This window comes from Trinickia symbiotica, from assembly GCF_003028655.1.
Taxonomy (GTDB): Bacteria; Pseudomonadota; Gammaproteobacteria; order Burkholderiales; family Burkholderiaceae; genus Trinickia; species Trinickia symbiotica_A.
In genome coordinates, this window is the sequence record NZ_PYUC01000009.1 from 57,672 (window position 1) to 172,361 (window position 114,690).

102 protein-coding genes, 8 pseudogenes and 1 riboswitch (1 of these 111 cut by a window edge) are annotated in these 114,690 nt (G+C 60.8%); of the genes and pseudogenes, 68 read left to right on the forward strand and 42 right to left on the reverse strand.

Annotated features, from left to right (window positions below; translation table 11 throughout):
• Positions 1–57: 57 nt before the first annotated feature.
• On the reverse strand, positions 58–558 hold the full coding sequence (locus C9I57_RS18645; RefSeq protein WP_107152134.1) for a hypothetical protein: 501 nt from the start codon (positions 556–558) through the stop codon (positions 58–60).
• A gap of 223 nt (positions 559–781) precedes the next feature.
• On the opposite strand from C9I57_RS18645, the gene C9I57_RS18650 reads away from it, so the two are divergent.
• Together C9I57_RS18650 and C9I57_RS18655 are read left to right on the forward strand one after the other, a co-directional pair.
• A complete protein-coding gene (locus C9I57_RS18650; RefSeq protein ID WP_107152135.1) occupies positions 782–1,105 on the forward strand; it encodes a helix-turn-helix domain-containing protein in 324 nt (107 codons plus the stop codon).
• Positions 1,106–1,240: 135 nt separating this feature from the next.
• Positions 1,241–1,549, forward strand: a complete 309-nt coding sequence (locus C9I57_RS18655; protein ID WP_258187734.1) for an HU family DNA-binding protein — start codon at positions 1,241–1,243, stop codon at positions 1,547–1,549.
• 325 nt (positions 1,550–1,874) lie between these two features.
• Here the strand turns inward: C9I57_RS18655 and C9I57_RS18660 are convergent, their stop codons facing one another.
• The gene (locus tag C9I57_RS18660) at positions 1,875–3,092 is read right to left on the reverse strand and encodes a hypothetical protein (protein ID WP_107152137.1); all 1,218 of its coding nucleotides are present in this window, start codon (positions 3,090–3,092) and stop codon (positions 1,875–1,877) included.
• A gap of 303 nt (positions 3,093–3,395) precedes the next feature.
• Between C9I57_RS18660 and C9I57_RS18665 the strand changes: the two genes are divergently transcribed.
• The 3 genes and pseudogenes from C9I57_RS18665 to C9I57_RS18675 all read left to right on the forward strand — a co-directional run bounded on the left by C9I57_RS18665 (position 3,396) and on the right by C9I57_RS18675 (position 6,185).
• Positions 3,396–4,700 (forward strand): tyrosine-type recombinase/integrase, encoded by a 1,305-nt coding sequence (locus tag C9I57_RS18665; RefSeq protein WP_107152336.1) that lies wholly within the window; start codon positions 3,396–3,398, stop codon positions 4,698–4,700.
• Between the two features lie 49 nt (positions 4,701–4,749).
• A pseudogene (locus C9I57_RS33300) lies at positions 4,750–5,105 on the forward strand (integrase core domain-containing protein); the annotation flags it as partial.
• 90 nt (positions 5,106–5,195) lie between these two features.
• A complete protein-coding gene (locus C9I57_RS18675; RefSeq protein ID WP_219909886.1) occupies positions 5,196–6,185 on the forward strand; it encodes a zinc-binding dehydrogenase in 990 nt (329 codons plus the stop codon).
• A 60-nt stretch (positions 6,186–6,245) separates the two neighbouring features.
• Here C9I57_RS18675 and C9I57_RS18680 read toward each other — a convergent pair.
• A pseudogene (locus C9I57_RS18680) lies at positions 6,246–6,404 on the reverse strand (IS21 family transposase); the annotation flags it as partial.
• A gap of 135 nt (positions 6,405–6,539) precedes the next feature.
• Here C9I57_RS18680 and C9I57_RS18685 point away from each other — a divergent pair.
• Both C9I57_RS18685 and C9I57_RS18690 read left to right on the forward strand, forming a co-directional pair.
• Positions 6,540–7,310 carry a TetR/AcrR family transcriptional regulator gene (locus C9I57_RS18685; RefSeq protein WP_107152139.1) on the forward strand — a complete coding sequence of 257 codons (771 nt, stop codon included), beginning with the start codon at positions 6,540–6,542 and terminating at the stop codon, positions 7,308–7,310.
• 584 nt (positions 7,311–7,894) lie between these two features.
• Positions 7,895–8,038: pseudogene (locus tag C9I57_RS18690) on the forward strand (transposase domain-containing protein); the annotation flags it as partial.
• Position 8,039: 1 nt separating this feature from the next.
• On the opposite strand, the gene C9I57_RS18695 reads toward C9I57_RS18690, so the two are convergent.
• On the reverse strand, positions 8,040–8,951 hold the full coding sequence (locus C9I57_RS18695) for an alpha/beta hydrolase family protein (RefSeq protein WP_258187715.1): 912 nt from the start codon (positions 8,949–8,951) through the stop codon (positions 8,040–8,042).
• A 589-nt stretch (positions 8,952–9,540) separates the two neighbouring features.
• On the opposite strand from C9I57_RS18695, the gene bktB reads away from it, so the two are divergent.
• The 10 genes from bktB to C9I57_RS18750 all read left to right on the forward strand — a co-directional run bounded on the left by bktB (position 9,541) and on the right by C9I57_RS18750 (position 20,230).
• Positions 9,541–10,731 (forward strand): beta-ketothiolase BktB, encoded by a 1,191-nt coding sequence (gene bktB / locus C9I57_RS18700; protein ID WP_107152140.1) that lies wholly within the window; start codon positions 9,541–9,543, stop codon positions 10,729–10,731.
• 96 nt (positions 10,732–10,827) lie between these two features.
• Positions 10,828–11,577, forward strand: a complete 750-nt coding sequence (locus tag C9I57_RS18705) for an electron transfer flavoprotein subunit beta/FixA family protein (RefSeq protein WP_107152141.1) — start codon at positions 10,828–10,830, stop codon at positions 11,575–11,577.
• Positions 11,578–11,590: 13 nt separating this feature from the next.
• A complete protein-coding gene (locus tag C9I57_RS18710; protein ID WP_107152142.1) occupies positions 11,591–12,535 on the forward strand; it encodes an electron transfer flavoprotein subunit alpha/FixB family protein in 945 nt (314 codons plus the stop codon).
• A 676-nt stretch (positions 12,536–13,211) separates the two neighbouring features.
• A complete protein-coding gene (gene paaG / locus C9I57_RS18720; RefSeq protein ID WP_107152144.1) occupies positions 13,212–14,003 on the forward strand; it encodes a 2-(1,2-epoxy-1,2-dihydrophenyl)acetyl-CoA isomerase PaaG in 792 nt (263 codons plus the stop codon).
• Positions 14,004–14,289: 286 nt separating this feature from the next.
• Entirely contained in the window at positions 14,290–15,087 is a 798-nt protein-coding gene (locus C9I57_RS18725; RefSeq protein ID WP_107152145.1) for an IclR family transcriptional regulator, read from the forward strand.
• A 220-nt stretch (positions 15,088–15,307) separates the two neighbouring features.
• Positions 15,308–16,642 (forward strand): MFS transporter, encoded by a 1,335-nt coding sequence (locus C9I57_RS18730; protein ID WP_107152146.1) that lies wholly within the window; start codon positions 15,308–15,310, stop codon positions 16,640–16,642.
• 380 nt (positions 16,643–17,022) lie between these two features.
• The gene (locus tag C9I57_RS18735) at positions 17,023–18,027 is read left to right on the forward strand and encodes an aldo/keto reductase (RefSeq protein WP_219909887.1); all 1,005 of its coding nucleotides are present in this window, start codon (positions 17,023–17,025) and stop codon (positions 18,025–18,027) included.
• Positions 18,028–18,136: 109 nt separating this feature from the next.
• The gene (locus C9I57_RS18740) at positions 18,137–18,703 is read left to right on the forward strand and encodes a DUF2889 domain-containing protein (protein WP_107152148.1); all 567 of its coding nucleotides are present in this window, start codon (positions 18,137–18,139) and stop codon (positions 18,701–18,703) included.
• A 98-nt stretch (positions 18,704–18,801) separates the two neighbouring features.
• Positions 18,802–19,365: a nitronate monooxygenase gene (locus C9I57_RS18745; RefSeq protein WP_107152149.1), complete on the forward strand. Its 564-nt coding sequence runs from the start codon at positions 18,802–18,804 to the stop codon at positions 19,363–19,365.
• Between the two features lie 217 nt (positions 19,366–19,582).
• Positions 19,583–20,230, forward strand: coding sequence for a TetR/AcrR family transcriptional regulator (locus C9I57_RS18750; RefSeq protein WP_107152150.1), 648 nt, complete (start codon positions 19,583–19,585; stop codon positions 20,228–20,230).
• A gap of 302 nt (positions 20,231–20,532) precedes the next feature.
• Here the strand turns inward: C9I57_RS18750 and C9I57_RS18755 are convergent.
• Positions 20,533–20,975 (reverse strand): annotated as a pseudogene (locus C9I57_RS18755) (IS110 family transposase); the annotation flags it as partial.
• A 436-nt stretch (positions 20,976–21,411) separates the two neighbouring features.
• Here C9I57_RS18755 and C9I57_RS18760 point away from each other — a divergent pair.
• From C9I57_RS18760 to C9I57_RS18825, 13 genes are all read left to right on the forward strand, one after another.
• Positions 21,412–22,365, forward strand: coding sequence for a D-2-hydroxyacid dehydrogenase (locus C9I57_RS18760; RefSeq protein WP_107152151.1), 954 nt, complete (start codon positions 21,412–21,414; stop codon positions 22,363–22,365).
• A 731-nt stretch (positions 22,366–23,096) separates the two neighbouring features.
• Positions 23,097–24,266, forward strand: a complete 1,170-nt coding sequence (locus tag C9I57_RS18765) for a porin (protein ID WP_107152152.1) — start codon at positions 23,097–23,099, stop codon at positions 24,264–24,266.
• A 53-nt stretch (positions 24,267–24,319) separates the two neighbouring features.
• Entirely contained in the window at positions 24,320–25,141 is an 822-nt protein-coding gene (locus tag C9I57_RS18770) for a citryl-CoA lyase (RefSeq protein ID WP_258187716.1), read from the forward strand.
• Positions 25,142–25,214: 73 nt separating this feature from the next.
• Positions 25,215–26,393 (forward strand): thiolase family protein, encoded by a 1,179-nt coding sequence (locus tag C9I57_RS18775; protein ID WP_107152153.1) that lies wholly within the window; start codon positions 25,215–25,217, stop codon positions 26,391–26,393.
• A gap of 11 nt (positions 26,394–26,404) precedes the next feature.
• The gene (locus C9I57_RS18780) at positions 26,405–27,322 is read left to right on the forward strand and encodes an SDR family NAD(P)-dependent oxidoreductase (RefSeq protein WP_107152154.1); all 918 of its coding nucleotides are present in this window, start codon (positions 26,405–26,407) and stop codon (positions 27,320–27,322) included.
• 30 nt (positions 27,323–27,352) lie between these two features.
• Complete coding sequence (locus C9I57_RS18785; protein WP_107152155.1) at positions 27,353–28,438, forward strand: acyl-CoA dehydrogenase family protein; 1,086 nt, start codon at positions 27,353–27,355, stop codon at positions 28,436–28,438.
• Positions 28,435–29,574, forward strand: coding sequence for an acyl-CoA dehydrogenase family protein (locus C9I57_RS18790; RefSeq protein WP_107152156.1), 1,140 nt, complete (start codon positions 28,435–28,437; stop codon positions 29,572–29,574). The genes C9I57_RS18785 and C9I57_RS18790 overlap by 4 nt, the downstream gene beginning before the upstream one ends.
• Before the next feature lie 47 nt (positions 29,575–29,621).
• Positions 29,622–30,413 carry an enoyl-CoA hydratase/isomerase family protein gene (locus C9I57_RS18795; RefSeq protein ID WP_107152157.1) on the forward strand — a complete coding sequence of 264 codons (792 nt, stop codon included), beginning with the start codon at positions 29,622–29,624 and terminating at the stop codon, positions 30,411–30,413.
• A 326-nt stretch (positions 30,414–30,739) separates the two neighbouring features.
• The gene (locus C9I57_RS18800; RefSeq protein ID WP_107152158.1) at positions 30,740–31,939 is read left to right on the forward strand and encodes a CaiB/BaiF CoA transferase family protein; all 1,200 of its coding nucleotides are present in this window, start codon (positions 30,740–30,742) and stop codon (positions 31,937–31,939) included.
• A gap of 33 nt (positions 31,940–31,972) precedes the next feature.
• A complete protein-coding gene (locus C9I57_RS18805) occupies positions 31,973–32,692 on the forward strand; it encodes a nitroreductase (RefSeq protein ID WP_107152339.1) in 720 nt (239 codons plus the stop codon).
• Positions 32,693–33,578: 886 nt separating this feature from the next.
• The gene (locus C9I57_RS18815) at positions 33,579–34,085 is read left to right on the forward strand and encodes a hypothetical protein (RefSeq protein WP_258187717.1); all 507 of its coding nucleotides are present in this window, start codon (positions 33,579–33,581) and stop codon (positions 34,083–34,085) included.
• 10 nt (positions 34,086–34,095) lie between these two features.
• Entirely contained in the window at positions 34,096–34,803 is a 708-nt protein-coding gene (locus C9I57_RS18820) for a nucleotide-binding protein (protein WP_107152160.1), read from the forward strand.
• Between the two features lie 82 nt (positions 34,804–34,885).
• Complete coding sequence (locus C9I57_RS18825; RefSeq protein ID WP_258187718.1) at positions 34,886–35,527, forward strand: hypothetical protein; 642 nt, start codon at positions 34,886–34,888, stop codon at positions 35,525–35,527.
• A gap of 48 nt (positions 35,528–35,575) precedes the next feature.
• Here C9I57_RS18825 and C9I57_RS18830 read toward each other — a convergent pair whose 3' ends face one another.
• On the reverse strand, positions 35,576–37,819 hold the full coding sequence (locus C9I57_RS18830) for a ParB/RepB/Spo0J family partition protein (protein ID WP_107152162.1): 2,244 nt from the start codon (positions 37,817–37,819) through the stop codon (positions 35,576–35,578).
• Positions 37,820–37,949: 130 nt separating this feature from the next.
• Positions 37,950–38,783, reverse strand: a complete 834-nt coding sequence (locus tag C9I57_RS18835) for a DUF932 domain-containing protein (protein ID WP_107152163.1) — start codon at positions 38,781–38,783, stop codon at positions 37,950–37,952.
• A gap of 702 nt (positions 38,784–39,485) precedes the next feature.
• On the opposite strand from C9I57_RS18835, the gene C9I57_RS18840 reads away from it, so the two are divergent.
• The 5 genes from C9I57_RS18840 to C9I57_RS18860 all read left to right on the forward strand — a co-directional run bounded on the left by C9I57_RS18840 (position 39,486) and on the right by C9I57_RS18860 (position 45,898).
• A complete protein-coding gene (locus C9I57_RS18840; RefSeq protein ID WP_258187719.1) occupies positions 39,486–41,207 on the forward strand; it encodes an ATP-dependent nuclease in 1,722 nt (573 codons plus the stop codon).
• Entirely contained in the window at positions 41,197–42,615 is a 1,419-nt protein-coding gene (locus C9I57_RS18845) for a UvrD-helicase domain-containing protein (protein ID WP_107152165.1), read from the forward strand. The genes C9I57_RS18840 and C9I57_RS18845 overlap by 11 nt, the downstream gene beginning before the upstream one ends.
• A gap of 393 nt (positions 42,616–43,008) precedes the next feature.
• The gene (locus C9I57_RS18850) at positions 43,009–43,551 is read left to right on the forward strand and encodes an AAA family ATPase (RefSeq protein WP_219909888.1); all 543 of its coding nucleotides are present in this window, start codon (positions 43,009–43,011) and stop codon (positions 43,549–43,551) included.
• 3 nt (positions 43,552–43,554) lie between these two features.
• Positions 43,555–45,243, forward strand: a complete 1,689-nt coding sequence (locus tag C9I57_RS18855) for an adenylosuccinate synthetase (RefSeq protein ID WP_107152166.1) — start codon at positions 43,555–43,557, stop codon at positions 45,241–45,243.
• A gap of 4 nt (positions 45,244–45,247) precedes the next feature.
• The gene (locus C9I57_RS18860; protein WP_107152167.1) at positions 45,248–45,898 is read left to right on the forward strand and encodes a DUF7002 family protein; all 651 of its coding nucleotides are present in this window, start codon (positions 45,248–45,250) and stop codon (positions 45,896–45,898) included.
• A 124-nt stretch (positions 45,899–46,022) separates the two neighbouring features.
• On the opposite strand, the gene C9I57_RS18865 is transcribed toward C9I57_RS18860, so the two are convergent.
• Positions 46,023–47,024: a CBASS cGAMP-activated phospholipase gene (locus C9I57_RS18865; RefSeq protein ID WP_107152168.1), complete on the reverse strand. Its 1,002-nt coding sequence runs from the start codon at positions 47,022–47,024 to the stop codon at positions 46,023–46,025.
• Between the two features lie 426 nt (positions 47,025–47,450).
• The gene (locus C9I57_RS18875; RefSeq protein ID WP_107152170.1) at positions 47,451–48,650 is read right to left on the reverse strand and encodes a nucleotidyltransferase domain-containing protein; all 1,200 of its coding nucleotides are present in this window, start codon (positions 48,648–48,650) and stop codon (positions 47,451–47,453) included.
• Positions 48,651–48,768: 118 nt separating this feature from the next.
• Here C9I57_RS18875 and C9I57_RS18880 point away from each other — a divergent pair, with 118 nt between their 5' ends.
• From C9I57_RS18880 to C9I57_RS18895, 4 genes are all read left to right on the forward strand, one after another.
• The gene (locus C9I57_RS18880) at positions 48,769–49,119 is read left to right on the forward strand and encodes a helix-turn-helix domain-containing protein (protein WP_107152171.1); all 351 of its coding nucleotides are present in this window, start codon (positions 48,769–48,771) and stop codon (positions 49,117–49,119) included.
• Positions 49,119–49,982, forward strand: a complete 864-nt coding sequence (locus tag C9I57_RS18885) for an ImmA/IrrE family metallo-endopeptidase (RefSeq protein ID WP_107152172.1) — start codon at positions 49,119–49,121, stop codon at positions 49,980–49,982. The genes C9I57_RS18880 and C9I57_RS18885 overlap by 1 nt, the downstream gene beginning before the upstream one ends.
• Positions 49,983–50,008: 26 nt before the next feature.
• Entirely contained in the window at positions 50,009–50,593 is a 585-nt protein-coding gene (locus C9I57_RS18890) for a hypothetical protein (protein WP_107152173.1), read from the forward strand.
• A 198-nt stretch (positions 50,594–50,791) separates the two neighbouring features.
• A complete protein-coding gene (locus tag C9I57_RS18895) occupies positions 50,792–51,529 on the forward strand; it encodes a hypothetical protein (protein WP_146166236.1) in 738 nt (245 codons plus the stop codon).
• A 198-nt stretch (positions 51,530–51,727) separates the two neighbouring features.
• On the opposite strand, the gene C9I57_RS18900 is transcribed toward C9I57_RS18895, so the two are convergent.
• Entirely contained in the window at positions 51,728–53,068 is a 1,341-nt protein-coding gene (locus C9I57_RS18900) for an RES domain-containing protein (RefSeq protein WP_107152175.1), read from the reverse strand.
• On the opposite strand from C9I57_RS18900, the pseudogene C9I57_RS33840 reads away from it, so the two are divergent.
• A pseudogene (locus tag C9I57_RS33840) lies at positions 53,013–53,192 on the forward strand (ribose ABC transporter permease); the annotation flags it as partial. The gene C9I57_RS18900 and the pseudogene C9I57_RS33840 sit on opposite strands and share 56 nt — an antisense overlap.
• A gap of 403 nt (positions 53,193–53,595) precedes the next feature.
• Positions 53,596–54,093 carry a GNAT family N-acetyltransferase gene (locus C9I57_RS18910; protein ID WP_107152176.1) on the forward strand — a complete coding sequence of 166 codons (498 nt, stop codon included), beginning with the start codon at positions 53,596–53,598 and terminating at the stop codon, positions 54,091–54,093.
• A gap of 56 nt (positions 54,094–54,149) precedes the next feature.
• Here the strand turns inward: C9I57_RS18910 and C9I57_RS18915 are convergent, their stop codons facing one another.
• From C9I57_RS18915 to C9I57_RS18930, 4 genes are all read right to left on the reverse strand, one after another.
• The gene (locus C9I57_RS18915) at positions 54,150–55,022 is read right to left on the reverse strand and encodes a nucleotidyl transferase AbiEii/AbiGii toxin family protein (RefSeq protein ID WP_107152177.1); all 873 of its coding nucleotides are present in this window, start codon (positions 55,020–55,022) and stop codon (positions 54,150–54,152) included.
• Positions 55,019–55,654, reverse strand: coding sequence for a type IV toxin-antitoxin system AbiEi family antitoxin domain-containing protein (locus tag C9I57_RS18920; protein ID WP_258187720.1), 636 nt, complete (start codon positions 55,652–55,654; stop codon positions 55,019–55,021). Before C9I57_RS18920 ends, C9I57_RS18915 begins: the two co-directional genes overlap by 4 nt.
• A gap of 3 nt (positions 55,655–55,657) precedes the next feature.
• Complete coding sequence (locus C9I57_RS18925; protein WP_258187721.1) at positions 55,658–56,038, reverse strand: hypothetical protein; 381 nt, start codon at positions 56,036–56,038, stop codon at positions 55,658–55,660.
• A gap of 350 nt (positions 56,039–56,388) precedes the next feature.
• A complete protein-coding gene (locus tag C9I57_RS18930) occupies positions 56,389–57,726 on the reverse strand; it encodes an alkyl/aryl-sulfatase (protein ID WP_181321878.1) in 1,338 nt (445 codons plus the stop codon).
• Positions 57,727–57,875: 149 nt separating this feature from the next.
• Here C9I57_RS18930 and C9I57_RS18935 point away from each other — a divergent pair, with 149 nt between their 5' ends.
• Both C9I57_RS18935 and C9I57_RS18940 read left to right on the forward strand, forming a co-directional pair.
• Positions 57,876–58,775, forward strand: coding sequence for a LysR family transcriptional regulator (locus C9I57_RS18935; RefSeq protein ID WP_107152179.1), 900 nt, complete (start codon positions 57,876–57,878; stop codon positions 58,773–58,775).
• Positions 58,776–58,905: 130 nt separating this feature from the next.
• Positions 58,906–59,314 (forward strand): annotated as a pseudogene (locus tag C9I57_RS18940) (dihydroxyacetone kinase subunit DhaK); the annotation flags it as partial.
• A gap of 222 nt (positions 59,315–59,536) precedes the next feature.
• On the opposite strand, the gene C9I57_RS18945 reads toward C9I57_RS18940, so the two are convergent.
• Together C9I57_RS18945 and C9I57_RS18950 are read right to left on the reverse strand one after the other, a co-directional pair.
• Positions 59,537–60,850, reverse strand: a complete 1,314-nt coding sequence (locus tag C9I57_RS18945) for an MFS transporter (RefSeq protein WP_107152180.1) — start codon at positions 60,848–60,850, stop codon at positions 59,537–59,539.
• Between the two features lie 516 nt (positions 60,851–61,366).
• A complete protein-coding gene (locus C9I57_RS18950) occupies positions 61,367–62,041 on the reverse strand; it encodes a hypothetical protein (protein ID WP_107152181.1) in 675 nt (224 codons plus the stop codon).
• A 373-nt stretch (positions 62,042–62,414) separates the two neighbouring features.
• Here C9I57_RS18950 and C9I57_RS18955 point away from each other — a divergent pair, with 373 nt between their 5' ends.
• Positions 62,415–62,819, forward strand: coding sequence for an alpha/beta fold hydrolase (locus C9I57_RS18955; RefSeq protein ID WP_258187723.1), 405 nt, complete (start codon positions 62,415–62,417; stop codon positions 62,817–62,819).
• Here the strand turns inward: C9I57_RS18955 and C9I57_RS18960 are convergent.
• The 4 genes from C9I57_RS18960 to C9I57_RS18975 all read right to left on the reverse strand — a co-directional run bounded on the left by C9I57_RS18960 (position 62,816) and on the right by C9I57_RS18975 (position 67,042).
• Entirely contained in the window at positions 62,816–63,748 is a 933-nt protein-coding gene (locus C9I57_RS18960; protein WP_181321879.1) for a YihY/virulence factor BrkB family protein, read from the reverse strand. The two genes, C9I57_RS18955 and C9I57_RS18960, sit on opposite strands and share 4 nt — an antisense overlap.
• Complete coding sequence (locus C9I57_RS18965; RefSeq protein ID WP_258187724.1) at positions 63,745–65,718, reverse strand: AI-2E family transporter; 1,974 nt, start codon at positions 65,716–65,718, stop codon at positions 63,745–63,747. The genes C9I57_RS18960 and C9I57_RS18965 overlap by 4 nt, the downstream gene beginning before the upstream one ends.
• Positions 65,719–65,811: 93 nt before the next feature.
• Positions 65,812–66,618 carry a helix-turn-helix domain-containing protein gene (locus C9I57_RS18970; RefSeq protein ID WP_107152183.1) on the reverse strand — a complete coding sequence of 269 codons (807 nt, stop codon included), beginning with the start codon at positions 66,616–66,618 and terminating at the stop codon, positions 65,812–65,814.
• Between the two features lie 58 nt (positions 66,619–66,676).
• The gene (locus tag C9I57_RS18975; protein WP_107152184.1) at positions 66,677–67,042 is read right to left on the reverse strand and encodes a nuclear transport factor 2 family protein; all 366 of its coding nucleotides are present in this window, start codon (positions 67,040–67,042) and stop codon (positions 66,677–66,679) included.
• 245 nt (positions 67,043–67,287) lie between these two features.
• Here C9I57_RS18975 and C9I57_RS18980 point away from each other — a divergent pair, with 245 nt between their 5' ends.
• Entirely contained in the window at positions 67,288–67,629 is a 342-nt protein-coding gene (locus C9I57_RS18980; protein ID WP_107152185.1) for a DUF1330 domain-containing protein, read from the forward strand.
• 8 nt (positions 67,630–67,637) lie between these two features.
• Here C9I57_RS18980 and C9I57_RS33030 read toward each other — a convergent pair whose 3' ends face one another.
• On the reverse strand, positions 67,638–68,087 hold the full coding sequence (locus C9I57_RS33030; protein ID WP_219909890.1) for a substrate binding domain-containing protein: 450 nt from the start codon (positions 68,085–68,087) through the stop codon (positions 67,638–67,640).
• 33 nt (positions 68,088–68,120) lie between these two features.
• Between C9I57_RS33030 and C9I57_RS33035 the strand changes: the two are divergent.
• Positions 68,121–68,342: pseudogene (locus C9I57_RS33035) on the forward strand (LysR substrate-binding domain-containing protein); the annotation flags it as partial.
• 108 nt (positions 68,343–68,450) lie between these two features.
• On the opposite strand, the pseudogene C9I57_RS33040 reads toward C9I57_RS33035, so the two are convergent.
• Positions 68,451–68,555: pseudogene (locus tag C9I57_RS33040) on the reverse strand (LysR family transcriptional regulator); the annotation flags it as partial.
• A 135-nt stretch (positions 68,556–68,690) separates the two neighbouring features.
• On the opposite strand from C9I57_RS33040, the gene C9I57_RS18990 reads away from it, so the two are divergent.
• The 3 genes from C9I57_RS18990 (at position 68,691) to C9I57_RS19000 (ending at position 72,128) form a co-directional block, all read left to right on the forward strand.
• Positions 68,691–70,034, forward strand: a complete 1,344-nt coding sequence (locus tag C9I57_RS18990) for an amidohydrolase family protein (RefSeq protein WP_107152186.1) — start codon at positions 68,691–68,693, stop codon at positions 70,032–70,034.
• Positions 70,035–70,102: 68 nt separating this feature from the next.
• Positions 70,103–71,302 carry an arabinose transporter gene (locus C9I57_RS18995; protein WP_107152187.1) on the forward strand — a complete coding sequence of 400 codons (1,200 nt, stop codon included), beginning with the start codon at positions 70,103–70,105 and terminating at the stop codon, positions 71,300–71,302.
• Positions 71,303–71,357: 55 nt separating this feature from the next.
• Positions 71,358–72,128, forward strand: a complete 771-nt coding sequence (locus C9I57_RS19000) for an SDR family oxidoreductase (protein WP_107152188.1) — start codon at positions 71,358–71,360, stop codon at positions 72,126–72,128.
• A gap of 97 nt (positions 72,129–72,225) precedes the next feature.
• On the opposite strand, the gene C9I57_RS19005 is transcribed toward C9I57_RS19000, so the two are convergent.
• From C9I57_RS19005 to C9I57_RS19025, 5 genes are all read right to left on the reverse strand, one after another.
• Positions 72,226–73,224: a transketolase family protein gene (locus tag C9I57_RS19005; RefSeq protein WP_107152189.1), complete on the reverse strand. Its 999-nt coding sequence runs from the start codon at positions 73,222–73,224 to the stop codon at positions 72,226–72,228.
• Positions 73,221–74,066, reverse strand: coding sequence for a transketolase (locus tag C9I57_RS19010; RefSeq protein WP_107152190.1), 846 nt, complete (start codon positions 74,064–74,066; stop codon positions 73,221–73,223). The genes C9I57_RS19005 and C9I57_RS19010 overlap by 4 nt, the downstream gene beginning before the upstream one ends.
• Before the next feature lie 36 nt (positions 74,067–74,102).
• The gene (locus C9I57_RS19015) at positions 74,103–75,431 is read right to left on the reverse strand and encodes an MFS transporter (RefSeq protein WP_107152191.1); all 1,329 of its coding nucleotides are present in this window, start codon (positions 75,429–75,431) and stop codon (positions 74,103–74,105) included.
• Positions 75,432–75,551: 120 nt separating this feature from the next.
• Positions 75,552–76,301 (reverse strand): SDR family NAD(P)-dependent oxidoreductase, encoded by a 750-nt coding sequence (locus C9I57_RS19020; RefSeq protein WP_107152192.1) that lies wholly within the window; start codon positions 76,299–76,301, stop codon positions 75,552–75,554.
• A gap of 202 nt (positions 76,302–76,503) precedes the next feature.
• Positions 76,504–77,391, reverse strand: coding sequence for a LysR substrate-binding domain-containing protein (locus C9I57_RS19025; RefSeq protein WP_107152344.1), 888 nt, complete (start codon positions 77,389–77,391; stop codon positions 76,504–76,506).
• A gap of 394 nt (positions 77,392–77,785) precedes the next feature.
• Between C9I57_RS19025 and C9I57_RS19030 the strand changes: the two genes are divergently transcribed.
• From C9I57_RS19030 to C9I57_RS19045, 4 genes are read left to right on the forward strand one after another with little or no spacing between them, the layout of a single operon-like run.
• Complete coding sequence (locus C9I57_RS19030; RefSeq protein WP_107152193.1) at positions 77,786–79,303, forward strand: ATP-binding cassette domain-containing protein; 1,518 nt, start codon at positions 77,786–77,788, stop codon at positions 79,301–79,303.
• Positions 79,304–79,349: 46 nt separating this feature from the next.
• Positions 79,350–80,348 (forward strand): ABC transporter permease, encoded by a 999-nt coding sequence (locus C9I57_RS19035; RefSeq protein ID WP_107152345.1) that lies wholly within the window; start codon positions 79,350–79,352, stop codon positions 80,346–80,348.
• Between the two features lie 31 nt (positions 80,349–80,379).
• On the forward strand, positions 80,380–81,396 hold the full coding sequence (locus C9I57_RS19040) for a substrate-binding domain-containing protein (RefSeq protein WP_258187725.1): 1,017 nt from the start codon (positions 80,380–80,382) through the stop codon (positions 81,394–81,396).
• 53 nt (positions 81,397–81,449) lie between these two features.
• The gene (locus C9I57_RS19045) at positions 81,450–82,337 is read left to right on the forward strand and encodes an amidohydrolase family protein (protein WP_219909894.1); all 888 of its coding nucleotides are present in this window, start codon (positions 81,450–81,452) and stop codon (positions 82,335–82,337) included.
• Positions 82,338–82,364: 27 nt separating this feature from the next.
• On the opposite strand, the gene C9I57_RS19050 is transcribed toward C9I57_RS19045, so the two are convergent.
• The 5 genes from C9I57_RS19050 to C9I57_RS19070 all read right to left on the reverse strand — a co-directional run bounded on the left by C9I57_RS19050 (position 82,365) and on the right by C9I57_RS19070 (position 87,458).
• Entirely contained in the window at positions 82,365–83,372 is a 1,008-nt protein-coding gene (locus C9I57_RS19050; protein ID WP_107152196.1) for an Ldh family oxidoreductase, read from the reverse strand.
• 32 nt (positions 83,373–83,404) lie between these two features.
• The gene (locus C9I57_RS19055; protein ID WP_107152197.1) at positions 83,405–84,352 is read right to left on the reverse strand and encodes a hydroxyacid dehydrogenase; all 948 of its coding nucleotides are present in this window, start codon (positions 84,350–84,352) and stop codon (positions 83,405–83,407) included.
• Positions 84,349–85,689, reverse strand: a complete 1,341-nt coding sequence (gene dctA / locus C9I57_RS19060; RefSeq protein ID WP_107152198.1) for a C4-dicarboxylate transporter DctA — start codon at positions 85,687–85,689, stop codon at positions 84,349–84,351. Before dctA ends, C9I57_RS19055 begins: the two co-directional genes overlap by 4 nt.
• Before the next feature lie 248 nt (positions 85,690–85,937).
• Positions 85,938–87,113, reverse strand: coding sequence for a UxaA family hydrolase (locus C9I57_RS19065; protein WP_107152199.1), 1,176 nt, complete (start codon positions 87,111–87,113; stop codon positions 85,938–85,940).
• Positions 87,114–87,188: 75 nt separating this feature from the next.
• Complete coding sequence (locus C9I57_RS19070; protein WP_020566528.1) at positions 87,189–87,458, reverse strand: UxaA family hydrolase; 270 nt, start codon at positions 87,456–87,458, stop codon at positions 87,189–87,191.
• Between the two features lie 254 nt (positions 87,459–87,712).
• On the opposite strand from C9I57_RS19070, the gene C9I57_RS19075 reads away from it, so the two are divergent.
• From C9I57_RS19075 to C9I57_RS19100, 6 genes are all read left to right on the forward strand, one after another.
• The gene (locus C9I57_RS19075) at positions 87,713–88,471 is read left to right on the forward strand and encodes a GntR family transcriptional regulator (protein ID WP_107152200.1); all 759 of its coding nucleotides are present in this window, start codon (positions 87,713–87,715) and stop codon (positions 88,469–88,471) included.
• Positions 88,472–88,944: 473 nt separating this feature from the next.
• Positions 88,945–89,964: an ABC transporter substrate-binding protein gene (locus C9I57_RS19080; RefSeq protein WP_107152201.1), complete on the forward strand. Its 1,020-nt coding sequence runs from the start codon at positions 88,945–88,947 to the stop codon at positions 89,962–89,964.
• A gap of 2 nt (positions 89,965–89,966) precedes the next feature.
• Positions 89,967–90,782 (forward strand): ABC transporter ATP-binding protein, encoded by an 816-nt coding sequence (locus C9I57_RS19085; RefSeq protein ID WP_107152202.1) that lies wholly within the window; start codon positions 89,967–89,969, stop codon positions 90,780–90,782.
• Positions 90,775–91,686: an ABC transporter permease gene (locus tag C9I57_RS19090; protein ID WP_107152203.1), complete on the forward strand. Its 912-nt coding sequence runs from the start codon at positions 90,775–90,777 to the stop codon at positions 91,684–91,686. Before C9I57_RS19085 ends, C9I57_RS19090 begins: the two co-directional genes overlap by 8 nt.
• Before the next feature lie 28 nt (positions 91,687–91,714).
• The gene (locus C9I57_RS19095; protein WP_258187726.1) at positions 91,715–92,464 is read left to right on the forward strand and encodes a sulfite exporter TauE/SafE family protein; all 750 of its coding nucleotides are present in this window, start codon (positions 91,715–91,717) and stop codon (positions 92,462–92,464) included.
• A gap of 19 nt (positions 92,465–92,483) precedes the next feature.
• Entirely contained in the window at positions 92,484–93,395 is a 912-nt protein-coding gene (locus C9I57_RS19100) for a LysR substrate-binding domain-containing protein (protein WP_107152205.1), read from the forward strand.
• Here C9I57_RS19100 and C9I57_RS19105 read toward each other — a convergent pair.
• The 7 genes from C9I57_RS19105 to C9I57_RS19135 form a co-directional block, all read right to left on the reverse strand.
• On the reverse strand, positions 93,332–95,086 hold the full coding sequence (locus tag C9I57_RS19105; protein ID WP_107152206.1) for an L-aspartate oxidase: 1,755 nt from the start codon (positions 95,084–95,086) through the stop codon (positions 93,332–93,334). The genes C9I57_RS19100 and C9I57_RS19105 overlap by 64 nt on opposite strands.
• 7 nt (positions 95,087–95,093) lie before the next feature.
• A complete protein-coding gene (locus C9I57_RS19110) occupies positions 95,094–95,705 on the reverse strand; it encodes a FumA C-terminus/TtdB family hydratase beta subunit (protein ID WP_107152207.1) in 612 nt (203 codons plus the stop codon).
• A gap of 35 nt (positions 95,706–95,740) precedes the next feature.
• Positions 95,741–96,610 (reverse strand): fumarate hydratase, encoded by an 870-nt coding sequence (locus C9I57_RS19115; protein ID WP_181321881.1) that lies wholly within the window; start codon positions 96,608–96,610, stop codon positions 95,741–95,743.
• A gap of 33 nt (positions 96,611–96,643) precedes the next feature.
• Entirely contained in the window at positions 96,644–97,051 is a 408-nt protein-coding gene (gene sdhC, locus C9I57_RS19120) for a succinate dehydrogenase, cytochrome b556 subunit (protein ID WP_107152208.1), read from the reverse strand.
• Positions 97,048–97,389, reverse strand: coding sequence for a succinate dehydrogenase (locus C9I57_RS19125; protein WP_107152209.1), 342 nt, complete (start codon positions 97,387–97,389; stop codon positions 97,048–97,050). Before C9I57_RS19125 ends, sdhC begins: the two co-directional genes overlap by 4 nt.
• The gene (locus tag C9I57_RS19130; RefSeq protein WP_107152210.1) at positions 97,386–98,120 is read right to left on the reverse strand and encodes a succinate dehydrogenase/fumarate reductase iron-sulfur subunit; all 735 of its coding nucleotides are present in this window, start codon (positions 98,118–98,120) and stop codon (positions 97,386–97,388) included. Before C9I57_RS19130 ends, C9I57_RS19125 begins: the two co-directional genes overlap by 4 nt.
• A gap of 138 nt (positions 98,121–98,258) precedes the next feature.
• Entirely contained in the window at positions 98,259–100,184 is a 1,926-nt protein-coding gene (locus tag C9I57_RS19135) for a potassium transporter Kup (RefSeq protein ID WP_107152211.1), read from the reverse strand.
• Positions 100,185–100,581: 397 nt separating this feature from the next.
• On the opposite strand from C9I57_RS19135, the gene C9I57_RS19140 reads away from it, so the two are divergent.
• From C9I57_RS19140 to C9I57_RS19160, 5 genes are all read left to right on the forward strand, one after another.
• A complete protein-coding gene (locus C9I57_RS19140; RefSeq protein WP_107152347.1) occupies positions 100,582–102,144 on the forward strand; it encodes a methyl-accepting chemotaxis protein in 1,563 nt (520 codons plus the stop codon).
• A 130-nt stretch (positions 102,145–102,274) separates the two neighbouring features.
• The gene (locus tag C9I57_RS19145; protein WP_107152348.1) at positions 102,275–103,573 is read left to right on the forward strand and encodes an L-fuconate dehydratase; all 1,299 of its coding nucleotides are present in this window, start codon (positions 102,275–102,277) and stop codon (positions 103,571–103,573) included.
• Positions 103,574–103,914: 341 nt separating this feature from the next.
• Positions 103,915–104,166, forward strand: coding sequence for a FitA-like ribbon-helix-helix domain-containing protein (locus C9I57_RS19150; RefSeq protein WP_107152212.1), 252 nt, complete (start codon positions 103,915–103,917; stop codon positions 104,164–104,166).
• Positions 104,163–104,582: a type II toxin-antitoxin system VapC family toxin gene (locus C9I57_RS19155; RefSeq protein ID WP_107152213.1), complete on the forward strand. Its 420-nt coding sequence runs from the start codon at positions 104,163–104,165 to the stop codon at positions 104,580–104,582. The genes C9I57_RS19150 and C9I57_RS19155 overlap by 4 nt, the downstream gene beginning before the upstream one ends.
• Before the next feature lie 232 nt (positions 104,583–104,814).
• The gene (locus tag C9I57_RS19160; protein ID WP_107152349.1) at positions 104,815–107,055 is read left to right on the forward strand and encodes a TonB-dependent receptor; all 2,241 of its coding nucleotides are present in this window, start codon (positions 104,815–104,817) and stop codon (positions 107,053–107,055) included.
• A gap of 128 nt (positions 107,056–107,183) precedes the next feature.
• On the opposite strand, the gene C9I57_RS19165 is transcribed toward C9I57_RS19160, so the two are convergent.
• Positions 107,184–110,051: a beta-propeller fold lactonase family protein gene (locus C9I57_RS19165; RefSeq protein WP_440130222.1), complete on the reverse strand. Its 2,868-nt coding sequence runs from the start codon at positions 110,049–110,051 to the stop codon at positions 107,184–107,186.
• Between the two features lie 220 nt (positions 110,052–110,271).
• Positions 110,272–110,772 (reverse strand): 6,7-dimethyl-8-ribityllumazine synthase, encoded by a 501-nt coding sequence (locus tag C9I57_RS19170; protein WP_107152215.1) that lies wholly within the window; start codon positions 110,770–110,772, stop codon positions 110,272–110,274.
• 75 nt (positions 110,773–110,847) lie between these two features.
• Positions 110,848–111,017, reverse strand: a riboswitch (FMN riboswitch).
• Between the two features lie 267 nt (positions 111,018–111,284).
• Here C9I57_RS19170 and C9I57_RS19175 point away from each other — a divergent pair.
• Positions 111,285–111,422, forward strand: a complete 138-nt coding sequence (locus C9I57_RS19175; protein ID WP_018443531.1) for an entericidin A/B family lipoprotein — start codon at positions 111,285–111,287, stop codon at positions 111,420–111,422.
• 136 nt (positions 111,423–111,558) lie between these two features.
• Here the strand turns inward: C9I57_RS19175 and C9I57_RS19180 are convergent, their stop codons facing one another.
• On the reverse strand, positions 111,559–111,867 hold the full coding sequence (locus C9I57_RS19180; protein ID WP_107152216.1) for a hypothetical protein: 309 nt from the start codon (positions 111,865–111,867) through the stop codon (positions 111,559–111,561).
• A 242-nt stretch (positions 111,868–112,109) separates the two neighbouring features.
• Here C9I57_RS19180 and C9I57_RS19185 point away from each other — a divergent pair, with 242 nt between their 5' ends.
• The 3 genes from C9I57_RS19185 to C9I57_RS19195 all read left to right on the forward strand — a co-directional run.
• Positions 112,110–112,682, forward strand: coding sequence for a hypothetical protein (locus C9I57_RS19185; RefSeq protein WP_258187727.1), 573 nt, complete (start codon positions 112,110–112,112; stop codon positions 112,680–112,682).
• 171 nt (positions 112,683–112,853) lie between these two features.
• Positions 112,854–113,453 (forward strand): copper-binding protein, encoded by a 600-nt coding sequence (locus C9I57_RS19190; RefSeq protein WP_258187728.1) that lies wholly within the window; start codon positions 112,854–112,856, stop codon positions 113,451–113,453.
• Between the two features lie 176 nt (positions 113,454–113,629).
• Positions 113,630–114,690, forward strand: the 5' portion of a protein-coding gene (locus tag C9I57_RS19195; RefSeq protein WP_107152351.1) for a methyl-accepting chemotaxis protein. The gene runs 487 nt beyond the window's last position; only the first 1,061 of its 1,548 coding nucleotides appear in the window; the start codon lies at positions 113,630–113,632; the stop codon falls past the right edge of the window.

A 114,690-nucleotide genomic window follows, 5' to 3' on the forward strand; every position in this document is an offset into this window, starting at 1 on the left:
CGCGGTCGGCCCGCGGCGCATCGATTCGCCTGTTGGCGCGCCGGCCGGTATGGGCGCCTACCAAGAGCGTAGTTGCTGCTGAGCGAGTACGACGTTGATGCACAACGTCCCGATGCTTAGCAGTTTAACCGTGTCCCCTTGCAGCGCGCGCTCGTAAAGATTCAAAAACAGTGAACACCATTTCACAGAGAAATCCGGAAGCGGCGATGCAGGTCGGACGTCGTCGCGACGGACGTTATCTCCGCGGCTGGCTGCCGGCAGGATCGGCATGTCGATCCGCGTCACAACGTTATGCTGCCCGTGCAGAAAGTCTGGATGATCCTCTCGCAACAGGAACAGCACGGTGGCGACGAGTTCCACGTCTTCATCCATCTGTTCGCCATGGCGGGCCTGTGCGGCGGCAAGACCATAGGCCCCTACCATTTCACGGCTGCGTCGGTCGATCCACTGTTCAGCCTGTACCAGTTGCTCGTTGAGCATCGAAAGGCGATTCAGTTCGAGCTCGCGGACGTCAGTGAGGGGGCAGGCCAGCGGCCGCTTGTCCGGTGTTTGTTCCATCCAGTACTCCTTTGATGGGTCTCGGCGGGCCTTGCGAAACACGTGGCCGAGTGAGGGGCGAAGGCCCGGTGTCAAAACCATGTTTCATGGGCCGCCCTGCGATGCGGCGACAAAGACGTTCACATATCCGGCGCGTAGTTGTCGAATGCTACGATAATCGTAGTATCTAGCCGGACGCTTTGCAACGATATTCGTAGCTTCATTTGTAACGAGCTACCAGTGAATGTCTGCCGCGCCGGCTTCTGTCTTTGGAACGCGACTGAAGGAGGCTCGCCTGGAGGCCGGGCTGTCGCAGAAGCAGCTCGGGATCGAGGCGGGCCTGGATCCTTTCGTCGCAAGTACCCGCATTAACCGGTATGAACTGGGCGTTCACAAGGTGGATTACACGTTTGCGATTCGTCTCGCGACCGTGCTCCGGGTCCCAGTGGCGTTCCTCTATGCGGACGACACCGAGCTGGCGAGCTTGATCTTGGCTTTTGGCAGGCTTTCTAAGCGGAAAAGAGCGGATCTGCTGATGCATGCACGGAGCCTTGAGGCGGGATCATAACCGAGCTGCTTGTGACGAGCGCAGGCGTAGACCGGGGCTGTGACGGTTGGGACTTGTGCCGAATGCGCACTTCGGGGTAGGTTATGCGGGAACGTCCGTTCAGTTTCGCTCGGAACCACTCATCGACGTCGCGGTATTCGGCAAGAGGAAAGCAAACTTATGAATAAGCAGGAACTGATTGATGCGGTGGCATCGGCTACCGGCTCGAGTAAGGCAAGCGCAGGGGAAGCAATAGACGCAGTGATCGGGGCCATTTCGAAAGCAGTCGCGCAAGGCGATACCGTGCAACTCGTCGGCTTCGGTTCGTTCAGCCAGGGGGTACGTGCGGCTCGAACCGGACGAAACCCTTCGACGGGAGAGGCAATCGATATTCCCGCTGCGAGGACTGTCAAGTTTACGGCTGGCAAGGCTTTCAAGGAGTATGTCAACGGGGGCGGAAAGTAGCTCGTCAACCAAAACCCTTACGACTTGCGGTATTGGTCGCGTTATGGCTTTGGCCAGTTCAGGAAATTGCCGCTCGCCGGGTTGGCGCGCTCTCCTACCAAGCTTAGTGCCCCAGATAGCGCCTTGGCCGAACGGCTAGCGACTGTGTTCGATCCACTCCCGCCGTTGTGCCCGTCGTGGCTCCAAGGGCTGCTACCAAAGTACAGCAGTGGGTTATGTTGCTGTCATGCACCCGGTCGAATAGCTGAACGCCGCCGTTCGGGACTAGTGCCAAATAATCTAGCGTGAACGGGCGGATCATGATCACACTTGTGCCAAGGATAACTTAGCCTGTTTCTGATTGTCCGCACTCCGAAAGCCACGCGATCAAAGCTAACCGTACTAAAGGACGAGCGCCCCAATCGATAAGCCAATCGCCGATATCCTCCGGATGAAGGATTGTCGTGGAGCTAAGGTCGTCCGCCAAAACTCCTCCATGTGCAAGGCGGCTACGTGCTCTGTAAAACTCCTTCCGGCTTCGCTCGAATTCGGAATCGTTCGGCGAGTACCTATCCATGAACTCGACAAAGGCATCTGTCGCGCTCTTCCCTTGCGACAGCCCGCATGTAGGGCAAGCTGGTCCTCTTTGCTTCGGCAACAAAGCGTCGATTGAGATAATAAGAGCTAGGTAAGCTGATGACGCCGACGCTGCCGCTAATCTATCAGCTTGGCGGTACCAAAAAATTGCTCGAACGAATTTTTCTCGACTCTCACCTGACAGCTTCATAAAAATACGAAACAGTTCTGCCGTGTTGGTCGCGACCTCCATTTCACTGCGTACAGTCGGCCCAATCTCCCGATAGTAGCTCTCTGCGGGTTGCTCGGCCAATGCTTTCAAAGCCCCCGGTTCGGAGAATGACTCTAACTGCCCCTGGAATCCATCAAGCATGTATCCCATTTGAACAAGCTCAGGAGCAAGAAAGCTGATTCGGCCTTCGCTTGTCTGATTTTTTGTGATCCATTGATGAGAAATTCTGTTTGTATGGATAATTCCAAACTGAAGCAGCAAGTTCAAGATGAGGGCCACTTCCGTACATCGAGATTGCATGCGGCTAACATTGAGGGAGTGCAACATGCTACTCTTGAATCTAAACTGACAAATAAACGGGTGCGGTGCTGCAAAAAACGAAGGTAGAGGTGATCCCGGTGGAACGGGGAGTATCTGCAAATCACTGTCGATTTTGAAGTATCCTCGCGTCGGCATGCGTGAGAACATAATGGTCTGTCCGATTCGCTCAATACATGCTCCCTCCAACTCCTCTTGGATTTTGGTTTTCAAGGCGTGAAGCTCAAACTCGGGCATCCTGCTGACGACTTGGCGCAGACGATGTTTTTTATATATGAGCTTTATCACCCATTCGCTATCATTATCTCTTTTGTATAGAATCTCGTCCGCGTGCCCAGAGGATGCTGGCAAAAACGCCGCGATGCAGTGCGCGATCTCAACGTCGTTGAAGCGACCTACGCCGACGTCACAGCTGATGTCATACCCTGCGATATCCATGGCATCGCTCCCCGGTTGGTTGTCAATACATAGGCCGATTGTATCAATCAAGAGGAGTAATTTAGGATCCTCTGCAGTGGTCTGCAGTGGTCTGCAGTGGTCTGCAGAGGTCTGTAAATCCCTTGGTTTCCCCTACGGAATCAAAGGTTTATCGTCTTTTTTGATCCGCTGGTGTCCGACGACAGCGGCGTGCGATCAACGGTATCGGTGACGGTATAGCATCTTTCTCTGCGGACGACCCAACTTGATACCGTCACCGGGCGTGACGGTATCGAGCGACGGTATCAGTTCATGGAGTATCGCATGCTTACGGACCTCGAATTGCGGGCGCTCAAGCCGACCGGCAGCATCTACAAGGTGGCCGACCAACGCGGCCTGTATGTGGCCGTTACGTCGTCCGGGGCGGTGAGCTTCCGTTTCGACTATCGCCTCAATGGACGTCGCGAGACGCTCGTCATAGGTCGCTACGATCCGCGGCTACCTGCCCGAGGGGCGCGTAATGGCGAGGAGCTGAACTTGGGTATGTCACTGAGTCTTGCGGAAGCCCGGCTTCTGCTCGAACGGGCCCGTCGGGAAGTTGAACAGGGTATCAGTCCGTCGAAAGCTAAGGTCGACAAGCGGATGGAAGCGACCGAGGCGCTGACGTTCGGGAAGTGGGCCGAGAAGTACTTCTCGGAAGCCGCGCTGGCGGAGTCGACCCGTGCAATGAGGAAGTCCGTCTACGATCGGAATCTCGCGGCCGAGTTTGGGCGGCTGAAGCTCGAAGAAATCACCCCCGCCCGACTCATGGCGAGATGCGAGAAGATCAAGGAGCGAGGCGCGTCCGCTCCCGCCGTTCAGGCACGCGATATCGTGCTGCAAGTCTACCGTTTCGTACAGGCGAGGGGGCTAAAAGTGGCCAATCCGGCAGCGGACATCCGGCCCTCGGCTATCGCCACTTTCAAGTCGCGCGATCGGGCACTGACGCCCGCAGAGATCCACATATTTTTCAAGGCGCTGGAGCGGACGTCCACGCTGTCCACACTGCGTCTGGCGATCAAGTTCATGCTGCTGACAATGGTGCGCAAGTCGGAATTTATCTTGGCAAGGTGGGAGGAGGTGGACTTCAATACCGCGACGTGGACCATTCCGAAAGAGAGGATGAAGGCAGGCCGGCCGCACAATGTCTATCTGAGCCAGCAGGCACTAGATATCCTCGTTGCCTTCAAGACGTGCTTCGGCGCAAGCTCGTATCTTCACCCCGGTCGTTACGAGACGGAATTGCCTATAAGTGCAGCCACCCTCAACCGCGTGATCGACAGCACGGTCAAGCTCATTCGCAACAGCGATGCTGAAGACTTCGAGTCTTTCACGGTACACGATCTGCGGAGAACGGCCAGCACACAGCTTCACGAAGCTGGGTTCAACAGCGATTGGATAGAGAAATGCCTGGCCCATGAACAACGGGGTGTACGGGCCGTGTATAACAAGGCTGAATATGCCGAGCAGAGAAGGACTATGCTTCAGGCATGGGCGGACATGCTTGACGGATGGGTAGCGAAGGATCCTGCGGTCAATGATGCTGCTCACTTGCGGCCTGCCGGACGTGGTTTGACTCTGATCGCGTAGAAATCGTGGATCTTCTCAAACGCAGAAGCTAGGTGCGTGAAAACTAGCGCTTACGTTCATTCGGCCTGGCAAGCCGGTGGAGAATGCCTATATCGAGAGCTTCAACGGGCGGTTCCGCGATGAATGCCTGAACGAGCACTGGTTTATCTCAATGCGCCACGCCAAGCGGCTGATTGAGGAATGGCGTGTCGAGTACAACACCGAGCGGCCTCATAGTTCACATCACTCGGCTATCTGACGCCTGTGCAGTTCGCTCGGGCACACGATGCAAAGCAGCAGTTTTTAACTCGGACTCTAACTGCGGTTCGGACTGAAACCGGGGGCAGATCACTTCAAATCGCATTACTTATCGAGGATCTGGAGCACTCGGTCCCATCCCAAAATTGGTGTGTCGGCACTTTTTGAAAGGATAGTGATCTACAAGTTCGTCCGGACTGGGTAGCCTTCCTGTTCGGACGCGCTGTCTCTCACCTGACCGTTGAAAGGAATGCCAACATGAGAACCATGCGTGCGATTGTGCTTTCCAATCCTGGCCCTGTCGACAATCTCGTCTTGGAGGAACGCCCCATTCCAGCGACCAAACCGGGCTGGGTTCGTATTCGGGTTAAGGCCTTCGGCGTCAACGAATCCGAGGTCACCACACGCAAGGGCCTATCGTCCCGGGACGTTGCCCTGCCTCGTATCCCGGGAATCGAGTGCGTCGGCGAGGTCGACGAGGCGCCTGCGGATAGCGATCTTGCGCCAGGCCAGAAAGTCGCCACCATGATGGGCGGAATGGGGCGCTCCTTCGACGGCGCCTATGCCGAATATGTCTCAGTACCGGTTGGTCAGGTTATTCCCTTCACCACGAATTTGCCTTGGGACGTGGTCGGTGCACTACCGGAAATGTTCCAGACCGCCTATGGCTCTCTGACCACCGGACTCGATCTGAAAGCCGGACAGACACTACTTATCCGCGGCGGAACATCTACGGTGGGCCTGTCGGCGGCAACGATTGCCAAGAGTATGGGGGCAACCGTGATCTCGACAAGCCGGAAGGCCGATCGGCTTGGTCTGCTACGTGCGGTCGGCATCGATCACCCAATCGTCGACGACGGCACTATCGCAGACACTGTTCGCGAAATCGCTCCCGAAGGTGTCGATGCGGCCCTTGAACTGGTCGGCTGCGAAGTTCTTCCCGACACGTTGAAGGCTGTGCGTGTTCACGGCACGGCTTGTTTCACCGGTGCGCTTGGCGATCAGTGGACGATTCCGGACTTTGATCCGTTTTCAGTTATTCCATTCGGCGTTCGACTGACGTCCTATGGCGGGCAAGCGACAGATCTCCCCGCCAACGTCTTCAACCTGCAGCTCCAGGAAATCGCCGAGGGGCGGATAAGAGTGAGCGTCGCTAAGGTGTATCAGGGGCTCGAAGGCGTGCGCGAAGCACATTCGGATCTCGAAGCGGGCACGACGCCGGGCAAACACGTGGTTGTTCTTACCTGAAGTTTTAGCCTCACCTCGAGGCTTTGGTAGACTCCTCATGCAGATACCGTTTGAATCGTAAACCTCTGCGTTCGCAGTCACGGCGTCGGGCATCAAGGCGGATTGCTCGAGCTGGCTCGCCAGCGGCACATAGAAATTGCCAAATAGATGGTGATGGAATCGTTCGACCTTGCCTTCGGTCAGCATGCGGTGCGGTTGAGACAGTTTAGGCAGGAAGCCGGAAGTGTTTCGAGTGTTGGATAACTTCGATGTCCTTTCACTGAGTCCCGCGCCGGAAATAGTGCGGACCCTTCGAAAGCAATTGATGGCCGACCCGTGACTGGTAAAGTTACTGATCAACGAGGAGGCTGGACTATGTCTAGAAGACAAGCGGTGCAAGGCGCAGTTCATGGGGAGTCGCGCGAGGCTTCGGAGGGAGATAAGGCGGAATTTCTCGCAGAGTCTGGTTCTACAAAAAGCGCAAGAGCCTCTTCCTCCAAATTGCCCGCGTCAGTGCGCCGGCGGCGCTCGCAGGAAGAGCGGCGTTTGGAAGCCGAAGCGCGGCTTCTCGTGGCAGCGATTGAACTGCTCGCACGCAAGGGTTGGGTGGGAATGACCCTCGCAGAGGTGGGCGAGGCCGCTGGTTACAGCCGGGGGCTAGCGACGCATCACTTCGGCACAAAGGGAGAAATGCTGCGCGCTTTGACGACGGAGATGCATCGGTCGTTCGCAAAGCAAATGCAAGCTGCGTCGCCTTTACCCTCCGGTCTACAGGCAGTGCTGGGCTATGTCCGTGTTTACTTCGGACGTGACGACGCAGAGTGGACGAATACGCGCGCGCTTTTGCTGTTGCTGGCCGAGGCTCTACTCGAAAATTCTGACACGGTCCAAGTCGTGACGGAGTGCAATCGCGAAACATTCGCGTGGATCGAGGATAACCTGCGTATAGGCATCGCGCACGGCGAGGTGCGCAGTGATGTCGATCCCACTCTTGGTGCTGAATTTGTCGTGGGTGCCCTGCGAGGACTAGCGCAGCAACGTCTCTCACAAGGCCGGCTGGGAAGCCTTCGCAGAAACAAAGAACAGGTGGTGCGATTGATCGAGCAAGCATTCGCCGCTCCCGGCGGCGGTGTTTCAAGATCTTGAGTTGCGTAGTTGATGACGTCACCAGCGCTCGGCTTGCTTCTAGCAAGCGTCGATGATCAATTTGCATTTCCGGCCGCTTGTGAGCCTGCATCGAGCGGCGTGCTTCTGTTCAGCCAGATCGCTGTGGATGAAGTTGGCTAGAGCGTTGCGTGCGAGTGGATTCCGGGTGTTTGATTGGATTGAGGAACGGGGCGTAGCTGGCGGCGGCGCAATCTGGACCGTGCAATCCGTGCTATCTAGATGCCCGCGCACGATCTGGCTCCTTTGCTGCGTTACCGTCCTACACGATTAACGTGCAGCCGACTCGAGCGTGCGTGCATAACGCGTAATCCAACCGCGTCGCCCACAAAAATGAGGGCCGGTTCTTCTTCTTCACATCTTCGCAAATCATCCCTCAGGCCTTTGAGCGGTCTACCATCGGGCGGGTTGGAGAGGGCATGCTATGTGAGAGCAGATGAGTGCAGGCGTGAAATGGGGGAGATGCATGCCGACTCCTAACGAATCTCCGGTGAACGCACCTTGCCTGTGCGCTCGCCGAAACGATCATTGGTCACCGGGTCGCGAATAGTGCGGTCGACAGGTTCTACTCTCTCGTCGAAACCTGCAAAGCCTGTCGAATCGATCCGTACCGCTACCTCACCTTGCTGTTCCAGCGATTGCCTCTAGCAAAGAACGTCGATGACTACGACGCGTTGCTTCCCTGGAGCATGTCAGCTCAGTCTGGATGACTTATAGATTTGCGCGTAGGAAATCCACGACCTCATGGTCGATCTGGCGATGAATCTCCACACGATCGATACCGGGCGCATCCTGACAGATCAGTGCCGCACTGGCTGCGACCGAGGCCGGACAAGGATCAATGAAGACGAAGTGGTTGCCTGGCACGATGTGGACTGCGGGCGGTGTGGGCAAGCCTGACACAACTCCAAGAGAGTTTCTCGCAGAACCAAGATAGCTGTCGTCCTGTGGTCGATAGAGCATCGTCGGTACGCGCACAGCGGACAAGCCAGATGCCTCAAACATCATCGCCAGTGGATCCATCAGCACCAAGGCCTTCAGGCGGCGATCAACGGGCGGTTGCCAAGCTACCAGGTCAGCGGGTACGGCCGCTTTGCCTTGGGTGCCGTGTGCACCATTGCTGGTTGCTGGACGCGGACACGATCCCGGATCATCGTGATCTGCGCAGTACGAACTGGCATACGCAAAATCGGGCTTCGCTCCCGCCAGAATCAGCGCAGTGTAGCCACCGGCTGAGTATCCGATCGTGCCAATTCGGCCGACATCGGCGCTTGCGGAAAACCGTGGATCCGCGAGGACTGCATTGAGCGCGGCCTCTGCCTGCCGGGGGCGATCAATCAGAATCTGCGCTTGGGACGGCGCTCGGGGATAGCCTGAAGCGTCCCCAACGTGCGTCGGCAAGATGACGATAAATCCGGCGCGAGCCAGAGTTGTGGCCAATTCACGGTGGCTGAGGGGACCGCCGCCTCGTCCATGTGAAATCAATACAACGGGGAAGCGGCCATCTCGTACGGGCGAAGCATCGCGCGTCGCCTCAACAGTGAACGGGCCCGCTTGCCACGGAACCTCACGCTCCCGCGTAGGGTAAAAGATCACCGTGTTGAAAGGGGCAGCTTCGTTCACCCCCGTGAGCCGGATTACCCCTGCGTTAAAAGCGGCCGGATCAGCCAGCGCGGAACACGTACATACGATCGCCAGTACGAGAGGCACTATGCAACGCATGTCACTACTCCTGGTCATCCAGAACGAGAGGCGAAGGATATCAGAGCGTTCTTACACGTTTGATGACCGAGGGGCGTCGTTCATCGATCGCTTACGTATAGCCAAGAGTTCCCCGTGCTCGCCGCGCAGGCAGGGGCGGCGAGCACTGCGGCGGAAGTCGTCCGCGAAGCAATCGACGACTGTTTGCTACAGGACGGGCCTCTGGCAGACAACATTACAGAGATTACGCGTCGCGGAGTACGGGCGAACGGGCCTTCCGATGGGCTGGACTCTTCAACTTAGGGAAGTCCATATACTTACTAATCAACCAACAAGTGATAGACTTGCTCGGAAGTCACTTCGTTGGGTTAATGGGGCCTAAGTCATCAGGCGGAGGGGATTTCGCTAGTGAATATTCCGGAGATCGACGTCGCGGAACGGTGCGCTGTCGAACCGTAATTCCCTTGCACTTCCCCAGGTGGCGAAGTCCTTCATCATAGATGGAGCTGAAATGAGCAGAGATGTCGTGGTTGTAAGCGGCGTGCGGACTGCTGTAGGCGAGTTCGGTGGCAGCCTAAAGGACTTTCCACCGAGCGACCTCGGCGCTCGCGTGGTGCGCGAGGCGCTGTCGCGTGCATCCGTGACGGGCGACGAAGTGGGACACGTCGTTTTCGGCAACGTCGTGCACTCCGAGCCACGCGACATGTACCTTGCGCGCGTCGCGGCGATTAACGGCGGCGTCGCACACCACACACCGGCGTTGACGGTTAACCGCCTGTGTGGCTCCGGTTTGCAGGCGATCGTCTCCGCGGCGCAGTGCATACTGCTGGGTGATGCGGAAATCGCGGTTGGCGGCGGCGCGGAAAGCATGAGCCGTGCGCCCTATGCGATGTCTGCTGCGCGGTTCGGTCAGCGCATGGGGGACGCTAGGCTCATCGACATGATGATCGGCGCGCTCAACGATCCTTTCGATAACGTCCACATGGGCGTGACGGCAGAGAACGTCGCGCGCAAGTTCGACATCTCGCGGGAAGAGCAGGACGCGCTTGCGCTTGAATCTCACCGCCGCGCGTCCAACGCGATAGCCAACGGTTACTTCAAAGAACAGATTCTACCTGTCACGATCACCTCGAAGAAGGGCGATGTTGTCTTTGATACCGACGAGCATGTGCGCCTAAATGCTTCAGCCGAGGATTTCGCCAAGCTCAGGCCAGTGTTCGCAAAAGAAAACGGCACCGTGACGGCCGGCAATGCGTCGGGGATCAACGACGCGGCGGCCGCACTCGTCCTGATGGACCGCCGCGTTGCGGAGAAGCGCGGTCATAAGCCGCTAGCGCGCTTGGTCGCCTATGCACATGCGGGCGTGGATCCAGCGTATATGGGCATCGGCCCGGTACCAGCCACCCGGAACGTGCTCGAGCGCGCCGGCCTGAATCTGAGGGATCTCGACGTGGTGGAAGCGAACGAAGCGTTCGCGGCGCAAGCATGCGCAGTCACGAAGGAACTCGGTCTCGATCCCATGAAGGTAAATCCAAACGGCTCGGGTATTTCACTCGGCCACCCAATCGGTGCGACTGGCGCGCTAATCACAGTAAAGGCGCTATACGAATTGCAGCGTATCGGCGGACGGTATGCGCTCGTCACGATGTGTATCGGTGGCGGCCAAGGGATTGCGGCAATATTTGAACGAATTAATGCATGACACTCGACCCCACCTACTTTTGATCCACCTCGATATCTTTATCGAGGCGTGTAGTGAAAAACCATTGATCAGTGGCATTAATTTGGTAGCTAAAAAATGAAAGTTTTAGTTTCCGTGAAGAGAGTGCTCGACTACAACGTGAAGGTGCGTGTGAACGCCGACGGTTCGGGCGTCGATGTGGCAAACGTGAAAATGTCGATGAACCCGTTTGACGAAATCGCTGTCGAAGAGGCCGTGCGCCTCAAGGAAGCGGGCGTGGCGACCGAGGTCATCGCAGTCTCCGCGGGCGTTGCTCAGGCGCAGGATACGTTACGCACCGCACTGGCGATTGGCGCGGACCGCGCGATTTTGATCGAAGCGAATATAGACCTGCAGCCGCTAGCCGTCGCCAAGCTTCTAAAGGCGCTGGTCGACAAGGAGCAACCGCAATTGGTCATCCTTGGCAAGCAGGCAGTCGATGACGATTCGAACCAGACCGGCCAAATGCTTGCCGCTCTGGCTTCATTGCCGCAGGCAACATTCGCGTCGAAGATCACGATAAAAAATGGCACAGCTACGGTCGGGCGCGAGGTGGACGGCGGTGCGGAAACGCTATCGCTGACGCTCCCGGCTGTTGTAACGACCGACCTACGCCTGAACGAGCCGCGCTACGTCACGCTGCCGAACATCATGAAGGCGAAGAAGAAGCCGCTGGAAACGTTGAAACCCGAGGACCTTGGTGTGGACGTCACGCCGCGCCTGAAAACACTGAAGGTCATCGAGCCTCCACAACGCAGCGCAGGCGTGAAGGTACAAGACGTGAAGACGCTGGTCGAGAAGTTGAAAACGGAAGCCAAGGTGGTGTAAGGAGCGAGGCGAAATGACGAATCTGGTTATTGCTGAACATAACAATCAGTCGATAAAGCCTGCGACGCTGAACACCGTAGCCGCTGCGCAAAAGATCGGCGGCGAGGTGCACGTGCTGGTCGCGGGCCACAACGCGCAGGCTGCTGCCGATCAGGCAGCAAAAATCGCCGGCGTTGCAAAGGTGATGTTTGCCGATGCGCCGCAACTCGAACAGGGTCTCGCGGAGAACGTTGAAGCGACGGTTATTGCGTTTCTGCAAAATGCAGCGGAGACCTATTCGCATGTTTTGGCTCCTGCAACGGCGGCGGGCAAGAGCGTGATGCCACGTATTGCTGCGAGGCTTGATGTTGCGCAGATCAGTGACATCATTGCTGTTAATAGCGACGGCACATTCGACCGCCCGATTTACGCGGGCAACGCAATCGCAACGGTGGAATCGCGAGATCTGGTCAAGGTAGTCACCGTCCGCACGACGCGATTCGATGCCGCTCCCGCCCAAGGCGGCAGCGCAACGATTCACAAGATCGAAGCCGCGGCAGATAAAGGCGTTTCCCATCTAGTCAGCCGCGAAATCACAAAGCTCGAACGTCCGGAATTGACGAATGCGAAGATCATCGTCTCGGGTGGCCGGGGTCTAGGCAGCGGCGAGAACTACATGAAAATGCTCGAGCCGCTTGCCGACAAGCTCAACGCCGCACTCGGCGCCTCTCGCGCTGCAGTCGATGCGGGCTACGTTCCAAACGACTTTCAGGTCGGCCAGACGGGCAAGATTGTCGCACCGCAACTCTATATTGCCGTGGGTATCTCGGGTGCCATCCAGCATCTCGCCGGCATGAAGGACTCGAAGGTGATCGTCGCGATTAATAAGGACGAAGAGGCACCCATTTTCGGTGTGGCCGACTACGGTCTCGTCGGCGACTTGTTCGAGATCGTCCCGGAGCTCACCGAAGTTGTCTGAGTGGCCGATGCTTCGCAAGTGAAGCACGGCAACGTAGAGCAAAGCAAACGGAAGGGTTGACTGATGGCCGGACGGCAAAGATCTTTGCGTCGCGTCGTCGAATCGTGGCTCGGCACGCACGGCGCTACGGATATCCGCGTCACGCGCTTTAGCGGTACTCGGAGAAAGCGGTGCCGTTGCGTGCGTGTGGAAGCCTCTGGAGAAAGAGGCAAGCTCGCAATCCTGTTCTTCCGCCATGATGACGGCTCGTGGTGCGTCTTTCCACCTGCGCCAAGCCGTCCATTTATGGGCGCCGAACCTGAGACCCATGTTTCGCTACAGTGAACAATGGTCTGATGGGAACCATGGCGATCAACCGGTGCGATGGACGTCGGACGATGGTGTTTCCAACGATCCGGCATGTCTGCGAAGTCCTATTACAGGAAAAAGTTCGACGCCGAGAGTTGTGGATGAGCGTGGAGGCGTGCCGGTTGGATCGCACGATGCGCGGTGCCGGATGCGGTAGCTGTTCGTCAGGAATTCAAGCGAAAGGAAAGGACACCCCGAAGCGCCGCGGTCTGAGAAGTTCGAATGAGGCGTGCCGGGCCTGGATGATCCACCGGTCTTGCGGTAGCGAGTCGGTTGCGGTAGCGGCCAAGACGCGCGAGCCGAAACGTTTAAGCCCTGAGGAAATACCATGTCAGAAAAATCCGTGTTGTTGGACATCGACGGCGATACGCGCATTGCGACGCTTACGTTGAATCGGCCCAAAAAGCTGAACAGCTTCACCCGCCACATGCACGATGAGTTGAATCATGCACTCGACCGGGTCGAGGGGAGTAATGCCAGGGCGCTCGTCATTACCGGCGCGGGACCTGCTTTTTGCGCTGGGCAGGATCTGGCCGATCTGGACTTCACGCCCGGCAGTTCGCCTGACCTCGGCGAAATTATCGAACTGCATTTCAATCCGCTGATACGCCGACTTCAGGCGTTGCCGCTTCCGGTGATCGCGGCCGTGAACGGTACGGCGGCGGGCGCGGGCGCGAGCCTGGCGATGGCCTGCGACCTCATTGTTGCCGCACGTTCTGCCAATTTCATTCAGGCCTTTATTAAGGTCGCGCTAGTGCCGGACTCGGGGGGCACTTGGTTTTTGCCACGGCGTGTCGGCGACGCGCGTGCGCTCGGTCTCGCGCTGACCGGCGATAAGCTGAGTGCCGATAAGGCGGAAGAGTGGGGCATTGTCTGGCGTGCCGTGGCCGATAGCGAAGTCCATGCCTTCGCCCACGCACTGGCGGCGCAGCTCGCAGCACGGCCTTCGCGCGCGGTGGCCGCCACCAAGAGGGCGATTCGCGCGAGTGGCAGCAATACCCTCGATCAACAACTCGACCTCGAACGAGACTTGCAACGCGAACTGGGCGCGTCGCCGGACCACGCGGAAGGCGTTGCCGCGTTTAAGGACAAGCGCGCACCGCGCTTCGAGGGGTTCTGATTCTCGACCATTTTGAGCATCCTGCCAATGTCGTATTGCCCAGAGGAGCGGGGGAAAAGCCCGGCAGGCTGCAAACGAACAAGTGGGCAACTGAGAGCCAACACCGATTGGCAGTCCTCTTCGAGGCGTGCTGCCATACCGCCCCCTGGCAGGTGCCCAATAGCCGATCGACAAAATGGGGCAGTTCTAGAAATCAATGAGCTTGACTCTAGTCCAGGACGATATGGAAATGTAGTGCTTGAGAAGTTGAACGACAGTTATGTTTCAGAGCTAAGAGGTGGATCTGATGAGCGCCCATTGTGGAGACAATAGCGACCGTAAGGGCGCAAGCTTTCAGACGCCGGAAACGGTCAGTCACTCGCACGGCGTGCAGTCGCTCGAACGGGCGATCGTGGTCCTGAGCCTGATGGCTAAACATCAGGTTTCGGGTATTTCACTCGCCTCAATCGTCGCCAAAACGGGGCTCGACCGTACCACTGCCTACCGGATTGCATCAGCGTTGGTTGAATCCGGCATGGCCTCACGTGGCCCGGAGAAGGAATACCGGCTCGGCATCGAAACAATGGTGTTGGGTATGGTTGCGATGCAGCGGCCGCCGCTGATCGACCGCTGCGCGCCGATGATGAAGCGGCTCGCGCGACAATCGGGTGGATACGTGCTGCTATGCATCCAGTCGGGCGATTACACGCATTGCTTGCACATGGAGTCGGCAGAGCCGCAGATTCCCGAGCTTAGGTCGTATGTTGGGATGATGCGCCTGCTCGGCATCGGCATTTCCGGCGTCGCTTTGCTTGCCCGTCACGCAGATCAGTACATCCGCGAGCACTATTCGCGGCACCGCGCTGAATATCTCAAACATCAGATGACGGAGAGCAGGTTGTGGGGCTTACTCGAGCAGACACGATCGACCGACTTCGCGTACGTCCATCCGCGCCAAATGGCGGGGGTGGGAATCTCCTTCGAAACAGGCTCATGCGGCCTTGCGGGACTGAATGTGCTCGCCCTTGCCTCGAAGTTACCTCCTTCGCGTGCACCGTCCGTCGCCTCAATGATGCGCGAGCATCTGGCTGATCTCCCAAAGTGAGACCTAATCTAAAGGAAGCTCTGGTTTCCCCGAGTGCACATTGTGAACGATGCCGCGACTATATGTTGTTGGTTGTCGGCATTGCCTTTTGAATAGACGTGGAGGACAGCGGAGATCCCGTCGGGCGTACATTAACCTGATGTCACGAGAATCGCGGCCCCCCTTTCGTCCTGAATGACGACTTATACAGACTATCCAAAACAAGCAGCCGGAGACACCTATGATTTCGCTAGCGAAGTATCCCGAGGAAAGCGCCGCGCGCGCCGCGCAGTCTCTAGATGCCGACAAAACGTATAAAAGGATCACCCGCCGTTTGATCCCGTTGTTATTCATCCTTTACCTGATGTCTAACATCGACCGTGTCAACGTCAGCATCGCGCAGCTCCAGATGAAATCCGACCTCGGTTTCACCGATGCCGTTTATGGTCTGGGCGCCAGCCTCTTTTTCGTGTCGTACGCGCTGTTCGAGTTGCCGAACACTTACGTGGTGACGCGGCTCGGCGCACTTAAGACGATCATGCTATTGACAGTGGGCTGGGGTTGCGTCTCGTCGCTCATGATGTTTGTCCACACCCCGATTTCGTTTTATACGCTGCGTTTCCTGCTCGGCGTGTTCGAGGCGGGGTTCACTCCGATCGTCGTGTATTACCTGTCGCGCTGGTATCCGCTGGAGCGTCGCTCCAAGCCGCTCGCGCTGTTCTCCTCGGGAATCGTGATATCCGGAATCGTGGCTTATCCGTTATCTGGGGTAATCCTCAAGTTCATGCACGACGTAGGTGGACTTAGCGGCTGGCAGTGGATGTTCCCGCTCGAAGGTCTGCCTTGTGTTGCGCTCGGTCTGCTAGTTCCGGTGCTGCTCGATGAGTCCCCGCAAACTGCCAACTGGCTGTCGCCCAGCGAAAAAACCATGATCGCCGCAATGCTCGAAGCCGGGGCGCCGGCTAGGGAGGGGCAGACGTTCGCGCAGACTCTCCGTAATCCTCGCCTTTATGCGCTGATGGCCGTCTATTTCTTCTTCGCGGCTGCCATCGCGGTGCTCCACTTCTGGTTGCCAACCATCATTCGCTCGCGCGGCGTGACCGACATCGCCTTGATCGGTGTCTACTCTGCGATCCCCAGTGCAGTCTCACTGGTGGCAATGATTACGATCGGCGCACATGCCGACCGTACGCGGCGTTTGCGCGAAAACATCGTGGCGTTGGCGTTGATTGGTGGCGCGGCACTGTGTCTGCTGCCTCTCGTCCCGAACTCGCTTGTGCTTTCACTCGTGTTGCTGTCTTTAGCTGGCGCAGCACTGTTCACGTTCATTCCGCTGTTTTGGGCCAGCGTGCCCGCTTGTCTGCCCGGTCCGGGCGTGGCGAACGCGATCGCTGCCGTCGCGACTATCGGCCTCCTCGGTGGAGTCGTCAGCCCGGCATCGATTGGATGGTTGAAAACCCATATGGGCGGCATGAGCACTGGGATCTATCTCTTTGGCGCATTATTCGCCGTCGGCGGCCTGCTATATGCAAGGACGACGCGGAATGTGGCGAATCTGCGGCAGCGCAAAATCTGATGTAAAAAGGACTAGCCGACGCAAAGTATTGAAATGCAATTAGCCATCGGACGACGTGAGGCATTCATGCGTTCAACGGCAAAGGTGCGCTGTCGCCGACCTTCGCGGGAACCATGGGGGGCGTTGAAAGCTCCTGGGCGAACGCACCTGTGTGGAACCCATGGGAAGCGAGGTGTCGGTGGCAGTCACTTCCATCACCTGTAGCGCAGCGTGACAGATGGTGGTGGCACTGGTCGTGCGTACGTCGCAGTCGGACCGCACTACGATGCAACGAGTCTGAACGTACAACTTTGCCGGTGAACCTCAAGCCCGAAGGAGATAGGCATGGATCTTCAGCGAGTGGACTATTGCGGCGGCTGCTATTGGACCCTGCAATGCGAATGAGCAACTCGAACCTGACCTATCTCGGGCAAACCGGCTTGAAGGTTTCGCGCCTATGCCTTGGGACTATGACCTTTGGTTCAAGCGCCGACGAAACGGAGTCTAACTCGATCCTGGACGCCGCTGCGGATGCGGGCATCAATTTCATCGATACCGCTAATCGATATCCGAGCGACGCGTCGGACGAGCGCAAGGGAGTCACCGAGCAAATCATCGGAAGATGGCTGAAGGGGCGCCGCGAACGTTTCATTGTCACTACGAAGGCCGGTGGACCCATGGGGCCGCTTCCTTGGGATGCCGGCACGTCGCGTAAACACATCCTCAGTGCCATCGACGCTTCGCTGGCGCGGCTTGGTACCGATTACGTCGACCTTTTTCAATTGCACCGGGACGACCCGTCCACGCCACTCGATGAGACGCTGGAGGCACTCGACACCATCGTGCGCAGCGGGCGGGCCCACTACGTGGGTGTCTCAAACTGGAGCGCGTGGCGCATCGCCCGGGCCGTCGGGCGGAGCGAGGCGCTGCGCCTGGTTAAGCCCGTGACCGTCCAGCCTCGGTACAACCTGTTGTTTCGACAGTTCGAGCGGGACCTGTTGCCGATGTGCGAGGAAGAGAACCTCGCGGCGATATGCTACAACCCCCTTGCCGGCGGCTTACTGACCGGCAAGTATCGCGGCAAGGCCCAGCCCGACCCGGCGACGCGCTTCGGCGCCGGCAATACTGCGGCTTCCTACAGACAGCGGTATTGGCACGAGAGGGAGTTGGACGCCGTGAACCGCATTCTGAACGTCGCTCAGCTTGCGGGCTTGGCACCCGAACGATTGGCGGTGGCATGGGTGCTCGCTCAACCTGGCGTCACCTGCGCGATTCTGGGGGCTAGCCGTGCGGCTCAGTTGTCGGAAGTGCTGCGCGCCGGAGAAACAAAACTGGATGATCAGATATTGCACCAGCTGGACATGATCAGTCGAGAGTTTCGGCGCGGCGACGCACCGCCCCTATGAGAGACAATCGATCGTCGGAACGAAGACGGGCAATCCAATGCTGACGACGAACAAAATTGGCAGATAGCAAAAAGATTCATCGATAGCTCGTAAGTATTTGAGGTGAAGAATGGCATTTTCCACGGCAGTTCATCGACGAGAGATACATCACCGTTCTATTAATATGACGGTTTATGCTCGCGATGACGGGTTGTACGACATTGAAGCACGCTTAGTCGATACCAAACCATTCGCATTTCCGCTCCTCGCTCGCTCAGAGCCTTTGCCCGCAGGAGCGCCACTGCATGATCTTTCGCTGCGGGTCACCGTCAACGAAGATTACGTCGTTAAGAGTATCGAAGCGTCTTCTGATGAGACGCCTTTTGATATATGCACCGAAGCAGAATCTACTTTGTCTCCTTTAGTTGGAGAGCGAATTGGTGCCGGATGGTCGTCCATGGTAAAGCAGAAGTTGCAGGGCTCTTCGACTTGTACACATTTGCGAGAGTTGCTTATCCCAATAGGGACAGCGGCTATTCAGGGTGTCAACGGGCTGCGCAGAGAAGGGCACGTCTCGGTTGATGCAAGCCAGACGAACGTGAAGCTTGATAGCTGCTATGCATTTGCGCGAGATCGAAAAGTTGTGCGGCTTTATTGGCCGGACGATTTCAAGCCGAAGTGCAATAAGGCGGGTTGACGTTTAGCGCCGTGAGATTGGCTTGCAGAGGTGAGCGTGACAGTGCTGAGTTGTCGGAGTGGCCACCGAGATCGCACGCAAGATGAAGCTGGCGTCCGTTGCCGCTGCGGCACTCACAAAGCCGTTGCTCAATCAGACGTTCGAGTCGAGCCAGACGGCGAGGACGCAGGCCGAGGTGCTCGCTCAGGGCATCGCAATTTGCGCCCCTGTATTCGTCCCCTGGTCATGGCGGGGGAATCTCGACGGGTGCCGGCGTGCGGCCCGCGGAGGTTCTCGGCGCCGACTGTGCGTACATGGGGACGCGCTTCATGGCCACGAAGGAAGCCAATGCGCCTGCTGAGTATAAGCGAATGCTCGTCGAAGCCGTCGCCGCAACGTGTGGGATCAATATCGAGACGCTCGCGAAGCTCGGAGCTAGCTTCGCTCATCTGCCGAACAACGTCCGGCCAGGGCGAAACATCTGGAACACCGGGCAAGGCATCGATCTCATCGACGTCACCACACTGGGCGCGCGGCTCGTCCGCGTATACCATGCTGCCAGCGCGGGGGAGTCGATGGGGAAGAGTTTTGCAGCAATTGAGCCTCCTTTCCCCGTTATCGCGGAAGCGCTGAGTGCTCTGACCGCCATTTACCGAGAATTCTCTCGATATTCATTTTGCTAGTCAACCAGCAAATAACGTGTTGTTTGTCATACAGCAAGTGATAGAATGACCGCCGTATGAGGGAGGCTTCCCATATCCACGAAGGAGCCAGACTGTGGCGGAAGAACGAGCGACGCGGGGGGCAGCGCGGGGCCAATTGCAAGAATTCCTAGATTCCGATACCCGTAGGCCTGATAGAGATTGTGGTTTTCCGGGAAGCGCAGCGACGGTCCCTCCGATGGCGAGCGAACGCCCGCCGGGTCGCCGGTCCCAGCAGGAGCGGCGTTCAGAAGCAGAAGCTCGGCTTCTAGCGGCAGCAATCGAATTACTCTCGCGCAAAGGCTGGGTGGGTATGACCCTAGCGGAGGTCGGCGAAGCAGCCGGCTATAGCCGAGGACAGGCCACGCATTATTTCGGCAATAAAGGTGCCCTGCTGCGGGCACTGACCTCGCATCTGTATCGCTCATTTGGGGAAGAAATGCAGGCCGCACCGCCGGTGCCGGCCGGCCTTGGGGCGGTGCTCAGCTATGTGCGCGTGTACTTCGAGCGCAGCGATCGCAAGTGGACGAATGCACGTGCGATTCTCCTTTTGCACGCGGAGGCATTGCTGGAGAACTCCGATACGGCCCAGGTGGTAGCCGAGTACCAGCGGGAGATTTTCACCTGGATAGTGGAGAACTTGCGGATAGGCATCGAGCATGGGGAGGTGCGGCCTGATGTTGACCCCACGCTGGGCGCCGAATTCGTCGTCGGCGCCGTGCGGGGGCTGGCACAACAGCGTCTCTCACGTGGTCCGGTAGAAAACATACACGGAGTATCGGATCAGGTGGTTCAATTGATCAAACACGCGTTTGCGGCGGACAGCGGCCGCGACCGTCGCCGATGAATGAGCTCTTGCGCGACTTGCATTATCAACAGGCGGCCCGAGCGCGGCTCTACTGATTAGCCTTGGACATGCTTCGCTACCGTCACTGAGCTTGCGCATGCACCCGCTCGACTAATCCGGGACCTCTGCCGAAGTGGCTGGTGAAGCCCTCCGCGCCGCAAGGACCGTCCTAATGGGCCACGGCTCCCTCTGCCCTGAAAGGATGAGCGGGCACACGGTGGCCAATCAAACGCGTCTTTAGCGGTTTGATCTTCCGGCCATAGCGGTCTCTCCCTCGAATACCGTCCACCTCTGCCGTGCCGGCGCAGCGAGCGCAGGGTATGCGGTATCGAGTGAGCAGCTGCGGCTATGATTGCGGCGTCGCGGGCATCGGTCTTGGCTGCGCCGGCATGCAAATCAGCGATGCCGCGCATGTCCAGTCCGGGTAAATGGGCGACGAGTACGCCTTCAGCGCGGGCGACGGGTACAGGAAGCGCGCCGATGGTGGACGGTTGATCAACGACGAACAGCAGTTGACCGTGAGTCTTGAGTTCCGCGATGAGGGCTCGCAGCTTGACCTCGTCGTTCTGTAGCGCCTTGTTGTACAGACGCTTCCCGGTCCGATCGAGTGCGACGGCTTGATGCTGGCCTTTACCGACATCGAGGCCGACGAAGACGTCGACGGCGGCATGTTGTTGAGTGTCTTGCATCGAAGTATGAGCAAGTGAACGGATTGGCCTGCAACAACGGTGGCAAGTCTCGGCATACCCGTTACGGGCGTCGGGATATTCCGGCCAAGCCCATATTGGCAATCACCAGCCACCCACCAGCGCACCCCCCTTTAGATCTTCGGCGCCGATTGTTGCTCGCAGCCCATCGATACCCGTGCCCCATCAGAAATAGCGGATCAATTCACAATGTACTTGCTAACCGACCAACAAGTGATAGAATCAAAACACGCTCTCGAGGTACGAACGAGCGTGGGAGCGGCAAGACGGCTTGACGCTATCAGCAGGTTGCATCGTGCTCCGTTACGAGTGTCTTCTGCGCAAAATCTGCGTGCTACTCCGCGGATGACGTAAGGCGAAGGTCGTTCAGGCGAGCGTGGCAGGCGGCGATGCCGTCCGTTATACGTTCTTTCAGGCTCGTGACTCGCAACACGGTCGCACTAAATTAATCAGACGTGCTCCGGCACTATTCCGATGAAGATTGTTTTCCTGGATCGTTCGACCATCTCCGCGCAGACGACACTCAAGACACTGCCGTTTCCCCACGAGCTTGTTCTCCACACTGAGACGGCGGAGGAGGACGTGGCAGCCCGTATCGCTGATGCTGATGTGGTGATTACCAACAAGGTGAAGCTGAGTGGTCAGCTGCTGGAGGCGGCGACGAGGCTCAAACTTATCGCCGTCGCAGCGACCGGCACTGATAACGTTGACCTTGCGGCGTGCGCGGCACGAGGCATTGTTGTCTCCAACGTCCGGAACTATGCCGTTCACACGGTGCCGGAACACGCATTTGCCTTGATTTTCGCGCTCCGACGGAGCTTAACGGCATACCACGATGCGGTGCGGAATGGGCGCTGGCAGAAAGTCGGGACGTTTTGTTTCTTCGACTATCCCATTAAAGACCTGCATGGCTCGGTGCTGGGCATTATCGGCGATGGGGTTCTGGGTCAGTCGGTTGCTGCCCTGGCCCGAGCGCTGGGCATGCAGCCGCTTTTCTCCACGTACAGGGGTCGCAATGACATGGGCCCCCTGTACACGCCATTCGAAGAAGTCCTTCGTCGAAGTGACGTCATCACTTTGCACTGCCCGCTGACTCCTCAGACGCGCAACCTTATCGATGTCGCGGAATTCGACATGATGGAGAAGCGTCCGCTGCTCATCAATACGGCACGCGGCGGTCTTGTGAATGAGTCCGCGCTTGTAGACGCCATTAAAACCCGAAAGGTAGCTGGGGCGGGCTTCGATGTTGCAACGCAAGAGCCCCCGGGTGAAGACCATCCCTTTCATCAGTTGAAGGATGAACCCAATTTCGTCTTGACGCCTCACGTCGCCTGGGCCAGTGATGAGGCAGTGCAAAGCTTGACCGACCAACTCTTCGACAATATATCCGCGTTCGTTCAGGGAAGTCCCCACAAAGTAGTGATTTGAGCAAGGAGCAGCCGCACAAATGCACGACTCGTTTTCGATGTTGCTAGTGATTTGAGTCATATGGGGGCATTCAAGGTGGCTCTGGTTTCCCTGAGTGCACATTGTGAACGTCGCCGCGACTATATGTTGTTGATAGTCGGCATTGCAGTTTGAATAGGAGGTGGAGTACAGCGGACGTTTCGCTCTGCGTACTTCGACGTTAGGTCAAGAGAAGGGGAGTCCCTGTTTCGTCTTGAATAACGAATTATGAAGATTATGCAAAAAAATGCCGGAGACAACTATGTTTTTGCTAGCAAGGTATCCAAAAGGAAAGCGCCGCGCAGCTTCTCGATGCGGACCAAACGTTCGAAGGCGCCACTCTCAATCTGAATCCGTTGTTATTCATCTTTTACCGATGTCTAACTTTGGTCGCATCAATGTAGGCCTCGCGTAGATCCAGATGCAATCCGCACTTGGCTTCACCGGTTCCCGAGGAATTGCGCGTGTCCGGGGAGCGGTGCGTTGCGCGCACCTTCACGGTAGCCCCGGCGTCTGAAAGCTGTTGTCGATTTCGCCGCGCGGAACGAGCTGGAAGCGAAGTTTCGGTGACGGTTACTTCCGTTGTCCGAGGCGTGGGGTGACGGATGATGGCGTTGCTGGTTGTACGTAAGTCGCAGTTGAGTTGAGAACGGCGCAACGGTACACAAACAATCTACTTTACAAAAAAATTAGTAATCCTTGGAGACAACTCGATGAAGAAGTCGCTTTTCGCTTTCGCGGCACTTGGCGCATTCGCAGGCGTCGCTCATGCTCAGAGCAGCGTGACCCTGTACGGCATCATTGACGAAGGCTTCAACATCAACACCAACTCGGGTGGCAAGCACCTGTACAACCTGTCGAGCGGTGTTTTGCAAGGTTCGCGTTTCGGCCTGCGCGGCACGGAAGACCTGGGTGGCGGGTTGAAGGCAATCTTCGTGTTGGAAAACGGCTTTGACGTGAGCAGCGGCAAGCTGGGTCAAGGCGGCCTGATGTTCGGTCGTCAAGCTTACGTCGGCCTGTCGAGCCAAGTCGGCACGGTCACGCTGGGTCGTCAGTATGACTCCGTGGTTGACTATGTTGGCCCGCTGTCTGCCGGTACCCAATGGGGCGGCTACATCGCTGCTCACCCGGGCGACATCGACAACTTCGTCAACTCGTACCGCACCAACAACACCGTCAAGTATAGGAGCGGAAACTACGGGGGCCTGACGTTCGGCGGCACGTATAGCTTCGGCGGGCAGGCCGGCAATATCACCGGCAACCAGATCTGGTCGTTGGGCGCTGGCTACAACAACGGTCCTCTCGTTCTCGGCGTCGGTTACTTGAATGCACGCACCCCGGCGGTGTCGGGAGGTCTGTTCAACAGCAGCGGTACGATTGCTGCACCGGCCGAAGCAGTGACGTCGCCGGTCTACGCTGGCTTCGCATCGGCTAACACGTATCAGGTCATCGGTGCAGGCGGCGCATATACGTTCGGTGCAGCCACCATCAGTGCAACCTACTCGAACATCCGCTTTGCCAATCTGGGCGCATCGTACGCATCGCCGTTCAAGGGGCAGTCGGCTACGTTCAACAACGCAGAACTGAACTTCAAGTATTTGTTGACCCCGACTTTGCTGGTCGCGGCAGCGTATGACTACACGCGCGGCGCAGAAATCAACGGCAACTCGCGTGCTCAGTACCACCAAGGCGAAGTTGGTTTGGACTACTTTCTGTCCAAGCGCACGGACTTGTATGTCATCGGCGTGTACCAACATGCTCTGGGCGAGACGGTCAACGCAGCGGGCGTTGCGGTCGCTGCAACGGCTAGCATTACCGATCTGACGCCTTCGTCGAACCAGAATCAATTCGCGGCTCGTATCGCTGTTCGCCATAAGTTTTGATGCGTAGGCGAGTCTAGCAGGCCCACTCCTCGACCCTTCACCACCCTCACAAAATGGAGCACTGTATGACCAACATGACCACGACAGCGGATCGCAAATACTGGCGCACCGCCATTGCTGACCCGACTCCACACGAAGGTACGTTGGTCAGGGGCTATGACGTCCTCACGGATCTGGTCGGCAAAATTGACTTCGGAGCCATGGTGTACCTGCTTTTTAAGGGGGAGCTTCCCAAAGGCAACGAGTCGAAGATCATCAATGCCATGTTCATTTCGGTGGCCGACCACGGTATTTCGCCGTCCTCGACAGTCACCCGATTCGTGCAAGCTGCTGGCGTACCGATCCAATGCGCGGTCGCAGCCGGTGCCATGATGTTTGGCGACGTTCACGGAGGCGCTGGTGAAGAGTTCTCCCGCTACATCCAGGAGTTGGTGTCCGAGGCAGCCTCGAGCGGACGCAGCTATGAGGAAATTGCGACTCAGTACGTTGCTAACCACAAGCGGTTGGACGGCTTCGGGCATCCGCAGCATCCCGAGGGTGATCCTCGCGGGAAAGTGCTGTTTGCTCTGGCTGAAGAGTATGGGATTGCCGGGGACCACGTCCGGATGACGCGCGAGCTGGAAAAAGCGCTCATCAAGAAGAAGAACCGACCGCTGCTGGCGAACATCGATGCGGCGGTCGGCGCAATCATCTCGGACATGGGTTTCGACTGGCGACTGGCTCGGGCCTTCATCGTCGTTCCGCGCACCGCGGGCTTGTTCGCCCACGCATTCGAAGAATCCGTGCGGGAGCCCGGCTGGCGCCAGATCACTCTTGACCAGGTTGAATACGACGGCCCCGCGCGACGCAAAAACGACAGCCCCAGCGCGATCTGATTGCGCCAACTTGACACCGCCGCAGCTGCCGGCGTCCCTTTTTTGACCTTCTCTTAACTTGACTGGAGAAACCATGAACACACGCGTCGCAGTCGTCGGCATTGGAATGACCCCCTTCGGAAAATTTATGGACCGCTCGGTCAGGACTTCCGCGGAAGAGGCCGTACGGAACGCACTGGCTGATGCCGGCATCGGTGCCGAGCGCGTCGACCGCGTCTTTTTCGGCAACGCGGCAGCCGGACTTATCACGGGCCAGGAGATGGTGCGCGCGCAAGCCGCACTGAGGTATACCGGCTTGCTGGGCAAGCCGATGGTCAGCGTCGAGAATGCCTGCGCGACCGGCAGCACGGCTTTCCACCTCGCCTGGCATTCTGTTGCCAGCGGCCAGTCGGACGTTGCAATGGCGGTCGGCGCGGAGAAACTGAGCCACCCTGACAAAGCGGTATCGTTCGGGGCGTTCGGAGGAGCGGTGGACAAGGAAGATGTCATGCCGTCGCACATTGGTTCCGGCAGCGGATCCATCTTCATGGACATCTACGCGGAACGCACGCGGCGCTATATGAAAGCGACCGGAACGACACCAGCGGACTTCGCCCGGATCACTGTCAAGAGCCGGCGTGCTGGCGCCATGAACCCGTACGCACAGTTCCGCAAGGAGACGACGGTCGAGGAGGTCCTGGCCGCTCGCATGATCAGCGATCCGCTCACGCTTCCAATGTGCTCATCGATCGGCGACGGCGCGGCCGCGATCGTTCTCGTCTCGAGCCGCGTCGCGGCCCAATTGACGGGATGCAGGCCAGTGTGGGTTGCAAGCTCCGTCCTTTTGTCCGGGATGGCGGACGCCACCAAGCCCAGCGCTTCCGTCAGCGCAGCAAAGGCCGCCTACCAGGAAGCTTCAATCGGTCCGGAAGAGGTTCACGTCGCTGAGGTCCACGACGCATCGGCTCCGGGTGAGCTCATTAACTACGAGGTCGTACAGTTCTGTCCGGAGGGACAGGGCGTTGAGCTGCTGCGAAGCGGTGCGACGGACATCGGCGGCCGGATCTCCGTCAACCCAAGCGGCGGCCTACTCAGCCGGGGGCATCCCATCGGTGCCACCGGTGCGGCGCAGATCGCCGAGTTGGTTCAGCAGTTGCGCGGTGAAGCAGGGGAACGGCAACGCCCTTCCGCCAAGGTCGCTCTGGCGCAAAACTCGGGCGGCCAGGTCGGTCACGAGTCCGCGGTAGCGGTTGTGTCCATTCTCACGGCATGAAGGAGGTAGCCATGACGCAACGACTGCAAGGCAAAGTGATTGTGGTGACCGGCGCAGGTGCTGGCGTGGGCAAGGAGATCGCACTCGAGGCGGCACGCCAGGGCGCGAAGGTTGTTGTGAACGACCTGGGTGTGAACATGGAGGGCGACGGTGCCGGTAGTGCTGGACCGGCACAGCAGACTGTCGACCAGATTCGCGCAGCAGGCGGCGAGGCCAGCGCCAACACCGACAGCGTGGCCGAGTGGAACTCCGCCCAGCAGATCATCCAGCAGGCGCTTGATGTGTACGGACGCGTCGACGGCCTCGTAAACAATGCAGGCAACCTGCGCGATGGCTATTTCCATAAGATGTCGGAAGAGGACTTCGACGCGGTGGTGAAGGTGCACCTGAAGGGTTGCTTCAACATGGCCCGTGCCGTCGCGCCGCACTTCAGAAATCAGGAGTCCGGCGCCATCGTGCACATGACTTCGACCTCGGGGCTGATCGGCAATGGCGCACAGGCCAACTACGCCGCCGCGAAGATGGGCATCGTCGGGCTGTCGAAATCGATTGCGCTCGACATGGAGCGCTTCAAGGTGCGATCGAATTGTATTGCGCCATTTGCATTCACCCGCATGGTGAGCTCGATTCCGACCGACACCCCAGAGGGTCTTGCCCGCACGCTGGTCAACCAACGCATGGAGGTAGCCAAGATCGCGCCCTTCACCTGCGCGCTGCTCACCGACGAAGCCCTTGGCGTGACCGGTCAGATCTTCGGCGTTCGCAGCAACGAGATCTACCTGTTCTCCCAACCGCGGCCGATTCGTACCGCACACCGCAGCGAGGGTTGGACCGTCGATACCTGTCTTGAAGTGGCGCTGCCCATGATGAAGCCTTCGTTCTTTCCGCTGGACAAGTCGCGCGACATCTTCACTTGGGATCCCGTGTGATGGGACGGAGACAACCACCAGGAGCAAGCGATGAGTGAAGAGACGCGTGACATGCTGCATGAAGCGGCCCGCCGGATATTCGTGGACAAACCGGAGGACCTGTGGGCAGTCCTGCAAGAGTCCGGATTCGACAAAGCTCTGCTGCCTGAGAGCAAGGATGGCGCCGGCGTGAGGTGGGTGGATGCATGCAGCCTTCTGGTCCTGGCCGGTGAGCATGCCGCAGCCGCTCCGCTGGCGGAAGCGATGGTCGGACACTGGCTTTTAGACCACGCAGGCGTTGACGGCGCAACCTTGCCGACTATTGCGTCGTCGGCGCACTCCGAGCAGATCCGGCTGGGTTCCGCCCGCGACGGCTGGCGCGTCTATGGCACGCTCCCACGAGTCGCATGGGGCGACGCATGCACGCACGTCGCGTTCATCGTAGGCTCCGGCACAGCCGCTCAACTGATCGTCCTGGCCCGGGATGCGGCGGGCGTCTCCATCACATCAGGCCGCAATCTCGCCGGCGAGCCGCGCGATACGCTGGTGCTCGAAGGCGTTGTGCCGCAGGCGGTGGTCCCCGGGCCTTTTGACGCGCGTGAGCTGCTCTCCCTTGCAGCCATCCTGCGCAGTGCTCTCATGGCCGGAGCGATCGAACGGTCCCTTGCGCTGGCCGTTGAGTATGCCAACCTTCGCGTGCAGTTTGGGCGGCCGATCGGCAAGTTCCAGGCGGTGCAGCAGAACATCGCCTTTCTCGCGACGCAGGCGGCCGCTGCGCGTGCCGCAGTCGAAGCTGGCAGCGAAGCGATCGATGAATGGCTGGATGGGGTGGGCGAGCCGCTCACACAGAGCATTGCAGCCGCCAGCGCGAAGATCCGAACTGGTGAGGCAGCGGGGCACGCCTGTGCGATCGCGCACCAGGTGTTCGGAGCCATCGGCTTCACCGAGGAACACGAACTGCACCGATTCACCAAGCGGCTCTGGTCCTGGCGAGACGAGTGCGGTAACGAGGCTTTCTGGTCTCGCGAGCTTGGCGAACGCATCCTGGCGGGTGACCCCGGACAGTCCCTCTGGCGCGCAGTGGTGCCGACGACGACGACCGCAAGTGGCGCAGCAGAAGCAGGAGCAGCACGATGAACAACCTTTCCTTTCCCCGCCCGCGTCAGTCCGAGATCGCTGAGGGGCTCCGAGCTGAAGTGCGCGAGTTCGTCGACGGCTGGCACGGCAATCGGCACGGCGCCGCTTCTTTCAGCGGTTTTGATCCCGAGTTCAGCGAGGCCCTTGGCAAGCGCGGCTGGATCGGCATGGGCTTTCCCAAGCGTTATGGCGGCGGTGGGTACGGACTGATGGAACGGCTCGTCGTTCTGGAGGAACTGCTCGCCGTTCGTGCGCCGATCTTTGCCCATGCGGTGGCCGAGCGCCAGAGTGGACCGCTGCTACTGCGCTTCGGTAATGAACGGCAGCGCGAAGAGATCCTTCCCCGGATCGCCGCCGGAACGTGCTATTTCTGCATCGGCTTGAGCGAGCCTGACTCGGGGTCGGATCTCGCATCGGTGCGCACGCGGGCCACAAAGGTGGACGGCGGTTGGCTCGTGAACGGTGCCAAGATCTGGACATCAAGCGCGCACCGCACGCACTACATGATCCTTCTGTGCCGCACCGCGCCCGCGAGCGAAGTGCGGCATGCCGGCCTGAGCCAGTTCCTGGTCGACATGAAGACTCCCGGCATCACATGCCGGCCCATCGTCAACATCGCAGGAGACCACGACTTCAACGAAGTCCATTTCGAAGACGTCTTTCTCACCGACGATGCTCTCATCGGGGTTGAAGGCCAAGGCTGGCAACAGGTTACGAGCGAGCTTACGTTCGAGCGAAGCGGGCCGGACCGGTTCATGTCGCATATGGGAGCGGTTGAGGAATTTGTCGCTGCGCTGAAGAAGCAGCCGTCGGCTGAGGGCGCCCGGACGGTGGGGCGCTTGGTCGCACACCTCTCGACGTTAAGGAGAATGTCGCGCTCGATCGCCACGATGATCACCGACGAACAGGATGCCTCATTGCACGCGGCCCTGGTCAAGGACCTCGGTACGTGCTTCGAACAGGAGATTCCCGAAACTCTCCGGCTCGTCCTGCAAACCGAGCCGGAGCCGGGCGCTTCCGACGCCTATAGTGCGGCGCTGGCCAACGTCATTCTGCATGCACCCTCCTGCACGATCCGAGGCGGGACCAAAGAAGTGCTGCGCGGCATCGTCGCGAAGTCGCTCGGTCTGCGGTAGTAGCCATCTCATCTAAAACACACGGCGGAAGCCAATAGGAATCCAAAATGGAAACAGCGAAGGATACTGAAGAACTTCAACGACAGCAGAGCGACGGCGTTTTGTGGCTGAAGCTTAATCGACCGCAAGCCTTGAATTCGCTGACGCTTTCGCTTGTCAACGGTTTGACAGCGGCGATCAACGACGCGCAGTATGACCCGGAAGTCCGGGGCATCGTTCTGACAGGGGAAGGCCGCGCCTTCTGCGCCGGTGCGGATCTTAAGGATCCCGCTCGTAGCCGCCCGGAAAGCGGCGCCGAGTTCGTCAAAGCCATTGGGGCGCTGACGGAGCTGATCGAAGCCTGCCCCCTGCCGGTTATCGCCGCGATCAACGGGATTGCCGTCGCCGGCGGACTGGAACTGGTGCTCGCCTGTGACCTCGTCATCGCCGCCGAGTCTGCCCGTCTTGGCGATGCCCACTCGAACTACGCGCTGTTCCCGGGCGCGGGCGCCACGGTGCGCCTGCCGAGGAAGGTGGGATTGAACAACGCCAAACTCCTCATGTTCACGGGCGACATGCATCCGGCCAGCGAATGGAAGGCGCTTGGCCTCGTTAACGAGGTGGTCGCTGATGACGGCTTCATTAGCGCCGTGGAGGCACTTGCCAGGAAGCTCGCGACCAAGAGCCCGCTGGTCCTCGGTCGCATGAAGCAGGCGCTCAATGATTCGCTGGATCAGCCACTGTCCATCGGACTGCGCTATGAACGAGCCTTGAGCAACTTGCACCACTTTTCTGCGGACCGGGTCGAAGGGCTTGCGGCCTTCAAGGAAAAGCGCGCTCCGCAGTTTAAGGGCAACTAGTCGTGCCTGCCGCACGACATCAGCGACAGAGAGACAACCCTGAGCATTCACTGGAACCCCACTCGGCGGGGCGTGATGAGTATGGTCGTGCTGGCAGCCAACGTACACCCATGGGACCAGAAGCATGCCTCTGGCTTGCGCTCTAGGGGGCTTGAGCCGCTCTCGGGTTCCCCGCTGACGCAGTTCGCTTTTGAAGTCAGAAGCAGCCGAAGTCGGTGGCGCTGTCTGTTGTGATGAGGCAAAGGAGCGACTGGATTAGTGCAGTGTTTGCCGATCGCCCTGACCTAAGGCATTTCGGCTGATATCGACAATTTGAAGGATTGTGTATGGGAACGAAAGACAAAGGGCCGTTGGCCGGCATCCGGGTGCTCGACATCGGCACGATGGTAGCTGGTCCCGTTGCCGCGACGCTGCTTGCAGACCTGGGCGCGGACGTGATCAAGATCGAGCAGCCGGGCCGCGGTGACTCGTTGCGCCATATCGGGCCGTCGGTGGAAGGCGAGAGCCTTTGGTGGAATGTCGAAGCGCGAAACAAGAAGTCCGTGACGCTCGACCTTCACCACCCCGAAGGCCAGCGTATTCTGAAGGAGATGGTGAAGCACGCCGATGTGCTTGTGGAGAACTTCCGCCCCGGCATCCTGGATAAATGGAATCTGTCGTGGACGCACCTGAGCGAAGTAAACCCCAAACTCGTGATGCTCAGTGTTTCCGGCTATGGCCAGACCGGACCGTACGCAAACCGCGCAGGATACGATCGAATTGCGCTCGCAATGGGCGGCACGCTGAACGCCACCGGCTATCCGGACCGCGCTCCGGTGAAGCTCGGCACGGCGATGGCCGACTACTCAACAGCCGTCCTTGGCGCTTTCGGAACAATGGTCGCACTCTACCACCGTGATGTGCGCGGTGGCGCAGGTCAGCAAATTGATCTCTCGTTGTACGAAACAGTATTCCGGTTCACGGACGTGATGGTCACGGCCTACGAGAAGCTGGGACTACCGCGCGAGCGGACTGGCAACCTTCACTTCGCGGCCGCGCCGGGTGATCATTTCGAAACCTGCGATGGACGCTACATCGTCCTGACCGTGTCCAACGATCGTATGTTCGGCCGCCTGTGCGAAGCGATTCCGGTCCTTGTCGGCGACGAGCGCTTTTCCAGTCACGCGAAACGCACAGCGAACGTCGAGAAAGTCAACGCGATCGTCGCCGGATGGATCAAGTCGCTGCCGGTTCTGGAGGTGTGCCGGATTCTCGAAGAAAAACGTCTTGCGTACTCCCTGATCTACTCGATCAAGGACATCGTCGCAGACCCGCACTATCAGGCCCGGGGCAGCATCGCCACCGTTGAGCACCCGCAAATCGGCGAACTGAAGATGCCGGCTGTGCAGCCACGGTTCAGTAGGACACCAGCGCCGGAAATCAAGCCGGCGCCCGGTCTCGGCGCGCATACCGATGAGGTGCTGCGCGAACTTGCCGGGCTCTCGGCCGGCGAGATTGCCGAGCTGCGCCAAACGGGCACCGTCTGAGGTGCTGAACACAACGAAGGTACTTGAATGACAATGTCCCAAGTCAAAACAGTTGCCCGGGATTCTGTTAGCGTGGTGTGCGCCATTGAGAGCCGATTCTCGTGTCGTGCATTCTTGCCTGACAAGCCGGTCGCGCGCGAGCAAGTCGACGAGATTCTACGAATCGCGAGTTGCGCGGCGTCCAGCACGAACACCCAGCCTTGGAAGGTGTATGTGCTGCAAGGCGATCGTCGTGATGCACTCGTGGCGAACGTGTGTGCTGCGCATGATGCGGCCTATGCTGATCCGTCACTGGCTGCCGAATACGGGGAGGTGGACGGCTACTACCCCTCGGAGTGGGTCTCGCCTTACATCGACCGGCGACGTCACAACGGCTGGACACTGTATGGTCTTCTCGGAATCGAAAAAGGCGAGAAGGATAAGATGCACGTGCAGGCACAGCGAAATTACCGCTTTTTTGATGCCCCGGTCGGCCTCATGTTCACCATTGACCGCGTCATGGGTCGCGGCTCCCTGATCGACTACGGCATGTTCCTGCAGACCCTGATGCTGGCGGCGCGAGCCTTCGGTTTGCATACCTGCCCCCAAGCGGCGTGGAACAACTACGCCAAGATCGTAATGCCGTTCATCGGCGCGAGTCCCGATGAAATGCTGGTTTGCGGCATGTCGTTGGGCTATGCGGACGAGTCTGCGCGGGTGAATACGTATAGGACGCCGCGAGAGACTGTGGAAACGTTCACATGTTGGCTTTGATCGCGTGCTGTGACACTGCGGACATCACTGGCTCAAGCGCATCTCGGCGGTTTTACGTGATCGCCGCGAGCGCTCGCCGATTCCCCGCGATGGACTCGACCCGGTTGGCCGAGAGTTGCGTCACCCCGGATCATGCGAGGGCGAGTGAAGATATCGGTGATGCCATCGGGATCTGGGCCGTCTTTGAGGACTGGCGTGGTTGCATAGGGTGGTTGCCAGACTGACTTTGCGATGCGCATGGCGTCCAAAACCGGCGCAAGCCAATCCTGCCATCACTTTTGCAATATCGTTTTTCCGTTGCTTAGCTGGACGCTTTCCGTGAGGTCGACCCCTCGAGTCTGCGAGGTCGTTCGCGCCGTTCGGTTAGTCGCCTGCAGAAAGTCTGCTCGCGTCTCCGGTCTGTGCAGACGGCTGGTCGAGTTGCATTCGCGAGGTCGACATTGCGAGTTCGTTCCCTTTGACGCAACAGTTCGTGAGTTCCGGGCCAAGAATCTGAGAAGCGCGCTCCCTCGCGTCGCTTCAATCGGCAGTCACAGTCCGACTGGTCGCAGCCAGATGTCGGCTCAGTCCGGCGGCTCGGTTTGCGATGTGCGGTTAAGTAGTCTGTATCAGTGCGCCATAACGTCTGCGAGTGCGGACACTGGCGTTTGTCGGCTTCGTCCGTCGCGGTTGCAGGTGCGGCGACGGTAGTTCGCGGCTTGCAGTGCCTGTGGTTTGCCGACCACCCTGTGGCGGCTGCGGAGTCACCCGTTCAATTCTGCGCGCCTCGATCGTCGAAGTTGTTCGCTTGCAAAGATCAACAAAAATATTTTTCTGGTTCCGTCTACTTCCGACGTCTTCCAAGCGCTTCCGAAAGTGCCGACTGCGCGACGGACATGGTATTGACGTGCGTCTTATTGATTCGCATGATGATCTCGAAGGTGACGTATGGGAGCGAATCGTGCGGGGTGCAAAGAGCTATACGCGGGCGCAGTGGGACGACTTTTTTCGTACGCTGGAAGCATTGCCCGAGAAGCCCCGGAACGAGCAACGCGTCACGGTCAGCGACGCGATGAAAGAGAAGCGCGTGCAGATAGCAGCGACGCAGGCGAAGGGCTATACGCTCGAAGAGATAGTCCAGGAGGCCGAGCGGAAAGGAATCGACGTCAGCATCGGCGCGATCAAATATGCGCTGTATCGTCCTGCACCTGCCGATGCGAACTCCGAAGTAACCGATACACGAGGCAAGAGTAGAGGACAACCGCCGTCCGGTCGAAAGAAAGCGGAAAAGCGCGCAGGCGATGCGCGTGACGATATACGACAACAAAGGGAAAGGGGCGTAAGTCAGCCGGGATCAATGCAGATACAGGACGCGTTCTCGTTTGAGATTCGACCTGATATCGAAAACCTGTAGGAGGTTGATCATGGATACGGCCCAGCCCATATATCTGGTCGGCGGCAGCAAGGGCGGCGTAGGCAAAAGCATGGTGACGCTCGCACTTGCAGATCACCTGCAGCGGCGAGACACCCACGCCGTTCTCGTCGAAACCGACACGTCCAATCCGGATGTCATGAAAGCGCTTCGGGATGAGATGAAATGTGCGGCGTACGATCTCGACGATGCGGACGGCTGGATCGGCTTCGTCAACTTTTGCGACACACACAGGGGCGCTGCGGTGATCGTGAACACGGCAGCGCGCAATCAAACGGGAGTTGCCCGATATGGCGGCACACTGGCCCGGACGCTCGAAGAACTGGAACGACAACTCGTCGTTCTATGGGTGATTAACAGGCAGCGCGACAGTTTGGAGTTGCTGCACATCTTCGGGCAGACGTTCCCCGATACCGTGACGCACGTCGTGCGCAACGGATATTTCGGCACGCCCGACAAATTCGTGTTGTATCACGAATCGCAGCTTCGCAGATCGATCGAGACGAAGGGTCGATCGATCGATTTTCCTGACCTTGCGGATCGCGTTGCCGACGAGTTGCGCAGTCAACGCATCTCGATCCGCAAGGCGGCCGAGACGATGCAAATCGGGCAGCGAGCGGAGCTATTTCGCTGGCGCGAGTTGTGCGACGCGATGTTCGCCAAAGTGATTGGCACCGACGGGCCAGATCGTGAGGAATAGGGGGGCAGGGCCCGTCGATCCGCTCATCCGCCTGTTTCGCGAGGTATCGGGCGACGTTCCGGACGAGGCCAGCCTGGCTCGCATGCGCCGGGTGTCGGGTGCTCTAAATCTGCGAGATAACGACGCGCTATGGGCGATGATAGCTGTGCTCGAATACTACGCACGGCTGTATGAGGCAATGCCCGAACGCATCCGATGGGCAAGCGAGGGAAGCCTCGAAGCGGCTCGTCGGGAGGTCGGCGGCGCGACCGATACATTGATGCAGCAACATCAAGATGCGCTGGAGCGATGCAAGTCGACGATCCAATTGGCTGAAGAGCTGATACAGGAACATGAGGCCCGGTATCGGGCAGCGCTGGCGAACGTGAATGAGACGGCGATGACGGCCTTGATCGAGCGCATGGCGAACCGGGTCTCGCGCGTGGCTGGTAACCGGCTGATCGGCGCCGCGGCGACTTCGGCACGCGAGCAACGCAAGCGATTGGACGACACCATTCGCAAATTCGAACGGACAGTCGAGGCGTCGTCGGCGCGGGTGGAGGCAATGGCGAGACGAATGGAAAGGGGCTTCGCCCGTTCGATCCATCGCGTGATGGTGTTTGGCGGTGCCGCGTTGTGTCTGCTTGTTATTATCGGCGGGGGCGCAGATTGGTGGATCGGGGGCCACTTGATAGGCGCGGACTGTCGTGCAGTGCAGGTCCGGCAGGCAGACGGCAGGCCATAAAGGGCGCTGCCGTCTGATGTGTCGCGCTGTCTGGCGCAAGGGTCTACGCTACGCGGTGCGGGAGTCAGCTTGCGACGAGTTCAGCATAGTGGCAGTTGGGAAGGGCCACGGCGGCTGTTGAGTGTTGGTAGCAGGAGGCGCTTCCGGGGAGCGAGGCGTGTTGTTAACGTGCTTCTCGCCGTTGCCATAGTCCGACTCAGCATCGGCGTCCTCGTCGCTCTCTGCCTCCCTGCCGCCTTCCCCGGTACCGGCGTCGTCCTCATCCTCAGCGTCCTCGCTGACAGCGCACGACGGCATAGCCGGCGTGTCGCGGTCGGTGAGGATTTCCGGGAGCCATGCGACGTTGGCGAGGCGAAGTTCTGCGGCGGCAGCGGCGTCAGCCTTTTTCATCTTCGCGAGATCAGCGGCCACCTTCGGTGACACGGCGGCGGACACGACTTCGGCGATGCGAGCCTTGCTGACATGGTCGAAATACGTGATGCGGTTTGCCTTCCAGTACTTGGTCATATCGAGGTTCAGCGCATCCGCGAGCGCATTGATGGCTAGCGGCTTTTCCTCGCCCGCGATGCCGTCGAGCAGCGTCCCGGTGCAGAACGCGAGCAGATCGAGCAACGTCGTGCCGGGGTCTTGCTGGATCAACCAAGGGAGCAGGTCGGATCGTTTCGCGGGCAATTCCTCGACCCACCGTGCGCGCTGCGCTTCGATAGCGTTCCATGCTTGACTTTCGGGCATGTCGTCTGCCGCACGCAGCAGCCGGTCGTGATTGTTTTCTCCGGACAGTGTCAGATAGTCCGGCGCCGACGTATAGCGATAATGCTCGGGTAGCGCCTGCGGGATCAGGTGTCGCAGCAGCGCTGCGAGCGCGACGACCGGTTGCGCGACCAGTTCGGCATGGATGGCGGCGGCGCGATGCGCGGTCAGCCGCTGGCAGAGCTTCGAACTGTGGACGGGTTTGGCCTTTGGAGCCTGCGTGTCCGCTCTGCCGGGGGCGTCGGCTGCAGGCACACCGGTGACGGTCGCACCTGCCGCGTCCAATGCCGCGCTGTTCTCGCGCCGCACGAGCCCCCGTTCAACGGTGAGTTCGCCTTGTGGGCCGACGATCACGTATGCGCCAGCCTCGGCCATCTGTGACGTATCCCACAGGACGGCGTGGCCCTCAATCGCCGTGATTGCGGCACTCGTTCGCTCGATTTCCAGGTCGAGGCGTTCCGCTTCTTCGTAGGCGTTTTCATCGTCCTCCGACAATGCGTCGAGCTTTTCGGTGAGTTCATCGCGCTGCGCAGTAAGCGCATCGATTTCGCGCTGCTCGTCCTCGGTGTACGGGCGTTTGACCGGCTGAAGTATGCCGTAGCGGTTCAGTTCCAGCAGGTCACGCTCGACGCGCGTTTCAACCCAGCCCCAACCTTCGGCTCGGACTTCCTCGGCGGCTGCATCGAGCTTCTGTGCGACCAGGCGTTGCAGCAGGTCGGCGTCGGCAATGTAGCCCGCGTTTTCGTCGTCACTGAACAGGTCTCGACGCACATAGCCACCCGCCGCCTCGTAGGCGGCGAGGCCGACAAAACGCACGAGACGGCTTCGGCTCGCGTCGATCTCGGCGCGCGTGATTGCCTGCCGCAAATAGTGCGGCTGACGCTGCCACTCGTTTGCCTCGAACCAGAGACGTTCCTGCGTTTCGTGATCGTCAGCGAGGGCGAGCGCGGCTAGCTGGTCAAGCGTGATCGCGTCCTCGCGTAGCAGCGCGAGCAGCTTGGGCGATACGTTGGCGAGTTTCATCCGCCGTTTGACCGTGATTGGCGACGCGGAAAACAGTGCGGCGATGTAATCGACGCTGCGGCCTTCCTCAGCCAGCATCCGGTATGCACGCAACACGTCGAAGGGGTCTAGTCCCTCGCGCTCACTGTTCTCGATCAGCGAAATTGCGAGCGCTTCGCCTTCGCTAACGATCCGCACGGGTACCGGATAATCGGCGGCGATATGCTTTTGCTCGAACAGAAGGTCGAGCGCCGCTTCCCGGCGCTGGCCTGCGCAAACGCCGTATTTGCGGTGTTTTCCGCGCGAGCCTTTGATTTCGTGGACGACGAGGTTTTGCAGCAACCCTTTCGCACGGATGTTGGCGGCGAGTCCAGGGATTCCGGCGAGAGGTTTCGTGCGGACGTTCAGCGGCGAGCGCCGCAGGCTCGAATACGGCACGGTCACGACCGGTTGCTCGTCGCCAAAATTCGTTTCGAGCACGGTTGCGGATTGGATGGCGTCAGCGGCGGCGCTGACGGTTTCGACACTTTGGGTTTGCATGATCGACTCCAGAAAGTTGGAAAGAGTGTGCCGGGCCAGTGCAGTGCGAATGCGTCAGAACGTGACCCGACGGGCGTTCTGGCGCAAAGGCTGGTAGCCGGGGCGACGTGGGTGCGCCGCCCGAAAGTCGCTACGCCTTCATCTGGCGCATGGCGTCGGCGAGCATCCACAGGGCGCGATTGAGCTTCACGTTCTGGTCGATGCCAGTGATGGGGCGCGTCGACATGGAGCGGCCCGAGCGCGAGCGTCCATGCAGGCCGCCTTTCGTGAGGTTTTCCTGCACGCGGTTAAAGACGGTCCATAGGTCGTCGCGGCGATCCTCGAAGCGGCGCGGGGCGAGCAGTTGGCTGTCGGTGACGGGGGCGGGTGCTTCGGCGTCGGTCGGGTCGTAGCGCAATGCGAGGGCGGAGCGGGCGAACGCGTGTTGTTCGTCGCGGTCGAGCGTCACAGCGCGCATGCCGTCCTTCTGCTCGCGGATCAAGTCGAAGCCGTCGAGCACGTCGAACGCCCCGTTGATCACGTTCTGCACGACGTTGCCTTTGTGCGGCACGCGGATATCGGCGATGTTGTCGCCGGCGACCATACCGTTCTGGCACACAAACCGGAATGTGCCTGCAAGCATCTGGTAACTGCTGGTGCCGTCGTGCGAGTTCAGCATCACGATTTCATCGGCTTCCTCGCCGGTGATCTGATCGGCATGGCGCAGCCGGAGCATATGCTTGGTGAATTCGCGCTTGCCCTCATCGCGCACGCGGGTCTGGCAGATCATGAATGGCTGAAAGCCTTCGTTGCGTAGGCCGCGCAGCACCTCGATGGTGGGAATGTAGGTGTAGCGCTCGGAGCGGCTTTCGTGCTTGCCGTCTGCAAAAATGGAGGGGGCAACGCGACGAATCTGATCGTCTGAGAGGGGCGAGTCAGCGCGCAGCGTCGGGGAGCCGTAACGGAAAGAGGAAGCGAGTTGCATGGCAATCTCCACAGTCAAGGTTGAGGACCTGAACCGGGCGACGGGACGTGACTTGCCGTTGCGGCTGGACACCTCCCGGTGGAACTCGGGGTTGGCGTTGCTGCCGCCTGGCTCCCGGGTTCCCGCCCGTGCGACTGGAGGAGCCGATAGCGGGCAGGCGTCAAGGAAAAAGGCGAGGGAGGGGTGCGGGCAACACGGTCCCTCGCCCCTTGATGCCTGCCCGCTATCGGCTACGGTCGCGGGTCAAGGGCGGGAACTTGGGAGTCGGGTGCATGCCGGGCCGCGGGTTCACCGGATAGACATGGCGTGAGTCGAGCGCTGTTGCATGGCCGTGGCGGCTGCGGCTGGGATTTATGGAAGCGCAACCTGATGGCCCGGGGGCAGTAGAAGCGCCTGACGTCGAACAGTCTTGCAGGCCAACAGACCTGGCCGCGTCGAAGCGTATTGGAACGGGGTGTTTGACGCGAAGATGAGGCAGCTACCCGGGAGCTACAGGCCGACTTTTTCGCGAGCTTCATAACGATGTTGTTCGTTATTGCCGATTGCGGACGCGGCGGTTTCGGTTTACTCCTTCGCGAGCCTTTACAATGTTTGAAAGCAGCGCATGGACTCGTGTCATCCGGGTGCTGTGGCGATCCATATCGCGGTAAATTAACGACCCAGCCGACGTCAAAATACGGGGAAGATAGCGTGGCGCGAATATTGAAGGTCGACATCCAGCATTTCAGATCAATTCATTCCCTGAGCTGGTTGCCCTCGCCAGGCTTGAACTGCCTGATTGGCCCTGGCGATAGCGGGAAGACTACGATTCTCGATGCCATCGACCTGTGCCTTGGCGCCCGGCGAAATGTCTCGTTTGGAGATACTGATTTTTTTGGTCTGGATGTTACCCAACCCATCCAGATCACGCTGACGCTGGGCACCCTACCGGATTCACTGAAAGACCTGGATACCTACGGCCAGTACCTGCAGGCTTTCAATGCCGACACGGGGCTTATCGAGGAAGAGCCCCGACAAGGGCTGGAAACGGTCCTCGTGCTACGTCTGACCGTCGACGGCGAACTGGAACCCGTGTGGTCGCTGGTGTCCCAACGCGCCCTGGCCCTCGGGCAGGAGCGCAGCGTCGCCTGGAAAGACCGGCTCTTGTTGGCGCCCGCGAGGCTCGGCACTTATGCCAGTTCCAACCTGTCGTGGACCCGCGGGTCCGTGCTCAACCGCGTGTCTGACGAGCGCCCCAACCTGGCGGCTGAACTGGCTAATGCAGCCCGCGAGGCGCGTGCTCAGTTCGGAAATCAGGCGGGTGCCCAACTGGCTGAAACGCTGCAAATCGTGACCCGGACGGCCGGCCAATTGGGCGTTCCGGTCGGCGCGCAGGCCCAGGCGCTGCTTGATGCACACTCCGTTTCCATCGGTGATGGTGCCATTGCGTTGCATGATGAGCGAGGTATACCCTTGCGCTCGCTGGGCACCGGTTCGTCCCGGTTACTTGTCGCTGGCCTGCAGCGCGCGGCAGCGCAGCGCGCTTCCATTGCGCTGGTGGACGAGGTCGAGTATGGCCTGGAGCCGCACCGGCTCGTGCGCCTGCTTGACTCGCTCGGCGCCAAGGAGAATCCCCCGCCGCTGCAAGTCTTCCTGACGACCCATTCGCCTGTGGCCGTCCGGGAACTCAGCGGCAATCAGATCTTCGTGACGCGGAAGGGGGCCGACGGTGTCCACCAGGTTCGCGTGGTCGGTATCGCAGACGACGTGCAGAGCACGATCCGACTGGATCCAGAAGCTTTTCTCGCGCGCAGTGTCATTGTCTGCGAGGGTGCGAGCGAGGTTGGCCTCGTGCGTGGCCTCGACCAGTACTGGACGGAATTGGGCTTTTGCTCACTGTTGGCGGCGGGCACCGCCCACGTGAACGTCGGTGGGGGCGACCCGGATCGGTGTTTTATCCGTGCCCTGGCCATGCTGAATCTCGGCTATCGCGTCATGGTGCTGGTCGACGCGGACAAGCCACCGACGCAGGCACTCGTCGATACCTATCGTGCCCGCGGCGGCGAGTTCATCACATGGAGGCTACCGCGCGCTTTGGAGGATGAACTCTTTCTCAGTCTGCCGGACGCGGCCGTGGATGCCTTGCTTCACCGTGCCGTCGCGTTCCTGGAGGAAGAACTCATTGCATCTCACATCGCCACGCAGTCGCAGGGGCAGGTAACGCTTGCCGGCATCCAGCAGCAGCGTCAGCAGGGTCAGCCGTACGCTCCGGCTGTCAGGTCGCTACTGGCGCTGACGTCGCGAAACCGAAGGAACGGCTGGTACAAGTCGCTTACCAGATTCGAGATCCTGGCTCGCGAGATTGTCGGCCCCAACCTCGAGAACTCGGAAGCCGGATTCGTTGCGATGATCAACCAGCTCTTCCGGTGGGCTCATGCCGCTTGAGTACGATCTGCTCGCTTTCCGCCACGGCGCGGTGACGGCGCCGGCGGGCTGCGGCAAGACGCAGATCATCGCCGACACCCTGACGCAACACGCTGGGCCCAAGCCCGTCCTCGTCCTTACCCACACCAACGCAGGGGTGGCCACCTTGCGGCTTCGTATGCAACGCAGCAACGTCCCAGCGTCTGCGTACCGTGTGGCCACCATCGACGGCTTCGCGATGCGGCTGGTCGGCATGTTTCCGGAGCGGAGCGGCATACCAGCTGCCGTTCGCGAGTTGAGAAACCCAGGTGCCGACTATCCCACCATCCGTCAGGCGGCGTGCAGGCTGATGCAGGAAGGCCATCTAAACGACATCCTTGCGGCCAGCTACGCTCACCTCATCGTCGATGAGTACCAGGACTGCAATCTGGTACAGCACACTTTGGTCGTGGCGCTTGCCGCGGTATTGCCCACCTGCGTGCTCGGCGACCCGATGCAGGCGATCTTCGGTTTTGGCGGTAATCAGTTGGTCAACTGGGATGCGCACGTGCTGGCGCAGTTTCCGTTGATCGGCGAGCTCGACCGACCGTGGCGCTGGATCAACGCCGGTACGCCCGGTTTGGGGCAGTGGCTTCTGGCGTGCCGGCGCCTGCTGCAGGGTGGCGGGCAGGTCGACCTGCGTCAAGCACCTGCCGAGGTCACGTGGATCCAACTGCAGCCCGCAACGGCTGACCGGCAGCGTCTGGCGGCCGCATTGACAAGGGCCGTCACGCCCGAGGGGCAGGTGCTGGTGATTGGCGACAGCCGCAACCCCCGTGGACGTCGGCAGATGGCCAGTCAAACGCCTGGTGCGACTGCCGTTGAACCGGTCGACCTTGCAGACTTGACGACCTTCGGCCAGCAGTTCAACCTCCAGGCGCCGGATGCGTTGACACGGCTAGTCCATTTCGCGGCCGACACGATGACGCAGGTCGGTGCCGCTACCCTGTTGCCGCGGCTGGAAAGCCTGAGACGTGGAACGGCACGTACTCCTCCTACACCGGCCGAAGCCGCGCTGGTTGCATTCGTGGCGACGCCGACCTTCCCCTTAGCAGGGCATGCACTGAGGGCCCTGTCACTCCAGGAGAACGCCCGCGTGTATCGGCCCGAGGTTATGTACGGCTGTCTGCGTGCCATGCAGGCGGCGGCCGCCGGCCGCTGCACGTTCGCGGCGGCCACCGTGCGGGAGCGGGAACGCAATCGACATGAGAGCCGGCCGCTGGCGCGTCGCGCGATCGGCAGTACGTTGCTGTTGAAGGGACTGGAAGCGGAAGTCGCGGTTATATCGAATCCGGAAACCATGGACGCAAGGCATCTCTACGTTGCCATGACGCGCGGATCGGCGCGACTGGTCATCTGCTCCGCGACCGCCGAACTCGTCCCTCGATAGGCGGTCCGTGAAGGGGCAAATCGACATAGTGTTGTTGGTTGTGCGCTCATATGCGTATCACTTCCTCCCAGGTGATAATCGCGATCCACTGTCCGTTCCGCGCCGCAAGCCTGATTTCCATGAGTGTCGTGCGGGCAGCGCGTCGGCATAACTAGCCGGCGAGAACGCGCGAGGCGAACCGGGGTTAATGCAGACGCCGCATGTATCGGTACCTGCTCGGGTAACGGGCTTGATGCGCCCTTAAAGAAACTCGGTCTAGTCTAGTGATTCATTGACTAAAAGTGAAAGGGTGATTATCTTCTTGTTGGCTGGACTACGTCGCCTCTGACTTTCGCCGCATTTCAAAATTTTCTAACTGCGGCCGAGTGAGCGATGCCGACCCGGGGAATGGTCATGACGATCAAGCGCTTGTTGCTTCTTAGCGGTCCGATGCGATCTGGAAAGACTTCCGTCGCGGAAGTCTTGGAGAGAAATTACGGTTTCTCAGGTATCAGCACCGGGGGGTATCTCAAAAGCTGCCTTCCGTCGGGGGGCGATGTCACGCGTTCATCGCTTCAGGATCTTGGCGACCGTTTAGACTTGGAAACCGACTTTGCGTGGGTCATTGACGCGGTCGCCGTTCCCGCAATGGTGGCGGCTCCTACAACCGAAAGTTGGTTACTCGATGCCGTTCGAAAGCCGCGTCAGATTGAGCGTTTTCGCGCGCTGTTTCCCAACGTCTTGCGGCACGTTCACCTCCACGCGCCAGAATCGACTTTGCAGACTCGCTATGTCGCGGGGATTTCACCTCGTGCCCCTGCCTATACGCTGGCGATCGCGCACCCGAATGAAGTAGCAGCTAGGTCGTTAGGTGATTTTGCGGACCAAGCTTTCGATACCGCGCAAGCTTCAGCATCGGAGATCGCAGCGCAAATCGTTGACCTCTGGAGGGGGTGACCCATGCGTAATCGCCAGATCGTGGTCATCAGCGGTAAGACGTGCAGTGGAAAGACGGGGCTGGCAAACCTCCTCGAACGGGAATTCCACTTCCGCGTTGTGCGTACGAGGCAGGTGTTGGCAGGAATCGGTGAGCGGGAAAAGTCCCAGCATGACAGGGTGGCGTTGATTGAGCGTGGTCTGCAAGCCGATAAAGCGACCGACTCCAAATGGTTGCTCTATGCGACACAGGAGGTTCTGAAGGGACTGGATCCAACGAGATCGATCGTTATCGACCATCTCAGCACCCCTGCGCAGGTTGCCCAATTTCGCAAGGTATTTGGGGAAGACCTGATCCACGTGCATCTGTATGCGAGCAACCAGACACTGCAGGAGCGTTACGCACGTACAGAAGGACAGCAAGCAGGAGCGCCCCCGTATACTGACATTGACCATCTGAAGGATGAGGAGGACATCCGTGCACTCAAAAACGATGCCGATGTCCGAATCTACACTACTCGGTCTGATGCACGGGATACGCTGGTTCGGGTGGCGGCCAGGTTGCACCTCTATACGCCGCCCGAGATTCGATGTGTCGACGTGCTGATCGGCGGTCAATATGGAAGCGAGGGCAAAGGTAATGTCGTTTCGTATCTGGCTCGTGAGTATGACGTCATAGTAAGGGTGGGCGGTCCGAACGCCGGGCACACCGTTGCCAGTGCGCAGGGCCCGTACACGTATCATCATCTGCCTTCCGGCGCGCGAGATGTTGATTCCCGGTTGCTGCTCGGTCCGGGAATGACTATTCGCCTGAAAGGGCTCTTCGATGAAATCTGTGACTGTGACATTGGGCCGGATAGGCTATTTATAGACCCGCAAGCTACGATCATTGAGGACGAGGATGTCGAGAAAGAGGGCGGGCATCTCGTCTCGACGATTGCATCGACGGGGAGTGGTAGTGGCGCGGCAACTGCGCGGCGAATACTGGACCGCGGGAAAGGCAATTTTCGGATGGCCAAGGACGTGCCCGCCCTCGCACCGTACGTGGGCACGGAAGGAAATTATCATGGCACCACTGCGGACAGGCTTGAAGAGGCTTACCGCAAAGGGCAATCTATCCTGCTTGAGGGCACCCAGGGGAGTGGGCTGAGTCTGTTCCATGGTACCTATCCCTATGTGACGTCGCGCGACACAAACGTCGCGGGTTGTCTTGCCGAGGCCGGTATTTCCCCAAGCCGGGTCCGAAAAATCCTGATGGTCATCCGACCGATGCCGATTCGAGTGGGGGATCCCGACGGCGACCAAGGGCATACATCTGGTCCACTCAAACATGACACAACGTTCGATGAGATCGCCCGGCAAGCAAAGCTCGACGCTGCAGCGTTGCATAGGGCGGAAAAGACCTCCACAACTAAACGGAAACGTCGGGTCGGGTGGTTTGAGTGGGAGCAATTTCGCAAGGCGTGCGCTTTGAATGCGCCGACAGATATCGTCCTAACCTTCGCGGATTACCTTCACGCCAGCAATCGAAACGCGCGGCGGTTCGAACAATTGACCCCAGACACGATCAAATTTGTTGAGGAGCTTGAGCGGGTTTCTCAGGCGCCGGTTTCCCTCATTAACACGCGCTTCCCGAGGGAGGAGGATGGCACAGATGATCTGCGCTCGCTAATCGATCGGCGAAACTGGACAGCGCGTAACCACTCAAAATAACAGTATGGAAGTAGACAAACTAATCGAGCTTTATCCGCGGCTGTATCACATGGCGGAGCGCGGCACGTGGGAGAGCATCAGAGCGCGCGGGCTGCTCAGCGCAAGTGCGGTGCTGGACCATTTTGAATTGCAAGGTGATGATCGGACGCCTTACGAAAGCATGCAGCGTCCGGAAAAGATGGAAGTGCTTGCAGGTCATCCAGAAGGAATTGTGCTACGTGATCAAAAGCCGATGCCTCGCAGCCGGCTTCTGGTCGCTCTGCAAGACGGGATTACCCCGGAGGAGTGGTACCTTACAATCAACACGAAGGTCTTCTTTTGGGCGACAAGGGAAAGACTGATGGGGTTGCTGAATGCGAGAGACTATCGAGTACTTGAGCATGACGTCTTGACGATCGACGCGGCCCCGTTTATTCAGCATTACAGAGATCAAATATGGCTTTGCCATATGAACTCTGGCAACACGTGGCCGATGCCGCATCGGCGCGGTGCCGATACCTTTTGCCGGATTGCCGATTATCCCGCGAGGCCCTCGGGGAAACCGGTTAAACCGGTAGCAGAGCTCGTCGTCGATCACAGCGTACCGGATATCGCACGCTACGTGATTGAAGTCCATCGAATGAGGGGCGAGGATGTGCTAGGTCGGATATTTTAAGGCCGATTGCGAGCGGTTCTCGGGTCGCACGTAACGTGAGGTCGGCGACGCGCTTGCACACCGCCGAGATTGGTTAGATATTGTGGCAACCGTGTAGTGAGGCAGTGTGACGAATTCGTCCTCGCTAGCCCTGCGGGATCGGAATGAACGGATTAGCAGGGGCGTCCAGGAAGTTCTGCATCAACATCGGGAGCGCATCGCGCGCGCACGCGGAGCCAAGACCTCGAAGCCTGTCTATCATCGATGTCTTGTCAAGGGAAAATTTGCCGTTGGCAACCTTCGGCTGATAGCGGAAAACGCGCGGCGAAACTTCAGAATGATTGGATAGCAGATACGCAGTGCCCATGGATCCGCGTGATTGGCCCTGCATGAAAAGCGCGGTCGACTTGAAAAGAAGGTCCTTGTATCCCGAATTCAGGGGAATGTCGATCAACTCTTCCGTACATCCAAGGCTGAGAACAAACAGTTCGTCGTCGCGCCAGTTGAGGACTGTGCGCGCTTCGACGGTGGCGACGCCGGTCGGGTTATTTGCCCAGATTCCTCCGTCAATGATCGGCGAACCATTTGGTAACGCGTGCGCGCGGAAGTAGGTGGGCGCGGCAGCCGTGGCCAGCGCGACGTCCACCATTGTTTCTTTCCAATCGACAGGCAACCGCTCATGGTGGCGAGTTTTGAATACGTAAAGATCTTCCTTGTCCGCGTGATAGGCGGGAATGACCAGTCGCAGACGACTATCGCCCAGAACTCGCTGTCCGATCACACTCTCGAGCGCGCTCCGCAATTTTGCGGGGTCGTATTTGGGCCAGAGCAATTGCTGCATGTTCCGTGCTGCGCCAGCGGACCGCATGGTTAACCTGCTTAGCCAGCTTCCGGCTTTCTCTTCGCGGACCTGTTCGAAGATTGATGGTCCATGGTTGACGTAGAAATTCACAATTTCTCGCGCTGACATGCCGAGTCCGAGTCCAATTGCGATAATTCCGCCCGTTGAAGTGCCGGCAACCAGGTCGAAGTGATCGGCGATCCGACGATTGGTGGCGTCTTCGACGGTCGCAAGGAACTCCGCGGCAAGTACGCCCTTGATGCCACCACCGTCGATAGAGAGAACGCGTTTCTTTGAGTTCGTCATTGGTCGCCAGGGTGCTTTCCGCCCCCTTTCCAGTCATCAGTCAGAAGCCAGTCTTCGAAGTACATGAGCCACAAGGCTGTCCACGGGATAATCGTGTCCGCCAGCGAATGAACGGCGGACCACTCGCCCGATCCCGGAAGGTAAAGGCACAGCGTAAGAGGAGAATATGCGTAATAGACGTGCGGTAGACGCCGGCCCGAAGCTAGGTTTTGGATGTCCGGGCTGAGTACGACGACGCGAGGAACGTCCCCCTTTCTGTAGATGAGGCGAAGATGGTAGCGACGAGAGATCGGAGACGGGCGAATGTGAAACTCCCATGTCAGTGTTCCGTTGCGAACCTGTCCCTTCCCGCCGTCAAGACAGGCAGCGCGCAAGCGGAACCACTGTTGCGCGAGGGTAAGTTTCGCGGTAGGTGCGCGCCTCACGTCAATCTCCAAAGAAGGTATTGGAGCGCACCGCAGTTGTCTTTCCGATTGCGTGAGTTGTTAGGCCGACCGAGGGGGCGAAGAGGAGGGAGCCATTGCCCCGTGCGACGTTCAGCGACCGGACATGCCCGCCCAGCGCCGCAATGGCCTGATCCCTTGTGGCACCGTAGGCCTTGACCAAGCGTTCGGCGATAACGTCCTGCCCCTCAAGCTTGAGAAGCTCCGACAGATCCTCGAGCGCCTTCGTGTGCCAGGAAAAAAACGCGATGGGCAGTCGTGGATCGTGGTTCCATTTTTCAGCGAAGTTTTCGCCCAGCGTGGCATCGTTGTCGATCCGATACCCGATGCGACCGCCGCGATCAATACGCTGGATAAAGTCCGGCATGTGCGTGATTACATCAACGATCAATTCATACATGTCGGCGTATGCGTTTTGCGTGACGCAGCGTTCGTACGAGTATGCAGCCAGCGTCGTGATGATTACGGAGATGGGCGCCAGCTCGCGCGCAACCGGCGCACAGAATGCTTCATCCCGATGGCGTTTCAGGAGTTGGACGATACGTTTGAGAGGAGGCTTCGACATTTGCTGCTCCGGAAAGCTTTGCACGGAGTCAGCTTTTGCGAAGGCTCGGTCAAATGCGTACACGCGAGGACGCAGCGCAGCGCGGCGTTCGAAGTTGGCGCGATACCCGCGGGGATTGGTGGCTTTCCAGTTCGCCACCTTCCGGTCAGGAACAAGTTCTCCCCCTTGGACGCACATCTCGTTCGTGATCGCGGGGGTGATGTCCAGGTGAAACTCATTGGCATAGTTGATTCGCCAGCAGCGTTGTTTTTCTTCCAGCATGCCGTCGTACTTTCCATGTTCCCTGAGCCGATCGCCGACCAGCGCCTTCACTGCTGCCGGCGAAGACCTTTCCGCGATGGTTGGAAGAAAGCACACGAGATCGACATCGAACTCTGTCTGGTTCAACGGCTTGACCGTTGTACCTAGGGCGATGGATCCTTGCGGATAGATCAGGGCGCTGGAAAGAAAGCTGTTGTCCGAACCGGCGAGCCAGTCGCCAACTGCTTCATACCGCTCCTGAGCTTGCTGGTAGCGGGAGGCAGACAGTTCAAGTTCATCGCACAAGCGGTCGAGCGTCTGAACGAGCAGATTGCGTTTGTACCGCGAAATTTCCTGAATCTGACGATCGTTCTTCATACCCGTCCTTTGCCGGAAATTGGGAGCATGCTAAACTTGACTTGTCGACATCGACAAGTTGCAGTCAGGCTAATCCTACTTGTCGACTTTGTCAAGTCAAAGTAACTTTTATCGACAAATGGAAGATACCGCACGAAACATCTTCGCCGAGCGACTGCGGCACGCGCGCGAAAGCCTGCGCCAGCTTACGCAGAGCGAACTCGCCGAGCGGGCTGGCTTGCCCTCGACCTCCATCTCCCATTTTGAGAATCCGAACGGAACGCGAAAGCCGTCGTTCGACAACCTTCGCCGGCTTTCGAAGGCGCTGGACGTCACCACTGACTATCTGCTGGGAAGGACCGAGGATCCAGTCGGGGCGAGCGTGAACGACTCGTTGTACCGGGACGTGCAGATGCTTAACGAAGCAGATAAGGAATTTGCGAACCAGATGATCCGGCAATTGGCCGAACGACGAAAACGGGAGGGGTGATGGGCGACACCGCGTTGCGCGATGCAGAGCAGTTAGCCGAAAAGGTAGTTAGCGACTTTGGTTTGACCTTGCCGATCGACGTCGTCGAACTGGCCCGAAGTCACGAGATTCTGGTTGAGGCGAAGCCTTCAATTGCAGCTGGGGTGTCGGGCATGTTGATCCGGCACGTTAATGACTTCGCCATCGGCTATGCGACTCATGTGCGCAACGAGGGGTTCCAGCGTTTCAGCATCGCTCACGAGCTCGGCCATTTTTTTCTGCCCGGTCACCCTGAGTACATTTTTAGTGAAGGCAGGAGTTCACACGAATCGCGTGCGGGTTTCGCTTCTGGCGATCCGATAGAACTGCAGGCAGATCACTTTGCTGCTGGTCTGCTGATGCCATCGTCGCTTTTTGCGAAAGAGGCCGGTAAATACTCGGACGGCTTGGGCGCGATTGAGAAGCTAGCCGAAGTTTGCAGGACCTCCCTCACGGCATCGGCCATTCGCTATGCAGAAGTAACGGACGCCGCAATCGCCGTCGTTGTAAGTTCGCGCTCGTCGGTTGACTACTGCTTTCTTTCCCCGGCGATGTCGAGGATCAGGGGGCTTACCTATCTCAAGAAAGGGGCTGTGCTACCACGTGATTCGCTGACGCGCAACTTTAACCAGACATCGGATAACGTAGTCTCCGGCCGTCGCGTTGATGGCGAAACCGATCTGCAGTCGTGGTTTCGGTGCGACGGCGAATTTGACGCGTGGGAGGAGGCGGTCGGCCTGGGGGCGTATGGGAAGACACTGACTGTTATCACGGCTGAGGCCTCGGACGACGACGAGGATGGAGGACGAGGATGGGACGAGCCGAAGTTTAGCTATCGGGGGTAATTGCAGATGATCGCCGGCTCGACTTTATGAGCAATACAGACTTCGAAACCGACGACGGTGCTGTCGCGGCTGCGCATAAGGCTCTAGGCGAGTTTGTCGTCATCTTCCAATGGGTCGAAGATCTGTATCGGCAGATCGGTTGGTTCATCCTTGATCCTGCGCGCAAGCATTGGCCGCCCACGGAGCTGCGCCGTGAAACGCCCCACATTCTGATCGATAAGGTAACGGAGTTGTTTGTTGGTCTGACCCGCACCTACGCATTCGCGAATGCCGAAGAAAAGGCGAATGACATTCTTGAACTAAGGGAGCGCTTTCAGGACCTACGACTGTATCGGAACCGCCTACTGCATTCGACTTTCGTCGAATTAAAGGCGTCCGGTGAAGTCTACGGGTACGTCCGAGCGAACACCAGCCTGGGAGTGGACCCTGAAACCGGGAAGCTCGTTGTCGATCTCGAAGAGTTTTCGGCGGATGCTATCCACGCGAAAATTCGAGAGTATGCAGATTGCATGCGGCGATTGAGTGCGCTTCATCTGCAGCTTATACATTGGGCACCGTTCGATAGCCATGGCATTCGACAGGACGTATACCGCAGCAGCCACTCAACATAACGCCAGAAGGCTAGGGTCCGCCACAGCCGGCTTTTGAGCTTCATGTTGTCTGTCGTTGGGTATGCAAGATCCATGACGTTGTCGGCGGAAGTGCCGGCCAATGCGCGGAATCTAAGGACTATCGATTTTCGACCAGTGCATGAGAAGGGGGCGCTGGGCGGGACCGCAAGATGGTGGAACGAGAACATTTGGGGGTATATGAGCGAACTACTGTTTGATGCTGATCACTGGTACTGGAAGGCGCTCGAGGATTTTGTTGCTTACAGGGATATGGATAAATTCCTTCGCAGTGGGAAAGCGTTTTCAGCCTATGCGGACTCAATGATTCTCCACGCATCCGACGACAACGACGAAAGCGCTACGAGAGCGAAGCTCGTGGAAAGCTTGCGTGATTCGCTTACCGGCTCGCTTGATCACTTCGCGTCATTGACCATTGTTGCCATGTGTTCGACATTCGAAGTGGCGGCGAAGGAGTTCTACGAGAACGTGTTTTTCCGGCACCCCAAGCGTATGCATGAGTACCTTGGAAAAGAAAAACAGTTGGGGGTGGTCCAGCTATCCGACGTCGTCGAAGCCGGAGACTATCACCGGTTGCTTCATCGTCTGGCCCAGCGTGCAGCGGCGAACGCGACAAAGGGGAAATACGGAGACATTCTGGCAAGGGCCTTCAAGATCGCCGGTAGCCCGAACGACCGAGACCTGACCGATAGGCTGAATGGGGTGCAGATGGAACGCAATCGGGTTGTTCATGAGAAGGAGGTGTTGCAGCGAGACGTGAAGGCGCTTGATGCAACGCACTCGATTCTTGCCGATGCGATTGGGTCGTTGGCTCAGTTGGCTTTGAATCTCGACGTGCCGGGGTCTTACACCTGTGTATCACCCGTTGGCACTTTCGTCGTCAATGAAATCGCCGGGTTGTTGCCGGGAGTGTCCTGACTAACGGCCGTGGTAGGGTCGGGGTGGCAGGCGAACATCCGTCACGTAGTACAGAAAGAAGCTGGCACGGTGGTGTTGCGGCGCCCGGCTTTGTAGTGTGCTTGCCGATAGGCTGGTCGTGCGCCGTCGGATTCTGCTTTTCTTCGTGGAGCCAGCTTTTTTCTTGTCGCTCTGGTCACGGCGATCCCGGTATGCGAATCAGCGCTCCGTTGGGCTCCATTGATCGTCATCCGAATCGACCTGATCCGAATTAGCCCCCGGGATTTGGACAGGAGAGGTTGAGTAGTCGACCCTTTTGACTAATACCGCTTCGACAGTATCGGGAACTACGCGAAGCGGATCTGTTGACCATCCGGTGTCAGCTTGAAATGCACCGAGCGCGCGCCCAAAAATGACGATATTCTTTCCTTCCTCGTGTTGCACCGATCCGAACACGACGGCGTCCAACGGTGGTTGATGTATTGCCGTCAGATATTCGGCTAGGACCTGTGTAGTCAGATATTCGTGTTCTTCCCCAGGACGAATCGGCGTCTTGATACGGTCGTGCAGATGGCGCAAGAGACGAAACAGCATTGCGCGATTGCGGAAATCGTCCTGAAAGTAGCTTAGTGCCATCCCGTGGGATTTATCGAGGAGTGTGAAATCGAGAACACGCAGCGGGCGGACGATTCGAAATTCGACAGAGCTGACCTGTACTCCGAGCGGAGGCCGGAGTTCGGCCACACAGGTGGGACGTTCGAAAGATCCATAGAAAACCGAAACGCCTTCCGGATTCATCCGTCCTGCCTTCGCGACACTTGGCGGCGGTGCATGCAGTTCACGGGCCGGGTTGGCTGCAAATTGACGAAGCTGTTCAGGGGACGTTACTTGGCGACCGCGAAAGATTGACTGGTCTGTGAGTTCATAGATGACCGAGGTTTTTCCTTTCGAGTGCCGTTGCCAGGTGCGCAATTTATCGACGTCCTGAAAGAGCCTGGCTAGGAACTCTCTCGCATCATCATTGAAGAATCTGTACCCCGATTTGACGCGGCGCCGGAAATTTTCCCACGCATTATCGGCGTATTCGTCGATATCCCAGCCCGAACGGATTTCGTAGTTTTCTGTTTCATCCCAGTACGGCTCATCACCATCGCGGGGATCACCGTTGAAATGCTCGATGAGCACTTCAAGGATCGCCGGTACCACTCGCTCCCCCGCATCCTCTCCCAGGATTTCAGTGACAACGTCGGATAGTGGATCGCCTGAGGTCTCACCATCGTCGTACTGATAAGAGCCCTTGACGAAGTATTCTTCCAGGACGTCGTGCACGCGCGTCGTCGCCCTCAACAGATCCCACGTTTTGCGACGTTTCCGACAGAAATCGCACTTATCTACTTTCCCCGTTGCTCTTATTTCTTTATCTAGATGGATGTCATCGAGACATGGTCCACAGATTCTGCTGTCTTGCTTAAATTCGTTCAAGGTGTTTTCTGTCATGGCTGAGTCATTCGTTGACGGCATTGGTTCGATCTGGGGAACGCTAATCGGCGCGTTGATCATCGCCGCACTGTCCATGGCCTGGTCTTGCTCGGCGTCTCGGACATCTGGCAATTTATCAGACCCGTTCATCATCGCCGCAGTCGCACTTGACCGCTTCCGCAACATCGGTGGAAGCAGAACCTGAGCTCGCCTCGAATGCTGTCCAGGTCGAGACCGATCTTCTCGCTTTGGCGGTGTCCGTTGGGAGCAGGTAATCTCGAACATCGGACCATCTGTTGGCTTTGAGTGGACCGCGTCGGAAGGAGACTAGCGGTACTTGTGACGGTATTACCCTTTGCGCAATGCTTTGCTGTACTCTTTCTCCGCGGGTGTTGTGAGGAAAAGACGGGCTGTGTTCCGTTGCAATCGACCGGAAGCCGAGAAGTGCTGGTGGGATTTGTCGGCATCGTTGGCGGTATCGCTGTGATGCCAACATGCCGAAGGGCCGTCTACACAAGGCTCCGGATCAATGGTTGACAATCGAGTGGGAGTAGGGATGGATATGGACGGTGACGAATCCTCTGCCGCAAGAAAGAAAGGCATGACCGATGACGAAAAGAACCATCTGGAAGACCACTGATGAGGATTCGCCGGCCCTCACGCAAATTCGAGAATCGAATCCGTCCGATCACATCGCGATCGCCATGTTGTTGCATCAGCTTGGGTACGATGCGACGCTCGCGCTGATACTCGAGAAGCTGCAAACATTGATTCTCAGTCCGACCGACAAGATACTGGTGGCTACATTGAACGGTAAAGTCGTCGGTAGTATCAGCCTGCACGCACTTCCGCTATTCCACGCAGCTGGTTATCTGGGACGCATAACCAGCATGGTCGTCGACGAGCACCACCGGGGCTGCGGTGTCGGCAGTGCGTTGATTGCCGCTGCCGAGCGTTGGTTTACCACGGTTGGGTGTGTGAAGTTGGAAGTGACGAGCGGTGATCACCGAGCCGATGCCCATCGCTTCTATGAAAGCCATGGCTTCCTGCGGGACGGACAGAGATTCTCCAAACAATCCAGCTGTAGTAGCGGCGTCGCTATCTGACCGCAATTGCCAGGGCAGGCGAGACGGAATCATCGTTGCCGCATTGAATGACCGCCTTACATATCGACGATCGTCGCTCGAGGGTCGACAAGAGTCATTCGCTGGAACTCATTACGCATCAGTCCCACGACGCGGACAAAGTCCAAAGGCTCTAGGCGGTTCTTCTTCAGGAAGGCTGCCCACTGCTTCTGTTTCGTGGCATCCTGCGCAAAGGCGTCGCTCAGACCCGTCGGGATCGCTTCGGGGATGGCCAGCCTTCGCCGGGCGAACGTGGCTTGGACTGCGCGATGCAGTTCGGCAGGGTCCAACGTCTCCTCGGTCAGCAACACCCAGAGATCGAAGTAATCCTTCATGCGGGTGTTGGCCATGCCCAGCAGGCACACTGCGTGAAACTTCTCTGCCACCACGGTGTACTTCGGATAGGCCCGCAGTTGTGGAGCCGGCAGATCGTCGAGCAGCACGGGGTAGTTGACGGGTTCAGGTGCCGGCGTGACGGCATCACCGAAACCGATATCCACCTGCAGCGCAATGCGCGCGCCATCCAGCTTCGCCTGCAGGTCGATCCGTACGCCGCCATAGCCCGCCTCCTTGCGGATTTCGTAGCCACTGACCGATCCCGGTTCGAACGCGATGCCGTCCTCGACTTCGATCTGGCAGATCTCGCGGAAAGTCGAGACGGCGGTGTCGATGTCGTCTGGGCCATAGCCCAGCAGATCCGCGTCCCGCGTGGGCCGGTGCGGCTGGTCGTACCACAAGGAGAACAGCAGGGCGCCCTTGAGCAGGTAGTTGGCGGCATGCTGGGAGATCGACAGCCGGTACAGCAGCCGCTCCAGCCCGTACCGGGTGAGCGTCAGGTTGAAGTCCTGCTTCGAGGCATCCGCGTGCCGCTTCAGGCGGGCCCGGATGGAGGCGGCGAGGTTGCGGCTCATGTAGTCACGCTCTCGAGATAGGGGCGCATGACATTGGTCACGCGGTTGACTGTCGCGTAGTGCCAGAGCGTGTCCATCGTGAGCCTGCGCTGCGACCAGCCATCGCGCAGCGCTTCCAGGGCTACGTCAAGGCCGATCTTGTTGCGGTACTTGAAGCAGTCCGCCACCGTCTTGGCCAAGTTAAATACGGGCACCTGTACGCCATCGATCTCCATGTGCTCGACGCCTTCGGTCAGGGCTTCGCCTGACATGCGCACCACGCGTAGGGCCGGCTGATCTAGGCGCGGCGTGGGTGTATGTGGGGGAATCGCCATCCAGACCTCGAAGGGGGCCTGTGTGCCGATGCCGTGAACGCGCAGTGCCGACAGCAGGCACACCACGCCGCGTGGCACGCGCAGTGCGGACTCGGCCAGAGATCGATGCTCGCTCGGGGCGCGCCCTTGCAGGCTGTAGACGCCGCGGGCGACGCGTTCCAGCTTGCCCGCCGCAACGAGCCGGCTGAGCACCATGGTCGGCAGCCCTTGTTCGACCAGATCGCGGGCGCGCAGCAGCGGCTGGCGCTCAGCGAGCGCCAGGACCGCTTGTTCGAGCGTCTTATCAGTGGAAGGCATCGTACCCGGAGTGTGTTGCATTTTTTAGTTGTTTGTCAATAAAAGACTAGCCAATGAATCGCGGGAGCATGACGCTTGGCGGATGATCGGCACTCCGACGAGGCAGCAGTAGCTCTCTGAGAGGCGTTGAAGATGACGGTATCGACGACGGTAACGTTGCGCGGCGGCCTCGTGGCTGACTTCATACTCGACGTCGTGCATGTCAAAGACTTCACCAATCCGCACCGCCAGCATTTCGGCCTTCGTGCCCGGCACATAGTACCGTCGCAAGTTTGGCTGGCGGATAGTGGCAACCTGCTTGGCCCATGCGTCCAGCAAGGCCGTCGGCTCGCGAAGATGACGCTCCTTGCTCGGGCCTTGCCCTCGCGCCAACAGCCAGTCGAAACGCTCCAGTTCGGTCAACACTTGGGAGGTGGTAGCGGGCGACACCGTCGCCTGCTGTGCCAGTTCCGTGTCTTCGGTGGTCTTCCGGAGTTTCGGCAGAAGTCCTTCAACCTGCGACCATTCTCGTCGATCAGATCCGTCGAATAAGGCGCGTGTTCTTCTCGATCGCGACCATCCGAATCCGATTCGCTGGTGTCCGCAAGAGTTTGAATCAGGGGCTGCCTCGAACCGCCACCCGACATTCAAGGGGCTTTTGGGCTCGCATCGCGGTCGTGACGGTATCGCGGAGCGCATTCGAAAGAGGGTGACGGTGGACGGTATCGCGCCCACAAACCTACGCAGGGACGACGTCCTGGTTCTGTTGGCTGCTCTTATTTTGAGCCACCGGCTTGCAGGCCTTTCTCTAGGCTCTGCGCTACTGTCAGATAGTAATTGCGCGCCGTGGCATTCATCTGACGTCCGCCCAGTTCTCTAAGCGCGCGCACCTTTATTATGGTTGCCCGATTGCTCTGCGGTGCGATGGCAAGAACATAGTCGGCCTGCTCGGCGGCCCACTGAAACTCACCGGCAGCGAGCGATGCTTCCGCGCCTTCCAACATTTTTTCTTTTCCACCTGCCAGCGCAATGACTTTTTCCGCTCGTTCCTTCTCGGTCAGCGGGAAGATATGCGTTGGGTTGCCGTCGAACCAACCAGCATTTTGCGAATAGATGCCGCGCACTGACCAAGCTACAGTGCCGTAATACTCTTGTAGATATGGGTGTTGCGCTAGCCGCGCTGGAAGTTTTACTTCCTGAACCAACTCATCTGGGGTCTTGCCGCTGCTGATCCCTTCCATGGTTTTGTCATAGACGAACTTGATACCGTCCCGATAAGCCGTGAGAGCGTCCCTGACTTTGTCCGCGCCGGCTAGCGTGCTCATGTGGCCGGGAATGACATATTGGGCATTCAGAGCGATCAGCTTGTCTAGGCTGGCGACCCATTTGTCCGCCGGACGCGTGGGGAGTCCGCGAAGGGGGGCAATGTTGGGGAATGTTTTCAGAATTACGTCGCCTGCGATCAGTACCTTGCGGTCCGGCAGCCAGACGGAGATGTTTTCGTCAGCCTCGCCGGGGGTGAGGATGAGCTGCATCCGCACGCCGGCAATCGTCAGGCTTTGTTGCTCGCCGTCGAAGGTTTTCGTGGGCGGGAGAAAACCCTCGCGCGTGTGCGGCGTCTTCCTGCCGTATTCGAGCTGGGTGCCGGCATTGATGAACTGGTCGTCGGGCAGAGCGGTTCCGAACACATCGCCGCCATCGCGCCGGCCGCGTCCCGTGTCGGGTTTAGCCGAGACCAGCAATTGGTGGCTGTAAATCTCGGGCTTGTCATTGCCCGCGAATATCGTCGCACCGCCTGAATGGTCGGGGTGGTTGTGCGTGTAGATGATCGCACGCACAGGTCTGGTCATGCGATCCCCGAAGGCATTGATGATCGCTTGAGCATCGACCGGATTGGCCGAGGTATCGACGATGATCGACCCGCCGTCGGCCTGGATCAGCGTGACGTTGCTGGCGGAGTAGCCGATGGCGGTGTACACGCCATCCGTAACTTCGACGACGCGCTTGCGAAATTCCTCGGAGTGCGCCTTCAGCTTCTCTCTCCCCGCGAATACGTCATGCGCGGCCACGCCATTTGCTGCGGTTAGCGTCGCTATGGTTGTGACTATCGCCATAAATGTCCTCATTCGACATGTCCACGTCTGTTGCATACGCGTCCTCATTCTTGGAACTGAGATCTTTAAGGCAATAGGATATGCTTGTCATAAATGAATTAACATTCGCAAAAATTGGAAGCGGTCTCTCAAATATGAGAGCATGCCGTATGGATCTGAACGCCACTCACATGTTTGTCACCGTCGTCCAGGCGGGTAGTCTTTCTGCGGCGGCGAGCCGTCTTGGAATCCCATTGCCAACGCTGAGCCGTCGGATACGGGAGCTGGAACGGCAGCTTATGGTGCAGTTGCTGGAGCGCTCGGCGCGAGGGGTGAGGCTGACTGATGCCGGAACGAAGCTGTACGAGCAGGCTAGTCGTGGCATCGAGGCGCTACTTGAGGCCGAGCAAGCCATCGTAAGCGATCAGGCGCAGTTGAAAGGGCGCTTACGGCTATCGTTCCCTCAGTCTTTTGAGCCATGGTGGAATTTGCTTGCGGCGTTCCAGCGCCGCTATCCGGACATTCAAGTCCACGTCTATTCAACTGAACGTCGGGTGGACTTAATCGAGGACGGGATCGACGTCGCCCTGCGTGTCGGCTCGATCGTTCACGAGGCTATGGTGGCGCGACACGTCTTGTCCTATCGCCATGTTCTAGCAGCTAGCCCGAAGCTAGTGAAGCGCCTCGGCGTGCCGGCACTACCCGACGAACTCTATCGCTTCCCGTGCGCTGTATGGATGTCGCGTGTCGATGCCCCGGCACGATGGGACTTGGCTGGGCATATCATCGAGCCAAAGGTCCTTCTGTCCACCAACGATTATCATCACTTGTGCGTGCGTGCGCTCGCTGGTGATGTGGTAACTGAGTTACCGCCTTTTCTAGCGGCTGCGCCTATTCAGGAGAAGCGCCTCGTGCAATTGCTGCCGCAGTTTCCGTTGCCCGAGCAGCCCATCAACCTCCTTTATCCATCCCATCGCTATCCCTCGACTATTGTTCGGACATACCTGACCTTCTGCCAGAACTATATCCCGAAGATTCTTCATGCCTGCGACATCGGACGTCGGCCGTGAGCAAGGCAGGGCGGAATGGCGAAACTGGCGTGTCGACCGTTTTATTCCCCAATCGGAACTCTCACCGCTGGCGCACAACACGCCACTCACTCTTCACCGCGCTGCTGCAACGTGCTTGCGCGTGTCGACCGCGGCGGGCACGCTGACGTTCAAGATCGGCGACGATGAAATCGAGGTCGGCGTTGGCATTCATGGCGAGCCAGGGCGGCGTCGCGCGCGCTTTGTCACAGCCGATGCGATCGCGGCAGAGCTGCTGACGGCGATCATCGCCGATTCGAAGCCGGGGAACGGCTCCGAGTTGCTGGTCTTGATCAATGGACTGGGCGGAACGCCGCTCGGGGAACTGTATCTGTTGTTCAATTCCACACGCTCGTGGCTGCACCAGCGCGGTCTCGCGGTCGCGCGCGTGCAGGTCGGATCGGTTACGACCTCGCTGGAAATGGCCGGCGCGTCGATCCACCTTGTGCGTGCTGGACGACGAAATGAAGCGGCATTGGGATAGCCCGGTGCATACGCCATCGCTCAGATGGGGAATGTAGCCTGTCGCCACGTGGCCGTCAGATATGCGCACGCGGCGGCAGCGGAACCGCGCGCGGCCCGCGAGCAGGGACATCGGTTTGGAAGCCTAATCGATTAAGATTGTTTCAGGAAGGCTGCCCACTGCTTCTGCTTCGTGGCATCCTGCCAGAGAGCGTCATTCGCACTACTATCGCTCGACCACACAGACGTCGGCTCAACGCTGCAAACGGCCATTGGACAGCTCAACGCGCGTCGCCAGATATGCGCGCATCGGGCATCGGCGTCTTGCGCCGATCCGCAACGACCGCACGCTCGCCGCTCTCAGCGACTAGAGCGAGATCCCGGCCACGCGTCTCCGGCAAAAGCATTGCTGCCATGACGACGAGCAAATAAGACGAGCATGCGCATAGCCCCATCGCCGCACCGAGCTGGAGCTTGGCGCTCAGCACGCCAACCATTGTCGGCATGATCGCGCCAATCGCGCGGCCCGCGTTGCCGCATAGCCCTTGTGCGGAGGCGCGAATACGCGTCGGGAACAACTCGGCAAGGTATGCCCCCGTGCCTGCTGCCGTGCCTGACTGAAGCGTACCGAGAATGAATCCGAGCGCGAGCGTGACTGGCAACGTGATTGCAGTGAGTGTATAGACCGCCACAGCGACTGCCTGTAGGCAGGCAATCACGATGAAAGTGCGGCGACGCCCAAAGCGATCCGCCATCCAGCCGTTGAGGAACGCACCCGCGAATGAGCCAAGAATGTTGATCGCCAGATAGCCGCCAACGTGTGTTATCGAGAGATTCAGCACGAGCTTCAGATAAGCAGGAAGCCATGTGATCATCACATAGTTGCCGCCGTAAATGCCGAACGTCAGCAGTATGGCCTTCAGCGTCGTCGCGCGCGTCTGGCCGCCGAAGACAGCCCACATGCTCGGACGATCGGCGGCCCGTTCGGACCGGGTTTGCGCGAACACGGGCGCTTCCTCGATGTACCGTCGGATCCACAGCACAAGCAACGTCGGCAGGATGCCGATTGCAAACAACACGCGCCAAGCAAGAGATGGTTCGAGCATGCTGAAGATCAGCGTGGAGACCAGCACCGCCACGCCGTAGCCCACGGCCCAGCCCGCCTGCAGTGAACCAACTGCACGGCCTCGCACCTGCGGCTGGATGGTCTCACTGATCAGCACCGCCCCCACGGCCCACTCGCCGCCGAAGCCGAGGCCCTGCAGGCCGCGCGTGATCATCAATTGCCAGAACGAGTTGGTAAATGCGGACAGGAGAGTGAACGCCGAGAACCATAGAATCGTGATCTGCAGGATGCGCACGCGCCCGTAACGATCGGCGAGAATGCCGGCGATCCAGCCGCCGAGTGACGCCATGATCAGCACGGTCGTGCCCAGAACGCCGGCTTCGCCACGCGTCATGCTCCACAATGCGATCAGCGTGGGTATTGCGAGCGCATACATTTGCGTGTCCATCGCATCGAGTCCCCAACCGCTGAAACACGCCCAATACGTCCGCTTTTCCGGCTTCGTCAGCTCGGCGTACCACTTGAACATACGCTTTCTCCCTGAATTGGGCACCCCCGCTAGGTCCTCACGCGCGAGACGCGGTAACGTTTCATCCTCGCCCTGGCCCGACCGTGCCCTTCGTGGGATGCAAAGATATAAAGGGAGTGAAGTACATCGACAGCGAGGGTTAACGCGAGCCGAGGAGCGAATTTCTGTTTCGCATCCGCTTCAACGGTCCAGCCTCTTTGCCCGCAAAGTCCCGGCAAGCCCCACTACACAAGCGTCCCGATGACTCGTACGGGCCATCGCGAGGTTCGCATGGAACCGCCCTTCGGCGGAGATCCGATAAACAAAACAGATTGCTAGCGAACGAACTCGCAAATCTACTCGTCGGCGCGCGTGCGCTGCGCAGGTACGGCTCACTTGCCGCTTCGGGGAGCATTGTGGGTGGCCGGCTATGAACCGGCGACAGCCGTTGCGAATGCCTGCACCGTTATCCCGGCGAAAGTCAGCGATGGTAAGTCCGGAGCCAAGCGGCTCGTGAGCGGCGCATTGCGATTGACGTTACCGGTTGATTTCGGCTGCTTGGGGGCATTGCCTCGTGCCCCGGGTCCATATCCCTGCTGCAATCCACCAGCATCCGATACCGACCAGCAGCCCGTGAGCGACGCGCAGCGGCTGCGTTCCAAAGAACTGCGGGATGTAGAGCGCGAGGCCAATGGCCAAGGGGATGCCGCTCCATCTTGGGTAACTAACCGACCGCCAGATCGCAATGGCGACGATGAATGCTGCGATGGCTAGCAACAACAACCCGACAATGAACATGACGAGGCCGGGGCCGGAACGGACAACGGTTGCGAGACTAAGTACTGCGGCGCTCCGTTGGATCAGGGCCTGCTGTCCGATCGCGTGAAGACCGTAGGCCTCCCCACCGTAGAATGGCAGGGTAAGTCCCGTCCCGATCAGGCTCAGCGCGACTGCCCAATAGCCGCCGCGCTCGGCCGCGGTACATTGTAGGGAACTGTGCAGGCCGAGTAGCCCCAGTGGAAGCAAAGTAAAAGCCACCATCGCCAGCATGTGCGCCGCGAGCCATTGACCGGTCGCGAAAGCGGTAGCGCCTTGCAGGGAACTCTCGTCGGAGAAGGGGCGGATAGCTGGATAAAGAATAAACAAGAGCCCGGAAATAGCCATGGCGCCGCCGCTCAGACGTTCGCGAAATGCGATAGCAGATTGGGGCATCGGTGACCTCGATGGTCTGGATCCGGTTGAACTTGAGATGTTCGCGGATTTTGGCCGAAAAGCGGTAATAGGTCGATACCTGCCGTTGAGCGAGCGACGGATCTGGGTCCCCAAGACTCGTTCTGCTTTCCAGTGAGCGGGCCATTCCCTCCGCCCTTACCGCAACTCGCAACAGTTGTCTCAAAGCCGATTTCCTCATTTGGGACTGGGAGTTTTGGCGTTAGCCGACTGGGCGTTTCGGGGAGCGCGCCGAACCCCGGTTCGATGCATAGTACCGACTGCGTGGCCGGCCGTGCGTCTTGGGCGGTGACGCCCCATGCCACGGTTCTGCTTTACCGCGAGCACGCGATATCCGTCTTTCGCCAAGGGGGGCATGACGTGCCGCCATGTGCACGAATACATCCTCGACTTTTACAAGAAAAGGGCCCACGTGCCGCTTGCGGACGACGATATCGCCGTCTATGCCGGCGCTTACGCGGCGCCGGGGGCGCTCCGGGCCGGGTTCGAACTCTATCGGGCCTTTCCCGAGGACGAGACGCAATTCAAGGAGTTCATGAGGCGCAAGCTTCAAATGCCCGTGCTGGCGCTCGCCGGCGACAAGAGCAACGGTATCAGTCAGCTGGAAATGGCAAGAGAGCTGGCCGCGGACGTTCGCGGTAGCGTTGCGCCGAATACCGGCCATTGGTTGCCGGATGAGAAGCCTGCGTTCGTGGCTCAACAGCTGATCAGCTTCTTCGGAGAATCGCGGAAACGCGCAACCGTGCCTAACCGAGGCTAACCTGTTCCCAACGCGTCGGGCTCTTGTAAACGGCCGCGGGCACTAAGCCGCTCGTATTCGGCGATCAATTGCGCGCCGAACAGCAGCAGCGTGCCCAGCGCCTCGAGACTGAACAGCACGACGATCGCAGTCGTCATCGATCCATAGACGACGCTCACCTGCGACAAAGTTGCAAAATACCAAACGAGCACCCGGCGCGTGATCTCCCAAAGCACCGCCGCCGCCACGGCTCCCATGACAGCGTGACGAAACGTAGTGCGTCCGGCCGGAATGACGATATAGATAGCGGTCAGCACCAATATCTCACCGGCAAAGCCACAGAGGTAAAGGATCACCCGCGTCGGCCCCGTCAGCGATACGTTGTGGCCAAAAAGCACCACGCTATCCGACGCGACTGCCTGCAAGCTGCTAGTCACGAAGGTGATAAGCAGCACGCCGATGCCAAGCGAAAGGCTGAAACAATACGGCACGATCGCCGATATCAGGAAATGGCGCCGCCGTATGACAACGCGATGCACGAAGATGATCGACAGCGCGTTTTCGAGTACGGTGAACGCGAGCGAACTGAAGAAAATCATTGTAATTACGAGGAACCAGCCCACGACGGCGCGATGCGCGAGGAAATTGGCGAGCTCGCCGACGATCGCCCTCGACTGCCCGGGTACCAGCCATTTCAGCAGCCGCTCGAGCGTATCGAGCAGCAGTTCCTGCCCGACCATATGACTCAATGCAATGGCCACGAGGATCAGCAGCGGCACGATCGACAGCAACGAATAGTATGCAACCGCGCCCGCCAGAAGCAGGCCTTGGTTCTTTCGAAATGCTTTGAGCACTTGGACGATGAACCAGAAAGGATGATTGGCGACGAAGCGCAATGCACGCTTGCGCGCCTTCTTTTCCATCTGTTGCGAGTGCGTGGGCGCGATCATAGCGCTTTGGCAATCTGCTGATTTCCTTTGGCTCGCGCATCGCCGTTGCCATTGCCGTTGCCGTTCTCGTTCGGCATCGAGCGGGTGCGCAACAGTTCGGCGCATGCGTCGGCCAGCGCGGCGAAAGAATCGATCGCCGGCTCCTTCGTGGGGCCGGCCGCCTCCGATTGACCCTGTGCGCTGTGGCGCGCGGCATTAGGGTGCTCGGCAAACGCAATCCCCATGACGAGATCTGGCGATAGCGCTTGAAGTCTGCTGACGAGGTTGCGCAGATACGGCGGCGGCTCGCGCCACTCCAGCGTCACGAGACAGATGACCTTGTCGCGGCTGATTCGCGCCTCGTCGCCGCGCCTGCGCAAGAACCGTTCGGCCGAAACGGCAATGACCTCGATGCCGCGTCGCTGCAGCAATTGCACGAGGATCGTTGCAGCAAGATCGTCGAACTCGCCGCGCCCCTTCACGCAGAGCACGGGGGCGCCTTCATCGGGCGCTTCTTGCTGGTTGTCGCTGAAAGGCCCACGGCGCGCGCTGGCCTTCGGGCGCTTGCGTGGCTCGACGGCCACGCCGGGCGAACCCGCCGGTGTGAGCTCGCCGATGACGCCTAGCGCCGCGGAGCGCACCGCGGTCAGCTGTCCGGGCGGGACCACACCGCGCGCGACGTCGTCGCAGGCGAGCCTCAGGCATTCGAGCATGACTGTGTCGTACCAAGCCTCCAGAGACGTTTTTTCGAGCATCGCCGCCGCCTGAGCGAGCGCATCCGGCGCATCATTGGCCAACAATCGCTGGTAAAGATTTTCGCCCGGCGTCAGGACCGGATGGTTACCGAACAGCACATCGAGGAAGGCGACGCGTTCGACGTGGCGCCCGAGCGTCACGAGACACAGCGTAAGAGGCGTGGACAGCACGAGCCCCACGGGTCCCCATATCCAACCCCAGAAAATAGCGGCAATGATCACAGCGAACGGCGACAAGCCCGCGCTGTTGCCGTATAGCAGCGGCTCGACGAACTGGCCCGCGGCAAGCTCGACCGCCGCGAACACGATGGCGGTCCAGATCATCATCCACCAGCCAGGCGCGATGGCCGCGGCGAGGATGACGGCGAGGAGCGCCGCGATCCAAGCGCCCACGTAAGGCACGAAGCGCAGCAAGGCGGTAAGGACGCCGAACAATAGTGCCCCCGGCACGCCGATGAGCGCGAGCCCAATGCTGATCAGTGTGCCGACGCTCGTATTGACGGCCACTTGAACAAGGAAATAGCGGCTCAGGCGCCGTGCGGCCTCGTCCATTGCGGTCGTGGTGCGATGCAGGTCACGCACGCCGAAAAGGCGAATGAGCCTATCGCGCAGATCTTCGCGTTGCAGCAGGATGAATATCGCGACAACAGCCACGATGCCCGCCGTCGCGAGCGGGCTCACCACCGGTGCCACGAAGCGCTGGATAAGTTGGAACGACGAAGGCCTGGGCTCGAGAACCTCGACGGGCATCGGCGGGCGGTCCGACGAGTTCGCCGACCGATCGTCGCTGCTCGGCGGTTCAGGGGTCCGCGCAATGTGCCTGAGCGCGCCGGTCGCCCGCCTCAGCAGTGCATCCGCGCGGCCGATCGTCTCTTCATGCAGTGTTTTCGCCTTGCGTTCCACCGCCGCTTCGTATCGCGGCAGATCCCCGGCCAATTGGGCGACCTGCGCGCCGATGACGACGCTCGTTGCGGCCAACACGCAAAGTGCGACCAGTACCGCGGCAATGACGGACGGCACACGGCCCAAGCCCGCACGCCGCAACGATGTTGCAAATGGCGCCAGCACGAAGCTCAGCAAAACGGCCAGCGTAATCGGCATCAGCACGGCGCGCCCGAAATAGAGCGCGACGATCACCACGACGCCGGCGACCAGCGAAGTGAGTGCTCTGAGACCCGGCACCTCGGGCGGCGGGCCGCGGTCGCTGCTGCGCCGCGGCGGCAAAGGACCACTCATGATGAATGGGTAAAGCAAGCTTCATACCTGAGCGAATTCCGAGCCGCATTCGATGACCGGGCAACCGTTGCCAGACCATGTCGCGGCGCACGCTCATTTTGCGAGCTGCCTGAGAATCCTGCCAGTCTCGGCATCGGCGGGGAAAAAGGCCTCCAGCGCAAGCTCGGAGAGTGTGATGTCGCGCGGCGTGCCAAATACGGTCGTCGTCGAGATGAACGACAACAAGCCCTCGTCGGTGATGAACTTCAGCGGCACGAAGACGCCGCCATTGTCCACAGGCATCGTCGCTTGTGTCGCGTGAGCATTGCCGGCGATCGGAAACGCCGAAAGTTCATGCAGGAGCTCGGACAGCACGCCGTCACCGGTGACGGCGATCTGGCGCCGGAGCCGATCCAAAAGATGGGCTCGCCACTCCGCAAGGTTGGCGATCCGCGGCGCGAGCCCTCTCGCGTGGAGGCAGAGTCGAAGCACGTTGACGGGGGGATCGAGCAGCGCGCTGTCCTCGACTCCGGTTGTCAACAAGCTGAGTGCGGCATTGGCCGCGATGAGATGCCAGTGCCGGTCGACGGCCAGCGCCGGAAACGGCTCATGTCCCTTCAACACCATTGCGATCGCTTCGCTCACGGCTGCCATGGCCGGATCCTCGAGAGATCGCTCTTCATAGACGGGCGCAAAACCCGCTGCAAGCAACATGGCGTTGCGCTCGCGAAGCGGGACGTCCAAGCGCTCGGCGAGATGCAGCAGCATCTCCCGGCTCGGCGTTGCACGCCCACTTTCAAGGAAGCTGAGGTGTCGTTGAGAAACCTCGGCCTCCAGCGCAAATGCCAGCTGACTCATGCGGCGGCGTTGCCGCCACATGCGCAGATAGTCACCCGCCTTTGCGGCGATCCGTTCGTTCATGCGCGCACCTGATTCTGTCGAGGCGTATTGGTTTGCCCTCGCAGGTGAGCGGCCGAAGTCAGGCATTCGGCGGCACCTTGTCGAGGAACCCGGTGACGGACTTCAGTCGGCCCTGTTCGATGACTGCGAAGTCCGTGCCCTTAATCATATCGGGCTCGGATTGCGGCCCGAGCGCCCAGGTAAAGCGGATTCGGTCGCCATAGGCATCGACGCGGCCATCGAGAGTGAAGCGGAATCCGGGGAAACGTTGATGCACTGCGCCGATTAGCGCACTGATCTGGTCGCGCCCGTCACCACGCATCAAAGGGTCGACATACGCGGCATCCTCGCTCCAGCCTTCGATCAACAAGGCGTTGCGGCGGAGTGGGTCTGCTTCGTTCCAGACAGCGATATAGCGCTCGGCGATATAGGCAGCGTCGGTCATCTCACTCTCCATTGTCGGGGAACCTGTCATTCAGGCAGGTCCACAGTAGCTTGCGTAACGCGGGCGCTCAATTACCCGGCAGGTAATTGAGCCGGACGGCTTCCTCACTCAATCTTTGTCTAACAGACAGGGGGCGTGTGTGTAGCTCCGCACCGCGCGTTCAGGCGAAAAATGCGGGCAGGCACTCACAGGACCCCGAATCTTTCGGACCCGAACTACAACAGCTATTCATGAGGAGAAAAGACATGACATCGTACGCAGTCGCCCGTCTTCGGGACGTCAGAACGGGAGCGGAAATCAAAGCCTACCTCGCCAGCATCGACGATACCCTCGCTCCTTTCGAAGGGCAGTTCGTCATCCACGGAGGGGAGCGCACAGTGCTCGAAGGAGAGTGGACCGAAGACTTGATCGTGATTGCCTTTCCTGACCTCGCCCATGCTCGCGGTTGGTATGAATCGCCCGCTTATCAGCGCATCCTAGCGTTTCGCACAGCAAATTCGTCCGGCGATGTCATTCTGATCGAGGGGGTCCCCCCCGACCACCAGGCAACGGACGTTCTGACCGGCGGCGCGGGGGGACAGGCTTAGTATGGGCCTCAACGCCGGGTCTCGTAGTCCAAGCAAATCTCGACACAAAAATTCAGAAACGCTTCGACGGCCGCGGGCGGCAATTTGCGCGAAGGCCTGATGGCATAGAGCGGAAATGTCTCGCCCGGCCAATCGGGAAACAGTTCGACCAGTGCGCCACTCGCGATCAGCGGCTCGACGCCGAGCGCGAGCACCTGCGCGATACCGGCTCCGGCGATACACGCTCCCACCATCGTGTCGACATCGGTCAATGTCAAGCGGCCCGTCGTTTCAACATGGCGGACTTCGTTGTCCCGATGAAATTCCCAGCGAAACGGCTTGCCTCGCTGCGGATCGATGTACTGGAGGCAATCATGCCCAGTGAGCTGTTCCGGCGTCGCGGGGCGGCCACTCTTCTTCAGATAGGTCGGTGAAGCGACCGTCAGTACACGGGCGACCGAACGACACGCGCGCTCCATCTCACGGGAGACGGACGCCGGCTCTATGAGCTCGTGTCACCTCATCTGTCCGGCATCGAGCAGGCCGCCAACGTAGTCTCCGGTGCGGCGGAAACAGTCCGCGGGGCGTTACGCGTCAGTCTCAACCCGTTGTTTGCCCGGCACGTTCTGGCGCCCAGACTGCCGGAATTCGCGGAGCGCTATCCCGAGGTCGATCTGGTATCCGTGCTCCTGCCGGACGCCGGGGACCTGGTTGCCGAAGGCATTGACGTCGCCGTGCGGTTCGGGCCGCAACCGCCTACCAGCATGACGTCGCGCCTGCTGCTGACCGAGCAAGCGAATGCCGATGCGTTCCTCGAGCCTGGAAACGGCCCGGCTGACCCCCGACGCCGAGAGTCCCAGAACCTCTCCCGCCCGCGTGAAGCTGCCCGTCTCGACCACCCCAGCCAGCACGCTCATACCGGAAAGCAGCCGCCCGTCGAATCCCATCGGCTCCACCTTTGCATTTACGCAAAAAAGTTATGAATACGGCCATCTTAATCAAAGTTGGCGCGAAGCCTATCGTTTCACCGCAGCGCTGCACGCAAAGCTCATTAACCCACGTTCGAATCCACGGAGTCGACGATGTCTCACGCAGATCGCAAGGTTCTCTTCAAAGGCGGTACCGTCGTTACGATGGATGCTGCTGTGCCCAATCTCGCGACGGGCGATGTTCTCGTACACGGCAGCCGCATCGCCGCGGTGGGTCCCCGCATCGAGGCCAACGGCGCCGATGTTATCGATGCAACGGGCAACATCGTCATGCCCGGTTTAATCGACGCGCATCACCACATGTGGCTCGGCGCGTTGCGCCGCATGATGCCCGATGTCGACGATCTCTTCGCTTACATCGATGTCGTCGCGGAGAAAGTGGGGCGGCACTATCGGCCGCTCGACATGTACATCAGCACGAAGCTGACGGCAATCGCGTCGCTTGACGCGGGCATCACGACGATCATCGACGCCTGTCATTCGTCGCGCAGCCCCGAGCATACCGATGCGGCACTCGATGCACTCGACGAGGCAGGGATCCGCGCGCTGCATATGGTTGGCGCGGCCATGGACAAGCAGGCATCGACTGAACACCTTCCTTCGGATCTGAAGCGTCTTGCCGTCAGATGGAATCAGGGAGATGGCTTGGTGCGCGCCGGACTCTTCGGCCAGCTTAAGCTCGAATGGTGGAAGGTCGCGCGGGACCTCGACATGCGCATCCTGACTGAATTCATTGGCGATCTCGCGAAGCTCGGGCCGGAATTCGCAAAGCCTGGCGTCCTCGGGCCGCACAACATCTTCAATCACTGTACGCGTGTGCCGCGGGAGACGTGGAAGCTTTTGGCGGAAGCCGGGGTCAACATTACGATCAACCCTCGCTCGGATGCACTTTTCGGCTTTGACGACGACACGTTCGCCTACCAGCAGGCGATCGAGCACGGACTCACTCCGGCGCTTGGCATCGATCTCGACACCGCTTTCGGCAGCGATATGTTCGGCGAAATGCATGCGCTCTTCGGGCAGCAGCGCTCGGCCATGTCGTATCGGCGCTTCCGCGGCGAAACGCAGGTGCCTGCACCGATTTCCGTCGAAGCAGTGCTCAGGGCTGCAACGATCCACGGTGCGCGTGCCGCCGGTCTCGAAAGCGAAGTCGGCACGCTCACGCCCGGCAAGCAGGCGGACATCGTCATGCTTCGCACGAACGGTGTGGCGGTTTTCCCGGTCACCAATGCCATCGGCACCGTCGTACAGGCCGTGGAGCGTTCGGACGTCGACACGGTGATGGTCGGCGGCCATATCCGCAAGAGCGCCGGCAGGCTAGTGGGCGTCGATGTCGCGAAGCTCGAGGCCGATGTCACGGCCACACGCGAGTACCTGTTGCAACGGAGCGGCTATCGCCCGCAATTGTTCGGCGCGTTCGACCAGCACGCGGCTTGATGCAAGGACGCCGAAGCCCGTTGGCCGGCGTCTCGCACTTCCCCTAACCGCATTTCATGGAGGCTGTCATGTCAGCACTCGCTGTGAGCGATGCGCGCCGAGCGAAGGCCACATCGACTCTTTTACCCCGCCCGGCGCCGGGCGTCATCGCGGCGCTCTTTTTCGGGTACCTCAGCGTCGGGTTGCCGCTGCCGGTGATCCCACTCTTCATCCACGAGAAACTCGGATTCAGCAATTTCATAGTCGGCCTCGCGATCGGCATTCAGTTCCTGGCCACGGTCCTGACGCGCGGTTACGCCGGCCGGTTGACCGATCGTCATGGTGGCAAGCGGTCCGCGCTGCAGGGCGCCGCGGTCTGCGCGCTCGGCGGATTGCTCTACCTTGTCTCCGCATTGCCTGGACTGCCACCCGCTACCAGCCTTGCCATCATTGTCGTTGGCCGCGTGGCGGCGGGGTTCGGGGAAAGCCAGTTCGTGACCGGTTGCGTGTCGTGGTCGATTGCCTCGGTCGGCCCGCAGCGCGCGGGTATGTCGATGTCATGGACCGGAATCGCAATGTTCGCCGCGCTTGCCGTCGGCGCCCCGATCGGTATGGTGCTGTACCGCGACTATGGCTTGCGGGCCGCCATGGTTGCGTGCATCGTCGCGCCGCTCGTGTCGGCGGCCATCGCCGCGCGCGAGGTGCCCTATACGACGCCGGCCGGTGAGCGCCTGCCGTTTTACCGGGTAATCGGTCAGATTCTGCGCGAAGGCATCGGGCTGATGCTGCAAGGCGTCGGTCTCTCGGGGCTGACGGCCTTCGCCTCGCTGTACTTTGCTGCGCGCCAGTGGAGTGGGGCAGGCTGGATCATGACTGCGTTCGGCGCCGGCTTCATCTTCGTTCGCGTGGTGTTCGGCTCGTTGCCGGACCGGAGGAGCGGCTATCAGGTCGCACTGTGGTCGCTGGTGGTCGAGGCGATCGGTCAGGTGATGCTTTGGGGCGCGCCCGCGGAGACAGTGGCGTTTGCCGGCGCCGTCGTGACGGGCCTCGGCTGCGCGCTGGTCTTCCCAGCGCTCGGTGTGGAAGCGCTCAAGCGCGTGCCCCCGGCCAACCGGGGGAGCGCGATGGGGGCGTTCGTCGCGTTTCTCGACATCGCCTACGGCATCTCGGGGCCCATCGCAGGCGGCATTGCTGGACAATTCGGCTACGCCGCTGTCTATCTGTTTGGTACCGCTTGCGCGCTTGCGGGCGCGGCGCTCGTTGCCAACGCTCGCAGCAACAAATCCTGAATTTTGGAATCATGGCGCGAACAGTCGTTCGCCGGCACTGCTTGGGAGATATCTCATGTCACGCATATTCGTTTCTGGATCATCGACAGGCCTTGGCCTGATGGCGGCTCAACTGCTGGCAAGCCGGGGGCATCAGGTCGTTCTTCATGCGCGCAACGCCGAACGTGCCGAAGAGGCGCGGCTCGCGTTGCCGGGGGCCGAGGCGGTCGTAACGGGAGACATTGAAACCATCGCGGGTGCGCGCGCGGTAGGTGCGCAAGTCAATGTGCTCGGTCGCTTTGACGCCGTTATTCACAACGCCGCCGTCGGCTATCGCGAAGGTCACCGGCTGACGGCGGATGGCTTGCCGCACGTGTTCGCCATCAACACGTTGTCGGCCTATATTCTGACGGCGCTCATCGATCGGCCCAAGCGGCTCGTCTATCTGAGCTCCGGCATGCATCACCATGCCGACGCGAACCTCGACGACATACTCTGGCGCACGCGCCGCTGGAGCGGGTCTCAAGCCTATGCCGAAAGCAAGCTTCATGACGCGATGCTTGCTTTTGCCGTAGCGCGACACTGGGCCGATGTCCATTCGAATTCGCTCGAGCCCGGATGGGTGCCGACGAAGATGGGTGGCTCGGGCGCACCAGATGATATGAATCAAGCTCATCTGACCCAGGCTTGGCTCGCCGAGGGGAGCGATCCAGAGGCCGATGTCACTGGGGCATATTTCTACCATCTGAAAAGGATGCGGCCGAATCCACAGGCGCATGATCCCGCGCTGCAGGATCGTCTCATCGATATCTGCGCGGACATCTCGGGAGTGCCTTTTCCGGCCTAGTTGGGCACGTCGTGCCCGTCTCGCTCGAGCATCGAGCATGACGCCGCCGGCCGCAGTGCGGTCGGCGGCGTCCTTTCGTTGCCCATCACTGAGCCGCTTAGGCGAGCCATCCCTTGATGGTTTGACACATGACTTCCGTCGAGATGCCATAACGCTCGTGCAGCGTGGGCAACGCGCCCGCATCGAGAAACTCGTCGGGTAGGGCGATCTGACGGAACGTCGGCGTGACGCCCGCGCTCAGCAGTTCGCGCGCGACGGCTTCGCCGAGTCCGCCGATCACCGTATGATTTTCGGCAACCACGACCATGCGGCCGCTTCGCTTTGCCTCGCGCAGAATGGTGTCCGTATCGAGCGGCTTGATTGTCGGCACATGCAGCACGGCGACGTCCACATGATCGGCCTCGAGGGCCTTGGAAACTTCGAGCGAGCGCATCGTCAACATGCCGGAAGAGATCAGAAGGACATCGTTGCCGCCGCGCAGGAGCTTGGCTTTACCGAGCTCGAAGCGGTAGTCGTACTCGTCCAGCACCGCGGGAACGTTGCCGCGCAGGAGACGCGCGTAGACCGGACCCTGGTGGGCCGCGATCGCGGGCACCATTTGCTCGATATCGAGCGCATCGCACGGATCGATCACCGTCATGTTCGGCATTGCACGCATCAGTGCGAGATCTTCGGCTGCCTGATGACTGGGACCGTAACCGGTCGTCAGGCCCGGCAGCGCGCAGACGATCTTCACGTCGAGGTTGTCCTCGGCGATGGTTTGATGGATAAAGTCGTATGCGCGCCGCGTCGCGAACACCGCGTAGGTCGTCACGAAAGGTTGCGCACCTTCATGCGCGAAGCCTGCCGCGGCGCCCATCAATAACTGCTCGGCCATCCCCATCTGGTAATAGCGCTCGGGGAACGCCTTCGCGAAGATGTGGAGGTCCGTGTATTTGCCGAGGTCGGCCGTCATGCCGATCACGTTCGCCTTCGTGCGCGCCAATTCGACTAGCGCGTGTCCGAACGGCGCCGAACGTGTGGCCTGTCCTTCCGCCGCGATCGACGCGATCATCGCGGACGTTTTCAGGCGGGGCTTTTTCTCGATGGTGCTCATGCTTGCCTCCCGGCTTCGAGTGCTTCGAGCGCGAGCTGCCACTCGTGCGCATCGACGCGGATGAAATGGTTCTTCTCGCGTTGTTCGAGGAACGGTACGCCGCGACCCATCTTCGTATCGCAGACGATGATGCGCGGTTGCGGCTTGGCGTGACCGCGCGCGTTGTCAAACGCGCGCTTGACCGATTCAATGTCGTTGCCGTCCACGCGCTGCGTGTACCAGCCGAACGCTTCCATCTTTTCGACGAGCGGCTCGAACGCCATGATCTGCGTGGACGGGCCATCGGCCTGCTGATTGTTGACGTCGACGATGGCGATAAGGTTGTCGAGCTTCCAGTGCGCGGCGGACATGATGCCTTCCCAGATCGCGCCTTCGTCGAGTTCGCCATCGGAAAAGAGGGTATAGACGAATGCGTCGGAACCCTTGCGCTTCAATCCGAGACAACGTCCGACCGCTATCGTGAGGCCCTGGCCAAGGGAGCCGCCAGACATCTCCATGCCGGGCGTATAGCTCGCCATGCCGGACATCGGAAGGCGGCTGTCGTCGCTCCCATAGGTTTCGAGTTCATCGGCGGGCAGAATGCCCGCTTCGAAGAGTGCCGCGTAGAGCGCGATCGCATAATGCCCATTCGACAGCAGGAAGCGGTCACAGCCCTCCCATTCGGGATCCTGCGGTCGATAACGCATTGCGCCGAAATAGGCGACGGCCAGGACATCCGCAATGTCGAGCGCCTGGCCAATATAGCCCTGGCCCTGGACTTCGCCCATCAGCAATGCGTTCCTTCGTATCCGATACGCACGCTCGGCGAGCGAGACATCCTCGGAAATCGCTACGTTGTCCATCTAAGACTCCTTTGATATCGAAAGACTTTCGGCCTTTCAGCGGTTGACCGTTTTTGCGGGGACCAGGAACACGAGCAGCGCGCCCAGCGCCACGGCCAGCGAGATGAAGATGAGGCCGGCGGTCGATTTGCCCGTCAGGTCGTTGAGCCAGCCGACGATGGCCGGCGAGAAGAAGCCGGCGAGATTGGCAAAGCAATTGACGGCCGCGATGCCGGCGGCAGCCGATACGCCGCCGAGCATGGCCGTCGGGAGCGACCAGAACTGCGACGACGACGCGAGGATGCCGGCCGAGGCGATGCTGAGACACACGATCGATGCGCCGACGCTGCCAAGCAGCGGTAACGTCGCGAAGCCGGCCACCGAGACGAGCATCGGAATTGCGAGGTGAAAGCGCCGCTCGCGCAGACGATCGGCGCTCATGCCGACCAGCGGCAACGCGACGATCGCGCAGAGGTAGAGGATCGCCGTAAAGATGCCAACCCATAGCGCATCGGATACGCCAGCCTTGCGGATGATGGTCGGCAGCCAGAACGTCAACCCGTACTGACCGAGCACCACGCAGAAATAGATCGCGGCCAGGAGCCACAAGCGGCGATCGCCGATGAATGCCTTGATCGAAGCATGCGCGGTCTTGTGCGCGTTGTCGCCCTCGACGTTGCGTGCGAGCAATCTTTTTTCCGCGTCGTCGAGCCATTTCGCGCTGGCGATACCGTCGTCGAGATAGAGCAGAATCGCGACACCGAGCACGAGCGACGGCAAAGCTTCGAGAAGGAAAAGCCACTTCCATCCGGCCATGGACATGGCGCCCTGCAGCGAATGCAAGATCCATCCGGAGAGCGGCCCGCCGAGTATGCCCGCGAGCGGAATCGCCATGAAGAAGATCGACAATGCCTTGGCGCGGCGTGCGCTCGGGTACCAGTACGTCAAATAAAGAATCACGCCAGGCGCAAAGCCCGCCTCCGCGACACCGAGCAGGAAGCGAAGGGCATAGAAGGCCGTCGGCGATTTGACGAATATGAAGCTCGCGGAAATGACCGCCCATGTCAGCATGATCCGCGCGAGCCACTTGCGCGCGCCGACCTTGTGAAGAATGACGTTGCTCGGTACCTCGAACAGGAAGTAGCCGAGAAAAAATATTCCCGCGCCCATTCCGTAGATGGTTTCGCTGAATCGCAAGTCGTTCAGCATCTGCAATTTCGCGAAGCCCACGTTCACGCGATCGAGATAGGCGCCGAGGTAGCAGAGCATCAGGAACGGAATGATCCTGCGGCTGACCTTGGCGTAGGTTCGTGCCTCGAAGCTCGGCGAGTCGCCGCGAGCGATCGCATCGTCCGTGGCGGGGGACGCTGGGTAGGTGGATTTCATTGTTGTCTCCTGTTGGCTGCGGGCTGTCCGCCGCGGGTGCTCCCGCGCGGTGACCGCGAGCCCTATGCCCGTGTTGATCCGGGTTTCGGTAGTGAATGCCGCGCGAGCGCGGCCGCGTCTTCAGTGAATCAGCATGCCGCCATTGACGTCGAGCGTGATGCCGGTCAGGTAGGTCGAGAGGTCGCTGACGAGGAAGAGGCATGCGTTGGCCACGTCGGCTGCGTCGCCGAGCCGGCCGAGCGGAATGCCCTTGATGATCTCGGCTCGCATGTCCGGCGTGAGCTTATCGCCGGTGATGTCCGTCTGGATCAGGCCTGGCGTGATCGAGTTGACGCGAATTCGATTCGGGCCGAACTCGCGGGCCATGGCTTTCGCGAGTCCGAGCACGCCCGCTTTGGCGGCACTGTAGTGAGGCCCGCCGAAGATGCCACCACCACGCTGCGCGGATACCGACGACATGCACACGATGCTGCCGCCGTTCTGCTCTTTCATGATTGGGATGACGGCCTGCGACATGTAGAGCGTGCCGCGCAGATTGACGTCGACGATGGCATCGAAATCCTTGCCGCCGATCTCGAGCGTGCGCACGGGCTGCGTGATGCCGGCGTTGTTGATGAGGCCGTCGATTCGCCCATACCGTTCGAGCGTCGCACGGACGGCGGATGAGCAAGCCGTCTTATCGGTCACATTGCAGGTGAGTCCGAGATGCCCGTTGCCGAGATCCGCGGCCGCCGCTTCCGCATCTTCCTTGCGCAGATCGATCACTACCACCTGTGCGCCCTGGGCGGCCAACGCTTTTGCCGTTGCCTTGCCGATGCCGCGGGGTGAAGCGGCGCCGGTGACCATGATGACCTTCTTCTCGAGCAACATCGGTTGTCTCCTGTGTGTTGATTGATGCCCGTAGTGTTGGCCGAAGGGGCAACCGAAACAACGCGGAAACGTTCAACAATGGCTGAGAAAAATTCAGGTGAAGCGCGGCAGCGTTGCGCGGACCGATGAGATTCGAGTTTTCCCTGATGAGAAAGCCCTAACGCCGAGTGCTGCGGATTCGCTATGTGAAGGGAAAGGGGCGCTAAGGCTTTGCGGATGCCTCGCGCTCCATCCAGGCGAGAAAGCGTTCGACGCGTGGCAGATCGGCATTTTGATTCGGGTAAACGAGATGGTGCGCGCCGACCTCGACCGCGTACGTCTCGTCGAAGACAGGAACAAGTAAACCCTCCTTGATCTTCACGGACGCAAGCATGAGGCTTTCCAGCGCGATGCCAAGGCCGAGCGCTGCTGTCTCGATCGACATGTACGAGCGATCGAACGAAAAGTCGAACGTTTTCTGCACGGCGGCAACCCCGGTCCTGCCGAACCACTGCTTCCATTGCACGAGCGGTGTCTCGGAGTAGATCAGGCGATGGGCGAGCAGATCAGCCGGTGTTCGGACAGGATGCTGCTCGAGATAGGCAGGCGAAGCGAGCGGCGCGATGTACTCGCCGCGGATCGTCCTGACTTCCAGGTTGCTCCAGTTGCCGTATCCGTGACGGATGTCGACGTCGTAATAGCCGTTCGAAAAGGAAATGTCTTCGTACGAGCAGGCGAGATTGAGCTGAATGTCGCCGTTGGCTTCCTGGAACGACGACAGGCGGGGCAGCAGCCACATCAGGCCGAAGCTCGGGCTCGAATGCACGCGCAAGATGTCGACTTCCTTGCGGCTCGAGGCTCGCTCCGTGGCTCGGCTGAGCTCGGCCAGCGAGCCGGTCACATCGGAGAGATAGCGCTCGCCCGTCTGTGTCAGCACGAGTCCGCGCCCCGAGCGCTGGAACAACGGCTGACCGATGATCGATTCGAGATTGCTCAATTGATGGCTCACCGCCGAAGCAGTCAAGCCGAGTTCCTCGGCCGCGCGATTGACGCTTTTCGTTCTGGCGACGCTTTCGAACGCGATGATGGCCTTGAGCGGTGGGATACGCATCGTGAAATTTTTTTCAGTCGCAGTTGAAGAAAACCGCATTGCTTTCGCGCGGTCGTGGCTGCCATTCTGTCGACAAGCGCACGACCTTCGAGCATCCAGCCGCGGAAGCGATCGTGCAGGCGGGAAGCTATTTCGGCATCCGCCCTATACCGAATGACGCAGCGCACAACTGCGCAGGAGACATCGATGCATTATCCGTTTTTCCCTTCCGCGGCGCGAACGGTGCCGCACAAAAAACGCTAGACGGGCCGGGCCACGCGGTGCGCCTCGCCTTCCGCGACGGAAGACGGCCCCTGGCTCGCCGATGTGCCGTTCATGTTCCCCGCTCAGACATATCGCGCGACCTCGCATGCGTGAGGCTCGCAAATCATCATCCCATCGGGAGAGAGTCGAGATGGCTCCGCAGCCCTACCTGTTATCCGCGCGCTCGATCGTGAAGAGCTTCGGCCCGACGACTGTATTGAAGGGCTTCGACCTCTCCATCGCCCAAGGCGAGGTGCACGCTTTTCTCGGCGGCAACGGTGCCGGCAAGTCGACTTTCATCAAGATCGTCTCGGGCCAGCATGAGCGCGATGCCGGCACGCTCGAGTTCGATGGAGATACGGTCGGTGCTTCCGTAGCCGCGCATGTCGACGCGGGCGCCATTGCAGTTGTGAACCAGGAATTGGCGCTACTGCCGCATCTATCCGTCGCCGAGAACATCGCGATCCCACGCTTGCGGCGTGCGACGCAGAGCTATAGCGAGCGTGCTTCGGCGGCGATTGCAATTGAAGCGCTGTCGCTGATCGACCCGCATTTCGCACGCGAATCGGTCGGGCGTCTCGTCGGCGACCTGACGTTGCACGAGCGGCAACTCGTCGAGATCGCGCGTGCGCTGGGCTCCGGTGCAAAGCTGCTGCTGCTCGATGAGCCGACGGCGAACCTGACCGCCGCGGAGACGGGGCGACTCTTTGCCGTCATCCGCCGGCTCGTAGCCGGCACGGGGCTGGCCGTCCTGTTCGTCTCGCACCGAATGCGCGAGATTCGGCAGATCGCCGACGTCTGCACGATCATCCGCGACGGCAAGACGGCGATCGACCGCGTTGCGCTCAACGCGATCACGGATCGCGAGATCATCGAATGCATGGGGCAGAGCACAACGGCGGAAGCTCGTGCGGAGGCCGGGAGCGACGGCGGCCGCCGGGCGGTGCAAAAGGAAACGAGTGGGGCGCAAGGCGATGTCATCGCCATCCATCACGCGGGCATCGGCGTGACGATCCAGCCGGGAACGATCGTGGGACTCGCTGGGGCGCCGACAGGCCCTGCCGCGCTCATCGATGCATTGACCGGGCTCGCTGCTCAGCACACGTGGGACGTCAAACGCAATGACGCCCCGGTGAGATACCGGAGCCCTGCGGCGGCGGCGCGCGCCGGTATCGGCTTCGTATCGGGCGATCGCTCGAACAAGGGCATCCTCGCAACGTTGCCGATCATCGACAACCTCATGGCGGCGCGGCGCATCGTCGAACGTCGAGGCGTCGCGCGCAACGATGAACTTCGAGAGGGCACGCGCCTGATCGAAGCCTTGAACATACGGGCGCGCTCGCTCTGGGATTTGCCTTCTACATTGAGCGGCGGCACGCAGCAAAAGCTGCTCATTGCGCGCTGGCTCGCGCTCAAGCCCAAGCTCCTAGTGCTCGAGGAGCCGACACGTGGCGTGGACATCCGCACCAAACGCGAGATCTACGCGTTGATTCGAAAGATGGCGGCGCAAGGGACCGCCGTGATCTGGTGGTCGACGGAATACATCGAATTGGCCGAACTCTGTGAGACGGTGCTTGCATTCGATCTCGATGGAAAGCCGACATGCGTGCTGCGCGATGGGCAAGTGAATGAAGCCGCGCTCGCGAACGCCACGGGCATGGCCGCCTGAATACAGCGCGCGATGTGCCGCGAGCATGCATTTCCCTCTGGAGACAATGATGAAGTCAGTCACGCAACCGATCACGACCGAACCCGGTAAACCTGGCGGCTGGCTTCGCCGCTCACTGTCGACATACCGTACCGAAATTGCGATCGCGATCGCCATCGTGATCGTCGAGTTGGCCGTCGGCATGGTGGTCCCCGCAGCGTTGTCGGGCGGCAATATCGGGAACGTCACGCAGGCGGCGGCGCCGCTCGTCATCATGTCCTTCGGCGTGCTGCTCATCATCATTACGGGCGGTATCGATCTTTCCGTCGGCTCCGTGTTTTCGTTGACGGGCATGGTGACAGGCCTCGCCATGGCGCACGGATATGGCGCGATCGCAAGCAGCGCGGCGGGGCTTTCCGTCGGCGTCGTCATCGGCTTGATCAACGGTGCGCTCGTCACCTTCGTCGGACTCGCGCCGTTCGTCGTGACGCTGAGCACCTACGCGATTGCGGGGAGCCTTTCGTTCATCGTCACGAACGGCAATTCGCTGCCGATTTCGGATCCGAACTATTGGTTGCTGAACTCAGGCACGCTCGTTCTCGGACTGCCGAACTATCTGCTCTGGTGCGGGCTCCTGCTCGTCGCGATCGAGTTCTCCTTGCGCAAGGTCGTGGCTGGCCGTTGGCTTTATGCCGTCGGCAGCAGCAGTTCCTCGGCACGCGTTATCGGCATTCCCGTCAATCGCGTGCGGCTGACGGCCTATCTGCTATCAGGGCTACTGGCGTCTTTCGCGGGCATCGTCAGCGTCTCGTACGTCAGCAATGCGGAAGCGACGGCAGGCTCGAGCCTGATGTTGCAGGCCATTGCCGCTGTCGTGATCGGCGGCGCAAGCCTCTTCGGCGGCACAGGCTCCGCGATAGGCGCGCTGCTCGGCTCGCTGATGATCACCATCATTCAGAACGGCGCAAACCTGATCGGTGTGAACAGCTTCTGGCAAGGCACCGTCACCGGGATCGTCATTCTCATCGCGGTGCTGGTCGACCGCATCACCAAGGCACGGCGCTAAAGCCGCATCAACGAGGTACAAGGAGACAAGCATGAGCATCACGACTACGAACCAAGCCGGCCAATTGGGAAAGCCGTGGGGAAGGATGATCGCGGCTGCGCTATTGATGGCTTCCGCCGCCTTATCGCAAACGTGTTTTGCGCAGGCGAAGCAGACAGTGGCCTATATCGCACCGTCATTGGATATCTCATACTGGCAGTGGGTTGCATACGGCGTGAAGCAGCGCGCTCAGGAACTCGGTATGAACTATGTCGAATTCACATCGGAGAACTCGCCCGCGAAGCAGATGGACAACGTCCATACCGCTTTGACGCGCGGGGTGAGCGCGATCGTCATGGGGCCCGTCAGTTCCACCAGCACGCCGCCCGTACTGCGCCTGCTGAAGGAGAAATCCGTGCCGATCGCGTTCGCGGGAATCGGGCCGCAGGCCGGACAAACGGACTTCACGTCGGCCGTTACGGCGAACAACTATGAAACGGGCAAGGCCGAAGGCGCGTACGCCTGCAAATTGGCGAAGGCGCGCGGCGGCAACAAGATCGCCATGCTGTCGCTGCCGTTGGACCGCGAGAATGCGCAGAAGTACATGAAAGGGGCGCAGGAGGCATTCAAGGCCGACGGTTGCGATCTCGTTCAAGTGCTGCAGACGCACGGCCTGACCGTTAACGAGGCGATTACACAAGCCAACGATGTGCTTACGGCGCACCCGGACGTGAAAGCGATCTACGGTATGTACGATGAAGCCGCAATCGGTGCGGCCAAGGCACTGCAAACGAGAGGTCTCACAGGGAAGGTGGCCGTCGTGACCGCCGATGGCAGCCCGACGACGATCCACCTGCTGCGCGATGGTTCGATTCAGGGGATCTTCCTTCAAGAAGCGGTCGGACAGGGTATCGATGCGACGACGCAGGTCTTCAATGCGCTGAACCACAAGGCGACCACGCAGGAACTTGCTTTGAAGGAGCCGCTCGTGACGCAGGAGACGATCGATCAACCCGATGCGCAGGCTAAGCTCAAGCGAGTCTACCCGCCCGCGGCCGGCAGCTATTGATGCTTTCGCCCGATGAATATGAATTGACGAGATTGGAGACACCCGTGGACAACCTGCCCATCATCGACCCGCATCACCATCTTTACGATCTCGAGACCGGCAACTACCCGTGGTTGCAGGGGCCGATGCTCGAGCGCGTGTTCGGCGATTATTCGGCAATACGCAAAGACTATCTTATCGAAGACTTCCTGGCCGACATCAAGAACCAGAACGTGGTGAAGACCGTTCACCTGCAGGTGGAGTACGACCATAACGATCCCGTCGCGGAGACGCGATGGCTGCAGAGCGTGGGGGACAAGCATGGCTACCCGCACGGCATCGTAGGCTTCGCCGACCTCGCTTCAGACAATGTGCAAGCGGTGATCGAGGCGCACTGCGAGTTTCCGAATGTACGAGGCATTCGCCAATGCCTGAATTTTCATCGGGATCCGGTCAAAACGTTCATCGACAACCCCCATCTGATGAGCGACAGCCGCTGGCGGCGCGGGTATGCATTGCTCGAGCGCTATGACCTGTCGTTCGATTTGCAGCTCTATTACACACAAATGGAAGAGGCGGTCGCGCTCGCGCGCGATTTTCCGAACACGCCGATCGTGCTCAACCACACGGGCATGCCGGTCGATCGCGCATCCGAGGAAATCGAAGCGTGGAAGCGGGGCATGAAGCTGCTGGCATCAGCGCCCAACGTCTCATGCAAGATCTCGGGGCTGGGGATGGGCGACTGGAAATGGACCGTCGACAGTATTCGCCCATTCGTGCTGCACGCGATCGAGGCGTTCGGGGTGGAGCGCTGCATGTTCGCGAGCAACTTCCCCGTCGACAAGCTTTTCAGCAGCTATGACGACATATTCAACGCGTTCAAATCCATTACGAAGGGTTTCTCGCCGAGCGAGCGACGCGCGCTGTTTCACGACAATGCCGAGCGTGTTTACCGTCTCTGACTGGCGGGGCGCGGCTGATCTCCTTGCTCAGTCGCCCCGCGCGATACCGCGCAGCCGCTCGAGTAACGCAGAGGGAATGTCGATGCCGTCACGCCGCGCCGATCGAGCCAGGTTGCGGCGGCGCTCGCCCGGCAGACGGACATCGGAGTCGACGAGCATTTGCTCGACCAAAGCCTCGACGCGGGAAAGATAAGCCTCATTACCCGCGAGCGCGTTGGGATCGATCGCCCAGAAAAGATGGCCGATGCGCGAGCGAGCGCCGTCCGCGGTCAGAAAAGAACCGGCTTCATAGCCGAAATTCGCTCCGGCCAACGCGGCGGACAGCAGTTCGACGATGAGCGCGAGCATCGCGCCTTTCGCGCCGCCGAAGGGCAACATCATGCCGTCGAGCGCGGCTTTGGCATCGGTGGTCGGCAGTCCGTCGCGCGTCGTCGCCCATCCCTGCGGGATCGGCTTGCCTTCCTGAGCCGCGACCATGATCTTGCCGCGCGCCACTTGCGAGAGCGACAAATCGATTATCAACGGATCCGCGCGTCGGCGCGGAAAGACCGCGGCAATCGGATTCGTGCCGAAGATCGCATGCCGGCCACCCTCGGCCGGCATCGCGGCGGGCGAGTTAGTGAATGCGAGGCCGACCATGCCGGCTGCGCCAATGGCTTCGAGGTGCCATGCGCCCGCGCCGAAGTGATGGCTGCGCGTGACGCTGGCGACCGCGCTGCCATACTCGCGCGCACGTTCGATGACCGTGGAGACGGCGAGCGCGCAAGCGGGGTAGGCCATCCCATCCGCGGCATCGACGAGCACAGCGGCGCCGCGCGACGAGACGATGGCGGCCACGGCCTCGGGATCGACGCGTCCGTTGCGCAACTGCGCGACGTACATCGGCAATCGCGAGACGCCATGCGAGGAGAGTCCATGCAAATCGGCATAGACGAGGGCGTTGGCGGTCGCGGTCGCTGTATCGCTGCGTGCGCCCGCGGCCTCGAGCGCGCGCGTGGCGAGCTCGGTCAGCTCGGCAGGCGAAATGCGTGTCATTCGGAGGCTCCTTTGCAGCAAGGGTTATGACATCAGCGCGGCGTATGCGCATCGTCGCCGAGCGCTTGCGCGACCCGCGAAGCGACGAGCGTGCTCACACGCGCGTTGGACTGGGCGGTTAGACCGGCGATATGCGGCGTCAGAATGAGGTTCGGCACGTCCGCAAGGACCGAGCCGCTTTCGAGCGGCTCTCGAGCGAACACGTCGAGTGCCGCGCCGCCGAGTCGGCCTTCGCGCAGCGCGGACGCGAGCGCCGCTTCATCGACGATGCCTCCGCGCGACGTATTGATGAGAATCGCGTGCGACGGCAGCAGTGCAAGTCGCATAGCGTCCAGCAGATTGCGCGTGGCATTCGTGAGCGGCATATGGAGCGTGACGACGTCGGCGGCATGCAGCGCCTCGTCGAGCGGCACCGGGCGAGCGCCCGTCGTGCCCCAGCACGGCGCGTCTGGCGGCTGAGCCGGATCGTAACCGATGACCGTCATGCCGATCGCATTGGCGAGGCTGGCGACAAGCTGGCCGATACTGCCAAACCCGATGATCGCAAGCGTGCTGCCCGCGGCCTCGCGCCCATTGGACAGGGCCGCACGCGGCCATGCGCCCGCGGCGACCACATCGCTCGACGTATAGGCGCCGCGCAAAAGCAGCATCGCGGTGGCGATCACGTACTCGGCCACCGCGCGGGCGTTGGCGCCCGTCGCCGGCAAGACAGCCACGCCGCGCGCCGCGCAGGCGTCGACATCGATATTGTCGAGCCCGACGCCGAGTCTTCCGATGGCGACGAGTCGCGGCGCGGCGCCGAGCAACGCCCGCGTGACCTGCGTGCGATTGCGCACGATCAGGGCGTCGGCGTCCTTCAGGCAAGCCAGCAGGCGCGGAGGGTCATCGACGAGTGCGGGATCCGCATGCACGTCGAACTGACGCGACAGCGACTCGATCGCCGAACCGTCCATGAACTCGCTGATGACGATTTTCTTCAATTGATGTTCCTCCGGGCGATGGAGGGCATCTTCAGCTCGCGAGTCGCCTCGGTCCGCGCGTCGCGGGCGGCTGCCTTCTCCTCATCGACGCCAACGCGCGGGGCGGACAACACTTCGCGTGCCATGTGCACGTCGAAAACGCCCTCCCAGCGGGCCACGACGATCGTCGCGACGGCATTGCCGATCAGGTTGACGAGGGCGCGAACCTCGTTGAGTATCCGATCGACGCCGAGAATCAGCGTGATGCCGGCCACGGGAATGATGTTATGCGTCGACAGCGTGGCCGTGAGTGCGACGAGCGCGGCACCAGCTACACCCGCGCCGCCCTTCGACGTCACCATGAGTATGGCGAGCAGACCGATCTGCTGCGGGAGCGTCAAATGCGTGCCGGTCGCCTGCGCGATGAAGAGCGATGTCATCGTCAGATAGATGGCGGCGCCGTCGAGGTTGAACGAGTAGCCCGTGGGCAACACGAGCCCCACGACGGACTTGGGGCAGCCGAGTTTTTCGAGCTTGTCCATGAGTCTCGGCAACACCGACTCCGTCGTCGACGTGCCGAGCACGATCAGTATTTCTTCTCGCAGGTACCGAATGAGCGGCCACAGCCCGATGCCGGCCCATCGGCAGATCGTGCCGAGCACGAGCGCGACGAAAAGGACGCTCGTCAGGTAGAAGCAGACGATGAGCAGGCCCAGTTGCTGCAGCGTGCCGATGCCGTACTTTCCCACCGTGAACGCCATTGCGCCGAACGCACCGAGCGGCGCGAGCCGCATGATCATCTCGACGATGCGCATGAGCGCGTCGCCGCACTGTTCGATGACGTTCGAGAGGAAACGGCTCTTCTCGCCCATGATCGACAGCGCGATGCCGAACAGCACGGAAAAGAGCAGCACTTGCAGAAGATTGCCGCGTGCAAACGCGCCGACGACCGAGTTCGGCACGATCTCCTCGAGGAGACCGCCCGATGCCTGCGTCTGCGCCACTGATTCATAGTGGCTGATCGCGTGCGCATCGAGTGTGCGAGGGTCGATATCGAGACCGGCACCGGGATGCATCACGTTGGCAACGACGAGTCCGATCAAGAGCGCGAGCGTCGTGATGGCTTCGAAGTAGAGAATCGTCTTGAGTCCCACGCGGCCGACGTGCTTCAAATTCTCCATGCGTGCGATGCCGAGCGCGACGGTGCAGAAGATAACCAGTGTGACCAGCATCTTGATGAGCCGGATGAAGAGGTCGCCGAGCGGTTTCATCGTCACGCCCGTGGAGGGCAGGAGGTAGCCGACGACGATGCCGGCCGCAAGGCCGATGAGAACCTGAACGTAAAGGCTTTTGAGCATGCGCAAGATGGTGTCTCCTCCACTCGCTGCTGCTGGCTGATAGGGGTGGCGCGTTCACGCAGGGGCCGGCGAAAGCCGGCCCGGACAGCGCATGCCGCCGGGCGCCGCTTTGATACGGCGTCACTGTCTCACGCGGCGCGGCCCGCAAGCCCGAATGACCCCATCGGGAAAATGGAGGCTTGCCGTGCGGAGCGGCGTTTCCTTCGCACTCCTTATGATCCGCACGGCGGCGGCGCCGCGTCCAAGGCTCAGGCGCTTTCGAAGAGACGCGTGAGCACGAACTCTCGATGCCCGAGCGTCTCGGCGGCGGTCCATCGGCCATTGACCGTGGCCAGCATCGCTTCGAGCAATTTGTCTCCGGCCTCGTCGAGGTTCTGCTCGCGCTGCAGCAGGCCCGAGACATCGACGTCGATGTGCTCGGACATCGTGCGCACGGTACGCGGATTCGCGCAGATCTTGATGACAGGAAGAATGGGATTGCCGATGACGTTGCCCTGGCCGGTCGGGAAGAAATGGACGGCAAAGCCCGATGCCGCGCACAGCGTCACCATCTCGGCCGCCGCCGACGACGAATCCATGAACCAAAGGCCGGATCCCGTCGGCGTTTCCGCCTTGTCGAGTACGCCATCGACTTTGCATCGTTTGCCGATCTTCTGGATGTTGCCGAGCGCCTTTTCTTCGATGGTCGTCAGCCCGCCGGCGATATTGCCCTTCGTCGGTTGCGACTCCGAGAGGTCGTCCGTTTTCCAGCGATTGATCATGTCCTGATAGCGGTCGAACATGAACTGAAAGCGCTCGCGTACCGCGTCGTTCGCGCAGCGCTCGGCAACGAGCTGCTCGCCGCCCGTGAGTTCCGAGGTTTCGCCGAACACGAGGGTCGTGCCGAGCCCGTAGAGCTTGTCGAATGCGTTGCCGACCGTCGGGTTCGAGCCGCAGCCCGAGGTCGTGTCGGATTCGCCGCACTTCGTCGATACCCAGAGATCGGCAATCGGACACGTTTCGCGCTCGAGCGAAGTCGCGTACTGAACCATCTCCTTGGCGGCCTTCGAGGCGCGCATGATCGTGTCGTGGTCCCCATGCAGCTCGATGCCGAAGCCCATGACGGGCTTGCCCGATTTCGCGATGCCGTCGACGACGCGCTTCGTCCAGCCTTCCTCGATGCCGATGACGATGACGGCGGCGACGTTCGGATTGCAGCCGGTGCCGATCAGCGTACGGAAGTGAAGATCGAGGTCCGCGCCGAACTGCAGCCGTCCGTAGGGGTGGGGCAGCGCCATCGTGCCCTTGATGTTGTTTTCGACTGCCAGCGCGGCCGCGTTCGACAGGTCGTCGACAGGCAGGATGATGACGTGGTTGCGCACGCCGACGCGGCCGTTGCTGCGGCGATAGCCGCGGAAAGTGGTGTTGCTGTCGATCACGCTCATGACGGTTCTCTATGCTCGCTTTGATGGGGACATTGACGGTCGCCGCGCGCCCGAGGACGGCGCGGCATGCGCGTATTACCAGCGCTTCGTCTTGATGTTGTGAACATGGGCGTGCTCGCCCGCGGCGATCGGGGCGACCACGCGCCCGATATCGACGCCGTACTTGTAGACGGTGTCTCCGACCGCCATGTCCTTCAGCGCGATCTTGTGCCCGATGGGAATGTCCTGCTTTGCCGTCACGGCGACGATCTCGTCGTCATCCATGATCCAGGCGTTGAGCCGATCGCCCGCCTGAATGCCCTCGACGACGGCGACGCCGACGGTGTCCTTCGCTTCGTGCAGCACGATATGGATCGTTCTTTTCTCGGGCGACGACGACGCCCGTGTGGCCGATGCGGCTGCTGCGGTTTGGTTCATGGTGTTCTCCTCGATCTCCTGAAGACACGGTTCGTTTTCCGTGCAAACCATCTTAGGCGGCAGGTTCATCAGTGTCAACCATATCATCTATATGTCTTTGATGAGCCAGATGAGCGGTAGTAGAATCCAGTGCCAGCAACAACAGAATGTTTTCGAATACACCGAGTGCATCAGAGGTCGCAATGAATACCATCATGCTCGCCACGTCCGCGATCGGCGGAACGCGGTACAAGGAAGTCAAGAACGCGATGCTGGCTGCCCTTGCCGCGAGCGAATGGAAGGGCGGGGAAGCAATACCGTCCGAAAAGCGCCTCGCCGAGCGCTTCGGCGTGTCCATCGGCACACTGCGCAAGGCGATCGACGAGCTTGTGGCGGACAACATTCTCGTGCGCCACCAGGGACTCGGCACGTTCGTGGCGCAGCACCAGCGCGACCGGCATTTCTTCCGCTTTTTCCGCATCGTCCGCCAGGACGGCGACAAGACTTATCCGACGGTCAGTCTCGCCAGTTTCAAAAGGACGAAGGCGTCCCGGGAAATCGCTTCGGCACTCGGGATCGAGCCGGGTGAGCGCGTCTTCTCGTTCGTCAATCGGCTGTCGCTGCACGGCGAAAGCGTCATCGTCGATCACATCGCGGTGGCCGAATCGCGCTTTCCCGGATTGACGGAGAAGGCGCTGCGCGAGCGGCCGAGTACGCTTTACAACTTCTATCAAGACGCTTTCGGCATCAATGTGGTCGGCACCGACGAGCGCCTGCGCGTGGCGAAGGCCGACGAGATGGAGGCGGAGTTGTTGGGCGTATCGACCGGTACGCCGCTCCTCGAAGTTCGCCGCATCGCCTATTCGTACCACCATACGCCCGTTGAAGTGCGCATTTCGCACGTCAACACCGAGCGATACGAATACATGGGCGCATCGACTACGCGCGAGGAAACGAGTTGATGCCGCCGGGACTCGGCGCGGTCGTCACGCGGGCGAGCGGCGGCGCACGCGGCGGCGACACCGGAGGCGGCACCAGCGATTCCGCGCTGACTCCGCCGGTTCGCCCTCGCTGCGAGACCCGGTTTTCCCCGATTTGCAATCGGTTAAGCGATCACCTACACTGCGAACTCATACAGATGAGTTAAATCACGCATAGGTCAACGCAACCCGTCGCGCGGCCCATGCCCCAATCGCTCATCGGTGAACGAACAGCCGGCCCGACGTTCGTCCGAACGTCAGGCGCCCGGCACGAAGGAGACAGCACGATGCGCACTTCCCCCTCCCGTCGCCGCATCCCGATCCTGCACTTGCTGCGGGCCGGATGAGCGCACGGGCAAGGCGGGCGCTCACTCTCGCACGTTCGGCCGCCTTGCCCTCCCTCTTGCGTCTCACCCCTTTGCCATACGTTCCTTTTTTGCGAGGAGTGCCGAGCAATGAGCTTTCGCAAGGTCGTTTCACTATTCACCGTCTCGCTTGCCGTATGCGCGGTCGCGCTCAGTGCGCCGGCCAGGGCCGACGTGACGGAAATCAAGGTTGCGCGCCAATACGGCATCAGCTATTTGCCGCTGATGATCATGCAGGACCAGAAGCTGATCGAGAAGCACGCGGCGCAACTCGGATTGCCCAACCTCAAGGTCTCCTGGGTCCAGTTCGCGGGAGGCAACGTGATGAACGATTCGCTTCTTTCGGACTCCTTGCAGATCGCGTCGGGTGGCGTCGCGCCGCTCGTATTGCTATGGGCGCGCACGCACAACACGCCGCTGGCCGTGCGTGCGTTGGCCGCGATCAATTCGATGCCGCTCTTGCTGAACACGAACGATGCGAAGGTGAAGACGATCAAGGACTTCAGCGATCGGGACAAGATCGCCTTGCCGGCCGCGAAAGTCTCGATTCAGGCGATCACGCTGCAGATGGCCGCACAAAAGGCGTTCGGCGAAGGCAACGCAGGCGTGCTCGACAAATACACGGTGACGCTCGCGCATCCGGACGCCCAGCAGGCGCTTTTGTCGGGAAACAGCGAAGTGACCGCGCATTTCGGTTCGCCGCCGTTCCAGGAACAGGAGCTCACGCATCCGAACATCCATACGGTGCTCAATTCTTACGACGTGCTCGGCGGCCGTTCAACCTTCAATCTCGTCTGGTGCACATCGAAGTTCTATGACCAGAACCCGAAGATCGTGAAGGCGTTCATGGCCGCACTCGATGAGGCCGAGACGATGATCCGCGACGACAAGCACGCGGCCGCGCTGTTGTATTTGCGCGTGAGCGGTGAGAAGACCAACGTCGGCGAGATCGAGAAGATGATCGCGGATCCGAACGTCGAGTTCACCACGACGCCGAGCAATACGATGAAGTATGCGACGTTCATGTCACGCACGGGGCTCATCCGGACCACTCCGGCATCGTGGAAGGACATGTTCTTCCCGACCGCCCAATCGTTGCAGGGGAGCTGATCATGCGTTTTCAAGGTCAACAGGCGGGCCAGGCGTCATCGAGTGCCGATGCTCTGTCGTCACCGCTGCTCGATGTGCGCGGGGTCACGCTGCAGTACAAGACGCCGAAACACCTCGTCATGGCGACGTATCGCGTCGATTTTCAGGTCTTCGAAGGCGACCGTTTCGTCCTGCTCGGCCCGTCCGGTTGCGGTAAGTCCACGTTGCTGAAGAGCGTGGGCGGCTACCTGACGCCGACGGAAGGCTCGATCGTTCTGAAGGGCAAAGCGGTAACGAAGCCGGGGCCGGACCGGATGATGGTCTTCCAGGAGTTCGACCAGCTGCTGCCCTGGAAAACCGTCAGGCAGAACGTGATGTTTCCGTTGGAGTCCGCGTTGCGGTTGAGTCCGCGCGAAGCTCAGGAGCGCGCGCTGCATTACATCGACAAGGTGAACTTGACGAAGTTCGCCAACAGCTACCCGCATACGCTATCGGGCGGAATGAAGCAGCGTGTGGCGATCGCCCGCGGCATGGCCATGGAGCCCGACATTCTGCTCATGGATGAACCGTTTGCGGCGCTCGATGCCCTGACTCGCCGCAAGATGCAGGATGAACTGATGGCGCTGTGGCAAGACACCCGATTCACGGTGTTGTTCGTCACGCATTCGATACCGGAGGCCATCAAGATCGGCAGCCGGATTTTGCTGCTGTCGCCGCACCCGGGTCAGGTCAAGGCCGAGCTCAACACGGCCGATACGGCGGAATCGGCCGCGGCGCTCGAGACGCGCATCCAGCAAATGCTGTTCGACGACGAAATCAAGGAGGCCGAACATGTCTGATGCCACCACCGCGCGCAACGGCACGCCCGCCATGGCCAACATGTCGCCCCCTTCTCGCGGCGAGATCGTGCGGGAGCCCAGCAGCGCTCAGCAGTTCAGCGTCGTCGAAAAGCCGCTGTCGCCGCTTGAGCGTCTCTACAACCAGGGATGGGTGCGCAAGGTCTTCATCCTCGTCGTGCTCGCGTTGATCTGGGAATGGTACGGACGCACCCTCAACAACGCGCTGCTTTTTCCGACGTTCAGCGCCACGGTGCAGGCGTTCGTGAGCAGCATTGCAAGCGGCGAGCTGCCAGGCAAAGCATGGGCATCGATCCACGTTCTCCTGATCGGATACGCGTGCGGCGTCGTACTGGCCGCGATTCTGACGGCCACCGCGATCACGTCGCGCATCGGCACCGATTTCCTGGAGACAATGACGTCGATGCTGAACCCGTTGCCGGCCATTGCACTGTTGCCACTGTCGCTGATCTGGTTCGGGCTCGGCAACGGCAGCCTCGTATTTGTGCTCGTCCACTCGGTGACGTGGTCCGTCGCACTGAATACCCATTCCGGTTTCAAGTCCGTCAGCAATACGCTGCGAATGGTGGGGCGCAACTACGGGCTCGGCGGCATGCGCTACGTCATGAAGATTCTCGTGCCGGCCGCGTTTCCGAGCATCCTCACCGGGCTCAAGATCGGCTGGGCCTTCGCGTGGCGCACGTTGATCGCCGCCGAGCTCGTTTTCGGCGTGAGCTCGGGTTCAGGCGGCCTCGGCTGGTTCATCTACGAAAACAAGAATCTGCTCGACATCGCGAACGTGTTCGCCGGGCTCTTTACCGTGATCCTGATCGGCCTCGCCGTGGAGAACCTGATCTTCCGCGTCGTCGAGCGCCATACGGTACAACGCTGGGGGATGCAATCGTGATGATGGCGGCTCGCGCGGGGCGCCCTTGTTGAGCCCCGAGCTCGCGCTGCTCGTCGCGGGCGGCAGCGCGGTCGCCGGCTTCGTGTCGGGGCTTGCCGGCTTCGCCTTCGGCCTCGTCGCAATGGTGTTCTGGGCATGGACGATGCCGCCTCAAGTGATCGGGCCGATGCTCGTCGTCGGATCGCTCGTCGGCCAATTGCTGACGATCCACACGGTGCGCGCGCAGATTCGCGCGAAGCTCGTTGCGCCGTTCGTGATTGGCGGCTTCGTCGGCGTGCCGATCGGGGCCGCGCTGTTGCCGATCATCGATCCGGTCGCATTCCGGATCGGCGTGGGCCTCTTGCTCATCGCGTATTGCAGCGTCATGCTGGCGGCGACGAATCTGCCTGTCCTGAAGGTCGGCGGCTCGTTCGCGGACGGCGGGGTCGGCATGGTGGGCGGGATCCTGGGCGGCATCGCCGGGCTCGTCGGCCCGGCTCCCACCGTATGGTGCATGCTGCGCGGCCACGACAAGCATACTCAGCGCGCGATCTGTCAGACCTTCTTCATCGCGATGCAATCGTTGACGCTGATCACGTATCTGGCCACGGGCATCATCGGTCGGCAGACGCTTTACCTGATCCTGTGCATGGTGCCCCCAGCCCTCGTTTTCGCCTGGCTCGGTTCGCGTCTTTACCTGCGCATCTCCGAGCGCGTATTCCGGCGGGTGCTGCTCGTGCTGCTGTTCGCATCGGGCGCCGCGCTCTTCGGCACATCGCTCGCCCATCTTTCGAAATGAGCGGGAGGGAGGGCCGCGTATGAGCGCGATTCGCTATTTCGTGACCTTTCTCGCTGTGGCACGACACGGCTCGTTCGCGGCCGCCGCGGAAGAAGTCTGCCTCACGCAGGCGGCCGTCGGCCTGCAGATGCGCTCACTCGAGCGCGATCTCGACATGGTCCTCTTCGAGCGCACGCCGCGCTCCATCTCGTTGAGCGAGCAAGGGCGCATGATCGTGCCGCTTGCCGAGGCGCTCGTCGCCGACTATCGAAGGATTCTCGCGACAGGCGAGCGAGCCGAGCTGGCCGGTGTCGTGAGGGTGGGGGCGCTCGTTTCTTCGCTGATGGGCGCATTCGCCGATGCCATGCTCGATCTGAAGCGTCGCTATCCGCGGCTCGAACTGAAGCTTTTCACGGGTCTTTCGAGCGATTTCGCCGAGCGCGTGGAAGGCGGGGATCTCGATGCCGCGATCGTGACGCAAGCGCCGGCCGGCTTTCCCGCCGCGCTCAAATGGACGGCGCTTTACAGCGAACCGTTGGTGCTGATCAGTTGCGCCGATGCGCCGAATAGCGGAATCGGCGGACTGCTAGAAGAGCCGTTCATTCGGTTCGATCGCCAGACGTGGACCGGCATCCTGATCGAAAACGCGCTGCAAGCCCTGGGTGTCGCCGCGAACGAGATCATGGAACTCAATTCGATCGAGGCGATCTGCGAGATGGTGCGGCGCGGCTTCGGCGTCGCCATCGTGCCGCGCCTTGCCAACGCAAACTGGGATCCGGCGTCCGGGTTGCGGGTGACGGCGTTGCCGGATCGCATCGAGCCGCGACGCGTGGGGTTGCTCGAGCGGCGCGAGCACTCGCGCGAGGCGTTTACGCAGGCCGTCAAGCGTCATTTCATCGACATGCCGGCGGACACGGCCGCAGACGCGGGCGCGGCATCGATGAGCGACTGACCTGGCCTCACTCGCGTGAACGCGACGCGGCGGCGCGTGGCCTCGAACGCGCCGTCGACATGGCGAAGGCAGACATAGTCGGAAGAGTCGAGATCGCCCGGTTCGGGAAAGTCTTCCCTATAGTGCGCGCCGCGCGAGTTCTCGCGCAAGATCGCGGCTTCCGTAATCGCGCGGCTCACGAGGGTGAGGTTGTGCAGGTTCATCCAGTCGTGCCACGACAGGTTGAAGCGCAAGTCGCTGCCGTCCACGCCCGTGCGATCGAGCTCGTCTTCGATGTCCATCAGGGCGGCGCGCGCGCGGGCGAGGCCCGAGGCGTCGCGCAAAATGCCGACATCGCGCCACATGAGCTCGTAAAGCAACTCCCGGATCGCTTCGAGATTGCCCGGTCGCAGCGCGAGTGGGCGCCGGCAGCGGTCCATCGCGCGCGAGATGGCTTCGCGGCTCGGCGCTTCGAAGCCGCACAGTTGAGTGGCCCACCGCGCGAGCGTATCGCCCGCGATGCCGCCGAATACCGTGGAATTGGCCACGCCGTTGCCGCCCAGCCGGTTCGCGCCGTGCACGCCACCCGCGTCTTCGCCGGCGACGAAGAGGCCCGGCAGCGTCGTCGAGCAATCGCGCTCGAAGACGACCCCGCCCATCATGTAGTGCGCGGTCGGCACGACTTCGACCTGGTCGCCCGCGAGGTCGAAGCCGCAATCTGCGCAGCGCTCGACCATGCCTTTGAATCGCTGCCGCACCGTCTCGGGGCCGAGATGCGACATGCGCAGGTAGACGCCGCCGTTCGGCGAGGCTTTTCCGGCTCGCAGCTCGCGGTAGATGCTGCGCGAGACGATATCGCGCGTGGCGCGCTCGCCGCGCGGATCGTAGCGGTGCATGAAGCGCTCGCCATTGCCGTCGAGCAGGTAGCCGCCCGCTCCGCGGAGGCCCTCTTCGAGGACCGTGCCCGTCATGCGCGTATGCGTGCCCGCGAGAAGACCGGTCGGATGGAACTGGACCATCTCCATGTCGCGCAGCGTCAGGCCCGCGCGCAAGGCCATCGCCATGCCGTCGCAGCTCTTGTCACCGCTCGGTGTGTGGTACTTGTACATCGTCGGCCCGCCGCCCGTCGCGAGCAATACGCCTTTTGCCCGCACGAGCACGAACTCGCCCGAGCGCATGTCGATCATGAGGACGCCCGCGAGCGCGTCGCCGGTATCCGATTCGATGAACTCGACGGCACGGTGCTCCTCGAGCCGCCCGATGCCGCGCGCCCAGACCTGCTCGGCGAGCCGGTTGATGATTTCGATGCCCGTCTGATCACCCTTATGAACGGTGCGATCGAACGTCTGGCCGGCGAACGCTTTTTGCCGGACCGAGCCGTCCGGGTTTCGATCGAAGAAGCATCCGAGCTCGTTTTCGAGCTCGTGAATGCGCTCGATCGCGCCGTTCACGAGGATCCAGGCCAGCTCCTGATTCGATAGCCACTTGCCGCCTTCGATCGTGTCCATGAAGTGCCGCTCGACGGAATCGCCGGGCGCGAGGGCGACGTTGTAGCCCCCCTGGACCATGCGCGTGCAGCCGCATTTGCCGAGCAGCCCCTTGACGGCAACGGTGATGCGAAGGTAGGGCGCGGCGGCATGCGCGTGCAGCGCCGCGAAGAGCCCGGCGCCGCCGCTGCCGAGGATCAGTATGTCGGTGTCGTATTGCTTCATGATGCAATCAAGCCTTGATGCCGAGCGACTGCAGCACGGCTTTGCGCTTTTCCTGACTGTCTCGCTGGACGCTCGAGTAGAGGCTCGCTCCGTGGCTGTCCATCGCCACGAGCAAAGGGCCGAACTCCTTGATCCGGAAACGCCAGAGCGATTCGGGGTTCAGATCGTCCAAGTCGACGTCCTCGATTTTCTCGATCCACGTCGTCTCCAGAGCGGCGGTGCCGCCGACGATCGCGAGATACACGCCGCCATGCGTGGCGAAGGCACGGCTCGACGCGTCGGCAAGTCCGCCTTTGCCGATCACGATGCGCACGCCGTACTGCGCCATCAGCGGCTCGGTGAAGCGCTCCATTCGCATCGAGGTCGTCGTGCCGATGCATACGGGCTCGTATCCGGCCGGATGCGCTTCGGAACAGGGCACCTTGCGCACGTTGGGCGCCGTGTGGATCACGGCGTGCCCGCGAAGATCGAATCGCGTCTTACGGCCGCGGTCGAACAGTTGAATCTGCGTGGCATCGCGAATGCCGAAGAGCGTGCCGGTCAGCGTGACCGTGTCCCCGACGCGAAGCGCGCGCGCCTCGCTTTCGCTAATGGGAGTGGTGAGCCGATAATGCGCCATCGTGAGTCCTTGTCCGCAGGGCATGCGTTCGCTGATCAGTAGCCGTACTCGACACCCGCGGCCGAGATCGTTGCCCGGGCGCGGCGTGCGGAATGACACTGCATGTTGACGGCGACCGGGTTCATCGTGATATGCGTGGCGGCGAGTTCGATGTGGACCGCGAACGACGTCGCGTCGCCGCCGAGACCTTGCGGACCGACGCCAAGCTCATTGACGACGCTCGAGAGCTCGGCCTCCAATGCGGCCCCATCGCGGTCGGCGCAGTGCGAGCCGAGCGCGCGTGTCGCCGCGCGCTTCGCGAGCCAGACGCAAACATCGGAAGTCCCGCCGACGCCGACGCCGACGATCGTCGGCGGGCATGTCTTGCCGCCCGCCTCGACGACGCAGTCGATCACGAAGCGCTTGATCGCATCGATGCCTTCCGCGGGCGTCGCCATGCGCAGGAATGAGTTGTTTTCGGAACCGCTGCCCTTCGGAATCATTTCGATCTCGATCGTATCCGCGCGCTCGTCGAAATCGAAATGGATCGCGGGTATCAATACACCGCACGATGTATGCTCGTTGCGCCGCGTGAGCGGATGAACGACGGACGAGCGCAGCGGGTGTTCGCGCGTGGCGCGCGCGCAACCGTTTCTGATGGCGTTCTTCAGCGCAATGCCATCGAGCGATATTCCGCGGCCGATCGTGACGTTGTAGATCGGCAGCCCCGTATCCTGGCAAAGCAGGTTATCGGCCGATTCCGCCACGCTGATGTTCTCGCGCATGACGCCGAGCACGCGTCGCGCCGTCTCGTTCGTTTCCGTTTGCTCGAGGCGGGCGATGCCTTCCTTGACGTCGGGCGGCAGTCGCTTCAATGCTCGGATATAAAGCTCTTTCGCCACTTCCTCGATGAGATCCATGTCCATCGTTTTGTCTCTCCTTTATCGCGTGCCCCGGCATCAAAGCGTGAGCGAGAGCGCGAATGCCAGCCCGACGACGAGCGCGCCGCCGGCCGTCAAGGCGATCAGGTCCTTGCGCAGGCCGCTCCATGGCCCAAACTCGATCAGCAGAATGCGTACCCCGCCGATCAAGTGAGCGGCGAGCAGCGTCACCAGTCCCCACTCCGCAAACACGAAGGCGGGCTGCCGCGTGATCGCAAGAAACGATTCGAGCGCTCGCGCGCCGTGCAAAGCCGTGCCGAGGGCCCAAAAATGCGCGGGCAGAAACAGGGCGAGCGCAACACCGGAAATCCGATGGACTAGAAACGCCCACCAGGCGGGATGATTGCGGGCGCGTATATCGGCGCGACGTCCCGGTGTGGCGCCCCGAGCGCGGGTGCCGCCGGACAGCCATTCAACGTTGCTCATACGCCGCTCCCGACCAGTGCGAAGACCGCGCGCCAACCGGCGAGCGCGAGCGCGACGCCGACGGCCACGCTCGCCGCGCCCACCCCGTTGCCGCGCCAACCGAGCCATTCCTCGGCCACCCGGCGCAGGCCGATCGGCACGTGGACCGCCGCCGCGAGGACGAAGAACGCGTAGAACGCGCCCCATGCGACGTTGCCGTGCAGCCGTGCCACGATCGCGGCGGCGTTGAGACCGCCGTGCACGACGACGATCATCGTGACGAGATGGACCGTGACGCAAATGGCGAGCGCCATGGCTGACATGCGCTGCCACCACCAGGTGCTACCCCAGGCGCTCATTTAGGCCCTCCTTTCGGCACACGGCCGCCGAGACGTTTCAACCCCGCGATGCTCGCGGTAGGCGCGAGTCCTTTGGGACAACGCTCCGTGCACGAGCCGAGCGTGTGGCAGGAATGGCAGCCCGCGTCGTTCGAGACCGCGTGCAGCCGCTCCTGCTGCGTGACGTCGCGCACATCGTTGACGAGCGTCCACGCGCGGTTGAGCGCCGCAGGCCCGAGGTATGACGGATTCCATGCGACGACGTCGCAGCTCGCGTAGCACACGCCGCAGCCGATGCATTCGATGCCGGAATCGGCCGCCTGTCGTTCGGGCGAACCCGGGTCCACGGTGGCGAAGGCGTCGTGCCGCGTTCGCTCGCCATGAAAGAAACCTTTTGCGTCGCGCCATTTATCAAAAAAGCCGCTCATGTCGACGGCGAGGTCCTTGATGACAGGCAGGTGATTGAGCGGGGCGACTTCGAGCACGGTGCCGGCATGGGCGACGACCTTTGAGACGTGTGTGCGGCAAGTCCATCGCGCGCGACCGTTGACCGTCATTGCGCACGATCCGCACATGCCGACGCGGCAGGCGAACCGATAAGAAAGCGTCGGGTCGACGTGGCGCTGGATGTGAATGACTACGTCGAGGACCGTCTGGCTTTCCTTGCGCGGAACCTCGAACCGCTGAAAGCGGCCGTGTTCGTCGCCTCGCCAGACATCGACTTGCAAAACAGGTTCGACTATCGTTGACATCGCTCGGTGGTCTCGATCGTTATCGAATCAGCCGAGCTCAGTCTAAGGCGAGGGCCACGCCGGAAACAGCCAAAGATTTTTGGGGCGAGATAAAGCGTTCGTTTAGCTCGCGAGCCGCCGCAATAAAAACGGCCCGCTTTAAATCTCGACCTGCGCGCCGACCTCGATCACACGGTTGGCCGGCAGCTTGAAGAAGGCTGCGATGTTACCGACGTTGTGCAGCATCGCCGCAAAAAGGCGCTCGCGCCAGAGCGCCATCCCTCGGCCCGATTTCGGCACGACGGCCGCGCGGCTCAGGAACCACGAGGTCTCCGAGGGCTCGAACGTGAGCCCCGCGATCTTGGACGCTCCGAGCGCCTGCGGCAGGTCGACTTCGTCCTTGAACCCGTAGGTGACCGTGGCCCGAAAACAGCCCGGACATAAAGGCTGCATCGTGATGCGCTCGCTATCGGGCACCCATGGCACTTCCTTCGTGACGACGGTCAGGAAAACCACGCGCTCATGCAGCACACGGTTGTGGAGGAGGTTGTTGACGAGCGCATGCGGCACCGCGTCCGGATTCGGCGTCAGGAAAATCGCCGTGCCGCCGACGCGAACCGGAGCGTGCGCGAGCAAGGAGGTCAAGTAGAGTTGGAGCGGGGTCGTGCCGGCGCGCACGCGCGCTTCGGCCAGCATCATTTCCCAGCCGCGGCCCCAGGTTGCCATGATCGTGAACATCACGGCGGCGATCACGAGCGGGAACCAGCCGCCCTCGACGATCTTCAGCAGGTTCGCGGAGAAGAACGTCGCGTCGATCACGAAGAAGAACGCCGTCGCGAACACACAGAGCGCCCAGTTGTAATGCCATGCGTACCGGACGACGAAGAACGTCAGGAACGTCGTGATCAGCATCGTCCCGGTGACGGCGACGCCGTAAGCGGCGCCAAGCGCGGTCGACGAGCCGAAGCCGAGCACGGCCGCGACGACCGCGGCAAGCAAGGTCCAATTGATGCCGGGCACATAGATCTGGCCGATTTCGCGCTCGGAGGTATGGACGATGTTGATCCGCGGCAGAAAGCAGAGCTGCATGGCCTGCTTCGTCATCGAGTAAGTGCCGGAGATCACGGCCTGCGACGCGATGACGGTCGCGATCGTCGCGAGCACGATCATCGGGAAGATCGCCCATTGCGGAAAGAGCCGATAGAAGGGGTTCTGCAAGGCGCCGGGATGGGCGAGCAACAGCGCGCCCTGACCGAGGTAGTTGAGCGCGAGCGCCGGGAAAACCATGCCGAACCATGTGACGCGGATCGGCCGTTTGCCGAAATGGCCCATGTCCGCGTAGAGCGCCTCGGCGCCCGTGAGCGACAGCACGACGGCGCCCAGCGCGACGAACGCGAGCCATCGATGGTGCAGGCAAAAGCCGAGTCCTTGCAGCGGATCGACCGCGAGCAGGATGGCCGGCATCGCAGCGATGTTGACGAGTCCGGCGATGCCGATCACGACGAACCAGAGCACCATGACGGGCCCGAATACGGCGCCGATGCCGCTCGTGCCGTGCTTTTGCATGAGAAAGAGCGCGATCAGCGCCCCGAGCGTCACCGGTATGACCCATGTCTTCAGCACCGGCGCCGCGACCTCGAGGCCTTCGACGGCGCTCAGCACCGAGATCGCCGGCGTGATGACGCTGTCGCCGAAAAAGAGCGCGGCGCCCATCACGCCGACGATGAGCAGCGCATGGCGCAGGCGCGGCCTCGTCGCGACGGAGGAAGCGGCGAGCGCGAGCAGCGCCATGATGCCTCCTTCGCCGTGGTTGTTCGCGCGCAGGATCAGCACGACGTACTTGAGTGAGACGACGACCATCAACGACCAGAAGATCAGCGACACGATGCCGACGATATTGAACACATTCAGCGGCAACCCGCTACCCGGACCGAACACTGTCGACAAGGTGTAGAGCGGGCTCGTGCCGATGTCGCCGTAGACGACGCCGAGCGCGGCCAGCGCAAGCGACGGCAGGGCCGGCCGGTGCGGGCCGCGTGCATCGATCCGCTCGGCTTCGGGCCCGGCGAGTGCGGAACGTCCCATTTGCGCCTCCTGATTCTGTCGCGCCGCAGCAAAACGGCTCGTGCGCCGCTGGCCGCGTGGGTCGTTGGTGTTCTTCTTTCAAAGCGGTCCGAACGCCGGACGATTCGCCGACGTCGGCGTTAGGCACCGCAGCCACATGAAGTATAGGAACTGCGCGTCCAAAACGCCGCGTGGGCCGCGGCGCTAAACGGCCTTCCACTCCGGCCTTGCACCCGGCTCGTTGCAACCGCTGTGGGGCTGTCGCCACCGTGCAAATCCGAGTCGGTTTCTCGCAACAGGTGACCTGTACCTATTGCCGATATCGCCTGAGGAAACACTTCGATCCCGTTCGAGGTGACCCATTTTCCCGGGAGAAGAGTTGCTGCGTCGCTCCTACGGCGCGGCGGACGATACCGCTATGCGAAGACTATTCACGATCCGCTCGGGCCTGGCCGCGACGATCGCGGGCTACACGCTTTTGCTCATGCTCGTCATCGCGGCCGCAACTTGGTGCATTGACGCGGGCAATGCATCGCTCAAAGCGATGTACTTCGACGACACGGCGGCTCTGCTTCACCTGAAGACGAGCTCGGAACGCATGCTCGTGCTGCGCGGTGGATTTCGCGAGATTGAGCAGATGATCAGCGCTGGAAAGGATGCGAAGCCGCAGATCGCGCGTTCGCATCAGTTGCTCGCGCAAAGCGACGAGGAGCTCGATGTCTATCGTCGCCTGCATGTTCCCGATACGGCGGAACGATCGCTTCTCGACAAATTGCAGGCGAGTCGACAGGCGCTCATCGAGCAGGTGCTTCAGAAGTCCCTCTCGCAATTGGATGCCGATGACATGATTGATTTCCTGACGACGCAGCGAGAGGCGCCGGTCTCCCTCTTCACCGCGTACCAGGAGGCCATCGAGGAACTCGAAGCGTTTCAGGTCGCGCGGCAAAAGGCGCGCTTCGAGCGTGCGGACGCGCGCTTTCGTCGCGCGCTGTGGGCGCTCGGCGCAGCCGGCGTTCTCGCGCTGCTCGTGGGCTTGATCGCACAGCGTGCGCTCATGCAAGCGATCGTGAAGCCGATCAACCTGGCCGTCGAACATTTCAACCGGATCGCCACTGGCGATTTGACGGGTACCGTTGCCATCGCGCGCGACAACGAAATGGGCTTCCTGATGGGCGCGCTGAAGCGAATGCAAGAAGGGCTGACGACGACAGTGCGGCAGGTACGCGCGAGTACCGACACGATCGTGAGCGATGCGCGCGCGATCGCCGGCGGCAACCTCGACCTGTCGAGCCGTACCGAGCAGCAGGCGGCATCCGTGCAAGAGGCGGCCGCGAGCGTCGAACAGTTGACGGCGACCGTCCAGCAAAACGCCAACAACGCACGCAGCGCGCGCGCCTATGCGGCGGATGCGTCTCAGATCGCGACGCGCGGGGGCGAGGCGATGCAGCTCGTCGTCGCGACCATGGACGAGATCACCGAGAGCTCGACAAGAATCGGGGGCATCGTCGGCGTCATCGACGGCATCGCGTTCCAGACGAATATCCTGGCGCTCAACGCGGCCGTGGAAGCGGCGCGGGCCGGCGAACAAGGGCGCGGTTTCGCCGTTGTGGCGGCCGAAGTGCGCAATCTCGCGCAGCGCTCCGGCGCGGCTGCCAGGGAGATCAAAGCGCTCATCGGCGAGTCGACGCAAAAGGTAGCGGGGGGCAGCAAGCTCGTCACCGAAGCCGGATCGACGATGGCCGACCTCGTTCGAGCCGTGGAACGCCTCGACGCCATCATGAGCGAGATCAGTCTCGCGTCGGACGAGCAGTCGACCGGCATCGAGCAGGTCAATATCACCGTGACGCAAATGGAAGAATCGATGCAGCGTAACGCCGCGCTCGTGGAGGAGGCGTCGGCCGTCGCGATGTCGCTCGAGGAGCAAAGTCGCCGATTAAGCGAGGCTGTCGCTCGGTTCAGCTTGAGGAACGATGGAGGATAATGCGTCCCATGTGCGTGCCGACGCGGCGCGACGAGGCTCGGCGCGAAACCGATCCGGCGTCGGCGGACAGGGCAGCATCGACAATACAATGTGAAACCCGGAGTCGATAGCCGCCGCCAGGAGGATGCAGATGACCACGATCACGAAGCTGTCCGTTCGAGACATCCGGTTTCCCACTTCGCGTTCGCTCGACGGCTCCGATGCGATGAATGCCGCGCCCGATTACTCGGCCACCTATGTGATTCTCGAAACCGATTCGCCGAAGGTGCTCGCGGGCCACGGTCTCACCTTCACGATCGGCCGTGGCAACGAGATCTGCGTGCGTGCCGTCGAGGCGCTTGCCCCGCTCATCGTCGGCAGATCGCTCGAGGAGATCACGGCGAACATGGGCGCCTTCTGGCGGGCGTTCACATCGGACAGCCAGTTGCGATGGATCGGCCCCGACAAGGGAGCCATTCATCTGGCGACGGCGGCGATCGTGAATGCGGTCTGGGACCTGTGGGCGAAGGAGGAAGGCAAGCCCGTGTGGAAGCTGCTCGTCGACATGACGCCGGAACAGCTCGTGGGCTGTCTCGATTTTCGCTACGTCACCGATGCGATCGTGCCGGATGAAGCCATCGCGATGCTGCATCGTCATGCCAAGACGAAAGGCGAGCGCGAACGGGAAATGCTGGCGCATGGCTATCCGGCCTACACGACTTCTGCCGGCTGGCTCGGCTACGACGACGACAAGATCCGCCGTCTGGCACGCGAAGGGGTTGCGCAGGGCTGGACGCACTTCAAGCAGAAGGTAGGCGCAAACCTCGAGGACGACATACGGCGAGCCCGCATCCTGCGTGAAGAGATCGGCGAAAGTCGCAAGCTGATGATGGATGCGAACCAAGTGTGGGAAGTCGATGAAGCGGTGGCCAACATGCGGCGCCTCGCTCAGTTCGATCCGTGGTGGATCGAGGAGCCCACGAGTCCCGATGACGTGCTTGGCCACGCGACGATCCGGCAGCGGATTCGGCCGATCGGTGTCGCGACGGGCGAGCACTGCCATAACCGCGTCATGTTCAAGCAGTTGCTGCAGGCGCAGGCAATCGACTTCTGTCAGCTCGATAGCTGCCGCCTGGGTGGCCTGAACGAGGTGATCATCGTCTTGCTGATGGCGGCGAAATACGGCGTGCCCGTTTGTCCGCATGCGGGCGGCGTCGGCTTGTGCGAGTACGTCCAGCACATCTCGCTTTTCGACTATATCTGCGTGTCGGCCTCGCTGGAAAACCGCGTGCTCGAATACGTGGACCATCTCCACGAGCATTTCGTCGATCCCGTCGTGATTCGCAACGGCCGCTATTTGCCGCCTCAACGTCCGGGCTACAGCATCGAAATGCATGCGGCGTCGCTCGATCGCTATCGCTTTCCCGAAGGCCCGGTCTGGCGGGCTTGACGCGGCAGGCCCCTCCCGCGCCCGCGATCGGCATGGCGGACACGTTCGGCCGTTCGGATAGCTATCGGTCGCCGTCTTGGACGGCGAAAATCGAATCCCCATCATCCTGAGCTTGGCGACACGGGACGTCGCGCTCGATAGCGACTCTGCACGAAGCAAAGCCGGGGTGGTCAACGATGAAACGCAATTTTCGGGACGACCGTGGCCGATGGTACGTGAACCAAGAAAGAAGGGCGGCTTGGCGGACAGGCCGCTTCCAGGATTGGAGCTGCGTCATCTCCAGTTGCAGCCGATGCAATCATTGATTAAAATGCCATCAATGATTAACGGAGGACGCTGGGGTGGCAAGTATGACGATCCGCAACATCGACGAACAACTCAAGAGCCGCTTGCGTGTTCAAGCGGCCCGGCATGGGCATTCTATGGAGGACGAAGCTCGCGACATCCTTCGTGCCGCGCTATCGACAGAGGGCGAAGGCAGTCAAAACAACCTGATCGAATCTATCCGCCGTCGCATCACACCGCTTGGCGGTGTCGACCTGGAATTGCCGGCTCGAGAGGCCATCCGGGATCGGCTGGATTTCGGCGCATGATCGTACTGGACACCAATGTTCTTTCGGAAACGCTGCGGTCCGCGCCGAACCCGCGCGTGATGGAATGGTTTGCCGCTCAATGGCGTGCCGCGCTTTTCACAACGACAGTGACTCGGGCCGAAATTCTGTACGGCGTGGGCCGTATGCCCGACGGTTCGCGTAAGCAGGCGCTGTCGTCCGCGATCAAGGCCATTTTCGAAGAAGACTTCGCCGGCAGGCTGCTCAATTTCGATAGCGACGCGGCTGACGTCTACGCGGAAATTGCCGTGTCGCGGACGAACGCCGGCCGGCCGATCAGCCAGTTCGACGCGATGATTGCCGCGGTGGCTCGCTCGAGGGGCGCCACGCTTGCGACACGGAACGTGAAGGATTTCGTCGATTGCGGCATCGCGGTCATCGATCCATGGGCGGGCTGATCGGACATCACCGCACGCGTCGGCGATCGGCGAATCCATTCGATGGCGCGCGATGACGCGCACCATGCTGTGCGTCCCCGCTCGACTCTTTAAAAAAAACGAAACGATCGGCAATCGATAATCTCGGTTGCCAGTCGGGGCGATCGCTTGCTCGGACACGGAACTTGGCAAACGCCGTTGCGACCTCGCATACGGCGAATGCACCAACCGCGGACGGGAGGATAGCGAGAGCATGGGTTTCCGAAAGGTTTCAACGCAGGCGCCGACGATCGACGCGGCTTCGGTTGGTGCATTATCCGTGCTCTTTATCGGTTTGACGCTTACGCACACGGCACGAGCACAGGAGCCGCAAGTCACGGATAACGGGAATGGCGGCCCAGTCGCCGCCGCGACGCTGCCGCCTGTGGAGGTGAGGGCCGAGGGCGGCGCAATCGCGCAGGAAGACGGGCTCAACAACCCGGACCAGGTATCAGCGGTCAGCAAGACCGGTACCGCGCTCAAGGACTTGCCTGCGAGCGTGCAAGTGATTCCTCGTGCGCTGCTGAGCGAGCAGGGCGCGACGATGCTGCGGCAGGGCGTCGAAAACGCAAGCGGCGTGAACGTCGGCGGTCCGGACTCGAAGGGCTTTTTCGATCACTTCATGATCCGAGGACTGCAGGCGCAGGTCTACAACGATGGATTCTCGGACGGAGACCAGGTCAACGGCGTCTCCCATTCGCTGAACGGTGTAAAGCGCATCGAGATTCTGGAGGGCCCCGGATCGGCGCTCTTCGGCAGCGGGCCGCCCGGCGGCACGATCAATATCGTTCACTACACGCCGTCGTCGACGTTTCATTTCGGTGGCGACATTCAATCGGGCTCGTTCGGCACGGTTTCGAGCAGTGCCTACGTGACGGGGCCGACAGGGGTTGCGGGTCTGACCTATCGCGTGGATGCGTCAGCATCGCGTTCCGACGGATTTCGCGGCTTGTCGAGCTGGGACGAGGAGATCCGGCCAACGCTTGAGTGGAAGGCCGGCAACCATAAGGTCGAGTTTTCGCTCGAAGCGCAACGCATTCGAGAAACGCCGGATTCGTACGGCCTCATCTATTTTCACGGCTCGCCGATCACGACTGTCCCGATCGATGCCAAGTATTCGACGCCGTTTGCCGCGGCTCGGGGCAGCTACATTCGCCCGACACTGACGGACGAGTGGAAGGTCGACGAATTTCTGACTGTCAACAATCGCTTTTCCTATCTGCATCGCAGCCTGGACTTCTTTAGCAACGGAGACAGTGCGAGCACGAAAGTGGTCGGCGATCAGGTAACGAGACGGCAGCTGCGGCATCAAATCGACTCGGACAACACGTTCGACTATCAATTGGAGCCGGTCTGGAAGTTCGCGACGGGCAGCGTTGGCCATACGTTGCTGACCGGATTCGAGTATCAACATCAGATCATCGATACGGTTCGCGCGACGGCGGACCTCCCGAACATCGCGGACGTGTTTGCTCCCGTGCCGCCGGAGACGTCGCTGGCGGGCTTGACGTTCCAATGCGACGCCAGACACTCGTGCGACAACGACCGTCTGCTCGCGAACTTCTATAGCCTTTACGCGACGGATCAGGTGGACGTGACGGACAAGCTGAAAATCCGAGCCGGCGTGCGCAAGGACTGGTGGGAAACCTCGCTGACACCGAATATCACGGTACCGGGCCGATTCGACTCGCAGGGGCAGGCGCTCGTAGCGGGTACGACCTACACGCGCAACGATGCGCCGGTGAGCTGGAGCGTAGGGTTGCTTTACAAGCTGCTGCCGTGGATGTCGCCGTACTTTGGCGTATCGAAGAGCTATCTGGCGAACTTCAATTCCGAGAGCACGCAGAACGGCATCGGCGCGCCGGAATCCGCGCAGCAGTACGAGGCTGGCGTGAAGTTCTCGTTCCTCGATGGCCAGTATGTGCTCAATACCGCGCTCTTCGACGTCTCGCGCGACAACGTCGCCGCGCTATTGACGACGGGCGGCGTCGAAAACGTCGTATTCGACAGCCAGAGGACGAAGGGTGCCGAAGCCTCGCTCGATGCGAGCGTCACGGCGCAATGGCACGTCATTGCCAACTTCACGGCGCAGCATGCGGTCATCACGAGCAACCCGCAAGGCGTGAGTTCGGTCGGTAATCACCCCCAGGGTGTGCCCGCGTACATGGCGAAGCTGTGGACCACGTATGAGTTTTCAATCGCTGGCGTTCCCGGGTTTCACGTGGGAGCGGGTATCGACTACATCGGCAAGACCTATAGCGACATTACGAACGTCAACTCCGTCCCGTCCTATGTGATCGCGAATGCGGCTTTCGGATACCAGATGCGGCGCTGGGGTGTGGACGTCAATATCCATAATCTGACGAACCGGCGATACTTCGTCGCGGCCAACAGTGCCGGCGCCTATGTGGGCGAGCCGCTCAGCGCATTCGTCACATTGCGCGCCAACTTTTGAGCGGCGCAAAAGAAAGGGCATTTCGACGGTGACGATGAACGACTGAGGAAGACGCGGCAGGCAGGCTCGACGGCGCGAGCGCTGCCTGCCGATGGGTGGCTTCGGGCCGCGTCAGGCCCGACTATGGATCAATCGTCGTCCTTGATGCTGGCGACGACCTGATGCGCACCGCGGATCGCCGGATACGGCTTCTCGCCCATCATTCCTTTCCAGAGCACCCGGTTGAATTGATCCGGCGGGACCTCGTCGGCATCGGAGAAGTCGAACTTCGCCGTCGCCTTGGCCCAATACGCGGCGTCGTGCTTCGGCTCGATGTCAGGCCCCGCCGCATACTTCACGCCTTGCGGCAATGAAGCCAGCGTCAGCCCCGTCGTTTTCAGCACCGTCGATGCAACGGCCGTGTAATTCCATGTACCGGACGAGTGAACGTCGAATACGTCGGCCATCGGGCGCTGGAACGCCGTGTTCAGGTTGATGTGCTGCGTGCCGAGGATGTCCTCGATCGTCCGCAGGGCGTTCACCTGGCTATAGCGCGTGCCGACGACCTGCCCCTGCTTCACGTATGGGCCGACGACATAGACCGGGCCGCGATGCGAGTCCACGTGATCGGGGCCGTCCTGTACGTCGTCTTCGGTGACGATGATCAGGGTGTTCGAAGCGTAGGGACTCTTGGCTACGGCCTCGACGAGCGACCCGACCGACAGATCGTCGTCCGCTTGCTGCGTCTCGGGCGTGTTCACGCCTGCGAGCGCGGTTCCGAAAGAGCCCATGTGATCGTGGCTCAGGCGGACCAGCGAGAGACTCGGCAGATTGCCGTTGGCGACGTACTGGTCGAACTCGCGTTTCCATTCCTGGTAGCGCCACAGGTCCGGGTAGTTCTGGTCGAAGCCGCGGAAGTAGACGTCGGTGACCGGCGCCAACTTCGGATCGAGCGGCGCGACCTGTACGATACCCGCCGCGTACGGCGAGACGACGGGGGCGCTCTTCGTTCCGATGCTGCCGATGTTGTTGACGAGGAACCCATAGTTGCGGACCGAGCCGCCGGCGGCGAGCACCGCGTCGAAGATATAGCCCTGCTGTTCGCCGACCGGGGAATCGGAGGAAGCATGATTGCCGGTTCCCGTCAGCAGGTTTTCCGTGCCGCCGGGCAGGCTCGCCGACTGGGTGCTGTAGTTCGTCGTGCCCGCCGGTCCCGCCGCCGCATCGCGCTCGGCAACCGTCGCCCAGTTGACAGGCACGCTGCGGTTCGCGCCTTCCGACTCATAGGACATCCCGCGGTTGACGGCAGCGTAGTTCAGTTGTTGCGAGAGCGTCTCGGTGTTGGTCACGCGGCCCTGCAACGCCCACGACCAGCCGTCCATGCTGCCGTCGCCCGGATTCATGAAGTTGTCGATCGTGACGAACTGGGACGCGAGGCGGTGAAAGTTCGGCGTGATGCTCGCGCCGAACTGCGTCAGCGCGGGATCGCCATGGGCACCATTGCCGAGATCGCCGAGGATCTGGTCGTAGGTGCGATTCTCCTTCACGATGTAGATCACGTGCTTGATATGGTCGCGCACGAAGTGCATCACCTCGCGATCGCGGGCGTTGGCTTCCGGGCGATAGAAGTTGTTGTTGGCGACTTGCTGCGTCAATTGCGCCAGGTCGCTCTCCGGCGGGACCGGGGCGCTGACGAGGGAGGCGCGCTCGAGCTGGAACTGGTACTCGTTCGAACCCCTTGCGGCGGCCGCGGCCGCGGCATTGCCGCCCGGATAGGTGATGCTCGTCATGCTGGCCGTGCTGCCCGATAGATGGTCGGGGTTCGGTCCGGTCACGCTCTTGCCGTTGACGACGTAGATCCAGCTGCCGTCCGCGCTGAAGGTGACATCGTGCGGCTCGAATGCTGTCGGGATCAGCCCGGCGACCCGATAGGCGTGGGGGCCGACGAGCGGAATCACGGCGATCGCATTGGTGCCGGCATTGACCGCGTAGAGCGTGCGGCCGTCGCGTGAAAGCGTCACGGCGAATGTCGCGGCGCCCGTGTTCGGGGCGTGCGGCAGGACATCGCCGGGAGCCCGTGCATCGATTTTTCCCCTGACGGTGTTGCTGTTCGTGTCGATGACCGCCACTTGGTCGGCGTTGTCTTGCGCCACGTAAAGCGTCGATTGTGATGCGTCCAGGGTCATGCCGAGGGCATTGCCGTCCAACTTGATGCGCTTGATGAGACGGCCGCCCGACGGGGAGGAGATGTCGATCGCGACGACTTCGCGATCGCGGTCCGACGACACGTAGGCAACATTATTGCCCTTGATGGCGACGGCGAACGGGAACGTTCCGCCGACGCCGCCGGGCGTTCCCTCGTTGCCGGGGAAGAAGGGGCGCAGGTCGTGCTCGTAGCGCACCGTGCGCGTCGTCGTGTCGATCACGCTGATCGAATCGTTGTAGTTGTTCGCGACGACGAGCGTCTTGCCGTCGGCCGAAATACCGAGGCCGCCGGCATTGGGCTGCACGCCGAGACCCAGGCCCTTGCCGTTGTGGCCGAGCGCGATGGTCCCCGAGGCGGTCCAGGTGCCGCCGTTCTTCACATACGCATAGACGGCGTCGTCGCTGCCGCCCGTCGCATAGAGCGTGTTGCCGTCGGGAGAAAAGACGAGACCGACGTAGGCATTCGTCTGTTGAATGACCTGCGTGAGCACGGGGTGCTTTTTGTTGTCGCCGGAGACATCGTAGAGAAAGATGTATTGCGTCGAATTCGCCTTGTCGACCGTGCCGTCGGGCTTGTACAGCGAGTTCTGGCCCGCCGTGATGATCGCCAGGGTTTTGCCGTCCGGGCTCAGTTGCGAGCGCACGGCCTCTCCGGCGACGAAGTTGGGATAGCCGGGCAAGCGCGGGTTCAAGTATTGCTGGACGGCGCCGCGCATGAACGTCGGGGTGATGTACTGGCCGCTCGGCAACTGGGCGACGTCGATGGAGTCCGCGTCGGCTTGGGCGTGAAATGCGAGGAGTACGGTAGACATGATCGCTCCGACACGGAGCACATGCTTGAAGTCGTAGTTCTTCATCGTGTTCCTTCCTCTACGGTGGGGGGCCGCATTATTAAGTCATCGCACGGTGTCAGCGCGATGACGAGGAAGGGCCGGTTGCTCGGCTCGAGCAATCGGCGGCGAAAACGAGCGGCGCGGTCCGCGGAGCAAGGTCGAGTCTCGTCCGCGGCCGAATCCGACAGAAGTCGCGGCGTTACCGCGAGGGGAGTTCCGCAAGCCTGCGCACCGTGTCGGCGCACGCGTGCGCGACTTCTTTGCCCTTGACGACAAAGTGCTCGCGGAAGAAGCCGATGTGCTCCTCGCCGTGATGGAAGTGGTGCGGCGTGAGCACGGCGGAGAAAACCGGCGTGCCCGTCTCGAGCTGCACTTGCATCAAGCCGCTGATGACGGCTTGCGCGACGAACTCGTGCCGGTATATGCCGCCATCGACGACGAGTCCGGCGGCGACGATCGCCGCGTATCGGCCGCTCAATGCGAGGCGCTTTGCATGCAATGGAATTTCGAAAGCCCCCGCGACTTCATATTGATCGATGTCTTCGGCGGAGTAACCGTAGTTCGACATCGATGCGAGGAACGACGCCTTGCATTGGTCGACGATATCGCGGTGCCAGCATGACTGGATGAATGCGATCCGCCCGCGCTTGTCATTGGCGGAGGATATTGCTTTTGATTCGGTGGAAGTCGAGATATTCATGGAAATTCAGCCTGTTTGTGTGAACAGGGCGAAGGACGACCCGCAGCCTTCGCGGCTCGCGAAGGATGAAGGAAGTCCTGTTCTCTTTCATCCGGACTGTACCGTCGGCCCCGGAATCGCACCGAGTCTGCTGACCTCCGTCGCTGCAATGCTTTCATCGCATGCAAGACCGAGCGCTCGCGGGCTACGTCCCGAAGAGGACGATTACCGCCGGTGGGGAGTTGCACCCCGCCCCGAGAACATGTTCTTGACGAACGGTGCGTACGCTACCACGGATTGCGCGGCCTCGCTCGCTGGTGGGACCTGAGCGGTCGGACGGTGCGTTCGTGGGACGCCTCGAGCGGGCACAGTGATTGCGGACAGTGCTTTGTCAAACGGATGTTGCGCAGGCGGCGGAGATGGAGCCGCACGGCCGGCACGAAAGCGGTTGGCCGGCCATCCAACGGGGAAACGCGCCGCGCTTCGCATCGCACGTCCGCGTCGAACAATCCATCAGCCAAGGGAGAAGGCTCATGACACGACGACTCATCGCACTCTTTCTGCTCATCGGTACGGTGGCGCTAACGGCTTGTCACACGGTCTCAGGAGCCGGCGAGGACATTTCCAGGGGCGGCCACGCCATCACGAACTCGGCACAAAAGCACGAATAAGCGGGTCTCCGCGCCGCTTTGAGCGTTCCCGCTTTCGACGGCCGGGCCGCTGCTTTGTACGCAGCGGCTCGGGCGGCGGCATGGGGCGTGCCGCCGAGAAGCCATTTTTATGGAATGCCGACCAGCATCGCGTTGATCAGAATCCTCTGCCGAGCGTATGCAGCAAGCAGCGCGGCGATTGTCGCGTGTTCACTGCGTTGATGATGTCGGTGAGAAACCACGGCAAATTCAGCTTCGTGTCGGGATAGCTGGTGCCAACGCTGAGTCGTGGCGGTTTCGAGGTCGGCTCGGCTTGCGCGGCCGCATGGCCCGACTTCGCGGCGCATTCGTCCGTGCCCGTCCGCTTCTGATTCTGGTGGAGCGATTGCTCATTAGCGTAGGACCAGACCGGTGCCGATGCAACCGCGGTAACGGCCAATGCGACGGTGAGGAGTAGGGCCTTCATTGAACTCTCCGGGACTTGGTTTTCGACCCACGAGCGGCTAGTGAGTTCAAGTTCAATCCTGATTCGCCTTTCAGACCGGGAATACTCACGCTTCATTCCGCTGCGCAACGCTCGACGCCGTGCAGTAGGCAATGAGGTGCCGCGAACCCTAAAGCGCGCAAGCGGCGGCAGGCGCTATGTAACGGTCTACCTCAGAGCCGCTTGCGTTATGCTGGCGCAACTATTCGCTACGCGATACTGGGATGTCGCTAACGCAGATGAACTTCGTCTTCAGACCGCTTACCGTCGTCTGGCTCGTCGCAGCCCTCGCGCTTGCCGGCTGCGACGATGAAGAGGGCAAGCATGCCATGGAAAAACTCAAAGCCTTCCTCAATGCCATCAAGCCCGATGCTCTGCTGCTGAGAGGGCTGAAACCGGGTGTCACCACGGAGGCGCAAATCCGCGATCAAATGGGAAAGCCCGAAACTGAGCGGACCTTCGCCGATGGCTCGAAGCGCTTCGAGTATCCGCGCGGCCCCCAGGGCGTGACGACCTACATGGTCGACATCGACCCGAACGGTACGCTGAGAAGCGTCACCCAGGTACTCACCGCCGCGAACTTCGCGAGGATTCGCCCCGGCATGTCGCAGGACGAAGTGCGACAGTTGCTCGGCAAGCCCGGCGATGTCGCCGTCTATCCGCTCAAGCCGGAGACGGTGTGGAGCTGGAAGTGGGAGGAGGGCCCGCCGACCGGTGAGGCGTTCTTCAACGTGCATTTCGACCAATCGGGCCACGTCTATACGACCTCTCGCTCGGACATCATACGCGGGCACTAGCGATCGTTCGAAGCATCACGTCCAAGGCGCGCCGCCATTCCCGCGAGGCACGCCTGGCGAGCGCGCGCGAGCGCGCCCGTTTATCGACGGGGCCTGCCTTCGGAGTAGACTGGTAGCGCCGGCCCTGGCCCGGCGCGTCGTGGAGCGCATTCGAACGACGGGAGAATCGAAGTGTCACTGAAACCGCGATACCGCTTTGTGCTCGGCCTTGTCGTCCTATCCGCCGCTACGGCGCTCACGCCTTGCGATGCCGGAGCCCAGGGCACCGATACGGGCGACGGCGGCCTCTTTTCAGGACAAACGGCGACGCACACGGCGGCGGCAGTCGTCAAGACCGACCCCGCAACGAACACGGTAACGCTGCGTGACGATAACGGCACGGTGACCGATGTCGTGGTCGACAGGGCGGTCGGCGACGTCAAAAAACTGAGGATTGGCGATCGCGTCGACATCACCTACAAGCGCGCTCTGGTGCTCAGCGCGGAAAAGACCGGCTCGGGTTCGATACGCGAGCGCGTCGATACACAGACGATCACCCCGGCGCCGGGCGGGTCCACGACCTCCACGCATCGCGTCCAGGCTGTCGCCACCGTGCTCGCCATCGACCGGGCGAATCGCAAACTGACCTTGCGCGGCCCGACGGGCACCATGACGCTGCAGGCCACCGACGATCGTTTCCTCAAGGGACTCAACGTCGGGGACAACATCCGCGTGGACTATCTCGAAGCGACGGCATTGCAGGTCATGCGCGACGGCATTCCCGTGCAGTAGCCGCCGCTGCACTGCAGCACCGCCGGGGCGAGGCCGGGGCTCGCCGTCCGCACATCGGGGTTTTGCTCTATGCAGGCGGCGCTTCTCATTGCCGTTAAAGCACGTACACGAGTGGGTTCTGTGCGAAGCGAACGGCTGTGGCCATCGGCATGCGCGATGACTTGGGAGGCGTCCGAATGCAAAGACTCAGTTTCAAGCAAAAGCTCTGGTTGCCATTGATCGTCAGCATGGTGGCGCTGCTGATCGTCTCCGTATGGGCGGCTGTTTTGCTGCGGGGCACGCGCATCGACGAGCGCAAAAACGATCTGGTCAACGTCGGCCACGTGGGTCTGGCCATCGTCCAGGAATATGCCGCATTGGCGAAGAGCGGCGCCCTCTCGGAAGAGCAGGCGCGCAAGGAGGCGCTTGCGCGCCTGCGCGACGTACGCTATGGCGAGGACGGCTACTTTCTCGTCATCGATTCGACGCCGCGCATGATCATGCATCCGATGAAGCCGGCGACCGAAGGCAACGAGCTCGCGAGCGTGGCCGATGCCGACGGCAGGCATCATTACGTCGCCTTCGCCCGCGCGGCGCAGTCGCCCGAAGGCGGATTCGTCGACTATGTGTTTCCGCGCCCGCATACGACGGAGGCCGTGCCCAAGCTCGGCTACGTCGTCCGCTACGCGCCATGGGACTGGATCATCGCCACCGGCGCCTACGTCGACGACATCGATAACGCGTTCCTGCATTCGCTTTATTTGGCGTGCGGCCTGCTGATCGTGCTCGCATGCACGCTCGCGGCGCTCGTCGCCGCCGTCAATCGCAGCATCGTCCGGACGATCGGGGGCGACCCGCGCGTCGCCGCGCGCATCGCCGACGGTATCGCAGGCGGCGATCTCGCGATCGCGATCGACGCGCAGAATGCGCATGCTCAGAGTCTGTTGCGAGCGATCGGACACATGCGCGAAGCGCTGACCGGGATGATCGCGCGGATCAAGCATGCGTCCGACAATGTCGCGCAGACCTCCGACGAGATTGCGAGCGGCAATGCCGATCTCTCCGCGCGCACGACCGAGCAGGCCACTTCGCTCCAGCAAACGGCGGCGAGCATGACGCAGATCACGGAACAAGTGCGTCAGGCATCCGACCACGCGCGCGCGGCGAACGAACTTGCCAAGCGCGCCGTGTCGATTACCGATCGCGGCGGCGCGGCGGCCGCGGCGGCGGTCACGACGATGCGCGACATCTCGAGCGA

Bases quoted from the DNA above. Each gene is read 5' to 3' on its own strand.
- C9I57_RS18645 (WP_107152134.1), bottom strand. From the start codon at position 558: ATGGAACAAACACCGGACAAGCGGCCGCTGGCCTGCCCCCTCACTGAC.
- C9I57_RS18650 (WP_107152135.1), top strand. From the start codon at position 782: ATGTCTGCCGCGCCGGCTTCTGTCTTTGGAACGCGACTGAAGGAGGCT.
- C9I57_RS18660 (WP_107152137.1), bottom strand. From the start codon at position 3,092: ATGGATATCGCAGGGTATGACATCAGCTGTGACGTCGGCGTAGGTCGC.
- C9I57_RS18665 (WP_107152336.1), top strand. From the start codon at position 3,396: ATGCTTACGGACCTCGAATTGCGGGCGCTCAAGCCGACCGGCAGCATC.
- C9I57_RS18675 (WP_219909886.1), top strand. From the start codon at position 5,196: ATGAGAACCATGCGTGCGATTGTGCTTTCCAATCCTGGCCCTGTCGAC.
- C9I57_RS18685 (WP_107152139.1), top strand. From the start codon at position 6,540: ATGTCTAGAAGACAAGCGGTGCAAGGCGCAGTTCATGGGGAGTCGCGC.
- bktB (WP_107152140.1), top strand. From the start codon at position 9,541: ATGAGCAGAGATGTCGTGGTTGTAAGCGGCGTGCGGACTGCTGTAGGC.
- C9I57_RS18705 (WP_107152141.1), top strand. From the start codon at position 10,828: ATGAAAGTTTTAGTTTCCGTGAAGAGAGTGCTCGACTACAACGTGAAG.
- C9I57_RS18710 (WP_107152142.1), top strand. From the start codon at position 11,591: ATGACGAATCTGGTTATTGCTGAACATAACAATCAGTCGATAAAGCCT.
- paaG (WP_107152144.1), top strand. From the start codon at position 13,212: ATGTCAGAAAAATCCGTGTTGTTGGACATCGACGGCGATACGCGCATT.
- C9I57_RS18725 (WP_107152145.1), top strand. From the start codon at position 14,290: ATGAGCGCCCATTGTGGAGACAATAGCGACCGTAAGGGCGCAAGCTTT.
- C9I57_RS18730 (WP_107152146.1), top strand. From the start codon at position 15,308: ATGATTTCGCTAGCGAAGTATCCCGAGGAAAGCGCCGCGCGCGCCGCG.
- C9I57_RS18735 (WP_219909887.1), top strand. From the start codon at position 17,023: ATGAGCAACTCGAACCTGACCTATCTCGGGCAAACCGGCTTGAAGGTT.
- C9I57_RS18740 (WP_107152148.1), top strand. From the start codon at position 18,137: ATGGCATTTTCCACGGCAGTTCATCGACGAGAGATACATCACCGTTCT.
- C9I57_RS18750 (WP_107152150.1), top strand. From the start codon at position 19,583: ATGGCGAGCGAACGCCCGCCGGGTCGCCGGTCCCAGCAGGAGCGGCGT.
- C9I57_RS18760 (WP_107152151.1), top strand. From the start codon at position 21,412: ATGAAGATTGTTTTCCTGGATCGTTCGACCATCTCCGCGCAGACGACA.
- C9I57_RS18765 (WP_107152152.1), top strand. From the start codon at position 23,097: ATGAAGAAGTCGCTTTTCGCTTTCGCGGCACTTGGCGCATTCGCAGGC.
- C9I57_RS18770 (WP_258187716.1), top strand. From the start codon at position 24,320: ATGGAGCACTGTATGACCAACATGACCACGACAGCGGATCGCAAATAC.
- C9I57_RS18775 (WP_107152153.1), top strand. From the start codon at position 25,215: ATGAACACACGCGTCGCAGTCGTCGGCATTGGAATGACCCCCTTCGGA.
- C9I57_RS18780 (WP_107152154.1), top strand. From the start codon at position 26,405: ATGACGCAACGACTGCAAGGCAAAGTGATTGTGGTGACCGGCGCAGGT.
- C9I57_RS18785 (WP_107152155.1), top strand. From the start codon at position 27,353: ATGAGTGAAGAGACGCGTGACATGCTGCATGAAGCGGCCCGCCGGATA.
- C9I57_RS18790 (WP_107152156.1), top strand. From the start codon at position 28,435: ATGAACAACCTTTCCTTTCCCCGCCCGCGTCAGTCCGAGATCGCTGAG.
- C9I57_RS18795 (WP_107152157.1), top strand. From the start codon at position 29,622: ATGGAAACAGCGAAGGATACTGAAGAACTTCAACGACAGCAGAGCGAC.
- C9I57_RS18800 (WP_107152158.1), top strand. From the start codon at position 30,740: ATGGGAACGAAAGACAAAGGGCCGTTGGCCGGCATCCGGGTGCTCGAC.
- C9I57_RS18805 (WP_107152339.1), top strand. From the start codon at position 31,973: ATGTCCCAAGTCAAAACAGTTGCCCGGGATTCTGTTAGCGTGGTGTGC.
- C9I57_RS18820 (WP_107152160.1), top strand. From the start codon at position 34,096: ATGGATACGGCCCAGCCCATATATCTGGTCGGCGGCAGCAAGGGCGGC.
- C9I57_RS18825 (WP_258187718.1), top strand. From the start codon at position 34,886: ATGCGCCGGGTGTCGGGTGCTCTAAATCTGCGAGATAACGACGCGCTA.
- C9I57_RS18830 (WP_107152162.1), bottom strand. From the start codon at position 37,819: ATGCAAACCCAAAGTGTCGAAACCGTCAGCGCCGCCGCTGACGCCATC.
- C9I57_RS18835 (WP_107152163.1), bottom strand. From the start codon at position 38,783: ATGCAACTCGCTTCCTCTTTCCGTTACGGCTCCCCGACGCTGCGCGCT.
- C9I57_RS18845 (WP_107152165.1), top strand. From the start codon at position 41,197: ATGCCGCTTGAGTACGATCTGCTCGCTTTCCGCCACGGCGCGGTGACG.
- C9I57_RS18850 (WP_219909888.1), top strand. From the start codon at position 43,009: ATGACGATCAAGCGCTTGTTGCTTCTTAGCGGTCCGATGCGATCTGGA.
- C9I57_RS18855 (WP_107152166.1), top strand. From the start codon at position 43,555: ATGCGTAATCGCCAGATCGTGGTCATCAGCGGTAAGACGTGCAGTGGA.
- C9I57_RS18860 (WP_107152167.1), top strand. From the start codon at position 45,248: ATGGAAGTAGACAAACTAATCGAGCTTTATCCGCGGCTGTATCACATG.
- C9I57_RS18865 (WP_107152168.1), bottom strand. From the start codon at position 47,024: ATGACGAACTCAAAGAAACGCGTTCTCTCTATCGACGGTGGTGGCATC.
- C9I57_RS18875 (WP_107152170.1), bottom strand. From the start codon at position 48,650: ATGAAGAACGATCGTCAGATTCAGGAAATTTCGCGGTACAAACGCAAT.
- C9I57_RS18880 (WP_107152171.1), top strand. From the start codon at position 48,769: ATGGAAGATACCGCACGAAACATCTTCGCCGAGCGACTGCGGCACGCG.
- C9I57_RS18885 (WP_107152172.1), top strand. From the start codon at position 49,119: ATGGGCGACACCGCGTTGCGCGATGCAGAGCAGTTAGCCGAAAAGGTA.
- C9I57_RS18890 (WP_107152173.1), top strand. From the start codon at position 50,009: ATGAGCAATACAGACTTCGAAACCGACGACGGTGCTGTCGCGGCTGCG.
- C9I57_RS18895 (WP_146166236.1), top strand. From the start codon at position 50,792: ATGAGCGAACTACTGTTTGATGCTGATCACTGGTACTGGAAGGCGCTC.
- C9I57_RS18900 (WP_107152175.1), bottom strand. From the start codon at position 53,068: ATGATCAACGCGCCGATTAGCGTTCCCCAGATCGAACCAATGCCGTCA.
- C9I57_RS18910 (WP_107152176.1), top strand. From the start codon at position 53,596: ATGACGAAAAGAACCATCTGGAAGACCACTGATGAGGATTCGCCGGCC.
- C9I57_RS18915 (WP_107152177.1), bottom strand. From the start codon at position 55,022: ATGAGCCGCAACCTCGCCGCCTCCATCCGGGCCCGCCTGAAGCGGCAC.
- C9I57_RS18920 (WP_258187720.1), bottom strand. From the start codon at position 55,654: ATGCAACACACTCCGGGTACGATGCCTTCCACTGATAAGACGCTCGAA.
- C9I57_RS18930 (WP_181321878.1), bottom strand. From the start codon at position 57,726: ATGGCGATAGTCACAACCATAGCGACGCTAACCGCAGCAAATGGCGTG.
- C9I57_RS18935 (WP_107152179.1), top strand. From the start codon at position 57,876: ATGGATCTGAACGCCACTCACATGTTTGTCACCGTCGTCCAGGCGGGT.
- C9I57_RS18945 (WP_107152180.1), bottom strand. From the start codon at position 60,850: ATGTTCAAGTGGTACGCCGAGCTGACGAAGCCGGAAAAGCGGACGTAT.
- C9I57_RS18950 (WP_107152181.1), bottom strand. From the start codon at position 62,041: ATGCCCCAATCTGCTATCGCATTTCGCGAACGTCTGAGCGGCGGCGCC.
- C9I57_RS18955 (WP_258187723.1), top strand. From the start codon at position 62,415: ATGACGTGCCGCCATGTGCACGAATACATCCTCGACTTTTACAAGAAA.
- C9I57_RS18960 (WP_181321879.1), bottom strand. From the start codon at position 63,748: ATGATCGCGCCCACGCACTCGCAACAGATGGAAAAGAAGGCGCGCAAG.
- C9I57_RS18965 (WP_258187724.1), bottom strand. From the start codon at position 65,718: ATGAGTGGTCCTTTGCCGCCGCGGCGCAGCAGCGACCGCGGCCCGCCG.
- C9I57_RS18970 (WP_107152183.1), bottom strand. From the start codon at position 66,618: ATGAACGAACGGATCGCCGCAAAGGCGGGTGACTATCTGCGCATGTGG.
- C9I57_RS18975 (WP_107152184.1), bottom strand. From the start codon at position 67,042: ATGACCGACGCTGCCTATATCGCCGAGCGCTATATCGCTGTCTGGAAC.
- C9I57_RS18980 (WP_107152185.1), top strand. From the start codon at position 67,288: ATGACATCGTACGCAGTCGCCCGTCTTCGGGACGTCAGAACGGGAGCG.
- C9I57_RS33030 (WP_219909890.1), bottom strand. From the start codon at position 68,087: ATGGAGCGCGCGTGTCGTTCGGTCGCCCGTGTACTGACGGTCGCTTCA.
- C9I57_RS18990 (WP_107152186.1), top strand. From the start codon at position 68,691: ATGTCTCACGCAGATCGCAAGGTTCTCTTCAAAGGCGGTACCGTCGTT.
- C9I57_RS18995 (WP_107152187.1), top strand. From the start codon at position 70,103: ATGTCAGCACTCGCTGTGAGCGATGCGCGCCGAGCGAAGGCCACATCG.
- C9I57_RS19000 (WP_107152188.1), top strand. From the start codon at position 71,358: ATGTCACGCATATTCGTTTCTGGATCATCGACAGGCCTTGGCCTGATG.
- C9I57_RS19005 (WP_107152189.1), bottom strand. From the start codon at position 73,224: ATGAGCACCATCGAGAAAAAGCCCCGCCTGAAAACGTCCGCGATGATC.
- C9I57_RS19010 (WP_107152190.1), bottom strand. From the start codon at position 74,066: ATGGACAACGTAGCGATTTCCGAGGATGTCTCGCTCGCCGAGCGTGCG.
- C9I57_RS19015 (WP_107152191.1), bottom strand. From the start codon at position 75,431: ATGAAATCCACCTACCCAGCGTCCCCCGCCACGGACGATGCGATCGCT.
- C9I57_RS19020 (WP_107152192.1), bottom strand. From the start codon at position 76,301: ATGTTGCTCGAGAAGAAGGTCATCATGGTCACCGGCGCCGCTTCACCC.
- C9I57_RS19025 (WP_107152344.1), bottom strand. From the start codon at position 77,391: ATGCGTATCCCACCGCTCAAGGCCATCATCGCGTTCGAAAGCGTCGCC.
- C9I57_RS19030 (WP_107152193.1), top strand. From the start codon at position 77,786: ATGGCTCCGCAGCCCTACCTGTTATCCGCGCGCTCGATCGTGAAGAGC.
- C9I57_RS19035 (WP_107152345.1), top strand. From the start codon at position 79,350: ATGATGAAGTCAGTCACGCAACCGATCACGACCGAACCCGGTAAACCT.
- C9I57_RS19040 (WP_258187725.1), top strand. From the start codon at position 80,380: ATGAGCATCACGACTACGAACCAAGCCGGCCAATTGGGAAAGCCGTGG.
- C9I57_RS19050 (WP_107152196.1), bottom strand. From the start codon at position 83,372: ATGACACGCATTTCGCCTGCCGAGCTGACCGAGCTCGCCACGCGCGCG.
- dctA (WP_107152198.1), bottom strand. From the start codon at position 85,689: ATGCTCAAAAGCCTTTACGTTCAGGTTCTCATCGGCCTTGCGGCCGGC.
- C9I57_RS19065 (WP_107152199.1), bottom strand. From the start codon at position 87,113: ATGAGCGTGATCGACAGCAACACCACTTTCCGCGGCTATCGCCGCAGC.
- C9I57_RS19075 (WP_107152200.1), top strand. From the start codon at position 87,713: ATGAATACCATCATGCTCGCCACGTCCGCGATCGGCGGAACGCGGTAC.
- C9I57_RS19080 (WP_107152201.1), top strand. From the start codon at position 88,945: ATGAGCTTTCGCAAGGTCGTTTCACTATTCACCGTCTCGCTTGCCGTA.
- C9I57_RS19085 (WP_107152202.1), top strand. From the start codon at position 89,967: ATGCGTTTTCAAGGTCAACAGGCGGGCCAGGCGTCATCGAGTGCCGAT.
- C9I57_RS19090 (WP_107152203.1), top strand. From the start codon at position 90,775: ATGTCTGATGCCACCACCGCGCGCAACGGCACGCCCGCCATGGCCAAC.
- C9I57_RS19100 (WP_107152205.1), top strand. From the start codon at position 92,484: ATGAGCGCGATTCGCTATTTCGTGACCTTTCTCGCTGTGGCACGACAC.
- C9I57_RS19105 (WP_107152206.1), bottom strand. From the start codon at position 95,086: ATGAAGCAATACGACACCGACATACTGATCCTCGGCAGCGGCGGCGCC.
- C9I57_RS19110 (WP_107152207.1), bottom strand. From the start codon at position 95,705: ATGGCGCATTATCGGCTCACCACTCCCATTAGCGAAAGCGAGGCGCGC.
- C9I57_RS19115 (WP_181321881.1), bottom strand. From the start codon at position 96,610: ATGGACATGGATCTCATCGAGGAAGTGGCGAAAGAGCTTTATATCCGA.
- sdhC (WP_107152208.1), bottom strand. From the start codon at position 97,051: ATGAGCAACGTTGAATGGCTGTCCGGCGGCACCCGCGCTCGGGGCGCC.
- C9I57_RS19125 (WP_107152209.1), bottom strand. From the start codon at position 97,389: ATGAGCGCCTGGGGTAGCACCTGGTGGTGGCAGCGCATGTCAGCCATG.
- C9I57_RS19130 (WP_107152210.1), bottom strand. From the start codon at position 98,120: ATGTCAACGATAGTCGAACCTGTTTTGCAAGTCGATGTCTGGCGAGGC.
- C9I57_RS19135 (WP_107152211.1), bottom strand. From the start codon at position 100,184: ATGGGACGTTCCGCACTCGCCGGGCCCGAAGCCGAGCGGATCGATGCA.
- C9I57_RS19140 (WP_107152347.1), top strand. From the start codon at position 100,582: ATGCGAAGACTATTCACGATCCGCTCGGGCCTGGCCGCGACGATCGCG.
- C9I57_RS19145 (WP_107152348.1), top strand. From the start codon at position 102,275: ATGACCACGATCACGAAGCTGTCCGTTCGAGACATCCGGTTTCCCACT.
- C9I57_RS19155 (WP_107152213.1), top strand. From the start codon at position 104,163: ATGATCGTACTGGACACCAATGTTCTTTCGGAAACGCTGCGGTCCGCG.
- C9I57_RS19160 (WP_107152349.1), top strand. From the start codon at position 104,815: ATGGGTTTCCGAAAGGTTTCAACGCAGGCGCCGACGATCGACGCGGCT.
- C9I57_RS19165 (WP_440130222.1), bottom strand. From the start codon at position 110,051: ATGTCTACCGTACTCCTCGCATTTCACGCCCAAGCCGACGCGGACTCC.
- C9I57_RS19170 (WP_107152215.1), bottom strand. From the start codon at position 110,772: ATGAATATCTCGACTTCCACCGAATCAAAAGCAATATCCTCCGCCAAT.
- C9I57_RS19175 (WP_018443531.1), top strand. From the start codon at position 111,285: ATGACACGACGACTCATCGCACTCTTTCTGCTCATCGGTACGGTGGCG.
- C9I57_RS19180 (WP_107152216.1), bottom strand. From the start codon at position 111,867: ATGAAGGCCCTACTCCTCACCGTCGCATTGGCCGTTACCGCGGTTGCA.
- C9I57_RS19185 (WP_258187727.1), top strand. From the start codon at position 112,110: ATGTCGCTAACGCAGATGAACTTCGTCTTCAGACCGCTTACCGTCGTC.